Annotated in this window: 107 protein-coding genes (2 of these 107 running past the window's edge); 63 read left to right on the forward strand and 44 right to left on the reverse strand. The window is 44.7% G+C overall.

The window, feature by feature from the left end; genetic code table 11:
- From glmS to K7G75_RS01560, 3 genes are all read right to left on the reverse strand, one after another.
- Positions 1–955, reverse strand: the 5' portion of a protein-coding gene (gene glmS, locus K7G75_RS01550; protein WP_222982048.1) for a glutamine--fructose-6-phosphate transaminase (isomerizing). It extends 893 nt beyond the left edge of the window; the window shows 955 of its 1,848 coding nt (coding positions 1–955); the start codon lies at positions 953–955; its stop codon lies off the left edge, out of view.
- A 113-nt stretch (positions 956–1,068) separates the two neighbouring features.
- The gene (locus K7G75_RS01555) at positions 1,069–2,883 is read right to left on the reverse strand and encodes a DUF4270 domain-containing protein (RefSeq protein ID WP_222982050.1); all 1,815 of its coding nucleotides are present in this window, start codon (positions 2,881–2,883) and stop codon (positions 1,069–1,071) included.
- 5 nt (positions 2,884–2,888) lie between these two features.
- A complete protein-coding gene (locus tag K7G75_RS01560; protein ID WP_222982052.1) occupies positions 2,889–3,698 on the reverse strand; it encodes a glycogen/starch synthase in 810 nt (269 codons plus the stop codon).
- Between the two features lie 102 nt (positions 3,699–3,800).
- On the opposite strand from K7G75_RS01560, the gene panC reads away from it, so the two are divergent.
- Genes panC through K7G75_RS01590 form a run of 6 tightly spaced genes read left to right on the forward strand, consistent with a single transcriptional unit; the run spans position 3,801 to position 10,771 of the window.
- On the forward strand, positions 3,801–4,649 hold the full coding sequence (panC, locus tag K7G75_RS01565) for a pantoate--beta-alanine ligase (RefSeq protein ID WP_222982054.1): 849 nt from the start codon (positions 3,801–3,803) through the stop codon (positions 4,647–4,649).
- 12 nt (positions 4,650–4,661) lie between these two features.
- On the forward strand, positions 4,662–5,012 hold the full coding sequence (gene panD / locus K7G75_RS01570; RefSeq protein ID WP_222982056.1) for an aspartate 1-decarboxylase: 351 nt from the start codon (positions 4,662–4,664) through the stop codon (positions 5,010–5,012).
- Positions 5,013–5,014: 2 nt separating this feature from the next.
- Complete coding sequence (locus tag K7G75_RS01575; RefSeq protein ID WP_222982057.1) at positions 5,015–5,980, forward strand: lysylphosphatidylglycerol synthase transmembrane domain-containing protein; 966 nt, start codon at positions 5,015–5,017, stop codon at positions 5,978–5,980.
- Positions 5,981–6,006: 26 nt separating this feature from the next.
- Entirely contained in the window at positions 6,007–7,149 is a 1,143-nt protein-coding gene (locus tag K7G75_RS01580) for an alpha/beta hydrolase (protein WP_222982059.1), read from the forward strand.
- 54 nt (positions 7,150–7,203) lie between these two features.
- Positions 7,204–8,565: a DNA repair protein RadA gene (radA, locus tag K7G75_RS01585; RefSeq protein ID WP_222982061.1), complete on the forward strand. Its 1,362-nt coding sequence runs from the start codon at positions 7,204–7,206 to the stop codon at positions 8,563–8,565.
- Positions 8,566–8,617: 52 nt separating this feature from the next.
- Complete coding sequence (locus K7G75_RS01590; protein WP_222982063.1) at positions 8,618–10,771, forward strand: pyrroloquinoline quinone-dependent dehydrogenase; 2,154 nt, start codon at positions 8,618–8,620, stop codon at positions 10,769–10,771.
- Here the strand turns inward: K7G75_RS01590 and K7G75_RS01595 are convergent, their stop codons facing one another.
- Entirely contained in the window at positions 10,772–11,812 is a 1,041-nt protein-coding gene (locus tag K7G75_RS01595; protein WP_222982070.1) for an NADP(H)-dependent aldo-keto reductase, read from the reverse strand. It abuts the gene before it with no gap.
- Positions 11,813–11,872: 60 nt separating this feature from the next.
- Positions 11,873–12,634, reverse strand: a complete 762-nt coding sequence (locus K7G75_RS01600) for an exodeoxyribonuclease III (RefSeq protein ID WP_222982072.1) — start codon at positions 12,632–12,634, stop codon at positions 11,873–11,875.
- 126 nt (positions 12,635–12,760) lie between these two features.
- On the opposite strand from K7G75_RS01600, the gene K7G75_RS01605 reads away from it, so the two are divergent.
- From K7G75_RS01605 to K7G75_RS01650, 9 genes are all read left to right on the forward strand, one after another.
- Complete coding sequence (locus K7G75_RS01605; protein ID WP_222982074.1) at positions 12,761–13,279, forward strand: hypothetical protein; 519 nt, start codon at positions 12,761–12,763, stop codon at positions 13,277–13,279.
- Between the two features lie 9 nt (positions 13,280–13,288).
- Positions 13,289–13,843, forward strand: coding sequence for a cysteine hydrolase family protein (locus tag K7G75_RS01610; RefSeq protein WP_222982076.1), 555 nt, complete (start codon positions 13,289–13,291; stop codon positions 13,841–13,843).
- Positions 13,844–13,872: 29 nt separating this feature from the next.
- Positions 13,873–14,979, forward strand: a complete 1,107-nt coding sequence (locus K7G75_RS01615; RefSeq protein WP_222982078.1) for a Gfo/Idh/MocA family protein — start codon at positions 13,873–13,875, stop codon at positions 14,977–14,979.
- A gap of 9 nt (positions 14,980–14,988) precedes the next feature.
- On the forward strand, positions 14,989–17,067 hold the full coding sequence (locus K7G75_RS01620; protein WP_222982080.1) for a TonB-dependent receptor family protein: 2,079 nt from the start codon (positions 14,989–14,991) through the stop codon (positions 17,065–17,067).
- Between the two features lie 97 nt (positions 17,068–17,164).
- Positions 17,165–17,713 carry a hypothetical protein gene (locus K7G75_RS01625; RefSeq protein WP_222982082.1) on the forward strand — a complete coding sequence of 183 codons (549 nt, stop codon included), beginning with the start codon at positions 17,165–17,167 and terminating at the stop codon, positions 17,711–17,713.
- Positions 17,714–17,930: 217 nt separating this feature from the next.
- A complete protein-coding gene (locus K7G75_RS01630; RefSeq protein ID WP_222982083.1) occupies positions 17,931–18,941 on the forward strand; it encodes a medium chain dehydrogenase/reductase family protein in 1,011 nt (336 codons plus the stop codon).
- Between the two features lie 205 nt (positions 18,942–19,146).
- Positions 19,147–19,533, forward strand: coding sequence for a hypothetical protein (locus tag K7G75_RS01640; protein WP_222982084.1), 387 nt, complete (start codon positions 19,147–19,149; stop codon positions 19,531–19,533).
- Between the two features lie 81 nt (positions 19,534–19,614).
- Entirely contained in the window at positions 19,615–20,316 is a 702-nt protein-coding gene (locus K7G75_RS01645; protein WP_222982085.1) for a CPBP family intramembrane glutamic endopeptidase, read from the forward strand.
- A gap of 202 nt (positions 20,317–20,518) precedes the next feature.
- Positions 20,519–22,186, forward strand: coding sequence for a formate--tetrahydrofolate ligase (locus K7G75_RS01650; RefSeq protein ID WP_222982086.1), 1,668 nt, complete (start codon positions 20,519–20,521; stop codon positions 22,184–22,186).
- Here K7G75_RS01650 and K7G75_RS01655 read toward each other — a convergent pair.
- Positions 22,183–23,724, reverse strand: a complete 1,542-nt coding sequence (locus K7G75_RS01655) for a glycine--tRNA ligase (protein WP_222982087.1) — start codon at positions 23,722–23,724, stop codon at positions 22,183–22,185. The genes K7G75_RS01650 and K7G75_RS01655 overlap by 4 nt on opposite strands.
- 36 nt (positions 23,725–23,760) lie before the next feature.
- Complete coding sequence (locus K7G75_RS01660; protein WP_222982088.1) at positions 23,761–24,657, reverse strand: hypothetical protein; 897 nt, start codon at positions 24,655–24,657, stop codon at positions 23,761–23,763.
- Between the two features lie 46 nt (positions 24,658–24,703).
- Between K7G75_RS01660 and K7G75_RS01665 the strand changes: the two genes are divergently transcribed.
- Positions 24,704–25,399 carry a ComF family protein gene (locus K7G75_RS01665; RefSeq protein WP_262420219.1) on the forward strand — a complete coding sequence of 232 codons (696 nt, stop codon included), beginning with the start codon at positions 24,704–24,706 and terminating at the stop codon, positions 25,397–25,399.
- 64 nt (positions 25,400–25,463) lie between these two features.
- A complete protein-coding gene (locus K7G75_RS01670; protein WP_222982090.1) occupies positions 25,464–27,080 on the forward strand; it encodes an Ig-like domain-containing domain in 1,617 nt (538 codons plus the stop codon).
- On the opposite strand, the gene K7G75_RS01675 is transcribed toward K7G75_RS01670, so the two are convergent.
- From K7G75_RS01675 to katG, 3 genes are all read right to left on the reverse strand, one after another.
- Positions 27,067–27,840, reverse strand: coding sequence for a nitrilase family protein (locus K7G75_RS01675; protein ID WP_222982091.1), 774 nt, complete (start codon positions 27,838–27,840; stop codon positions 27,067–27,069). The two genes, K7G75_RS01670 and K7G75_RS01675, sit on opposite strands and share 14 nt — an antisense overlap.
- A complete protein-coding gene (locus K7G75_RS01680) occupies positions 27,840–28,316 on the reverse strand; it encodes an ankyrin repeat domain-containing protein (protein ID WP_222982092.1) in 477 nt (158 codons plus the stop codon). Before K7G75_RS01680 ends, K7G75_RS01675 begins: the two co-directional genes overlap by 1 nt.
- 99 nt (positions 28,317–28,415) lie before the next feature.
- Positions 28,416–30,638, reverse strand: a complete 2,223-nt coding sequence (gene katG / locus K7G75_RS01685; RefSeq protein ID WP_222982093.1) for a catalase/peroxidase HPI — start codon at positions 30,636–30,638, stop codon at positions 28,416–28,418.
- Between the two features lie 316 nt (positions 30,639–30,954).
- On the opposite strand from katG, the gene K7G75_RS01690 reads away from it, so the two are divergent.
- Positions 30,955–31,575 (forward strand): DinB family protein, encoded by a 621-nt coding sequence (locus K7G75_RS01690; RefSeq protein WP_222982094.1) that lies wholly within the window; start codon positions 30,955–30,957, stop codon positions 31,573–31,575.
- 90 nt (positions 31,576–31,665) lie between these two features.
- Entirely contained in the window at positions 31,666–32,202 is a 537-nt protein-coding gene (locus K7G75_RS01695; protein WP_222982095.1) for a lipid-binding SYLF domain-containing protein, read from the forward strand.
- A gap of 2 nt (positions 32,203–32,204) precedes the next feature.
- Here the strand turns inward: K7G75_RS01695 and K7G75_RS01700 are convergent, their stop codons facing one another.
- A complete protein-coding gene (locus K7G75_RS01700; RefSeq protein WP_222982097.1) occupies positions 32,205–33,569 on the reverse strand; it encodes a DUF5689 domain-containing protein in 1,365 nt (454 codons plus the stop codon).
- Between the two features lie 9 nt (positions 33,570–33,578).
- Positions 33,579–36,314 (reverse strand): TonB-dependent receptor, encoded by a 2,736-nt coding sequence (locus K7G75_RS01705; protein ID WP_222982099.1) that lies wholly within the window; start codon positions 36,312–36,314, stop codon positions 33,579–33,581.
- Positions 36,315–36,417: 103 nt separating this feature from the next.
- Here K7G75_RS01705 and K7G75_RS01710 point away from each other — a divergent pair, with 103 nt between their 5' ends.
- Complete coding sequence (locus K7G75_RS01710; RefSeq protein WP_222982101.1) at positions 36,418–37,458, forward strand: endonuclease/exonuclease/phosphatase family protein; 1,041 nt, start codon at positions 36,418–36,420, stop codon at positions 37,456–37,458.
- A 41-nt stretch (positions 37,459–37,499) separates the two neighbouring features.
- On the opposite strand, the gene K7G75_RS01715 is transcribed toward K7G75_RS01710, so the two are convergent.
- The 8 genes from K7G75_RS01715 to uvrC form a co-directional block, all read right to left on the reverse strand.
- A complete protein-coding gene (locus K7G75_RS01715; protein WP_222982108.1) occupies positions 37,500–37,937 on the reverse strand; it encodes a hypothetical protein in 438 nt (145 codons plus the stop codon).
- A gap of 89 nt (positions 37,938–38,026) precedes the next feature.
- Entirely contained in the window at positions 38,027–40,609 is a 2,583-nt protein-coding gene (locus K7G75_RS01720) for a TonB-dependent receptor (protein ID WP_222982110.1), read from the reverse strand.
- Positions 40,610–40,773: 164 nt separating this feature from the next.
- The gene (gene pgi, locus K7G75_RS01725) at positions 40,774–42,411 is read right to left on the reverse strand and encodes a glucose-6-phosphate isomerase (RefSeq protein ID WP_222982112.1); all 1,638 of its coding nucleotides are present in this window, start codon (positions 42,409–42,411) and stop codon (positions 40,774–40,776) included.
- A gap of 1 nt (position 42,412) precedes the next feature.
- Complete coding sequence (locus tag K7G75_RS01730) at positions 42,413–43,696, reverse strand: peptidoglycan DD-metalloendopeptidase family protein (protein ID WP_222982114.1); 1,284 nt, start codon at positions 43,694–43,696, stop codon at positions 42,413–42,415.
- 6 nt (positions 43,697–43,702) lie between these two features.
- A complete protein-coding gene (locus K7G75_RS01735; protein WP_222982116.1) occupies positions 43,703–44,668 on the reverse strand; it encodes a tryptophan 2,3-dioxygenase family protein in 966 nt (321 codons plus the stop codon).
- Positions 44,669–45,454 (reverse strand): DUF3108 domain-containing protein, encoded by a 786-nt coding sequence (locus K7G75_RS01740; RefSeq protein ID WP_222982117.1) that lies wholly within the window; start codon positions 45,452–45,454, stop codon positions 44,669–44,671.
- Between the two features lie 313 nt (positions 45,455–45,767).
- Positions 45,768–48,032 (reverse strand): patatin-like phospholipase family protein, encoded by a 2,265-nt coding sequence (locus K7G75_RS01745; protein ID WP_313777799.1) that lies wholly within the window; start codon positions 48,030–48,032, stop codon positions 45,768–45,770.
- Between the two features lie 10 nt (positions 48,033–48,042).
- Positions 48,043–49,833: an excinuclease ABC subunit UvrC gene (gene uvrC, locus K7G75_RS01750; protein ID WP_222982123.1), complete on the reverse strand. Its 1,791-nt coding sequence runs from the start codon at positions 49,831–49,833 to the stop codon at positions 48,043–48,045.
- Positions 49,834–50,250: 417 nt separating this feature from the next.
- On the opposite strand from uvrC, the gene K7G75_RS01755 reads away from it, so the two are divergent.
- Entirely contained in the window at positions 50,251–50,814 is a 564-nt protein-coding gene (locus K7G75_RS01755; protein WP_222982125.1) for a 5-formyltetrahydrofolate cyclo-ligase, read from the forward strand.
- Here K7G75_RS01755 and K7G75_RS01760 read toward each other — a convergent pair.
- The 4 genes from K7G75_RS01760 to ileS are packed head-to-tail and all read right to left on the reverse strand — an operon-like array spanning position 50,811 to position 55,908.
- Positions 50,811–51,440 carry a lipoprotein signal peptidase gene (locus tag K7G75_RS01760; RefSeq protein ID WP_222982127.1) on the reverse strand — a complete coding sequence of 210 codons (630 nt, stop codon included), beginning with the start codon at positions 51,438–51,440 and terminating at the stop codon, positions 50,811–50,813. The two genes, K7G75_RS01755 and K7G75_RS01760, sit on opposite strands and share 4 nt — an antisense overlap.
- A gap of 32 nt (positions 51,441–51,472) precedes the next feature.
- Positions 51,473–52,093, reverse strand: a complete 621-nt coding sequence (locus tag K7G75_RS01765) for a DUF4097 domain-containing protein (protein ID WP_222982130.1) — start codon at positions 52,091–52,093, stop codon at positions 51,473–51,475.
- A gap of 26 nt (positions 52,094–52,119) precedes the next feature.
- Positions 52,120–52,503 (reverse strand): TraR/DksA family transcriptional regulator, encoded by a 384-nt coding sequence (locus tag K7G75_RS01770; RefSeq protein WP_222982132.1) that lies wholly within the window; start codon positions 52,501–52,503, stop codon positions 52,120–52,122.
- Between the two features lie 3 nt (positions 52,504–52,506).
- Complete coding sequence (ileS, locus tag K7G75_RS01775) at positions 52,507–55,908, reverse strand: isoleucine--tRNA ligase (RefSeq protein ID WP_222982142.1); 3,402 nt, start codon at positions 55,906–55,908, stop codon at positions 52,507–52,509.
- A 183-nt stretch (positions 55,909–56,091) separates the two neighbouring features.
- Between ileS and K7G75_RS01780 the strand changes: the two genes are divergently transcribed.
- Complete coding sequence (locus K7G75_RS01780; RefSeq protein WP_222982144.1) at positions 56,092–56,394, forward strand: hypothetical protein; 303 nt, start codon at positions 56,092–56,094, stop codon at positions 56,392–56,394.
- 65 nt (positions 56,395–56,459) lie between these two features.
- Here K7G75_RS01780 and K7G75_RS01785 read toward each other — a convergent pair whose 3' ends face one another.
- From K7G75_RS01785 to K7G75_RS01800, 4 genes are all read right to left on the reverse strand, one after another.
- Positions 56,460–58,892 carry a TonB-dependent receptor gene (locus tag K7G75_RS01785; protein ID WP_222982145.1) on the reverse strand — a complete coding sequence of 811 codons (2,433 nt, stop codon included), beginning with the start codon at positions 58,890–58,892 and terminating at the stop codon, positions 56,460–56,462.
- On the reverse strand, positions 58,876–59,595 hold the full coding sequence (recO, locus tag K7G75_RS01790) for a DNA repair protein RecO (RefSeq protein ID WP_222982146.1): 720 nt from the start codon (positions 59,593–59,595) through the stop codon (positions 58,876–58,878). The genes K7G75_RS01785 and recO overlap by 17 nt, the downstream gene beginning before the upstream one ends.
- 91 nt (positions 59,596–59,686) lie before the next feature.
- The gene (gdhA, locus tag K7G75_RS01795) at positions 59,687–61,030 is read right to left on the reverse strand and encodes an NADP-specific glutamate dehydrogenase (RefSeq protein WP_222982148.1); all 1,344 of its coding nucleotides are present in this window, start codon (positions 61,028–61,030) and stop codon (positions 59,687–59,689) included.
- A 129-nt stretch (positions 61,031–61,159) separates the two neighbouring features.
- The gene (locus K7G75_RS01800) at positions 61,160–62,314 is read right to left on the reverse strand and encodes a cystathionine gamma-synthase (RefSeq protein ID WP_222982149.1); all 1,155 of its coding nucleotides are present in this window, start codon (positions 62,312–62,314) and stop codon (positions 61,160–61,162) included.
- Between the two features lie 85 nt (positions 62,315–62,399).
- Between K7G75_RS01800 and K7G75_RS01805 the strand changes: the two genes are divergently transcribed.
- On the forward strand, positions 62,400–63,143 hold the full coding sequence (locus K7G75_RS01805; protein ID WP_222982151.1) for a DUF3298 and DUF4163 domain-containing protein: 744 nt from the start codon (positions 62,400–62,402) through the stop codon (positions 63,141–63,143).
- Positions 63,144–63,250: 107 nt separating this feature from the next.
- Here K7G75_RS01805 and K7G75_RS01810 read toward each other — a convergent pair whose 3' ends face one another.
- From K7G75_RS01810 to K7G75_RS01820, 3 genes are all read right to left on the reverse strand, one after another.
- On the reverse strand, positions 63,251–63,604 hold the full coding sequence (locus tag K7G75_RS01810) for a cupin domain-containing protein (RefSeq protein ID WP_222982153.1): 354 nt from the start codon (positions 63,602–63,604) through the stop codon (positions 63,251–63,253).
- A gap of 98 nt (positions 63,605–63,702) precedes the next feature.
- On the reverse strand, positions 63,703–64,494 hold the full coding sequence (locus tag K7G75_RS01815) for a helix-turn-helix domain-containing protein (RefSeq protein WP_222982155.1): 792 nt from the start codon (positions 64,492–64,494) through the stop codon (positions 63,703–63,705).
- A gap of 95 nt (positions 64,495–64,589) precedes the next feature.
- Positions 64,590–65,141, reverse strand: a complete 552-nt coding sequence (locus K7G75_RS01820; RefSeq protein ID WP_222982157.1) for a conjugal transfer protein TraO — start codon at positions 65,139–65,141, stop codon at positions 64,590–64,592.
- Between the two features lie 166 nt (positions 65,142–65,307).
- On the opposite strand from K7G75_RS01820, the gene K7G75_RS01825 reads away from it, so the two are divergent.
- The 7 genes from K7G75_RS01825 to K7G75_RS14720 all read left to right on the forward strand — a co-directional run bounded on the left by K7G75_RS01825 (position 65,308) and on the right by K7G75_RS14720 (position 68,349).
- Positions 65,308–65,556, forward strand: coding sequence for an ArsR/SmtB family transcription factor (locus K7G75_RS01825; protein WP_335341883.1), 249 nt, complete (start codon positions 65,308–65,310; stop codon positions 65,554–65,556).
- 42 nt (positions 65,557–65,598) lie between these two features.
- Positions 65,599–65,739: a hypothetical protein gene (locus tag K7G75_RS01830; RefSeq protein ID WP_222982161.1), complete on the forward strand. Its 141-nt coding sequence runs from the start codon at positions 65,599–65,601 to the stop codon at positions 65,737–65,739.
- Positions 65,740–65,747: 8 nt separating this feature from the next.
- Positions 65,748–66,440 (forward strand): aspartate/glutamate racemase family protein, encoded by a 693-nt coding sequence (locus K7G75_RS01835; RefSeq protein ID WP_222982163.1) that lies wholly within the window; start codon positions 65,748–65,750, stop codon positions 66,438–66,440.
- Between the two features lie 45 nt (positions 66,441–66,485).
- Positions 66,486–66,839: an arsenate reductase family protein gene (locus tag K7G75_RS01840; RefSeq protein WP_222982165.1), complete on the forward strand. Its 354-nt coding sequence runs from the start codon at positions 66,486–66,488 to the stop codon at positions 66,837–66,839.
- On the forward strand, positions 66,836–67,729 hold the full coding sequence (locus K7G75_RS01845) for a DMT family transporter (protein WP_222982167.1): 894 nt from the start codon (positions 66,836–66,838) through the stop codon (positions 67,727–67,729). The genes K7G75_RS01840 and K7G75_RS01845 overlap by 4 nt, the downstream gene beginning before the upstream one ends.
- Positions 67,730–67,834: 105 nt before the next feature.
- A complete protein-coding gene (locus tag K7G75_RS01850; protein ID WP_222982169.1) occupies positions 67,835–68,215 on the forward strand; it encodes a hypothetical protein in 381 nt (126 codons plus the stop codon).
- A gap of 5 nt (positions 68,216–68,220) precedes the next feature.
- Positions 68,221–68,349, forward strand: a complete 129-nt coding sequence (locus tag K7G75_RS14720; RefSeq protein WP_262420220.1) for a hypothetical protein — start codon at positions 68,221–68,223, stop codon at positions 68,347–68,349.
- Between the two features lie 52 nt (positions 68,350–68,401).
- On the opposite strand, the gene K7G75_RS01855 is transcribed toward K7G75_RS14720, so the two are convergent.
- Positions 68,402–68,884 carry an acyl-CoA thioesterase gene (locus K7G75_RS01855; RefSeq protein ID WP_222982171.1) on the reverse strand — a complete coding sequence of 161 codons (483 nt, stop codon included), beginning with the start codon at positions 68,882–68,884 and terminating at the stop codon, positions 68,402–68,404.
- Between the two features lie 117 nt (positions 68,885–69,001).
- On the opposite strand from K7G75_RS01855, the gene K7G75_RS01860 reads away from it, so the two are divergent.
- Entirely contained in the window at positions 69,002–69,979 is a 978-nt protein-coding gene (locus K7G75_RS01860; protein ID WP_222982173.1) for an NAD(P)H-dependent flavin oxidoreductase, read from the forward strand.
- A 5-nt stretch (positions 69,980–69,984) separates the two neighbouring features.
- Here K7G75_RS01860 and K7G75_RS01865 read toward each other — a convergent pair whose 3' ends face one another.
- The gene (locus K7G75_RS01865; protein ID WP_222982175.1) at positions 69,985–71,634 is read right to left on the reverse strand and encodes an FAD-dependent oxidoreductase; all 1,650 of its coding nucleotides are present in this window, start codon (positions 71,632–71,634) and stop codon (positions 69,985–69,987) included.
- Positions 71,635–71,768: 134 nt separating this feature from the next.
- Between K7G75_RS01865 and K7G75_RS01870 the strand changes: the two genes are divergently transcribed.
- The 3 genes from K7G75_RS01870 (at position 71,769) to K7G75_RS01880 (ending at position 74,312) form a co-directional block, all read left to right on the forward strand.
- Entirely contained in the window at positions 71,769–72,770 is a 1,002-nt protein-coding gene (locus tag K7G75_RS01870) for a bestrophin family protein (protein ID WP_222982177.1), read from the forward strand.
- Entirely contained in the window at positions 72,770–73,729 is a 960-nt protein-coding gene (locus K7G75_RS01875) for a YheT family hydrolase (RefSeq protein ID WP_222982179.1), read from the forward strand. The genes K7G75_RS01870 and K7G75_RS01875 overlap by 1 nt, the downstream gene beginning before the upstream one ends.
- Before the next feature lie 103 nt (positions 73,730–73,832).
- Entirely contained in the window at positions 73,833–74,312 is a 480-nt protein-coding gene (locus tag K7G75_RS01880) for a c-type cytochrome (protein WP_222982181.1), read from the forward strand.
- Positions 74,313–74,378: 66 nt separating this feature from the next.
- Here K7G75_RS01880 and K7G75_RS01885 read toward each other — a convergent pair whose 3' ends face one another.
- A complete protein-coding gene (locus K7G75_RS01885; RefSeq protein WP_222982183.1) occupies positions 74,379–75,437 on the reverse strand; it encodes a 3-keto-alpha-glucoside-1,2-lyase-like domain-containing protein in 1,059 nt (352 codons plus the stop codon).
- 172 nt (positions 75,438–75,609) lie between these two features.
- Between K7G75_RS01885 and K7G75_RS01890 the strand changes: the two genes are divergently transcribed.
- The 6 genes from K7G75_RS01890 to K7G75_RS01915 all read left to right on the forward strand — a co-directional run bounded on the left by K7G75_RS01890 (position 75,610) and on the right by K7G75_RS01915 (position 80,005).
- Positions 75,610–76,893 carry a hypothetical protein gene (locus K7G75_RS01890; RefSeq protein WP_222982185.1) on the forward strand — a complete coding sequence of 428 codons (1,284 nt, stop codon included), beginning with the start codon at positions 75,610–75,612 and terminating at the stop codon, positions 76,891–76,893.
- Entirely contained in the window at positions 76,874–77,599 is a 726-nt protein-coding gene (locus K7G75_RS01895) for a membrane or secreted protein (RefSeq protein WP_262420221.1), read from the forward strand. The genes K7G75_RS01890 and K7G75_RS01895 overlap by 20 nt, the downstream gene beginning before the upstream one ends.
- 6 nt (positions 77,600–77,605) lie before the next feature.
- Entirely contained in the window at positions 77,606–78,415 is an 810-nt protein-coding gene (locus K7G75_RS01900) for an META domain-containing protein (RefSeq protein WP_222982187.1), read from the forward strand.
- A gap of 1 nt (position 78,416) precedes the next feature.
- A complete protein-coding gene (locus tag K7G75_RS01905) occupies positions 78,417–78,770 on the forward strand; it encodes a YciI family protein (RefSeq protein WP_222982189.1) in 354 nt (117 codons plus the stop codon).
- Between the two features lie 122 nt (positions 78,771–78,892).
- Positions 78,893–79,387, forward strand: a complete 495-nt coding sequence (locus tag K7G75_RS01910; protein ID WP_222982191.1) for a YciI family protein — start codon at positions 78,893–78,895, stop codon at positions 79,385–79,387.
- 12 nt (positions 79,388–79,399) lie between these two features.
- Complete coding sequence (locus K7G75_RS01915) at positions 79,400–80,005, forward strand: DinB family protein (RefSeq protein WP_222982193.1); 606 nt, start codon at positions 79,400–79,402, stop codon at positions 80,003–80,005.
- Positions 80,006–80,041: 36 nt separating this feature from the next.
- On the opposite strand, the gene K7G75_RS01920 is transcribed toward K7G75_RS01915, so the two are convergent.
- Both K7G75_RS01920 and K7G75_RS01925 read right to left on the reverse strand, forming a co-directional pair.
- Positions 80,042–81,571 carry a SulP family inorganic anion transporter gene (locus tag K7G75_RS01920; RefSeq protein ID WP_222982195.1) on the reverse strand — a complete coding sequence of 510 codons (1,530 nt, stop codon included), beginning with the start codon at positions 81,569–81,571 and terminating at the stop codon, positions 80,042–80,044.
- Between the two features lie 82 nt (positions 81,572–81,653).
- Positions 81,654–82,628, reverse strand: coding sequence for a phytanoyl-CoA dioxygenase family protein (locus tag K7G75_RS01925; protein WP_222982197.1), 975 nt, complete (start codon positions 82,626–82,628; stop codon positions 81,654–81,656).
- Positions 82,629–82,762: 134 nt separating this feature from the next.
- On the opposite strand from K7G75_RS01925, the gene K7G75_RS01930 reads away from it, so the two are divergent.
- Positions 82,763–83,608, forward strand: coding sequence for a helix-turn-helix domain-containing protein (locus tag K7G75_RS01930; protein WP_222982205.1), 846 nt, complete (start codon positions 82,763–82,765; stop codon positions 83,606–83,608).
- 96 nt (positions 83,609–83,704) lie between these two features.
- Here the strand turns inward: K7G75_RS01930 and K7G75_RS01935 are convergent, their stop codons facing one another.
- A complete protein-coding gene (locus tag K7G75_RS01935) occupies positions 83,705–84,631 on the reverse strand; it encodes a nicotinic acid mononucleotide adenyltransferase (RefSeq protein ID WP_222982207.1) in 927 nt (308 codons plus the stop codon).
- A gap of 122 nt (positions 84,632–84,753) precedes the next feature.
- Here K7G75_RS01935 and K7G75_RS01940 point away from each other — a divergent pair, with 122 nt between their 5' ends.
- Entirely contained in the window at positions 84,754–85,755 is a 1,002-nt protein-coding gene (locus K7G75_RS01940; RefSeq protein ID WP_222982209.1) for an NAD(P)H-dependent glycerol-3-phosphate dehydrogenase, read from the forward strand.
- Here K7G75_RS01940 and K7G75_RS01945 read toward each other — a convergent pair.
- The 3 genes from K7G75_RS01945 to K7G75_RS01955 are packed head-to-tail and all read right to left on the reverse strand — an operon-like array spanning position 85,752 to position 88,099.
- Positions 85,752–87,419, reverse strand: coding sequence for a glycerol-3-phosphate dehydrogenase/oxidase (locus tag K7G75_RS01945; RefSeq protein WP_222982211.1), 1,668 nt, complete (start codon positions 87,417–87,419; stop codon positions 85,752–85,754). The two genes, K7G75_RS01940 and K7G75_RS01945, sit on opposite strands and share 4 nt — an antisense overlap.
- A gap of 11 nt (positions 87,420–87,430) precedes the next feature.
- Complete coding sequence (locus tag K7G75_RS01950; protein ID WP_222982213.1) at positions 87,431–87,742, reverse strand: antibiotic biosynthesis monooxygenase family protein; 312 nt, start codon at positions 87,740–87,742, stop codon at positions 87,431–87,433.
- Positions 87,743–88,099: a hypothetical protein gene (locus K7G75_RS01955; protein ID WP_222982215.1), complete on the reverse strand. Its 357-nt coding sequence runs from the start codon at positions 88,097–88,099 to the stop codon at positions 87,743–87,745.
- Positions 88,100–88,160: 61 nt separating this feature from the next.
- On the opposite strand from K7G75_RS01955, the gene K7G75_RS01960 reads away from it, so the two are divergent.
- The 7 genes from K7G75_RS01960 (at position 88,161) to K7G75_RS01990 (ending at position 93,524) form a co-directional block, all read left to right on the forward strand.
- Positions 88,161–88,685 (forward strand): CvpA family protein, encoded by a 525-nt coding sequence (locus tag K7G75_RS01960; RefSeq protein ID WP_222982217.1) that lies wholly within the window; start codon positions 88,161–88,163, stop codon positions 88,683–88,685.
- Positions 88,686–88,874: 189 nt separating this feature from the next.
- Positions 88,875–89,387, forward strand: coding sequence for a CAP domain-containing protein (locus tag K7G75_RS01965; protein ID WP_222982219.1), 513 nt, complete (start codon positions 88,875–88,877; stop codon positions 89,385–89,387).
- A 112-nt stretch (positions 89,388–89,499) separates the two neighbouring features.
- Positions 89,500–90,042 (forward strand): 3-hydroxyanthranilate 3,4-dioxygenase, encoded by a 543-nt coding sequence (locus tag K7G75_RS01970; RefSeq protein WP_222982221.1) that lies wholly within the window; start codon positions 89,500–89,502, stop codon positions 90,040–90,042.
- Positions 90,039–90,413 (forward strand): DUF1304 domain-containing protein, encoded by a 375-nt coding sequence (locus K7G75_RS01975; protein ID WP_222982223.1) that lies wholly within the window; start codon positions 90,039–90,041, stop codon positions 90,411–90,413. The genes K7G75_RS01970 and K7G75_RS01975 overlap by 4 nt, the downstream gene beginning before the upstream one ends.
- A 70-nt stretch (positions 90,414–90,483) precedes the next feature.
- The gene (gene amaB, locus K7G75_RS01980; RefSeq protein WP_222982225.1) at positions 90,484–92,037 is read left to right on the forward strand and encodes an L-piperidine-6-carboxylate dehydrogenase; all 1,554 of its coding nucleotides are present in this window, start codon (positions 90,484–90,486) and stop codon (positions 92,035–92,037) included.
- Positions 92,038–92,395: 358 nt separating this feature from the next.
- Positions 92,396–92,953: an OmpA family protein gene (locus K7G75_RS01985; protein WP_222982227.1), complete on the forward strand. Its 558-nt coding sequence runs from the start codon at positions 92,396–92,398 to the stop codon at positions 92,951–92,953.
- Between the two features lie 10 nt (positions 92,954–92,963).
- Positions 92,964–93,524, forward strand: a complete 561-nt coding sequence (locus K7G75_RS01990) for a hypothetical protein (protein ID WP_222982229.1) — start codon at positions 92,964–92,966, stop codon at positions 93,522–93,524.
- A gap of 10 nt (positions 93,525–93,534) precedes the next feature.
- Here K7G75_RS01990 and K7G75_RS01995 read toward each other — a convergent pair whose 3' ends face one another.
- Positions 93,535–94,260, reverse strand: coding sequence for a metallophosphoesterase family protein (locus tag K7G75_RS01995; RefSeq protein WP_222982231.1), 726 nt, complete (start codon positions 94,258–94,260; stop codon positions 93,535–93,537).
- A gap of 187 nt (positions 94,261–94,447) precedes the next feature.
- On the opposite strand from K7G75_RS01995, the gene K7G75_RS02000 reads away from it, so the two are divergent.
- From K7G75_RS02000 to K7G75_RS02015, 4 genes are all read left to right on the forward strand, one after another.
- The gene (locus K7G75_RS02000; protein ID WP_222982235.1) at positions 94,448–98,128 is read left to right on the forward strand and encodes a T9SS type A sorting domain-containing protein; all 3,681 of its coding nucleotides are present in this window, start codon (positions 94,448–94,450) and stop codon (positions 98,126–98,128) included.
- An 86-nt stretch (positions 98,129–98,214) separates the two neighbouring features.
- Positions 98,215–98,652, forward strand: coding sequence for a hypothetical protein (locus tag K7G75_RS02005; protein WP_222982237.1), 438 nt, complete (start codon positions 98,215–98,217; stop codon positions 98,650–98,652).
- A 47-nt stretch (positions 98,653–98,699) separates the two neighbouring features.
- A complete protein-coding gene (locus tag K7G75_RS02010) occupies positions 98,700–99,644 on the forward strand; it encodes a carbohydrate kinase family protein (protein ID WP_222982239.1) in 945 nt (314 codons plus the stop codon).
- Positions 99,645–101,573 (forward strand): amylosucrase, encoded by a 1,929-nt coding sequence (locus K7G75_RS02015; RefSeq protein WP_222982241.1) that lies wholly within the window; start codon positions 99,645–99,647, stop codon positions 101,571–101,573.
- Here K7G75_RS02015 and K7G75_RS02020 read toward each other — a convergent pair.
- Genes K7G75_RS02020 through K7G75_RS02030 form a run of 3 tightly spaced genes read right to left on the reverse strand, consistent with a single transcriptional unit; the run spans position 101,570 to position 104,342 of the window.
- Positions 101,570–102,706 (reverse strand): ATP-binding protein, encoded by a 1,137-nt coding sequence (locus K7G75_RS02020; RefSeq protein WP_222982243.1) that lies wholly within the window; start codon positions 102,704–102,706, stop codon positions 101,570–101,572. The genes K7G75_RS02015 and K7G75_RS02020 overlap by 4 nt on opposite strands.
- Positions 102,703–103,458, reverse strand: coding sequence for an SDR family NAD(P)-dependent oxidoreductase (locus tag K7G75_RS02025; protein WP_222982245.1), 756 nt, complete (start codon positions 103,456–103,458; stop codon positions 102,703–102,705). Before K7G75_RS02025 ends, K7G75_RS02020 begins: the two co-directional genes overlap by 4 nt.
- An 11-nt stretch (positions 103,459–103,469) precedes the next feature.
- Positions 103,470–104,342, reverse strand: a complete 873-nt coding sequence (locus K7G75_RS02030; RefSeq protein ID WP_222982247.1) for an aldo/keto reductase — start codon at positions 104,340–104,342, stop codon at positions 103,470–103,472.
- 158 nt (positions 104,343–104,500) lie between these two features.
- On the opposite strand from K7G75_RS02030, the gene K7G75_RS02035 reads away from it, so the two are divergent.
- From K7G75_RS02035 to K7G75_RS02080, 10 genes are all read left to right on the forward strand, one after another.
- Positions 104,501–105,502, forward strand: coding sequence for an AAA family ATPase (locus tag K7G75_RS02035; protein WP_222982249.1), 1,002 nt, complete (start codon positions 104,501–104,503; stop codon positions 105,500–105,502).
- Between the two features lie 69 nt (positions 105,503–105,571).
- A complete protein-coding gene (locus K7G75_RS02040; RefSeq protein ID WP_222982251.1) occupies positions 105,572–106,438 on the forward strand; it encodes a DUF58 domain-containing protein in 867 nt (288 codons plus the stop codon).
- Complete coding sequence (locus K7G75_RS02045; protein ID WP_262420222.1) at positions 106,438–108,099, forward strand: BatD family protein; 1,662 nt, start codon at positions 106,438–106,440, stop codon at positions 108,097–108,099. The genes K7G75_RS02040 and K7G75_RS02045 overlap by 1 nt, the downstream gene beginning before the upstream one ends.
- Positions 108,100–109,098 carry a vWA domain-containing protein gene (locus tag K7G75_RS02050; protein ID WP_222982253.1) on the forward strand — a complete coding sequence of 333 codons (999 nt, stop codon included), beginning with the start codon at positions 108,100–108,102 and terminating at the stop codon, positions 109,096–109,098.
- Positions 109,099–109,101: 3 nt separating this feature from the next.
- Positions 109,102–110,148: a VWA domain-containing protein gene (locus tag K7G75_RS02055; RefSeq protein WP_222982255.1), complete on the forward strand. Its 1,047-nt coding sequence runs from the start codon at positions 109,102–109,104 to the stop codon at positions 110,146–110,148.
- Positions 110,129–111,022 (forward strand): tetratricopeptide repeat protein, encoded by an 894-nt coding sequence (locus K7G75_RS02060; protein WP_262420223.1) that lies wholly within the window; start codon positions 110,129–110,131, stop codon positions 111,020–111,022. Before K7G75_RS02055 ends, K7G75_RS02060 begins: the two co-directional genes overlap by 20 nt.
- Positions 111,022–112,806, forward strand: coding sequence for a BatD family protein (locus K7G75_RS02065; protein ID WP_222982256.1), 1,785 nt, complete (start codon positions 111,022–111,024; stop codon positions 112,804–112,806). The genes K7G75_RS02060 and K7G75_RS02065 overlap by 1 nt, the downstream gene beginning before the upstream one ends.
- The gene (locus tag K7G75_RS02070) at positions 112,803–113,570 is read left to right on the forward strand and encodes an SH3 domain-containing protein (protein ID WP_222982260.1); all 768 of its coding nucleotides are present in this window, start codon (positions 112,803–112,805) and stop codon (positions 113,568–113,570) included. Before K7G75_RS02065 ends, K7G75_RS02070 begins: the two co-directional genes overlap by 4 nt.
- Before the next feature lie 55 nt (positions 113,571–113,625).
- Positions 113,626–113,934, forward strand: coding sequence for a hypothetical protein (locus tag K7G75_RS02075; protein WP_222982262.1), 309 nt, complete (start codon positions 113,626–113,628; stop codon positions 113,932–113,934).
- A 73-nt stretch (positions 113,935–114,007) separates the two neighbouring features.
- Positions 114,008–115,343, forward strand: partial view of a SulP family inorganic anion transporter gene (locus K7G75_RS02080; RefSeq protein WP_222982264.1) — the 5' portion only. 242 nt of this gene lie beyond the right edge of the window; the window shows 1,336 of its 1,578 coding nt (coding positions 1–1,336); it begins with the start codon at positions 114,008–114,010; the stop codon falls past the right edge of the window.

The raw sequence follows: 115,343 nt of genomic DNA on the forward strand, positions 1-115,343 counted from the left end.
ATTCAGCGACAAGTCCGGCATGCCAAGAGGTGCCGCAGGCCACTATAATGATTCGATTGGCATTCAGGAATTTTTCCAGATTCTGGTCTATCCCTGCCATTCTTATAATCCCTTGGTCGGCCAAAAGACGTCCTCTGTACGTGTCCAGAATGGCCCTGGGCTGTTCATAGATTTCCTTGAGCATGAAATGGTCATACCCTCCCTTTTCAATTTCCTCAAGGTTCATTTGCAATTCAAGGATATTGGGATAGGCGATGGCGTCATCCTTTATCTTGCGTAATTTTATTTCCTTGCCGATACGGACTATGGCCATTTCCTCATCTTCCAAATACACGGCATTGTTGGTGAACTCTATAAAAGGTGATGCATCGGAGGCAATGAAATATTCGTTTTCTCCAATCCCAATGGCCAACGGGCTACCCAATTTGGCTACAACTATCTCATTGGGTTTGTTCTTATCGAAAACAGCGATGGCATACGCCCCAACAACCTGATTGAGCGCTATCTGCACAGCTTTGCCCAATTTTACGCCCTCTTTCTTTTTTACCTCTTCGATAAGATTGACGAGCACTTCGGTATCGGTATCGGAGTGGAATGTATACCCCCGTTTGATCAATGCCTTTTTAATGGATTCGTAATTCTCTATGATTCCGTTGTGAATGATCACCAAATCACCGGAATTGGAGTAGTGCGGGTGGGAATTTACGTCATTGGGCACCCCGTGTGTCGCCCAGCGTGTATGCCCCAATCCCAATTTCCCTTTTAAGGATATGGTGGTTTCGGACTTGGTCTTTAGATCCTCAACCTTCCCTTTGGTTTTGGACAAATGGGTGTCCTCACCATCGTACAAAACAATTCCCGCACTGTCATACCCACGGTATTCCAGTCGTTGCAATCCTTTGATGATTATGGGGTATGCATCCCTATAGCCAATATATCCGACAATTCCACACATAAGAAAAGGTGTTTTAGATAGTATACGTCGTCAAAAGTACACTGGATTTGATGAAGTTGGTAATTCTTTGTGTCATATGACAAAAAAAGTCTGTAAACGGTACACCTACATTATTAATTGGCCTCGGTGTAGAAAATCTCAAGTTTTAGCTTTTTATCTTGGTTGGCGGCGTCCACATTGCTGCCAAAAAGCACTGTTCCCAATGGGCTGATAGATGACATGACCGGCACATCAATTTTTGAGTCTCCGGCACCCAACGATTCAAAAACGACCCCATTCCTTATGTCGGAAGTAAGAGTAAGGGCCAATGGCGCATTGGTGGAGTCCCTCACAATAATATTGTTGATATGCTCGGTAATGCGAATGGTGTATTTGGTTCCAAGTCCATTTTCCTTTTCCAATATACCATCATAATTTAAAAAACGTCCAAGAGGCTCTTCTGTAGTATCGCTTTCAGTAGCAGGGTTGAAGATGGCTTGATTGGTTTCTGCGTTGTAAAGATAAAGTCTTGGTGGCTCTACAGCGTTAGCTCCCAAAGTACTTTGGTCAACATAAAAAACCAAATTGGCCTCATTGATGATCCAATTGTTCTCACGTATTTGATTGATGAAATCAGATCCGCCATTTTCAAGTTCGTCGAACAACCTTATTTCTGCTAGGGTGGCGCCTCCTTTTACAAATATTCTCGATGCATTTTCCTCTGCGTCCAGCGCATTTATGATATCGGGTGAAAAGGATTCGTTGGAAATCGTATTGACGGCATTGCCAATAACTCCTCCATTGGGTCCCACTTGGATAAGGTTTATAACAAAATCCCTTTCTGCCGTTTCCACCACATCATCCGTTTCATTATAGTCCTGATATTCATAGGTTATGGTGATGTTGGCCTGAGTCAAGTCCAACAAGAACATCAACTGCTGCGGATCAGGCCCCCCTGTTAAATAAATTCCCCTGAGGAAATCACGGAAATTGTTCTGGCTCAACAATTCTGGCTGTCCTTCTTTGTCCAAAATGTTTTCTTGAAAAAAGGAAATGTCCAAGGGAACACGAATCCCCGGGTTCAATCTGGTTTCCACAATGGTCAATGATTCATCCACATCTTCCGTTTCCGGGTCATCCTCGGCAAAAAACAACATTTCTTGGTTGCTTATGGTCACTTCGCCATTAAATAGTGTCTCTCCAATAAAACTGGAAAAATCCTGATTGGAAAAATAGGTTTGGGCGTCCTCGAAGTTAGTGTTTGGGTCCAGGTCTCGTAGAAAAAAAGTTGATCGCGAGACCATAAGGTCAAATGTTTGGCTTCTATCCCCATAAATACTGTCCAAATCAAAGGTACGCTCAAATGTGTTTGCGATGAAATCGTCACCTGTACCATCTTCATTGGGATCAAAAGGGTCGGAGCCAATCACACGTTCCTCATTATCTGTCACCCCATCCTCATCCTCATCCGTATTCGGATTTGTAGAGTCGTTGTCAAATTCATTGGGAACTCCGTCACCATCGCTATCCCTTAAGGAAGAGGGAGGCTGTTGAAAAGGAATGTACAAAAACACTTCTTTTACGGTTTCTTGCTCTGGAATTGTTGCATCATCCCCATCCGTGTTGGCATTGTCCTCTGTGGCCTGGGAAGAATCCCCAAATGTGGGGTTGGTGCTGGACAATGCAACCTGCGAAATGATGCTGGCAGTCCTTGTTCCATAAACCGGATCAATATAGGTTCCCAATTGGTACAGGGGCAAACGATTGGTCTGCACAGCCGTAACACTCTTGTTGAACGCAAAGACGTCGTATACCTCCTTGCCCGTGGTAAAGGGCTCTCCACCAATCACCCCCTCACCGATTGTGTCCAACTCCTCTTCACAGGAAACATTTAGAAGAAACAAAGCCCCAACCAGGGCTGAAGCTTTAAGGCAACCGTAAAATTTCATGCAATTTAATTTAGAACTTCTGTTTTATAGAAATTTGTGTATGCTTCCTCGGCCTCTTGAAGCGAAACATAGGGCAAAACTGGTTTGGAGAGACTGTCAATGTATTTTTTCAAATCTTCCGGCACTTCCTCCGAGGCTAAAATAATGGCATCGGAATGATCCATGGCCACTTTTAACAAATTATTATAGTCCGGCTGTGCCAGCGACCCTATGCTATCCTTTTCTATACCATCGAAAGCAATTTTATCCATCATTTCCGGGTTCAGTTCGCCCTCAAAATCCCTCCCATAGATCGAAGTAATGATTTTGCTGTCAGCAAACAATGGCTCATCCGCATAATATTTTCTTAAGTAAAGCGGGAGTAGCGAGGCCATCCAGCCATGCACATGGATTATATCGGGTGACCAGTTCAATTTCTTCACTGTCTCCACCACGCCTTTGGCAAAGAAAATGGCGCGCTCATCGTTGTCCGGAAAAAGATTGCCCTCTTTATCATGGAAAGTGGCCTTTCTTTTAAAATATTCGTCATTATCTATAAAATAGACCTGTATGCGCTCTCTTGGAATGGAAGCTACCTTTATTATCAAGGGCATATCCATGTCATTGATGACAAGGTTCATCCCAGAAAGCCGAATAACCTCGTGCAATTGGTGTCTACGCTCATTTATGTTGCCATAACGAGGCATAAAAATACGGATCTGGCCCCCATTGCTGTTGACCATTCTTGGGGCTTCGTACGACATTAAGGAAACTGGATTCTCAGGCAGGTAAGGCACTAATTCAGAAGATACAAACAATATCTTTTTACCATTCATAAACACTTTCTTTTGCTTATCCAAAAAACGTAGCTGCAAAAGTACAAAAATTATGCCGATTACCAGTATTTATAGTATTTTTGCTCGCTTTTCAATCAAGGTATGCTTGTATTCGACCAGAAAAGGGAGCTCAAGAACTTCCTCGATAAAGAACGTGAAAACTCACACGCCATTGGTTTGGTCCCAACTATGGGTGCTTTGCACCAAGGCCATGTTTCTTTGGTGAAAAAAGCCCTGGATGAAAATGATACAGTGGTCGTTAGCATTTTTGTGAACCCCACCCAGTTTGACAATAAGGACGACCTTCAAAAGTACCCCAGAAGCCTGGAAAAAGACCTTCAGACCCTAAAGCTCGAGTCTCCAAAAATTGTAGTTTTTGCCCCAACTATATCTGCCATTTATGGCGATAAGGTGAACTCACAATCCTATGAGTTTGATGGATTGGACAAGGTTATGGAAGGGGCGTTCAGGACAGGTCATTTTGACGGTGTGGGGACCATTGTGGAACTTTTGCTGAAAACCGTGGCCCCTGATCGGGCCTATTTTGGTGAAAAGGATTTTCAACAGCTCCAGATTGTACGAAAACTTGTTGAGTTGAAGGCATTGCCACTCGAGATTGTTGGCTGCCCCATAGAAAGGGAACCCCATGGATTGGCCATGAGCTCACGTAATGAACGTCTTTCCGAAACGACTAGAAAAGAGGCCGGTTTCATCTATAAAACCCTGCGAGCCGCCCAAGAAAAGTTTGGCACGGAAAGTGCTAAGGATATTGCGGCTTGGGTACAGTCAGAATTTGATAAAAACCAGGTATTGGATTTAGAATATTTTCAAATTGCCGATGAGGACACCTTGACACCCGTAGCCAAAAGACAAGAAAAAACAAAATACAGGGCTTTCATCGCTGTTTATGCCGATGGAGTTCGACTGATAGACAATCTAAGATTGAATTGATAACTTTGCGCCATGCAGATAGAAGTTGTAAAATCTAAAATTCACAGGGTAAAAGTTACCGGGGCCGACCTGAACTACATTGGCAGCATCACCATTGATGAAGACCTTATGGATGCCGCCAACATCATTAGGGGAGAAAAGGTCCAAATTGTGAACAACAACAACGGAGAGCGATTGGAGACCTACGCGATACCCGGGCCAAGAGGTTCTGGAGAGCTTACGCTAAACGGCGCTGCTGCAAGAAAAGTGGCCGTTGGCGACGTATTGATCTTGATTACCTATGCTTGGATGAGTGTCGAGGAGGCAAAGTCCTTCAATCCAGCATTGGTATTCCCCGATGAAGCCACCAATCTATTGAACTAGTTTTGGGCAAATCCCTAAAGAAATTCCTTAAGATTTTTGTTCCCATTGCCTTTGGGCTCTTTTTGGTTTGGTATTCGTACAATTCCACTTCTCCGGAAGAACGCGAACAAATCCTGCATTACATTTCCAGTGCAAGTCCGTTTTGGGTAATCATTTCAGTCATTATCGGGATCTTGAGCCATATCTCCCGGGCCATACGGTGGAACTATCTACTGGAACCCTTGGGCTACCGTCCCAGGATCATCAACAACATCTTCATTGTCCTGATTTCCTATTTTGCGAATCTGGGCATCCCGCGTTCGGGCGAAATTCTCAGGGCCACAGCATTGACCACCTATGAAAATGTTCCCTTTGAAAAAGGATTTGGCACCATAGTCACCGAAAGGGTCATCGACCTCTTTATGCTGCTGTTGGTCATTTTGATCACCTTGGCCCTCCAAACGGAAATCATCTTGGCCTTTTTGGATGAAAAAGGCGTTAGTTTGGTCGGTGCGTTCGGTTTGCTTTTTGTGGGCATAGTCGGCCTATTTATGGCCACGGCAATCATAAGAAAATCGAAATCTCCCTTGGCCAACAAACTCAAGGCCTTTTTAAATGGCCTTTTGGACGGTGTCCTCAGCGTCTTCAAGATGAAGAAGAAATGGGCATTCATCCTACATACACTCTTCATATGGGCGGCCTATATCGGGATGTTCTGGGTTATTAAATACACTGTCGCCGAGACAGTCCCATTATCACTTAGCGAGCTTATGGTGGCCTTTGTTGCCGGCGCATTTGCCATGTCCACTACAAATGGAGGGGTTGGCCTCTATCCCATAGCGGTCAGTGCCGCCCTGGGCATTTTTGACATTAGCTCGGTCTCCGGTGATGCTTTCGGATGGATTATGTGGATCGCACAAACCCTTATGGTGGTGGTTTTTGGCACAATATCCTTCGTGGTGTTGCCGTTATTGAATAGAAACCGGTAAACCCCTGCCAAATTAAATCCAAATCTATGAAAAACTGGCTCTTCCTGCTAGTGGGCCTTACCTGCATCAACCTTGGGGCCCAGGTGAAGCATGAAATTTTCGAATCCTTTAAACTTCAGGAACGCAGGGATGTTTCCTATTACTTTCCGGAAGATTATACTGAGGAAAAGAAATACCCACTGATCGTAGTTTTGGATGCCCAATACCTTTTTGACATTGTTGTTGCCAACGTAAGGTTCCAAAGTGGATTGGGGCGAATGCCCGAAGCCATTGTGGTAGGCGTCCACCAAGGCGAGAATGATATCCGTTGGGAAGACTGCGATTATGATGAAGCTTCTGGCCTCCCTTCGGAAAAAGGAAAGATGTTCTACGAATTTTTGGGTACGGAGCTCGTTCCCTATTTGGCCACAACTTACAAGGTTGCCCCGTTCAAGATGTTCGTGGGATACGATATAACCGCCAATTTTGGCAATTTCTTCCTGTTCAAAGAAAACTCTTTTTTTAACAGCTATGTAAGCATCTCGCCCACCCTGGCCCCTGAAATGGAAAACCGCGTGCCTGCGAGACTATCCGAATTGGACCAGGTTATTTTCTATAATTTGATTCTTGAGAAAGAGGCAAGTGATGATAGACAGCGCATCCTTCAAATGAACCATAGCATCAAATCCATAAACAAGGAATCGCTGCACTATTTTTTTGATGAATATGAGGATGCAGATCACACCTCAATCGCCGCTTACGGAATAGCAAAGGCGTTCGACAATGTCTTTAGAATGTTCCAGCCCATAAGTCCCAAGGAGTACAAAACAGAAATATTGACTTCAGAGGAGCCCGTGTTTGCCTATCTCGAAAATAGATACGGTATGATAGAGCAATTGTTCGGTTTTCAAAAGCCGGTGGAACTCAATGATATTATGGCCATCTATGCCGCCTGTCTTAAAAAAGATGATTTTGAATCGTTGAGGCCTTTGGCGGAGCTTTGCAAAAAAGAATATCCAGAAACTATGTTGGGCTTCTATTTTGAGGGTGAATACTACGAAGAAATGGGAGAGCCAAAAAAAGCTTTCAAGACTTTTGAAAAGGCCTTTCAAATGGAAGAGATCGATTTCCTGACCAAGGATATGGCCCTTGAAAAAATAGATGCCCTCAAAGCAGACTTCGGATACTAAAACCCGTTTTCTTTTTCGGACTTTGCTATCTTAGCCAAAACCACGAATAAGGTTATGGCCAAGACCAAAACAGCCTTTTTTTGTCAAAATTGCGGCACCCAATACCCAAAATGGATTGGGCAATGTACCTCTTGTAAACAATGGAACACTATTGTTGAGGAGGTGGTGCAAAAAGAGGAAAAAAGAAGCTGGCAGAGAAATACCATAAGTAATAAAAAGGCGAACAAACCGCTCCGCATTTCCGAAATTACCCATGAAAAGGAACTGCGCATGGACACCTTGGACCAAGAATTCAACCGGGTATTGGGAGGAGGTTTGGTCCCTGGTTCCCTGACCCTATTGGGAGGTGAGCCGGGAATAGGTAAAAGCACCCTCTTGCTTCAAATTGCCCTGAAACTCCCCTACAAAACCCTGTATGTTTCCGGTGAGGAAAGTCAACGGCAGATAAAAATGCGCGCGGACCGTATCCACCCTAACAGTGAAAACTGTTTCATTCTAACGGAAACCAAAACACAAAGTGTTTTCCAGCAAATAGGCATGTTGGAACCGGATTTGGTCATTATCGATTCCATCCAAACATTGCACACGGATTATATAGAATCTGCTGCAGGAAGCATCTCCCAAATTCGGGAATGCACCGCAGAATTGATCAAGTTTGCCAAGGAAAGCAATACCCCTGTTATTTTGGTGGGCCATATCACCAAGGATGGTACCATCGCCGGTCCCAAAATATTGGAGCATATGGTGGATACCGTATTGCAGTTTGAAGGTGACCGAAACTATGTGTACCGCATTCTACGCTCGCTCAAAAATCGTTTTGGTTCCACGGCGGAATTGGGCATTTACGAAATGCAGGGAAGTGGGCTTAGGGAAGTGAACAATCCATCCGAAGTGCTTATTTCGAAAAATGATGAAAACTTGAGCGGAACTGCCATTGCCGCCACAGTGGAAGGCATGCGTCCATTGCTCATCGAAATTCAGGCCTTGGTGAGCACGGCCGTTTATGGAACACCCCAACGTTCGGCTACCGGTTTCAATGCCAAAAGACTGAACATGCTCCTGGCCGTTCTGGAGAAAAGGGCGGGCTTCAAGCTGGCTGCAAAAGATGTTTTTCTGAACATTACCGGGGGAATCTCTGTGGATGACCCTGCCATTGACCTGGCCGTGATGGCTGCCATTTTATCAAGCAATGCCGACATACCCATAGAAGAGGGCACCTGTTTTGCCGCTGAAGTTGGATTGGCAGGCGAAATTCGTCCCGTGCAACGTGTGGATCAGCGTATTTTGGAAGCTGAAAAATTGGGGTTTACCAAAATCTATGTGTCCAAAAACAACAAAAGCGGGCTGAAAAACACAGGCATTCTCGTTCAGAAAGTATCCAAGATTGAGGATGTGGTGACTGACTTGTTTGGATGAACCACCTACCTAAAAAAGATTATATCTCTAACTTTAGAAAAACGATTCGGTAATGCTTCGGTATTTATATCTCTGTCCCTTTATTCTGCTGATTTCCTGTTCTCAAAACTCCAACCAAACCATCCATGAAGCGTACTTCACCACATGGGAACACTATTTAGGTGATCCTGAACGCTCCCATTTTTCAACCCTTGATCAAATTGACACGTCCAATGTGGGTAACCTAAAGTTGGCATGGACCTATAAAAGTGGCGGTCTTGAAGAAGGTCGTACCACGCAAATCCAAACCAACCCGCTAATCATTGACGACGTGCTCTATGGGGTCAATGCCGCCATACAGTTGTTTGCCATAGATGCCAGAACGGGCAAAGAACTATGGAAATTCAATCCAGCTACAAAAGATGATTCGGGACTGGGACTTAGCAGGGGGCTCAGCTATTGGGCATCAACAGGGGAAGATCCAGGCCGTATCTTTTTTAGTTCTGGACCTAAATTATATGCCGTCGATAGTAGAACTGGAAAATCCATTACTGCCTTTGGCGACAAGGGGAGTATTGATCTACGGGATGGCCTTGGTAGGGACCCTAAACAATTATCCGTGGTCTCCAACACCCCGGGAGCCGTATATAAAAATATATTGATCCAGGGAACGCGTGTAGGTGAGGGTCCGGGCTCCTCACCCGGTCATATTAGGGCCTATAATGTGTTGACGGGCGACATGGTCTGGACCTTCCATACCATTCCCCAGCCGGGAGAATTTGGACATGATACCTGGCCCGTTGATGCATTCAAGACCGTAGGAGGTGCCAACAGTTGGCCAGGAATGGCGTTGGATGGGGAACGAGGTATAGTTTACATTCCCACCGGGTCGGCTGCCTACGACTGGTACGGAGGCGACCGGACAGGGGCCAACCTGTTCGCCAATTCACTGCTCGCCCTTAAGGCAGATACAGGGGAACGGCTCTGGCATTTTCAAATGGTACACCACGACATTTGGGACAGGGATTTGCCCGCACCCCCGAATCTTTTGAATATCCATCGCAATGGAGAAATTATTCCGGCTGTTGCCCAAGTAACCAAAAGCGGACACATATTTGTCTTTAATAGGATTACGGGCGAGCCTCTTTTTCCCATTGAGGAAAAAGCATATCCCTCTTCAACCTTGCTTGGGGAAAATGCCTTTGAAACCCAACCCCTTCCAATAGAGCCAAAACCCTTTGCCCGTCAAATCTTGACGGAGGATGATCTATATGCGCCAGAACGAAAGGCCTTTGTGGATGATTTGGTCCAGAATGATGGTCCCAGGGAGTATCCCACTGTTTTGGAAAAGTATCTGGAAATTACTTCAAAAGGGCAGTTCATACCAATAGATACAACAGGGGTGATCCTGTTTCCTGGGGCGGATGGCGGGGCAGAATGGGGCGGGGCCGCTTTGGACCCACGAGATGGTGTTATGTATGTGAACTCCAATGAAATGGCTTGGATCGTAAAAATGAAGGCCATAGGAGGAAAGGGCAATGAAAGTATCGGTCAATCGCTGGCCCAAATTCATTGTTCCCGTTGCCATGGTGGCAATTTTCAGGGACTGGCAGGAATCCCGGAACTTCAAAACGTGAAATTGCGTTTAAAACCCGATTCCATTAAAGCAATAATGCGAATGGGGAAAGGTGCCATGCCCGGCATGCCCAATCTGTCCGATGGTGAAGTCAACGAAATCCTGCGGTTCCTGACCGATATGGAAAAACCTGCGGACCACAGAACTGAACGCATTACCATAGATGTGCCCTATTCAATGGCCAGCTTTGCCCGCTTTAAGGACGATAGGGGTTTTCCCGTGGTAAAACCACCATGGGGTACCCTGAATGCCATCGACTTGAACACCGGAAAATACCTTTGGAAAATTCCGTTGGGGCATGAGGAAAGCCTGGATGATCCCAAAATTCCGGTTTCCGGGCTAGAAAACTACGGTGGTCCGGTGATTACCGCTGGGGGTGTTTTGTTCATTGCAGCCACCAAGGACGAAAAGATACGCGCCTTCAACATGAAAACGGGGAAACAGCTCTGGGAAGATAAATTGCCTGCTGGCGGATATGCCACGCCGGCCACTTATGCGATTGACGGGAAACAATATCTTGTCATTGCCTGCGGAGGCGGAAAAATGGGAACTGCCCCTGGGGATGAATACCGTGCTTACAGCTTGGAATAATCAGGGAGCAGGATTCGGAATGGCCTTGTGGATTTCCTCAATCCCCTTTAATACCTCCTCCGATGGTTCCAGGTCAATACTTTCAATATTCTCCTTGAGCTGTTCCATGGTCGTGGCCCCAATGATGTTACTGGTAACGAATGGGCGGGTGTTCACAAAGGCCAAGGCCATTTGGGCCATGCTCAATCCGTGTTCACTGGCTAGTTCTGCGTATTTTTTGGTGGCTTCCACGGCAGTTTCACCACTGTATCGATTATAGTTTGGAAACAGTGTCACCCTCGCTTTTCTCGGAGGCACCTCGCTCAAGTATTTTCCACTCAAAACCCCAAATCCCAGTGGGGAATAGGCCAACAGCCTAAGCCCTTCCCGCATGGAAACTTCAGAAAGTCCCACTTCAAAAAGGCGGTTCAGCAAGCTGTATGGATTTTGAATGGTCAACATTCTGGGCAGGCTCTGGTGGACTTTGCTTTCTTCCAAAAACCGCATGGCACCCCAAGGTGTTTCATTGGAAAGTCCCACGTGCCGTATCTTTCCTTCTTCAATTAGATCGCGCAGTGTTTCCAAAACCTGATGGATGTTGTCTTCCCAGGCATCAATATAATGGGCATTGTAGCCGCGTTGCCCAAAATAGTTGGTGTTCCGCTCCGGCCAATGCAATTGGTACAGGTCTATATAATCCGTCTGGAGCCGCTTCAGGCTGCCTTCCACCGCAGAGATTATGGATTCCTTGCTGAATCCTGTGGTTCGAATAAACTTGGTGAACTCTGCCCTTCCGGCAATCTTTGAGGCCAACACCACTTTGTCGCGGTTTCCAGTTTTTTTGAACCAATTTCCAATAATTTCCTCGGTTACCGCATACAGCTCCTTTTTAGCTGGGATGGGATAAAGCTCGGCCGTATCAAAAAAATTGACGCCCTGGTCCAGGGCATAATCCATCTGTTCATGCCCCTGCTCCTCGGTGTTCTGTCTTCCCCAAGTCATTGTTCCCAAACAAATTTTGCTCACTCTAATGTCGGTGTGCGGCAGTCGGGTATATTTCATGCACTATTTTTTGAAATTGTTATTAATCTTGGCTCCTATTTTCCAACACTTGCAAATCTACTATTCTACTTCCAAAAGAATGGGGCAATGATCACTATGCTTTGCATTTGATAGGATCACGGAACGTTTTAACCTGTTTTGCAGGGATTCGTTGACCATACCATAATCCAAACGCCAGCCTTTGTTATTGGCTCTGGCATTGGCACGGTAACTCCACCACGTGTAATTATCGGGTTCTTTGTTGAAATGTCGAAAACTGTCTATAAAACCGCTTTTGATGAAGTTCCCTATCCACTCCCGTTCCACAGGTAAAAATCCGGATACATTTTTGTTGCGCACTGGGTCATGAATGTCGATGGCTTCGTGGCAAATATTGTAATCCCCACAAACAATAAGGTTGGGACGTTCCTTTCTCAGGGCATCCGCATATTTTTGAAAATCGGCCATGTAAGTCAACTTGTGTTCCAATCGGTCCAAATTGGTGCCTGAGGGCAAATACATGCTCATTACTGAAACATCCCCAAAATCGGCCCGGAGGTTCCGCCCTTCAAAATCCATGTAATCAATGCCCGTTCCGTATTCAACGTGATCAGGTTCCTTTTTGCACAGGAGCGCCACCCCACTGTATCCCTTTTTCTGGGCACTGAACCAATAGTGATGCCCATAGCCGATTTCCTCCAACACCGATACATCCACCTGCTCCTTCATGGCTTTGGTCTCCTGAAGGCAGACCACATCGGCATCCACGGTTTGCAACCATTCCGCAAAACCCTTATTTATTGCGGCCCTAATCCCATTTACATTATACGATACTATTTTCATCACAAAGCTTTGCCCAAAAATAGCCATTGTAGCCGGGTTCTTAAAATGAGCTTTTTGTCCAACATCCCTTAACTTTGGTTTATGGAACGCAAATTGCTTGTTCTATTACAGATCAAAACCTCTACAATGAAAAAGTTACTGCTTTTGGGCCTTCTCTTTTACAGCCAACTTAGTTTAGCGCAAGCCTATCCCGACTTATCCAACGATAGCGAGATCAAGTTCAACATAGGTCTTTTTTTGGCCACCACAACTGTCGAAGGATCTTATGAATACTTTCTTAGTGAAGACACCAGTATTGGCGGCACAGTTTATTTTGACGACGATGCCACCGATTACAATGGCAACTTTGGAATTGGACCCAACTTCAGGGCCTATTTTGGCTATCAGCCCCGTAGTGGTTTTTTTGCAGAGGCGTTTGGACTCTACTACACAGGGGAAGATAATGATAACGAGGACCCCTTGAACCCAAGAAACGGCGAGTTTAGTACACTTGCCCTCGGACTTGGGCTGGGCAACAAATGGGTCACCCGGAGTCAAAAATTCAGTTTGGAGGTTTTTGCGGGATTTGGCAGAAACATCAATCCTGAGGATTTTCAGGACGATTTTATGTATCGAGGGGGGCTCTCCATTGGTTTTAGGTTTTAACTTTATCAAATGAAAGCATTACTTCTTATAGACATTCAACAGGGATTGCAGGAGGTTGGTTTTTATGGGACCGAGCGCAACAATCCCCAAGCTGAATCCAACAGCCACACTATTCTTGAAGCTTTCCGCAGTAAGGGTTGGCCAATTTTTCACATTCAGCACTGCTCCACCAATCCGGATTCCCCACTGCATCCGAGCAAAAAAGGGAATGCTTTTTATCCAGCCGTTCAACCCAAGGAGGGTGAGCCGGTGATCCAAAAAAATGTCAATAGCGCCTTTATTGGAACCGATTTGGAACAGCGGCTTAAAACCCAAAACATATCGGAAGTTGTCATCCTGGGGCTCACCACGGAACATTGTGTTTCCACTTCAACCCGTATGGCGGCGAACCTGGGCTTTCAAGTTACATTGATATCCGATGCCACTGCCGCTTTCGATAAAATTGGCATCGATGGAAAAAGAATTCCTGCCGAAGTGATCCACAACACCGCCCTGGCCAATCTGAAAGATGAATTCGCCACTATAAAAACCACGGAGGCATTGTTAGATGTAATAAATAATTAGTTATTACTTTTATAGGCAATTCATCAATCATGCTGCGCATCTCAATTTCCTTGCTTTTCTGTACACTTTTGATAATCCCCGCTGCCACCGCCCAAGAAAAACCCCTTAAAGTCGGTGTAGCCGGACTTACCCACACCCACGTGCACTGGATTTTGGGCCGGGAGAATATTGGCGATATAGAAATTGTGGGCATTGCCGAACCCAATCGCGAACTGGCCCAACGTTATGCGGACCAACATGGTTTTTCTATGGACTTGGTCTACGATTCCCTGGAAGAAATGATCACAGCAACCCAGCCTGAGGCTGTTACTGCCTTCGGCCCCATTTACGAGCATTTGGAAGTGGTGCAGACCTGTGCACCAAAGGGTATCCATGTAATGGTGGAAAAGCCTTTGGCCGTGAACATGGACCACGCCAAACAAATGAAGGCCTTGGCCGAAAAACACAACGTCCATCTTCTTACCAATTATGAAACTACATGGTATCCCTCCAATCACGAAGCGAAAAAGTTGTTGGAGGCTGACAAAATTGGCGATTTGCGAAAAGTTATCGTTCGTGATGGACACCGGGGACCGGTCAAAATTGGGGTAAACCAAGAGTTTCTGGACTGGCTACAGGACCCGGTGCAAAACGGTGGTGGGGCCATCACCGACTTTGGCTGCTACGGCGCCAACATGATGACCTGGTTAAAAAAAGGCAAGAAACCGAACACGGTTACGGCCATTACCCAACAGTTTCAGCCAGAAAACAATCCCAAAGTAGACGATGAAGCCACAATTATTTTGGAATACGATGATTGCCAAGCGATTGTCCAGGCCTCTTGGAACTGGCCCATCGGCAGAAAGGACATGGAACTCTATGGCCTAACCGGGGCCATCTATGCGGACAACCGGAACACACTTCGTGTGCGCATGGTGGAAGGTTATGATGGCTTTCAAGAAGACAAACTCATACTGGAAGAGCGACCCTCCCCCCATAACGACCCTTTTTCCCTGCTCGCAGCGGTGGTTCGGGGTAAAATTGTTCTGGAGCCCACGGACCTTTCCGCTTTGGAAAACAACATGACCGTCATGGAGATTTTGGACGCCGCCCGAAAAAGTGCCCAAAAGGGGAAGACCATACGCCTTAAAAAATAATTGTTTCCCATGCCTGAATTCAAACTCCGTTCACTTTTAGGGTTTTTACTGCTTCTGCTCTCGGGCCATGTCGCTTTGGCACAACAAACCCAACAAGATTCCATCACCCAATTGGATGAGATTATTTTGTTGGAAGAAATCACTCCCAAAAAAGCAACAGGTATCACAGCCTCCTCCACTATAAACACCCAAACCTTTGAGCGGTTCAACCCAACTGACATTCCCTCCGCCATCAACCAGATTTCAGGGGTGTATGTGCTTTCCGGCGCACTTAATACCAACCGTATCACCATTCGTGGGGTGGGAGCGCGAACCCCTTTTGGAACGGACAAGCTCCGTCTTTACTTTAATGGCATTCCTGTGACCAACGGCACAGGTTTTTCCACCATTGAAGCGTTCGACTTGGAAAATTTGGGTTCCCTAGAGGTCATTAAAGGGCCAAAGGGAACTGCCTATGGTTCCAACTTGGGCGGTGCGATTCTGCTCAATACCAAACTGGCCCCAGAGGGCGGCACACGTTTCGTGAACAACTTCACAGTGGGTTCCTTCAATATGTTCAAGAACAACCTCTCGTTTAGTCATCAAGAAAAAAAGTTTGGCGTCAAGGTAAGTTACAATCATTTGGAAACTGATGGCTTCCGACAGAACAACCGCTTTGTCCGTGATGGCCTTTTGGTGAATTCCCATGTCTCCCTAAGTTCCAAAAGCACCTTGGGCTTTTTGCTGAACTATATTGATTATACAGCACAAATACCCAGTTCCATCAGTGCTACGGATTTTCGAGAAGACCCTCGGAGGGCTGCTGCCAACTGGTTGGCCGCACGGGGCTTTGAGGCCAACAAATATACGTTGGCTGGTTTGTACCATCACTACGAGCTATCTAACAAATTGAAAAACACCACCAGCGTTTTTTATACCTACTTGGACCATGACGAACCCCGGCCGTTCAATATTTTGGAAGAATTTACCAACGGCTTTGGGTTCCGAAGTGTTTTTGAGGGCACTTTGGGTGAAGCCGAATATTCGTTGGGCGGGGAACTCTACAAGGACGAATACGAATGGGACACCTTCCAAAATCTGTTTCGGGACAGGGACGGAGATGGTAGTTTCAAGGGGGCCCAAATCAGCGATAACAAGGAATTCCGGACGCAATTGAACCTATTTGGAACCTTCACCTATCCTTTTACTTCGCAGTTTTCAGCGCAGTTGGGGCTCAATGTCAACAAAACGGACTACGATTTTCGGGATTTGTTCAACACGGGGACGGACAACACCTCCGCGGAACGTGATTTTGACCCTATTGTGCTCCCCAGTTTTGGATTGCTCTACCAGTTTGGCCAAGGACAACTCTACGCCAACGTAAGCCGCGGGTTTTCCAACCCCAGTCTGGAGGAGACCCTGACCCCAGATGGCATCATCAATCCCGATATTACCCAAGAAACGGGAATCAGCTACGAACTCGGGGGGCAAGCACAGCTTTTTGACAGCAAGTTGCGGGTAGCAGCCACGCTCTACCGTATGGACATCAAGAATTTATTGGTGGCCCAACGAGTGGGCGAAGACCAGTTTGTGGGGCGAAATGCGGGCGAAACCCAACATCAAGGTTTGGAACTGGGTGCCAAATACCGCTTGTTGGTGGATAAGACATTGGTTATCGCACCCTATATAAGCTATACGCTAAACGACCACAAGTTTGTGGATTTTGTGGATGGCGACAACGACTTTTCGGGAAATCCGCTGACCGGGGTTCCCAAACACCGCATCAGTTCCGGGATTGATGTGGTGCACAAGGAGGGTTTTCGCGCCAACCTAACCCACCTGTTTGTGGACGATATTCCCCTGACCGATGCCAATACCCTGCGCAGTGAGGCCTTTAATGTGTTCAACGCCCGATTGAGCTACCAAACCCCTTTGGCGAAGCACTTTTCCCTGGGGGTGCATGCGGGCGTGAACAATATCTTTGACACCCGCTTTGCCCAATCCGTGTTGATCAACGCCGTGGGCTTTGGCGGCAGTGAGCCCCGCTATTTTTATCCGGGCAATGCCCGCAACTACTATGGAGGCATTCGACTACAGTATCGTTTATAAACGTAAGGATAAATCGTACAAAATATAACGTTTATCTGCTATATTTGGGAAACAGCGATGTAAAATACATTGCTATACACTAGTTCTCAGTTATATTATGAAAAACTATTTGTTCACATTTTTAATTCTTCAATCAATTTACAGTTTAGCTCAAAATGAAAAATTGATTTTGACTGAAAGTGCGAATAATTTATGGTTTGAATCTCTGAATTCGATAGAAACACTTGAAGGGAAAATTAAATTAATAAATGAAAGACTGACTAATGATGTGAACGTTTATGTTGAGTGGAGTTTTTCGGACGGAATAGCCGTTTCGAGATTTCCAAAATTGGACAGTATTCGGAAAATTAGATCTAAAGGGTTTTGTAAACCACTTTACTTGGTAAAATACAAGGATGATGTAATAGCATTCAGAATTGAAAATCCAATAAATTCTGAACTTACTGATTCTGTAACCGAGCTTATTCCAGAAAATAATATTCGCAATGTGATAATATGGACAGATGATAAGAGACAAGCATTGTATGGAACGAGTGCAGATTGCGGAGTGATTATGTTGGAATTAAAAAAGAAGAAAGTATTTAAAGCATTCAAAAAGCTAAATCTACCGAATAGAAAATACGATGAGATTTCCAATTATAAATGAATATTAAACAGAATCAAACTTAAGATGGCTATAAGTAATTGCTTGCCTGCCTGTCGGCAGACAGGTTCTCACCTACTTCTGAAAATCTTCGTGCCTGCCTGCAGGCAGGCTTGCAAAGTTAAACGTTTAACCACGCAATTACTCGTAGCCCAACCCGCTGGGAGCTAAGCAAAAGTGCGAAACGAGATTAAAAAAAATTGACAAAGTAGCAGGTATTATGGGTTATAATCGGATTATCATAACAAGGTTTGGAGGACCCGAGGTTATGCAAATGGTTGAAGAAAGTGCTTTACCTGAACCAAAGGAAGGAGAAGTACGAATAAAAGTGTTAAAAACCTGTGCAAACTTCACAGATATAATGATACGGAAGGGGAAATATCCAGATGTAAAGGACAAGCCGCCTTTTTCTCCTGGTTACGACATGGTTGGTGTTGTAGATAAGCTGGGAAAAGGTGTTGAAGAATTTAAAGTTGGAGATAGGGTTGCAGATATGACTGTTATTGGTGCCTACTCAGAATACATTTGCTTACCTGCTGTAAGATTAACACGATTACCGGATAATATTGATGCCTCGGAAGCTGTCACATTAATTCTTTCTTATATGGCAGCATATCAAATGTTGCATAGAATTGCTAAAATATCAAAAGGGAATAGTATTCTTATTCATGGAGCTGGTGGTGCAGTTGGAATAGCAATGCTTCAGTTGGGAAAACTTCTAAATTTAAAGATGTATGGGACAGCCTCCAAGTCAAAACATGATTTAGTAGAAAAGCACGGTGGAATACCTATCGATTATAAAGAAGAAGATTTTGTAAAGTGTATTCAGAAATTAACAAATAATGGTGTTGATGTTGCATTTGATCCAATTGGAGGCGAGAATTTCAAGAAATCATTTAAATCCTTAAAATCTGGAGGAAGACTGGTTGCGTTTGGATTTTATAATGCTGTCATGGGCAAAGGTGGTAATATTCCAATGGATTTCATAAAAATTCTCTTATGGAATATTTTACCAAATAGAAGAAAGGCTAGCTTTTATTCTATTGGCGGCCTGCGGAAAAAACATCCAGAATGGTTTAAGGAAGACTTACAGGCACTATTTAAACTATTGGAAAAAGGTAAGATTAGACCTGAGATTTCAAATCATTTCACTTTGGATAAAGCTAAAGAGGCTCATGAAAAAATTGAGAAAGCTGAGATTAAGGGTAAAATTATATTTGACGTCTCATAGCCTTAATAGAAGCTATTAAACTATTTATTAAAAGCTACATACGCCCAATAATTTACATACGTCATTGGGTGTAAAGTGGTTAAATTACGTGTTATGAATATAAATTAGCGACGTTGTTAAATGAAAAGTTTGTGAGGAGAAACCCGCTTTCCATACACCAGGCCGTTATATACGTTAAAGTCTTAATGTTTAAACAAAATTATATATGAAGTCATTGCTTTTTATTCTTGTAAGTCTTGCCATAATAGTGAATAATGATAGTTCCCCTACAAATTCTAATTTAGAGGGACTATGGATTAATGAGGACATGGATACCCGTGGTATTACCAAATGTACTATTAGGTATAAGGACAATCGATTTCATGTACAAATTTGGGGGAAATGTAATCCTACCGACTGTGATTGGGGCGAAAACACCTCAGGTGAAACCCCTGATGAAACAGACAAATTAAAATTAACCTGGGACAACAAGTTTGTGGAAAGAAATCAAACTTTTGAATTGGTTGAAGGCAGGCTTTTCATTACAACTGAGAATCACTATAAAGACGGTCGGCCCAAAAACTCACACTCGGAGACGCTCATTAAGAAATAAGAACGCAAGCTAAAATGGTGCAGCACTAATTATGATCTATTCCACAACCAAATCATACTATATCCCTAGCAACCTTTAAAATTGGAACAGCATCCCTATACCATTATAAAAAGACCAACCACCCTGATACTGCTTTGGGGGCTGGTGCTTGAGTTTCCCGTCCGCTACTGGGTTGCCCCTGACCCGTGGGTCCATGGTGCCGACCATTGGTATTTTGCCCAACCCAATCGCCTTTTCATTGAAATCGGGTTTGCGCTTCTTGCCATACTGCCTTTTTTCTGGGTCAAAGAGCTAAAAAGTCTTCTCACCATACAATGGACCAAAGGGAACGTCATGTTCCTCACGTTGGGAATGCTCGGCGCAACCTTAATCTTTACTATGCAACAGTCGGAGGAAATCACGACCATACAGCAAAGTGGTCTGGGGCGTTATATTCCGATATGGTTCTCCACGGGAATGGCCATTGGAATAGGCCAGGAATTGACCTTTAGGGGTTTGATCTATACCGGATTGGAGAAACCATATGGAACCACGTTGGCCATACTACTGTCAACCTTATGCTTTGCATTGGGTTCCATTCACAGTGTAAGAATGTATGTTTACCTTATAAATGATTACGTTTTTGAAACCCTGCTCCTCCTATCCATTTTTATATTAACAGGTTTGTTTTTTGCGTGGGTAAGGGCAAAAACAAACAACATAATCATTCCTGCATTGATTCATGGGGTAGGCAATGCCATTACATGGTATACGTTTGTGATCATGAAACTCTACGTTGGTTAACAACATGGCCCGAGGATAAACCATCGTTTGTCCAGGGCATTCAGCTTTGACGCCTATCCTAGTATCCGCTTAAACTTGTTCGGGTCACTCCTCAGCTTCCCGAAATACCATCGGGTGTTGGCCCAAGTTCGATAAGACCGACACGGAGCGTTCGGAATACTTCCCCGATTATCTTATCTTGTATCCCACAAAATCCTGTTTCATGACCGACCAACAGATTGCCAAGGGCATTGCCTTGCAGCCCATCGCCTCGATCGCCGAAAAATTTGGGGTTTCTTCAGATTCCATTGAAATGTACGGCAAGTACAAGGCCAAGTTGCCCCTGAGCATCATTGACCGAAACAAAGCCTCCCAGAGCAATTTGGTGCTGGTGTCTGCCATTTCCCCGACCCCGGCCGGGGAGGGAAAGACCACCATGTCCATTGGCCTGTCCGAAGGATTGAACCGATTGAATAAAAAAACAACCGTGGTGCTTCGCGAGCCTTCGTTGGGTCCTGTTTTTGGTATCAAGGGAGGGGCCACTGGGGGCGGGTACTCCCAGGTATTGCCCATGGAGGACATCAACCTGCACTTTACAGGGGATTTTGCCGCCATTGAAAAGGCACACAACCTGCTTTCGGCGGTAATCGACAACAACATCCAGAGCAAGACGAATTCCCTCATGCTAGACCCACGTACCATTGGTTGGAAACGGGTGATAGACATGAACGATCGTTCGCTTCGCCATGTGATCGTTGGGTTGGGCGGCACCACATCGGGGGTGCCCCGAGAAACGGGATTCGACATCACCGCTGCCTCTGAGATTATGGCCATTCTTTGTCTGGCACAAAGTCTCACCGACCTGAAAAAGCGATTAGGGGACATTTTTGTGGGCTATACCTTTGATAAAAAACCCATTTATGCCAAAGACCTAAAAGCGGAAGGGGCCATGGCAGCTTTGCTCAAGGACGCCATAAAGCCCAATCTGGTGCAGACCATTGAAGGGAATCCGGCCATAATACACGGAGGGCCTTTTGCCAACATTGCCCAGGGCACCAATTCCGTGCTGGCCACTTTAATGGGCATGTCACACTCTGATTATACCGTAACAGAAGCTGGCTTCGGATTTGACCTGGGCGCCGAAAAGTTCTTCGACATCAAATGTAAAAGTGCGGGATTGAAGCCGAAAGCGGTGGTGCTCACGGCCACCGTTCGCGCCCTGAAGTATCATGGTGGTGCCGATTTAAAATCTTTGACCGAACCCAATGTGGACGCTTTGAAAAAAGGCTTGCCCAATTTGGAAAAGCATTTGGAGAACATTGCCAAGTTCCATGTGGTTCCCGTGATTGCCATCAACAGGTTTACCACCGACACCGATGCGGAAATTGAGGTAATCAAGGATTTGGCCGCATCCAAAGGCATACGGGTGGCCGTTGCCGAGGTGTGGGCAAAAGGAGGGGAAGGAGCGATTGATCTGGCCAAAGCCGTTATTGACATTGTGGAGTCCAAGAAGTCTGATTTTAAGCCACTTTACGATTGGAAATCCAGCGTCACCAACAAAATTGAAACGATTGCCAAAGAAATTTATGGGGCGGAACATGTGGATTATACCGCCAAGGCCAAGGCCGATTTACGTAAGATCGCCGATTTGGGCCTTGAACAATTGCCGGTCTGCATTGCCAAAACGCAAAAATCTTTGTCAGACAATCCCAAACTTTTGGGAAGGCCCAAGGATTTCATCATTACGGTTCGGGAAATAGAAATCGCCGTTGGCGCCGGTTTTTTGATACCCATTACCGGAGATATCATGCGCATGCCCGGCCTACCGGCCCATCCGGCTTCTGAGGGCATCGACATTAATGATGACGGGGAAATTACTGGATTGTTCTAAAGTTTTCGCAACCAGTGGCGCATGTCCACTTCCTTGTGGATAATGCCCTTGACCTCGGCCAGTTTCACTCGGCGCTGTTCCATGGTATCCCGGTGGCGAATGGTGACCGTATCATCTTCCAGGGTTTGATGGTCGATGGTGACACAAAATGGGGTCCCAGCGGCATCCTGACGGCGGTAACGGCGTCCCACGGCATCTTTTTCATCATAATCCACCTGGAAATCCCATTTTAGCTCATCAACCAATTTCCCTGCGATTTCTGGAAGACCATCTCGTTTCAATAATGGTAATACCGCAACTTTGTTGGGGGCGAGCACAGCAGGAATCTTGAGCACCGTACGGGTGGTTCCATTTTCGAGCTCCTCTTCCTGTAGGGAATTGGAAAGTACCGCCAAGAACATACGGTCCAATCCTATGGAAGTCTCCAGCACGTAGGGGACATAACTTTTGTTTTCCTCCTGGTCGAAGTATTGCAATTTCTTACCGGAATATTTTTCATGGTTGGCCAAATCAAAATCGGTTCGGGAGTGGATACCTTCCAGTTCTTTGAAGCCAAATGGGAACTTGAACTCGATATCGGCCGCGGCATCGGCGTAGTGGGCCAATTTTTCATGGTCATGGAAACGATAGTTATCGGCTCCCATTCCCAGTGAAAGGTGCCACTTCATGCGTTTTTCCTTCCAGGCTTCGTACCATTCCTTTTGCGTGCCGGGCTTGATGAAGAATTGCATTTCCATCTGCTCAAACTCCCGCATACGGAAGATGAACTGACGGGCCACAATCTCATTGCGGAAAGCTTTTCCTGTTTGGGCAATCCCGAAGGGAATCTTCATCCGTCCGGTTTTCTGCACATTCAAGAAATTGACAAAAATCCCCTGCGCCGTTTCAGGTCGTAGGTACAGGTCCATGGCACTTTCGGCGGAGGCTCCCAATTTGGTGCCGAACATGAGGTTGAACTGCTTTACATCTGTCCAGTTTTTGGATCCAGAAACGGGACAGACAATTTCCAACTCTTCGATCAAGGCCTTCACATCGGCCAGATCCTCATTTTCCAATGATCTTGCCATGCGTTTTAGGATGGCATCGGCCTTGGCCTGATTTTCCAGTACACGCGGGTTGGTGGAAAGAAATTGTTCTTTATCAAAGCTATCGCCAAACCGCTTGGCCGCTTTGGTCACTTCTTTATCTATCTTGGCCTCGATCTTGGCCACATAATCTTCTATGAGCACATCGGCCCTATATCTTTTTTTGGAATCCTTGTTGTCAATCAACGGGTCGTTAAAGGCATCAACGTGCCCGGAGGCTTTCCAGGTGGTGGGATGCATAAAAATGGCCGCATCGATGCCCACAATGTTGTCATTGAGCTGCACCATGGCCTTCCACCAATATTCACGGATGTTCTTCTTAAGCTCAGCACCATTCTGTCCATAATCGTACACTGCGCTGAGTCCGTCATAAATCTCACTGGATTGGAACACATAGCCGTATTCCTTTGCATGGGAGATTACCTTCTTGAAAATGTCTTCCTGATTTGCCATTGGGCAAAAATAGAATATTACCCAAAAAGAAATACGCTATTTCAACTGAAATTCGGTGGAGGCCAACAATCTTTCATCCTCAAAAACATTGAGGGTATAAATTCCCTCGGCCAAGGAGCCCTCGGGTACGGTAATGGCATCGCACACGCTGATTTCCTTACCGGTATAAATGACCTCCATTTTTTTGCTGTAGGTGTTGCCGCTCACGGAAATGGTAGAGGCATTGTCCTCAATAACGGTCATGTTGGGGTCTAAAAACTGTAAATAGAGCACTTTAACGTCTCCCCGTTCGTTGGGATCGCTCAAAATGGTGACACAGCCCCTCAATTTCTCTATGGTAGATGCTTTGTTTGTCTTTATGGGTCTTCCTGCACGCAATCTAAAACCGCTACCTTCGGCTTCCTGTAGTTTTAAGTAGCTTTTTATGCGAAGTTCACGGGCAAGCTCCTCGTTGGTCTCCCTCAGCAAGGATTCCTTTTGTTCCAGTTTACTGGCCCTACCCCTAAGCTCGTCCAATTGCCTACGGGTCTCCTCGTAACGGTCTGCCAGCAGGCCATTGTTGTAACGAAGAAAGTTGTTCTTTAGCTTCAGACTATCAAACCGAAGCTCCAAGCGACGCAGTTCCTTTCTGGTCTCCTTGAGTTTGGTGATACTGAAATTGAGTCTGCCCACGGAATCCAACAACTGCTCCACCCGAAACCTCGAGGTCTGCAGTTCTATCTCGTTCACCTCATTGAGTCCAGATAATCGGTCCACTTCGGCCTTCATCAAGGTGAGATCCTTGACCAACAGGGATTTTTCCTGCTCAAGAAAAAGCATTTGGTTCTTGGATTGGGCATAACTGTAGTAGAAGGCTATCAGAATCCCCACAATCACGGCAACCAATGCCGCAAAAATAATCTTGTAGTTGAAATTGTTATCTTGGGGGTTCATGGGGTTGACAGACTACTTACGCGTATTTGATTTGAAACCAAAAAGATTGGCTAAGATAATAAACGTCATTAACAACGTACTATTGCCAAGGGTGTGTTTTGGATGTAATGCCCAATTATCCAGTGGAGAACACATACTATGTGCCGTTTGTCGACATGAGGTGCCACTCACCGATCACAATTATTCCGATGAAAACGCCGTAGACCGCATATTTTATGGGAGAATTCCTATAAAAAAGGCAGCTTCGTTTGTATATTTTTCAAAAAATGGGGCTGTGAAAAATCTTTTGCACTGGTTAAAATACAAAAATCAAGAGCAAATAAGTGGATTTTTTGGGGCGTGGTGCGGGGCCGTTCTTCAAAAGGATAAGGGCCTTATGTCCATAGATGTGGTCATTCCGGTTCCCCTGCACAACAAAAAGAAAAAGAAACGCGGCTATAACCAAGTGGCATTGTTTGGCCAAAAGATAGCTGAAGCCATAGGTGCGGAATATCGGGATGATGTGCTGCTGAGGGTCATCAACACCAAGACCCAGACCAAAAAAGACCGACAATTGCGTTGGAAAAACACAAAGGATGCCTTTGCGTTGAATCCAAAGGTCAACGATCCTTTTAAGCATGTGCTCTTGGTGGACGATGTGATCACCACGGGGGCGACCATCGAATCCTGCGCAAAAGTGCTGTTCCAAATGGAAAACATAGAGGTATCGGTTCTCAGCATTGCGGTGGTCCAGCAGGGTTAAAATTTGTGAATCACAGGCCTCAATTTTCAAATTAATTGTTTCTTTGTCGCACATTCAAAATAGGATGGCCCACTTGAAAAAAATCTTCAGTTTGGTGTTTTTTGCCTTTTTGGGGCTGGCACTTTGGCAATGCGCCAAAAGGGGCACTCCAACCGGTGGCCCAAAGGATGATACGCCTCCCCAACTGGTGCGGACGGAACCTGAAAACTTTACCACCAACTTTAAGTCCCAAAAAATCCGTTTGTATTTTGATGAACTCATAAAGCTTCAGGATGTTCAAAATCAATTGATTGTGTCTCCACCATTGAAGTACCCACCGGAGCTGAAACCCCAAGGTGGTGCCGGCAAGTATGTGGAGATCATAATAAAGGATACCCTGAAAGAGAACACTACATATACCTTGAATTTTGGACAGAGCATAACCGACAACAACGAGGGAAATCCCACCAGTTTTTTGACCTATGTTTTTTCCACAGGCTCCTATATCGATTCGCTAACACTTTCAGGGGCCGTTAAGGATGCCTTTAACCGTTCGGCTGATAAGTTCATCAGTGTTATGCTATATGAAATTGACACTGCCTTTACGGACTCCACGATATACAAGAGCCCTCCCCTGTATATCACGAACACTTTGGACAGCGTACCCTTTTTTGAGCTCAAGAATCTTAAAGCGGGCAATTATGCGCTTGTAGCATTGAAAGACGTAAACAAAAATAACCAGTTTGACCAGAGACAGGATAAGATAGGCTTTGTGGAGGACACCATTACCCTTCCCACCGATTCGGTGTATTTATTGAACCTTTTTCAGGAGTTGCCCGATTATAGCGCATCCGTCCCCAGCTACGTGGCAAAAAACCGCATCATTTTTGGCTATCGTGGAAATGAAAAGGACATTAAGATAGAAACCTTGACTGTGCTGCCAGATTCCGTTAGGACCAAAATCATAAAGGATAGGGAAACGGACACCTTGAATTATTGGCTGACCCCCACAGATTTGGACAGTATTTTGTTCACTGTGAGCAATACGGCTTTGGATATTGTGGATACGTTTACGGTGAAAACAAGAAAGTTGCCTTTGGATTCGCTGCAGATAAGCCCTTCCAAAAATGGCAAATTCAGTTTTGAGGATACCTTTAGCCTTTTGGCCAACACCCCAATTACCGCTGTCGATACCACAAAAATTGGGTTTTTTATTGATTCGCTTGCGGCTCCTTACCGGTATAGCCTGGACAGTATCGGCAACAAAGTTGATTTTGAGTTTGCGGTGGAGCCCAACCTCAGGTATGCCATGTACCTGCTTCCCGGTGCAGTTACCGACTTTTTTGGCATTCAAAATGATTCGCTGAACTACAATCTGAATATCGGGAGCTATGCGGACTATGGTAACCTGCGCCTGACTTTGGGCGGTGCTGTTCGATATCCATTGATCATACAGCTTACAAACGAACGAGGTGAGATTAAAAGGGAGTTGATCGCCTCGGAATCCCAAATTTTTGAATTCAATAATCTGGATCCGGCAAAGTATACCATCCGTGTCATTTTTGATGATAATGGAAACGGGATATGGGACACGGGAAACTATCTTAAAAAAATACAGCCAGAAAAGGTCAGTTACTATCCGGATGTGATTGATGTGAGGGCCAACTGGGAGTTGGAACAAAATTTCATCATTTCAGAATGAATGCGTCCCGGTCATCAAGAAATTTCAATTTGTTCCTTGAGGATTCCACATGTTCCTTGCTAAGTGTGGCATAGAGGATATCGTCCCGCTCCGAATATGCCACTTGATTTCCAAGCGTATCGTAAACCGCAGAATGACCGGGATACTCATATCCTAAACCATCGTTCCCAGTTCTGTTCACGCCGATACAGTAGGCCATGTTTTCTATCGCCCTCGCCCTGAGCAGAACATCCCATGCGGCTATCCTGGGCCTGGGCCAGTTTGCCACAAAAACAAGCACATCGTAGTCTTCCGTATTTCTTGCCCAAACGGGAAAGCGAAGGTCATAGCATATCATGGGGCAAATCTTGAATTCCTTGTAGTCAACAATCAACTTTGTTTTCCCGGATTCATAGACCTTGTTCTCGCCTGCCAGGGTAAATGTGTGCCTCTTGTCATAACTTTTATATGTTCCGTCTGGAAAAACAAAAAACAAGCGGTTGTAATTTTTCCCGTTTTCAGTAAAAATGATGCTTCCGACTAGCGCAGCCTCTTTCTTTTTGGCCATTTGCTGCATCCATCCCAAGGTTTTATTTCCTTCGGAAGCGTCCACGTTGTTTGGGGACATAGTAAAACCCGTGGAAAACATCTCGGGTAGGACAACGAGGTCCACACCCAATGGAACGGAGGCCATTTTGTCTACCAGCATGGTCCTGTTTGCCTCAGGATCTTCCCAATGCAATTGGGTCTGCACAAGTGCGATTTGGAGTTCCTTTCCCATTAGTTTTGTTCCAAAAGGGTTACCAGATTTTGTGCGCCCTGGGTTCGGGCATGGTCCAGTGCAGTATGTCCCTTGGAATCCGTAGTTGTTTGATTCACCCCATTGTCCAGCAACAGTTTTACAATTTCAGGACGGTTGAATGTAACCGCATAAATGAGACAGGTGCTTCCCATGGCATTTTTTTGATTGACATTGGCCCCGGCATTGATCAACTTTTCAGCGATGGTGGCATATCCCTTGAAACATACGCCCATGAGGGCAGTATTTCCCGAACCGTCCATTGTGTCCACTTTGGCCCCTTTGTCCAAGAGCAGTTCCACCAATTTTTCGTGCCCATAGTATGATGCCAGCAGCAGCGCGGTAGATCCCCTTTGGTCTTTTGACTCCAAAAGTTGTGGATTCTTAACCAAATGGTCTTCCACCGCCTTTTGATTTCCTTCCCGAATATGATTGAAAAATTCTTCCTTGTTGGTCATAATACAAGTTGAAGTTATAAAAAAACTGCCACAACCACTAAGGCTGTGACAGTCTTAATCCATTCATTTTCTTCTCCACTTTTTATGGCCCCCAAAGGTTTAGGCCAGGTCAAATCGGTCCAAGTTCATCACCTTGTTCCAAGCTGCAACAAAATCTTTCACAAATTTATCCTTGGAATCACTGCATGCATAAACCTCTGCCAGTGCACGGAGTTCCGAGTTGGAGCCGAAAATCAAGTCGACCCGTGTGCCCGTCCATTTGAGTTCTCCCGTTCTGCGATCACGGCCTTCAAACACTTCCTCATCCTTAGAAACCGCTTTCCACTCCGTGGACAGGTCCAAAAGGTTCACAAAGAAATCGTTTGTTAAGGTTTCCGGTTTGTCCGTAAACACGCCATGTTGCGAACCATCATAGTTGGTGTTCAGCATGCGCATACCCCCAACTAGCACCGTCATTTCCGGAGCGGTCAAGGTCATCAATTGGGCCTTGTCCACTAAAAGCTCTTCCGTGGGCACGCTGAATTTCATCTTGGCGTAGTTCCTAAACCCATCAGCCTGTGGTTCCAAAGCTTCAAATGCCTCGGCATCGGTGTGTTCCACAGATGCATCCATTCGGCCTGGAGCAAAAGGTACCTTGATATCCTTGCCAGCATTTTTGGCTGCTTTTTCCACCGCGGCACATCCCCCGAGGACGATCAAATCCGCCAAAGAAATCCTTTTATTTCCGGATTGGGCGCTGTTGAATTCTTTTTGGATTCGCTCCAAAGTATCCAATACCTTGCCCAATTGCCCTGGATTGTTCACTTCCCATTTACTCTGGGGCGCCATACGAATTCGTGCACCATTTGCTCCACCGCGCTTATCGGAACCCCTAAACGTTGAGGCCGAAGCCCAAGCTGTAGAGGCTAATTCCGATATGCTCAATCCTGATGCGAGTATATTGGCTTTCAAATTGGCGATATCCCCATCATCAACCAATTCATGATCCACAGCGGGAATGGGATCTTGCCATATCAATTCCTCGTTTGGTACTTCTGGGCCCAAATATCTGGATACCGGTCCCATATCACGGTGTGTCAATTTATACCAGGCCCTGGCATACGCATCGGCGAATTCGTCCGGATTCTCCAAAAAGTGCTTGGAAATTTTTCCGTATTCTGGATCAAACCTCAATGAAAGGTCTGTGGTCAACATAAAAGGTGCATGTTTCCTACTGGGATCATGGGCATCCGGAATTGTTCCCGCTCCGGCCCCATTTTTTGGTCTATATTGCCATGCGCCTGCCGGACTTTTTGTCAATTCCCATTCATATTTATATAGGTTCTCCAAAAAACTATGGCTCCATTTCGTCGGTGTGTTGGTCCAAGCGCCTTCCAAACCACTGGTGATGGTATCGGAACCTTTTCCTGTTTTAAAGTTGCTTTTCCAGCCCATGCTCTGCATTTCTATGGATGCCCCTGCAGGCTCTGCTTCCAAGTAATCAGCATCGGAGGCAGCCCCGTGGGTTTTTCCAAAGGTGTGTCCACCCGCAATAAGCGCCACGGTCTCATAATCGTTCATGGCCATGCGCCCAAAAGTCTCCCGGATATCTTTTGCTGCAGCCAAAGGATCTGGATTGCCATTGGGTCCCTCAGGATTCACATAAATCAACCCCATATGGGCCGCACCCATTTGTTTTTCCAGTTCCCCTTCTTCACTGTAACGGGATTTATTTCCCAACCATTCCGTCTCCGAGCCCCAATAAATGTCCTCTTCGGGTTGCCATATATCCTCACGGCCACCTGCAAAACCGAACATTTTCAATCCCATGGATTCGTGGGCCACATTTCCAGCTAGAATCAACAGGTCTGCCCAGGAAATTTTCTTTCCGTATTTCTGTTTTATGGGCCAGAGCAATAGCCGCGCTTTGTCAAGGTTGGCGTTATCGGGCCAGCTGTTCAACGGCGCAAACCTTTGGTTCCCTGTTCCTCCACCACCTCTTCCATCGGCAATTCTGTAAGTTCCTGCCGCGTGCCAAGCCATTCTTATGAAAAAGGGGCCGTAGTGGCCATAGTCTGCTGGCCACCATTCTTGGCTGTCCGTCATAAGGTCAGTCAAATCCTTTTTTATCGCATTCAAGTCGAGCTTTTTGAATTCTTCCGCATAGTTAAAATCCTCATCCATAGGGTCAACCAAAGAAGAGTGCTGCCTAAGAATATTCAAGTTCAATTGATTGGGCCACCAGTCCCTATTGGTCGTTCCACCCCCTGCGGCCTGTTTTAGTTCCCCATTTAGAAAAGGGCACATGCTGGCATCTGCCCCATTCGCTAAATCTTTGCTCATTAGTATGTTGTTTTATGTTATTTTTTTCCTCTTTAAAGTTAAGAAAACCCAAGGGGAAACGATAAGCAATTTATATTAATATGCTATAAAAACATAAGCATTATCTATGCGCCTGGCTTGGGCCTTTGGGCTATTCTGCCTTTGTCCAAAAAGAGCATGTTTTTTGGCGGATTTGACCCTTAAAGGGGTATAAAAATCCATTACCTTTATAAAATCCGATGGTTGATTGGCATTCAAAGAGGTCCAATGCAACCCGGTTTAATCGTTTAGTTACTGTGGACACTATTTAATTAACCCAATTTAAACACTATCACAAATGAGAAAATTGATTTTACCCATCGTAGTCCTGCTGTTTTTTGGTTTCAACATAAAACCAGACCAGCTAACGGAGGAAGAGCGTGCCATGGCTGCAAAACTCCTAACCGAAACCCGCGATCACATGCTTCAGGTGCTGGACGGACTTTCTGAGGAACAGTTGAATTTTAAACCCTCCGAAGGTGAGTGGTCCATAGCGGAATGCGTGGAGCATATCGCCATCAGTGAGAATGCGTTTGAAGGTTTTTTGAAAAAGACCTTGGCAGAAGGTGACAACCCTGCACTTAAAGATTCTTTGGTTTTTAAGGATGAACAACTTATGGGCGTGCTGACGGACCGGAGCAACAAGGTAAAAACCTCCGAACCTTTTGAACCAAGCGGAAAATTCGGTTCGCATGAAGAAACGGTGCAGGCCTTTTTGAGTAAGAGGAACGAGCATATTGAATATATAAAAACCACGGAGGATGATCTGAGAAATCGATTCAACCAAGATTTGCCGTTTGGCACTGTGGATGGTTTTCAGGTCATCATTTTTGCTGCTGGACACTCCGAGCGGCATATACTTCAAATGGAGGAGGTGATGGCCCATGTGGACTTTCCATCCAGTGAGGAAGAGGACTAGGCTACATCGTTTATTAACATTTATTGGCAAACCCTTTCCATGTTGGAAAGGGTTTGTTTTTTAACTTTGGGTATCTAAAACCTCAACACGATGAAAATGATAAAATCCTTCATACTTGTTCTATCCCTTGTTTTTACGGCAAACGTTATCGCCCAAAATGAAAAGGATGAAAAAATAATGGCAGATGCCCTTGAGGCCAAAGAGGCGTTGTTGGAGGCTCAAGCGGAACTGAAAAAATTCTTTGCACAATCCGCTGGATATGTAATTTTTCCGAATGTGGGCAAAGGCGGTTTCATTATTGGCGGGGCTTCTGGAAATGGAGTGGTATACGAAAATGGGGATGCCGTAGGCATGGCAAGCCTTAAAAAATTGAATGTGGGCCTACAGGCCGGCGGACAGGCCATTATTGAAGTCATTTTTTTTGAAACCGATGTGGACCTGGCTCGCTTTAAGGAGGGCCAATTTGAATTTGCAGCAGAAACATCTGCAGTGGCCCTTAAATCGGGCATTGCCTTTGAAGCCAAATATAAAGATGGCGTGGCTGTATTTGCGCTCCCCAAGGCAGGTCTTATGGCTGATGCCTCTGTGGGTGGGCAAAAATTTAGCTATAGGCCCTTCGCCATGTAGCCTTACTCGCGTTGCCCGGGAGTAAAATCCTCTGGGGCATTTTGGGGCAGCTTAATGGTCCCAGCATCTCCTGTGTCGTTAAAAATGGTCCATTCCCCAAAAGTATAAATTGGGTTTGCTTCCATAACTTGCATATTGCGGACAGCTCTTCCGTCCTCAAACTCATGGTTGGTCCCAGAACCATCCTCGCCAATGACCCCAAATGCATCGATTACGGTACCAAAAGGATCCACCAATTCCAGATTGTCATCCCCATTGGAGTCCGCAGGGCTGTTCGTGGACACACCCAGATCGGGAGGGAAGCCATACACCAGTTCAAATTCTTGCGCGTTTGGCGAAATTACCAAAGTGCTTTCCGGTTGGATTATCAACCCCGATAAATCAATTGAGGAGCCCACTTCGGTGTTGTCGTTGGTGTAGCGGCGTAGCGTCCATAAGTTTAGGTCCAAGGCATCCTGTGCGGCATTGTAAAGCTCCACAAACCGGGCACCAGAGTTGTTATCTGGATCGGCCAATTCGGAAATAAAGATTTTTGTGGACGTAAATTCGGTAATGATTTCCGGGCAGCGCTCATTAGAAAAATCAATGTCCTGTAAATCCCGAATGGCCAGTACGGTCTTCTTTCCTTCCTTAAGAACAATTGCGATAAGAGATCCATTACCTTCGGGCAGTAGCTCTGATTGAAAATCGGCGTAGCCGCTATTTAACAGTACCATTTGGTTTTCAGCACAATCTTGCAGAAGACGTTCAGTTTCTTCCTCGGCGATGGCAAAATTGCTTCCAAGCTCCACCTCTGCAAATTCGAGGCTGTCAATTTGTACCAGTGTGTGCAACGGCATACTGTCCAGCTTGGCCAAAGTTGTCCTTGTGGGCTGCACTGATGCTTTATCACCACATGATGGTATCACATGGTCCAAAGCCTGCAATGCGGGCAATCTCCCCACAGAAACATTACCAAATGAAATGATTGCCCCTCCAAGTTTTATAGTCGTCCCACTTTTTCCTGCGTACAGATTTTTGAGTTTGACAAAAACCCTGCTGCCAATAGGATAAACAAGATATGATTCCCTGAGGTCGATTTCCATTTGAACCCCCATGCTGGGATCAATGGCGGCATCTTGGAGGTGAAGCACCCCAAAAAAGTTTCCTGCCTGGTCCGAAGAGATTACAAAGCCCTCCAAAATCAACTCATCCTGAATCTGGATTACCCCATCTCCAATTAAGGAATCCAATTCGGCAAAGCTGATATTGGCCTTTACGCTGACATTGCATTCTGTGTTTGGGGAGTCAAAATCCCGATTTTCAACGCAGGCAAGAATCCATCCAAGCCCTAAAAGACATACTGTCTTGAGCACTTTTCTTTTCATATTTTATTTTTAAAAGCTTATCGCCAAATTGAGAAAATAGGTTCTTCCGAAGCCGTACCAGTATTTTGGACCAAAGGAGGGAGAACCACTTAGACTGTCCTCTTGTAGCTGTCCAAAATTTCCATTTCGGCTTTGTTCATAGCCTCCGGTCCTGAATACTGAATCGAAAAGATTGTTGACGCTGGCAAAAAAACTGATGTACTTCTTTCCCCAAAGCCACGATTTTCCCCCAACGAGGTTCAAAAGATAGATGTCATCCAACTTTTCCTGCCGCAACAGTTCGGCCACGTTCTCGTCCGTCGCATCGGGAAAAGCCTCTCCAGTATCCGGGTCCAGAAGAAAACTCTGGGTTCGGGCAATGGTGGAAAGGCTTAAATAATTGTTGGTGAGATGGTTGGCCGTGGCTGCAATCCACCAGTATTTTGGATCTCGATATTCCACCCCAATGGCAAAGGCTGTCTGTGGACCTTGTGCCAATTTCAGCTCTTTTAGTTTGGCAATACCAAGATCAATTGTTCCCCCAGGGTCTATGAGGTCCTCTTCTGCACCAGCGGTGTCAAAGTTGATCTGAACGGATGGGTCGCTGGCATAGACATAATGTCCCAGATTTCCGACCGCAGAAAATTTTACACTTGAGGACATCTCATATTCCAGACCAAACTCAATTCCTTTCTGCAATCGGTCCAATCCAGAAATCACCTCTTGCACAAAGTCGGAACCCACTCCAGAATCCACAAAAAAGAAATTGATGTCCGTTGTGTTCTGAAACCGCGTGTAGAATGCACTTATTCGACCTGTGACACTAGGCCATCGAAAATGATAGCCAACATCTATGGTGGTTATGGTCTCTTTCTGGATTTCAGGAACAATGTAGTTGCTCTCCCTAGGGTTGATGAATATGTTTTGAAGTGTTGGGAATCGGTCCATTTTGGCTGCATTTGCCATAATCCAGTGTCTTCCCGAAATAAAATAGGTGATTCCTCCCTTAACCCCCAGATTGGAGAATGTGGCTTCTTCACTTTTCCCGAATGAATTCTCCAAAAAACGCTCGTTGGCAAACAGTCCATCCCTTTGCGCCTTAAAGCTGGATAGGGATGCTGAAATAAAGCCGCTCCATTTTTTGGCATCGTATTCCGTCTGCGCAAATACCTCAAGTTGGTCGGCACTCAAAGCATACTGGTACCCGAACCTGTCCCTTTCTATTTTTTCCGGATTCCCATCAAGGTCGTTGCGTGTATTTGAGAAAGCATCCACATCTTGATGAAAAGCGGCTCCCATCAAATCAAACAACTCCGCATAGTTTTTGGAGGATGTCTTCCTATAATTTCCCCCAAAACCCATCTTCATTTTATCGCCAATGCCATACTCCAGGTTGGTCGACATGGTGATTGTACCATCTTCAACCACGTCGTCATAAAGAAGATAGGCCGCCTGACCGCCATTATTGCCATTGGCCAGATAAAGATACTCCCAATCTATTTGAGGGTTTTCCAAAAAAGCTTCCTTTGCGAAATTGGCATTTATAAAACTCGCACCAATCGAGCTGTTTATGGAATAACTTGGTAGATATCTGTAGTACGTGGGGTCTGGGTTTGGCGCATTGTAGTAACCCAAACGGCTTCTTCTATGGGTTCCAAATTGATAGGCCAAGCCGGTGGTCCAATGAAATTTACCCTGTTCCAAGGTATAGTTCATCAAAAAAAGAGGTTCAAAGATTTCCCGCTCCCTTGTATTCCGAATCTTCCCCTCCTGTTCACCCCAATAGGGATTGTAGCGATTTCCCATCAAATCAAAAACTTCTTCGGTAATTGCCGCCGAACGTCCCCTGCGGTTTCGGGCCATGATCGCGGTAATGGAAATACTGTTCTTTGAGTTCGGCCGGAACTCCATAGCCCCAAAAATGGAATAGGCATCATATAGTGTTCCCTCGACATATCCTTCTTGGGCCCATCTTCTGGAGGCGGAAAATGTGTATGCAAAACCAGTGTTAGATAATCCAGAGGTATAGGTGCCCATAAGCCTTCCCCGATATGTTCTATTGGAAAACGAACTTGAAAGCCGAGTGCCCGGCCGCATTGCTGAGGGTCGTGTATCGATATTGGTATTGCCCAAAATGCCGCCAAAAGTATATGGATTTGGAGATAATCCGTAGGTGTGCTCTTGGTTTCTCGTTACATCGTTGAGGCCTCCCCAATTGTTCCATTGTGGTCGCCCATCAAAGAACTTGTTCATAGGAATTCCATTGATGAGCACTGTGCCATTTCGGGAATCGTATCCCCTTACCTTAAAAAAGGCCTGTCCGAAATCGAAGGCGGCCCGATTCAGGAATACATCGCGCGTAGATTGCAGCAGCCCCATCGCACTAGCCAATGCATCATCATTTTCCAGTAGTTCCCCATCCGTTAAGGTGATCAGGTTATCTGTTTTTTCGGTAATGACATCCCTTTCCAAAAAAACAAGGCCCAAGTCAATGGTCTGCCCGTTGAAATTAAGTGCAAAATGCTTTGGAAGAAATTCAACGGCCTCAAATTTTAGTACGTGTTCCCCGGAAAGTGCAATGCCAATATTGAAAATTCCGTTGGCATCGGTGAAAAAGTCCTGTGAAAACCCTTCAAGGGAAATCGTGGTGTTTTGAATGGGCCTGTTTGTCCCCTTTTCGCGGACCTGCCCAGAAATGATTGTAGTCTGTTGTCCATATTGTATTGTGGTACAACAAAATACAACCACGAACATAGCTGTTCTCATAGCTTGTTAGTAGGTTAATTAAACTAAATTTGGGGTTATAACTTCTCTGAATTGTGCGAAAAGCAAGCAATCTTACTTATTTTAGACACAAAATCAAAATAATATGCGATCATTAATATGCCTACTCGTATTAATATCGACCTCACTTCATGGACAAAAGTCCAAAACCTATACGTTAAGAACCATTGCCTTTTATAATGTTGAGAACCTCTTCGACATTGAAAACGATTCATTGACCTTTGATGACGAGCGAACACCTGAAGGCAGTTATCACTGGACCCACGAGCGGTATGGGCGTAAAATTGGGAACATTGCCGAGGTGTTATCCAACATTGGAAAACAACTTTCCGGAACTTCCCCGGATGTCATTGGTTTGTGCGAAGTGGAGAACAGGGGCGTACTTGAGGATTTGACCCAACACCCGGATCTTCGTAACAAAGACTATGGCATAGTGCATTTTGATTCCCCAGATTGGCGGGGGATTGACGTGGCCTTGCTCTACAAAAGGGATTCCTATGTGCCCACTTCCTTTAAAAGCCACAGGCTGTTATTGTTTGACGAACTTGGTGAACGGGAATACACACGGGACCAGTTAGTGGTGGGTGGCTCCATGGACCAGGAAAATGTTTATTTCATCGTAAATCACTGGCCTTCCAGAAGAGGTGGTGCTTCAAAAAGTCAGTCCAATAGGATTAAGGCCGCCTTGTTGAACAAACGCATTATAGACTCCATCCGTGACCTGAATTGGAACGCCAAGGTGATTGCCATGGGAGATTTCAACGACGACCCCAGGGACGACAGCTTTAAGAAAATATTGAAGACCAAGGGCCAAATGGATCAATTGGATAGCCTGGATCTTTTCAATCCAATGGAGAAAATGTACAAAAAGGGTATAGGTTCGTTGGCCTATCGGGATAAGTGGAACTTGTTCGATCAATTTTTTATGACCTCAAATTTTATTGGCGAAGAAAGGTCACAACTGTCTTTTTGGAAAGCGGGAATATTTGCTCCGGGTTTTCTTCGTACCCAGAAGGGAAAATTTAGAGGGTATCCCTTTAGGACGTATGCAGGGGGCAGCTACACGGGCGGGTACAGTGACCACTTCCCCGTTTATCTGCATTTGATAAAGGAGACGGAAGACTGATAGTGACGTTGGATGTCGTCAATAAAAGGTGGCTCTGACCGTTATGCCAACCATTGCCCCCAAGGGATACGGCTCAAAATCAACAGTAGGCCGAAACCATAAAAAAGCGATATGGTCTTGAACTTTCTATTGCTTTCCATCATTTTTTTGTGCCGCGACCAGCCGATGGTTATCAATACCAAGGCAACAATGTTGGTAAAGGGATGTTCCACGGCCAAAAGTCGTGCAGGGGCATTCAGGCCACCCATGCCCAAGGTCTGAATGGCCTTGAGTCCACTGGAGGAGATAAAAAACAAAATAAGGCCCACCAACAATTGGATATGGCTCAATATCAATGCGAAAAGGCTTATCCTGAGATCTTTGTGCATGGTGAAGTCCCGTTTGCCCAACCAGCCTGTTATGGCGTTGAACACTGCAATGATCAAAACGGCCAGCACCACATAGGCCATATACGAGTGTAGATTTTTGATGATCTCCATAGGTGTTGTTTATTTGATAAATGTAGTGATTTTAACAAAAAACCCCGCCTGTTGGCGGGGTTCCCTATTCAATTAATTCTTTTTAAGAATTAGAAATTGTACCTAAGGCTTAAGTTCCAGGTTCTTCCAACTCCCAAGTAGTAACCAAAAGAATCCCTTTGGTTGATATAGTCGGCATCAAATACGTTGTATACGTTCCCCCTAAGGACCATTTCGTTGTTCCCAAGATTGAAAGTATAGGTAGCACCTGCATCCACCAAGGTGTAAGCGGGCAATCTTTCCGATTGAAAGACCGATCCCGCCAAAGAGGAAGCAATCACGTCCTCAACATCCACGAATCCGTAGAATTCTGTAAAGATGTTTATGTCGGCATCAAAAGAAAGATTTTCGCATGCGTTGAATCTTGTGCCTGCTCCAGTAGATACCTGAGGGGCATTGCCTATTTTGGTTCCGGTCAAATCCACGGTACCTCTGCTAATTAACGCTCCAGTCTCATCATTTTCTATAATGAAAGGAGTGGTTCCGTCATATTCCCAATTTCCAACGGATCCATACCACTTGAACAACAATGCTGCGGAAGGACGATATCTAAGGTCCAATTCAGCACCGCGGTGTACCTGGGTGATATCTGTGTATCGTGTCCTAACATCGATTTCAGTACCCCCAATATCCTGTTGTCCAAAATCTTGAAGGAATCGGTTACCCCATTTGGTGTAGTACACATTGAAATTAACGGCCCAATCGCCATTTCTAAATCTGTATCCACCTTCCAGACCTGTGATTTCTTCGTTGTCCACTTCCGGTTCTACAATCTCGTTGCTATAGCGGATATTGGCAAAAATGTTGTCCAAAAAGGCCTGTCTTGAGTATTGGCCAACGTTTGCAAATACTTGATGGTTATCGCTGAAAGTGTAGGATGCTCCCGTTTTCACGGAATATCCAAATCTGCTCAACTTATCCGATTTTCCCTCGCCATCACCAAAACCAGAAAGTCGACCTTCCCTTTGGTAATCTTGGTTGGAAGCTGCTCCTTGCAAAAATACTGAGAAGGTTCCATCAGAATATTCGGCTTGACCAAACAACCCTTGGTAGTTTATGTTCTCCGAGTAATCGTAATCATATCGCTGATCGGGATCGGCAAAGCTGAAAAGCGCGGCCCATGGATCGGCTTCAAAAGTTTCAGAAATAACGTAGTCAGATGGTCTATCGGTCCTGAAGTTATCATTGTAGCCATCCAGTCCCAATTTATCCACCAATTGTCTCCAGTGATCTCCCCTGTAGAATCTAATATCGGCTCCAAGATTCAATGACCAGTTTTCGCTGGGCTCAAATTCATAGTTGGTCAAGGCCCCATACCAGTTGTGGTTGTTTATGGATGCTCTCAATAGACCTGCCGATCCAAAAGTTCCCAATCCATTTGGGTTTTCCGCTATGTTATTGGCAACAATGGCATCAAAATCCACTTGGCCGTCCTCTCTGAAGAAATTGGTCTGTCTTCCCAATGGTCCTGTTCCCCCACCACGGCCCCATGAGGCATATAGTACTGTGGAAAGTTGGGATTTATCGCTAATGCTCCAGTCCCAGTTTAAGTTGGCCACTGGCTTGTGGTAATAGTTTCTTCTAAAAGTGAATTGCTCACCATCCAAAAATCCTGCATTGTCGTTGAACTTTTCACCGAATTCTTCATATTCCTCCAAATCCTTTGAAAAGTTTTGTCCATGGAACTGAGGTGCTCCAGTGATCAAGAAATTGAAGTTATGCGAATCATTGGGTTGAAATCCGATGCCAATGAAATAGGTCTGGCCCTGTCCAAAAGTACCTCCTGCCCATTTTCTGTGGCCTTGCCAATGATCTAGCAATACGGAATATGCCCATTTGCCTTTTTGTCCAGAGTCATAACTAACGGTTGTTTTACCGTAACTGTCATTACCTGTCAAAAATCTGGCAAAACCTCCTTCTTCCCGACCTGTTGCCTTGGATACAATATTGATTGTTCCACCGACAGAGGAGATTGCCAATTTTGAAGAGCCAAGACCCCGTTGAATCTGCACCGCATTGGCCACGTCGGCCATACCTTGCCAGTTTGACCAGAAAACACGACCATCTTCAACGCTGTTGATAGGTTGACCGTTCAAAAGCACGGCAGTATTGGTTTGGTCAAATCCCCGAACGAAGATCTGGGAATCACCAAAACCTCCGGCTTGATTGGATACATACACGTTGGGCGTGTTCTTCATAACCTCTGGGAACTCTACGTTACCAACTCCCTTTAGCTGTATTTCTGCAGCTGGAACGCTGGAAACCGCTATCGGAGTCTGTCGTTCCCTGGCCAAATCTATAAGACCACTACCGACGACCACAACCCCTTCCAATTCCTCAGCATCAGCGCTTAGGGAAACAGAGCCAATATCACCGGCTTGTGAGAAAGCTACTCTTTCGGTAATAAATCCAATGTAAGAAACAACCAGAACCCCAGAAATTCTTGATGTTTCCAAGGTAAATTTTCCATCAAAGTCAGTTGATGTGCCTGTGTCAGTCCCCTGAACTACGATACTGGCTCCTGGTAGAGGGCTCCCCAGTTCCGCATCAAAGACAGTTCCAGTAATACTTGTTTGTGCAAGTGCCGTTGCAGAGATAAAAATCGCTGCAAAAGCCAAGTAAATTCTTTTCATGTTTAACAGTGTTTATTGTTTTGAATTGCTCGGCAAAAATCTATTTTTTTGTTCTGCCAAATGTTAACATAAAGTTAAAAAATAAGAAGAATTTAACAAGTGTTTATTTTCAAAATGTTGATAAACATCTGTTTAGGAAAAAAGCTATTTTACCAAAAACTAGATTATTTCTTAAAAAATTGTAAAAGGTTCAACGTGGAACTATCGTGATCGCCAATTTTCGGGTTTTCAATATCTAAAAGTATGTTTTTGGCAAGTTGTTTTCCCAGCTCCACACCCCATTGATCGTAACTGAAGATGTTCCAAACCACGCCCTGAACGAATATTTTGTTCTCATACAACGCAATCAGGGAACCTAAGGTTCTGGGTGTAAGTTTTTCAATCAAAATGGTATTGGTGGGCTTGTTGCCCTCAAAGATCTTAAAGGGTAACAAAAATTCCTGCTCTGGCTTGGAAAGTTGCTGGTTTTGTAGTTCTTCGGAGACCTCATCCGCGGTTTTCCCGTTCATAAGGGCTTCCGTTTGCGCAAAAAAATTGGCCATTAGCTTGTTGTGGTGGTCCGCGTTGCCATGCAAAGACTTCTTAAAGCCGATAAAATCTGTGGGAATGAGTTTGGTTCCCTGATGGATAAGTTGGAAAAAGGCATGTTGCGAGTTGGTGCCGGGTTCGCCCCAAACTATGGTGCCGGTCTGGTATTGCGTCCGGTTTCCCATGCGGTCCATACTCTTGCCATTGCTTTCCATCACAGCCTGCTGTAAATAGGCAGGAAATCGCTGTAAATATTGAGTATAGGGAATCAAAGCCTCTGTCTCTGCACCGTAGAAGTTGTTGTACCAAATGCTCAACAAAGCCAAAATAACGGGCATGTTCTCCAAAAATGGAGCTTCTTTAAAATGTTGGTCCATTTCCCTGGCACCGGACAACAATTCCTCGAATTTTTCGTATCCCACAGCCAAGGCAATAGAAAGTCCAACGGCACTCCATAGAGAAAAACGCCCCCCGACCCAATCCCACATGGGGAATACGTTCTCTTTAGCAATCCCGAACTCTGCAATTTTTTCGGCATTGGTGGAAACTGCGACAAAATGATCGGCAACATCCTTTTCCGAGGCCTTTTCCAAAAACCATTTTTTTATGGTCATCGCATTGGTGAGGGTTTCCTGGGTGGTAAAGGATTTGGAAACAATCAGAAATAGGGTGGTTTCTGGATCGAGATCTTTCAAAATCTCATAAACATGGTCGCCATCAACATTGCTTACAAAGTGTGTCCGCAGCTGATTTTTATAGAATTTCAACGCATCTGTTACCATTACCGGTCCCAGATCGGACCCGCCAATGCCAATATTCACTACATCCGTAAATGCTTTGCCGGTATAGCCCTTGCGCTGTCCTGAGATTATGTCCTGCGAAAAGGTCTTTATCTTTTTCTTTACTTCATTGACTTCCTCTACAATGTTCTCCCCATCAAGAATTATCCGATCGTTCCCTTTTGCCCTTAGCGCTGTATGGAGTACGGCCCGTCCTTCGGTTTGATTGATCATTTCCCCATTAAAATAGGCGGAACGTGCTTCATCAAGTCCAACTTCACTGGCCAAATCTTCCAAGAAGGCCAATGTTTCCCGAGTGATCCTATTCTTAGAATAGTCCAGCAGAAAATCATTCCAAACCAAAGAAAACGAAGTCCCACGGTCTGGGTCGGCCCTAAATTGGTCCCCGAGTTGGTTTTCTTTGGTTTCCTGATAATGTTTCTCCAGTTTTTTCCAGGCCCTTGTGGTGGTGGGGTTGATTTTGGGGAATGCCATTCTATGGATTAAGGGTTACTAGATTCTCTTCCAGCTCAAAAATGGGCTCTGTGTACTCAATACAATCCAGTTGTTCCTTTAGGGGTTCAATGTACTCTACATACTGTGTTCTCAACGAATCTACTATAGGTTCGGCGGATGGCAGCTTTTCACGAAGGGGGTCTACTTGTCTACCGTTTTTCCAAAACCTATAGCACACATGTGGGCCTCCGGTATTTCCTGTCATGCCAATCCATCCTATGACGTCGCCCTGCCTTACAAATTCCCCTTTTTTCACTTTTTGCTTTTGCATGTGAAGATATTGGGTGCTGTAAGTGCCGTTGTGCCTGATTTTTACGTATTTCCCATTTCCACCTTTTCTTGTGGACTCGGTAACAGTGCCATCCGCCGTGGCGATGATGGGCGTACCGATTGGTGCTGCATAGTCCGTGCCTTTGTGGGGGCGTACCCTATATCCATAATAGGCTATCTTTCTTTTTAGGTTGTATCGCGAGGACAGGCGATACCCAAATTTTATCGGCGCCCTCAAAAAAGTGCTGCGTAGATTGTTGGCATCTTGGTCGTAATAATCCAGGATGTTCTTTAGGGAATCGGTTACATAGGGAAAGGCATAAATGGGCCTTCCTTTGTGCTCAAAAAGTGCGGCTTTTATCGGCCCATGACCGGCATAGATGGTATCGTTGATGAACCTTTCATCATAAATGATTTTGAAACGATCGCCTTTTTCCAATCTGAAAAAGTCAATGGTCCATGCATAAATTTCGGAAAGGTCAATGGTGATATTGTAATCAACGCCAAGGTTGTCCAAGGTTTCGGAGAGATTGTTATCGATGATGCCGCCTACTTCCCGTTCCACATATTTTACCCGACGCTTGCTTCGGTATGCCACGGCACTGTCCCGCAGATCCACCACGGTAAAGTTAACTTTGTCGTTTTCATAAATGAAAATCTCGGCCACTTCAGACGTGTCCTTGGATTTAAGAATGGTATAGGGCTTCCCCACTTTTATTCTCCTTACATCAAATGTATCCTTGAAATTTTCGGATATGGCGGCAATCTTTGGGTATTCAACCTTGTTTTTCAGCATCAGTTCGCCAAAACTGTCTCCCCATCGGATGGTATCATGGACCACCGTAAATTCTTCCAGGTTAAACCCAAACTTGGTTATCGGTAGTTTTTCCACAGGTTCTGCCTGAACCAGCTCTTCCATTTCTACCTTATCTTGATCTTGTTTACATGACACTAAAACGATCAGTGCCAAAATTGCCCCAATAAATTTTTGCATTCCTAATTATTCCTTATTTGCTGGATTAAAAATGTGCTCCACCCATTCTTTTCCCCAATTATCCAGTTCCGTTTCGGAGTACAAAGTTGGGAAAAATATTATTTTCTGAAAACTGGGCGGCAAATACTGTTTCCAATTCGTGCCCCCAGTGGCCTCCACATCCTTGGTGTCACTGGCCAGATACCGATAGGCAGATCCCATGTGCATCAAGGGCCAGTTCACGTTGGCGTTCATATCCAAATCCTTTAACGCCCGTATCAACTCTTTATTTTGCCTTGAACCTTCCGGTAATTGACAATATTTATGATATATGGTGCTGTGCCTTACTTGGTTGGCTATCCTCAACAGTCGTGGGGTGTAGCGTATTTCAAATTGTTTTAGCGTCAAGGTTTTTTCTCCCGTTCTTAAGTCCGTGGCGCCTTTCTTCCAATATATGTGCTCGTAAAGTTCTTCTACTTCGTTTTTTTTGGTGAAGTTTTCGCGCTCTGTATGGTGCACCAGATTCTCCAATGGTGTGGCATATAGCTCGATCATCCTGTATTGAACGGATTGAAACCCACTCGCTGGCAGCAGTGCCATGCGGTAACGGAGGAATTGTTCCCGTTCCATTCCCTTGATCATTATGCTGAAAGAGGAAATGAGTGCCTTGAAATAGCTGTTGATCCTACGTGTTTTTTCTATGAAAAAATCCACATCCTGTGAGCGGTCCTCCACAATCTGCTTTTGTTCATGAAGGATTAATTTGAAGTAGAGCTCGGTAATCTGGTGGTACATGATGAAGATTTCCTCATCCGGAAAATAGGTGCGGGGCACTTGAATGCTCAAGAGGGTATCCAAATGTATGTAGTCCCAATAGGTAAGGTACCTTTGGTACAGGAGACCGTCCAGATAAGAGCTTAGGTCCTGGCCCGAGTTTTTGTATTTTTCCTCAAGCTTGTTGATCTGGGCTCCAATGCGCTCATCCTTATCCATTCAATTTTCTCTCATTATTATTTTAAATTGGTTCCTTAGGCCATTGTAGGCGTCCAAATCCGCCTTTATGGATCCCACGGCCAAATCGGCCTTGACCCTCACCGGAATCTTGTTCAGGTCATTGGAAACCCAAAGGGTAAGGCTTTCCTGTTCCTTAAACACACGACCCGACTGGACCAAGGGCCTAAATTTAAGACATTCTACTTTTCCAAACTTGGTCCGGATCACTTCTTTGCCCAAAAACTTCAGTTTGAACTGAAAAACACCATCATCATCGAACAGCATGTCAATATTAATGGACTGTCCCTCTTCAAAATGGTCCAGGTTATAATTGTTCCTGAGATAGTAGGAAGCTGAGAGTAGGTCTTGGACCCTATCGTGCACGGCAAAGTCCATCTCCTTCTTGTTCTTATTGTCGGTCAGGACGGCTTTGCCCTTGTTGTAATCAAAATCTATCTCGATATCCTTTGTGTAGCCTCCCTCATCTATTTTTCTGATAAATCGATATGGTTTTCCATCATATCTGCCAAAATAGCTTTCATAGGTGTCGTCTACCTTAAAAAAAATGCTGGCAAAACCGGTTGTCTTTCCCCTGCCAACCACATGGTAAACGGGAATGCTGTCCAGATTTTTGGAACTAAGGTGCAACGTGGCATAGCTGGCATTCAAAAAACCGTAGTGAATCCTGAACTTGAGCCACTCGCCCGACTTGAATGCCGGATGAAATTTTTGGGCAGCCAAGGGAGCCGAGAGCAATAAACTGAAAATGACAATGGCCTTTTTCATAAGTGGTAAAATTGGTACAAAATTAGTAAAACAGATCTCGAGGCTTACAGGTTTACAATTACTTAAACAAAACTTGTTCCAAAATATTATACATATAAAAAAAGCCCAGTCTTAAAACTGGGCTTTTCCTAAATAACCAACCAAACTTTAAATTATGAAAAACCAATACTTAAAGTTATAAGGGAACCACCCCTTATGTCCAGTAAAGATACATCAAGGTTTTGTAGGAAAATAAGTTTTTAACGGACTTTAACTATAGTGGACGATGGATTCCCTTTTTTTAGCAAATAGTTAAGAAAAAGGGGCATTTCAACTAGAACCAATACCCTACACTAAAGAAGAAATTACTGGTGTCAATCTCCGGTGACCACGAATAGTATATCTGTATCGGGCCCAAAAAGGATTCAAATCCATAGCCTATACCATATCCGGAGAACGACGGTTCGGAGAACCACTCACCGGTTCGGAACAAATCGTCGTCCACATTGGCAAAGTTGGATGAGAATAGAATATGGTGCTTTGGTGCCACATTATAATCCAATCTTGCATAGGCCTTCACGAAGCTGTTTCCTGGCAAGCTCAAAAAGTCATACCCAAAAAATGGAATGAAATTATTCACGAAATCGTTTCCAAAACCACCCAGTACAAAATCAAAAGAGGTTACCGCAGAGGTTCCGAATTTCAATCCTCCCTCGGTCTCCAAGTTCATGGTCATATTGTGGAACAAGGGAAAGGCTCCCCCAATCCTGGCCTTGCCTACAGCGAATTTCCGGAAGTTGTCATTGAAATCTGAGGAGAAAAGGTACAGGTGCATGTCACTATCAAACAAAAAACCCTTTGTGGGAAAGTATTTGTCGTCATAGGTGTCCAGGGTGATTTTTCCAAATGCACTAAAATAATTGGAATTGTCAAAGAAGGTTCTCCCTGCATTCTGGGACAAAGAGGTCTCCGCAACGCCTTCACCCACCTGGTTCAAAGTCCTGGTGCTATATTGGAGCAATTTATGCTCAGCACCCAAGGTAAATGCGAATTCCTCCCTCAACACGGTCTGCAGGTAAATCTGGTTCGTCAAATCGGTGACCTCCAGGTTGATCTCGCTTACGTTTGGGGCATCTGGGACAACAAAGTTGGTTCGGATGAGACCAAAATCTATTTCCTCATCAAAATTGGTGAACGTGGAATTGATACCAAAACTCCAATAGTATCCCTTGTCCAGATAATATTGCATATTATACCTTATATGGTCCCCCAATATGAAATCGAACGATGCCACATCGTCCCGTAACAGAAAGTTCTTTTTGGTCAAATTTATGAGCGCGGAACTCTTATATAGGTCATCGTAATGGGCGGCCACTTTTAAAAACATCTTAGTAGGGTTTTCCTTGAGTTTTAAAATGAGATCGGTCCCCAATCCGTTGGATACCAATTCATATCGAATGGCCTTGAAGTTGCCTGTGGCGGCCAAATTGTTCATCCCCTGTTTCAGTTTTTCGAACGAAATCCTTTCTGCCAAATTGAATCGCAGTTTCCCCTTAATGTAAGCCCTGGTATACACATCGTTCCCGGTAACGATCAATCTATTAATGGTCAAACTATCCTGGACCTGAACCCGCTTCCTGGAACGCGCTCCATCGGCTTGGAGCTGGGCCACTTCACTCAATTTTTCCTTTAGGAGCAGTGCGGCATCCTCTCCCTTGGAAATGATTTCCTGGCCGCGATCAAAATCTATTACTGAAAATTCACCGATGTCCGGCTTTATATAGATATCCGTTTTCTCCGCTTTCTTGCGCATATCGTTGACCGTCCTGTAATTGTTGATCTGAAGAAGAATCTCTGTGGCAGAGGACAGGGACTCCCTGGTCGACAGATCATGCTGAACATCCACACCAATAATCAGTTGGGCTCCCAGATCCCTTATTTCGTCTATGGGATAATTGTTCACCACACCGCCATCAATCAGAACATTGCCATCTATTTCGGACGGTTCGAACAGCGAGGGAAATGTCCCACTGGCCATAATGGCCTCTGGAAGATAGCCCCCATCCAACAAAACCTGTTCACCGGTTTCCACATTGGTGGCAATGCACAAAAAGGGAATGGGCAGCTTTTTGAAATCCTGGACGTCCTTGACATGAAAGAGCAACCGAACCAGCTCATTGTAAATATTCTGGCCCCCAGAAATAGCCTGAGGAAACGAGACATGGAAATTGGTGAAGGGAAGCGTGAGGGCATACCTTTCCGAGTCTTCCTTTTCGTAGAATGTTTTGGCGCCACGGGGCACATTGTCCTGTATCATTCCAGCAAAATCCGTAACCCTGAAGATGGAATCCAGTTCCTGGGCAGAATAGCCCGATGCGTACAGGGCTCCCACTATCGCTCCCATGCTGGTGCCGCCGATAAAATCAACCTTGATCCCCGATTCCTCAATCACCTTAAGTGCCCCAATATGTGCCAATCCCTTGGCTCCGCCCCCACTTAGGACCACCCCTACCTTGGGCCTTTCTTGGGGCAAATCGGTTTGTGACCATCCAAAGAAGTGCAGGAATGCCAAGATTATCAAGATATGTGCTTTTTTCATCTGCATTGGATCAATGAAAGGTTTCGTATATTTTCTTTGCCTTCGCCATTCCTATAGATTCCGCAAGGCTCTCAATGGTTGCTTCCTTTATGCGCTTTACCGACTTAAAATTTTTCAATAGTTGCTCCACGGTCTTTTCACCTATTCCTTCAATTTTTTCAAGCTCGGAATCAATGGCTCCCTTGTTTCTTTTTTTCCTATGATGGGTTATCCCGAACCGATGTGCCTCGTTCCTCAATTGCTGGATCACTTTCAAGGTCTCTGACCTTTTATCGAGATAAAGGGGAACCGGATCCTCGGGAAAATAAATTTCCTCCAGGCGCTTGGCAATGCCTATTATGGCAATTTTTCCCCTCAGCCCAAGCCTATTGAGACTTTTGAGGGCCGAGGACAGTTGCCCCTTTCCCCCATCAATGACTATGAGTTGTGGCAACGGCTCTTCTTCGTTCAAAAGCCGATTGTACCTTCTAAAAACGACCTCTTCCATGCTGGCAAAATCATCCGGGCCTTCCACGGTTTTTATATTGAAGTGGCGATAGTCCTTTTTGGATGGTTTGCCGTTCTTGAATACCACACAGGCCGCCACGGGATTGGTCCCCTGTATGTTGGAGTTGTCGAAACACTCAATATGTGTTGGCTCTTCGGAGAGGCGCAGATCGGCCTTCATTTGGGCCATAAGCCGCTTGGTGTGCCGATCGGGGTCCGTGATTTTTATCTGCTTCAAACGATCTTGCCTGTAAAAGCGGGCGTTGCGTTCGGACAACTCCAACAGTCTCCGTTTATCTCCCAGTTTGGGCAAGGTGACCTTAAGATTGTCTTCCACCGTGACCGGAAACTGCAAGTAGACTTCTTTGGATTGCGAATTAAACCGCTGCCTGATTTCCGTAATGGCCAAGGCCAGCAGTTCTTCATCGGTCTCATCCAGTTTTTTTCTTATTTCCAGGGTGTGGGACCTTACAATGGAACCGTGGGACAACTGAATGAAATTGACATAGGCATGGGTTTCATCCGAAATGATGGTGAAAACGTCCACATTGTCGATCTTAGGATTCACAATCGTGGACTTGGCCTGATAGTTCTCCAGGATGTCGATCTTGTTCTTGATGCGCTGCGCCTTTTCGAACTCCATGTTGGTTGCAAATTCCTTCATCTGCGTTCTGAAGGATTGCAGGGAATTTTTGAAATTGCCCTTGATGATCTGTCGTATATCGTCCACTTGCCCATGATATTCCGCTTCACTTTGCAGCCCCTCGCAGGGCCCCAAACAATTTCCCAAATGGTATTCCAGGCAAACCTTGTACTTGCCGGCCGCAATTTTCTCCTCGGGAAGATCATAATTGCACGTACGTAACGGGTAAAGGCTTTTGACAAGATCCAGAAGCGTCCTTACCGTTTTCATACTGGTGTATGGACCAAAATACTCCGAGCCGTCATTGATGAGCTTACGGGTGGGGAACACTCTTGGGAAACGTTCGTTCTTTATACAGATCCAGGGGTAGGATTTGTCATCCTTCAGCATTACATTATAGCGTGGCTGCAGTTTCTTGATCAGGTTGTTTTCCAACAACAGTGCATCCGATTCCGTTGCGACCACAATATGTTTTATGGATCGTATCTTTTTTACCAGGACCCTTGTTTTGCCATACTCCTGTTTTTTGTTGAAATAGGAGGACACCCTTTTTTTGAGATCCTTCGCCTTGCCAACGTAAAGAATGTTCCCATTGCCATCATAAAACTGGTATACCCCCGGGCTGGAGGGCAATGTACTTATTTGAACCTGTATCGGTGATTTTTCCGGCATAAAAACAGCAAGGTATCTCTAACAAAGGTAACCCTAAATTTATAGTGTTTCAGCCCCAATTGATGGATGTTACATCTGCCTTTACCGTTTGGTCTTTAGGGCTTACAATTGGCCCATCGGGTTGGTATGCAAAATAATTCAGCGGCCATAGCGGCCATCAAACTGTATAACTTTATGGGAAAATTGTTAAACTGTTATTAAAAACGATGTATTTCATCGATAAAAAATGCATTTGGTGGTAAATTTTTCAATTCTTTTACCTACATTTAACGATGTAAATGCAATTCTATGGAAAACTATGTTATCGTTTTGGGAATGTATTTGATTTTGATGTTGTTTTTCAAAATCTTTTTCTCTGTGTCCACCAGAGACTAAATACATATTTTCCAAAACACACCCCAAACCTTTCAACAATCTATGTTGAAGCATGAACTTAGGAAAAAGTATTTGAAGCTAAGAAAGGAACTAAGTGATTCCTTCGTTTCGGATGCAAGTTTAAAAATAGCGAACCTTGTACGTCAAATCCCAATATGGGATTTTTTTTATTTCCATATTTTTCTGAGCATAGAGGAAAACAAGGAGGTTGATACGCTTCCGTTGATCACCCTGCTACAGGGCATGGATAAGAATTTGGTCATTCCCAAGGTAAAGGGGGCCAATTCCATGGAACATTTTCTTTTGACCGATAGCACTGTCCTTAAAAAAAATAATTGGCACATTCCGGAACCTATTGATGGTATTCCTGTTCCCGTGGACAAAATTGATGTGGTTTTCGTTCCACTTTTGACCGTTGACACCCATGGAAACCGCGTGGGATATGGCAAGGGTTTCTACGATAACTTTTTACAACAATGTAGGATAGACACCCTAAAAATTGGACTTTCTCTTTTTGAATTGGAAGAAGAACCCATTACCGATTCCCATGAAAATGACGTGCCATTGGATTACTGCATCACGCCGAGCGGTATACGCCAATTTTAGGAAGGATCTTCTTCCCGTTTGGGGAATGCCTTTTTGTTGAAAACAATCAAAATGCCCACCCCAGTGCTTATAGCAGTATCCGCAATATTGAAAACGGGCTCAAAAAAACGGAACGCCTTGCCGCCAAAATAAGGAATCCACTCTGGCCAGGTGGTATCTATCAATGGAAAATAGAGCATGTCCACCACCTTTCCATAGAACAGATTGCCATAAGGCTCATGGGAGAACAGCGTGGCCACCTGTCCGTTACTGTGATCAAAGAGCATTCCATAGAACACCGAATCGATGATGTTCCCAAGCGCTCCTGCAAAAATGAGTGAAACGGCCAAAATAAGTGTGCGGGACGACTGCTTCTTGATAATGTCCCATAACCAATAGGCAATACCAAAAACAGCTAGAATCCTGAAAATGGTCAATATCAATTTTCCCGCCGATTCGGAAATGGGCAATATATCGCTTAGTTTGGTCCCCCAAGCGGCCCCTTCATTTTCTATGAAAAGTATCTTGAACCAGTTGAATACTTCATGGGATTCTCCCAAAACAAAACTGGTCTTGATATAGATTTTGCTGATTTGGTCCACCAAGAGTACCAAAACTATGACCAACAAGGACTTCTTTAAACTCATTTTCCTAAAAAGATGGGGCAAAAGTAGGGATATTATTTTGTTTTACTAAGGTGAATATTCCCTTCCACAGTGTGAAGGATAAAGCGATCATCGCCCAGGGGAATAAACTCCCTGAAAATTTTTCCATATTCGCTTTTGGCAAGGACATTTCCCTCGGGAATGGTTAAGTGTATATCTCCTTTTTGGGTACTGACCTCAACATCTTCCGCAACGTTTTGCAGTGCACATTGTCCATCGGACAGCTTGACTTCCAACTTCACATAGTTCCCTGAAACGTCCACATTGCAGTTTGTTCCATAAATGTGCACCTCTTTATATTCGGGAAGTTGTATTTGCAAGGCTATGGAAACCACCTTATGTGCACTCAGCTTGTCGTTGGGATTGATGAAATTGGGCTGAAACCCCGCATCGACAAAAATGGTGCTGCCACTTTCCGTGAGACCGACAAAAAGATCTTTGGCATATTCTCCCTCCATATTGGCAGAAACCTGAATCTCCTCACCCTCATAAGTGCCAACCTCAACTTCGTAACAAAAATGAGCGTTTATATGGATGGAATGGGTTTCGGGACCCATTAGTGCTTTCCTGACCAGTTTTTGACCGTGCAAAGTGCCCGCCAAAGAAAAAACCAGCAGAAAAAACAAGCTCCTCATGAACAAAAACGCCTTGGGCGCTTTTATTATTTCTGCATGTTCTTTGCCTCAATGCTCAATGTGGCATGGGGAACAAGCTTAAGGCGTTCCTTGTTGATCAATTTTCCGGTGATACGGCAAATCCCATATGTTTTGTTCTCAATGCGAAGCAAGGCGCTCTTCAGGTCCCTGATAAATTTTTCCTGTCTTATGGCCAATTGGGTGTTCGCCTCCTTGCTCATGGTCTCGGAACCTTCCTCAAAAGCCTTAAAGGTAGGTGAGGTGTCGTCCGTGCCATTGTTGCCATCGTTCATATAGGCGCTCTTGAGCAGTTCCAAATGGCTCTTTGCCTTTTCAATTTTTTCTTCAATCAATGTCCTGAACTCATCAAGTTCTTTATCCGAGTATCGTACTTTCAATTCGTTTGCCATTTTCTAATGCTTTTGGATAAACAATTTTGTATTCACTTCATCAAAGGCTATTGCCACGCCTTCTTCTAATTTTTCCTCAAAGTTGAGTTCAGCGGTCAACGTTTCCGTTTTTATATACTCTTCGTTGCTGGAAACCGCATTTTCCACCAAACCATCCTTCAAGATCTTAATATCGATTTTATCGGTCACCTCAAAACCGGACTCTTTTCGGATGTTCTGTATCCTATTCACCAACTCCCGTGCAATGCCCTCTTTTCTTAGGGCATCGTCTATGGTGACGTCCAATGCAACGGTCAAGGGACCGGAACTTGCCACCAACCAGCCTTCAATATCCTGGGAACTGACCTCTACATCGGTTAACTCTAAAGTAATGCTTTTATTTTCCAATTGCAGCATTAATTCCCCTTCCGTTTCAATTTTTTGAATGTCGTCCTGCCCCAATAGCGCCACAGCGGAGGCAATGGCCTTCATGTCCTTGCCATGTTTTGGTCCCAAAACCTTGAAGTTGGGCTTTATTTGCTTTACCAAAACCCCTGAAGCATCGTCCAAAAGTTGTATTTCCTTAACGTTCACCTCAGACTTTATTAGGCTGGAAACGGCCTCAATATCCTCCCTTTGGCCCTCATCCAAGATGGGGATCATTATCTTCTGCAAAGGTTGGCGCACTTTTATTTTTTCTTTTTGACGGATGGAAAGTACCAAAGATGATATCTTCTGAGCCAATTGCATCTTGCGCTCTAGCTTTTTGTTTACCATGGCTCCATCAAACGTTGGGAACTTGGCCAAATGGACACTTTCAAATCCCTCTTTTTGGGTATTGGAATCCAAATCTTTGTACAGGCGTTCCATATAGAAAGGTGCAATGGGCGCCGAAAGCTTGGCCACGGTAACCAAACAGGTATACAAGGTTTGATAGGCCGATATTTTGTCTTGCTGGTAGTCTCCTTTCCAGAAACGTCTCCTGCTCAAGCGGACGTACCAATTGCTCAAATTTTCCTGGACAAAATCAGAGATCATCCTGGCCGCCTTTGTCGCCTCATAATCGGTATAGGCCTCATCAACGTTCTTGATCAGGGTATGCAATTCGGAAAGAATCCATTGGTCTATTTCGGGTCTGTCCACTAGTGGCACTTCGTCCTCAGCATAGGTGAATTTATCTATGTTGGCATAAAGTGCCATAAAGGAATAGGTGTTGTAAAGGGTCCCGAAAAACTTTCGCTTGACCTCAACCACTCCTTCTATATCAAATTTGAGATTATCCCATGGGTTGGCGTTGGAAATCATGTACCACCGCGTGGCATCGGCGCCATGCTCCGGGAGCACCTCGAAAGGATCCACGGCATTGCCCAATCGTTTGGACATTTTCTTTCCTTCCTTGTCCAGAACCAGCCCGTTGGAGACGACATTTTTGTAGGCCACTGAATCAAATACCATGGCCGCAATGGCATGCAGGGTGTAAAACCACCCACGGGTCTGATCTACTCCCTCAGCAATAAAATTTGCGGGAAAGGCGATGCCATCGTCTATTAACTCTTTGTTTTCAAAAGGATAGTGCCATTGGGCATAGGGCATGGACCCACTATCGAACCAAACGTCGATCAAATCTGCCTCTCTTTTCATGGGTTTTCCAGAAGGAGAGACCAAAGTGATCTGATCTACAATGTTCTTGTGCAGATCGATCTTGCCATAGTTGGCATCACTCATGTCACCCACTACAAAATCGGCGAAGAGGTCCTTGGCAAACACTCCTGCCCGCACTGCCTTGTCCATTTCTTGCTTGAGCTCTTCCACGGAACCAATCATCATTTCCTCAGTACCGTCCTCCGTCCGCCAAATGGGAAGCGGTATACCCCAATATCTGGATCTGGACAGGTTCCAATCATTCGCATTTGCCAACCAATTGCCGAAACGGCCTTCACCGGTGGCTTTTGGTTTCCAGTTGATTTTCTGGTTCAACTCAAACATCCGGTCCTTTACATCGGTAATCTTAATAAACCAAGAATCCAAAGGGTAATACAAAATGGGCTTGTCCGTTCGCCAACAATTTGGATAGCTGTGGACATATTTTTCGACCTTAAAGGCCTTGTTCTCTTCTTTTAGCTTGATGGCCAGCTCAACGTCAACGGACTTTTCGGGGGCCTCGCCATCTTCATAGTATTCGTTCTTTACATACTTTCCGGCAAATTCGTTCATTTCCGGCCTGAACCTTCCTTGAAGGTCCACCAAGGGAACCGGGCTGTTGTTCTCATCCAAAACCAGCATGGGTGGAACTTCTGGGGTAGCCTGCTTGGCAACCATGGCATCATCCGCACCAAAGGTGGGGGCGGTATGTACGATACCGGTTCCGTCCTCTGTGGTAACAAAATCGCCAGCGATTACCCTAAACGCATTTTCGGGATTTTGATACGGCAGGGCATAGGGCAGCAATTGTTCATAACGTATGCCGACCAAATCCTTGCCCTTAAAAGTTTGTGCTATCCAATAGGGTATCTTTTTGTCCGCTTCCTTAAAGTCGTACAAGTCAGCTTCGGTGCTGACTTCAAAAAATTTGCCGGAGAATTGTTTTCCCACCAAGGCTTTGGCCAAAACAACATTGATGGGTTCAAAAGTGTACTGGTTAAAAGTTTTGACCAGGACATATTCAATTTTTGGCCCTACCGTCAATGCCGTATTTGAAGGTAAGGTCCATGGTGTGGTCGTCCACGCCAAAAAATGGATGTCCCCTTCCACTTGTTTCAAAAAACTTGGAAGGGATTCTTTCTTGGCCTTGAATTGTGCGGTGACCGTAGTGTCCGTAACTTCTTGATAGGTGCCAGGCTGGTTGAGCTCGTGGGAACTTAATCCTGTGCCGGCCTTGGGCGAGTAGGGTTGGATGGTATAGCCCTTATAGAGCAACCCCTTATCGTAGATTTGCTTTAGCAACCACCAAACGGATTCCATATACTTGGGTTCATAGGTGATGTATGGATCGTCCATATCCACCCAGTACCCCACTTTTTCGGTCATCTCGTTCCAAACGTCGGTATAGCGCATGACCACCTTTTTGCAGGCTGCATTGTATTCTTCAACGGAAATTTTTTTGCCAATGTCCTCCTTGGTAATCCCAAGTTCCTTCTCAACGCCAATTTCAATGGGAAGTCCGTGGGTGTCCCAACCCGCTTTGCGCTTCACCTGGTAGCCTTTCATGGTTTTGTATCTTGGAAATATATCCTTAATGGTCCGGGCCATGACATGGTGGATGCCCGGCATTCCATTGGCTGAGGGTGGACCTTCATAAAACACGTAGCTTTCCCCGCCTTCCCTTGTGGAAACACTTTTTTCAAAAATCCGGTTGTCCTTCCAAAAATCCAGGATATCTTCAGATACCTTGGGCAAGTCCAATCCTTTGTATTCCTCAAACTTCATATAAACTGCTACTACTTCATAATTTCCAAGTTTGCAAAATTATAAATTTAGAAGGAAATACGCCTGATTGAACAAGGTATTTGATTTTTGGGGTATGGCTTAACCCAAATATGGTATGGTCCTCATATTCAATTGGGTAAATTTCACTATCTTTTCAGCTATTAACACTAAACCATGTTACTTATGAAAAAAGTATTTATTGCCGTTATGGCGCTGTCCCTATCGCTGTCCGTAATGACCTCCTGCAAGGAAGCCTCGGATAAGGCAAAGGAGGCCACCGAAGAAGCGGGCGATGCCCTTGATGAGGCTGGGGAAAGCATCAATGAGGCCGTTGATGCGGTCAAAGAAGCTGGTGAAAATGCCAAGGAAATGGGCGAACAAGCTCTTGACAGCATCAAAAAAGCTGGTGAAGATGCCATGGACAAGGCAGAACAAATGGGAGAAAACGCTAAGGAAGCGGCTAAAAAGGCCATTGACAGCCTATAGTTAGCAACAAGCGATATAAGCAACAATTAGTAAAGGCATGGTAGTTCCATGCCTTTTTCTTTTTTCTAGAAGGCATAGCCCAGCCCCAACACCAAGTTGGTTCCCGGTGCAACTATCCCAGAGGAATAGGTTCGGTATCGCTGATTGGTAATGTTTTCCAACGCCATTGTTGCCCTTATTGCATTCGATATTTGGTACTGGGACCTAAAGTTCAGGGTATACCAGGATGGTGAAAAAGGGTTTCCATTGGAATCCGAGGCATAAATAAAAGGTTTGCTCCTTTCGGACAATGCGAGGTCATTAAAACCGATTTCCGAATTGTAGTTCAAGAAGGCATCCGCCTTGAGCTTTTGGTTTTGCCAAACCAGATGCACATCGGCAAAAGTAGGTGCTGCATGTCTGGCGGCCGAATCCACTCCGCTATCATCTTCCTCTATCCCCTCGGTCAAGGTCAAATTGGAATTGAAAGACCAATGCTCGTCGAAAAATGCATCTACCCCAAACTCAAAACCATAAACATAGGCTTTTGCGGCATTTTGTATGGCCTGCACATTGCTCATCTCCCCATTGTAGACAATCTCTGATTGCCCGTTGAAGGTATAGTCCCTTCGGACCAGGGCATCAACCAAATAGGTATAATAAGCTGCGGCCCTAACGACCACTTTGTCGTTGAAATTTTTCTTTATCCCAATGTCAGCGTTATAGGCATACTCGGGCTCCAAATCGGGGTTGGGCACCACCACTGAGCCAGGCTCGGAATCAAAGATCTTTCCTACGTCATCTATGTTGGGGGCCCTAAACCCTGTGGAGCCATTCAGGGTTACCTGCCAATCTGCCCTGGGAAACCAACTGAATCCCATGCTCCCGGTAAGTGCTCCCGTTATGATATCGGCTTCATCAAATGGAAATGCAAAAAAAGTGTTGTCAAATTGGGCATCCACCCAAACCTGGCTGTACCGGGCACCGGTCAATATGGTGAAATTGGGCTTTACCTGATATTCCCCGCTCACATAGCCGGCCAAAGTCTGCCATGTGGACCCATCTGGATAGCGTGTGGCCGTGGGGAGCACTTGGCTTGTTTCAATGTTCCTTTGGCTTCCTTCGGAATTGACCTTGTTGAAAACATATTCAGCGCCATAATACAGGCGCAGGTCACCAATTTTTTTGTTTTCAAAATCAAGGTTGATCGATAATGCGTCCACTTTTTCCCCAGTTCTGAAAAGTTCCGTGTCCTGGAATCCCCTTTCATTCCGGCTTTCCTCAAAATATTGATACGCCGTGGTCAGTTTTACCCCATCATAAAATCTGTTCTTTCCCTTTTTGGTGATCTGAAGATTTCCCATGAACCATTTTTGGGGGCCATAGAACCATTCAGCCGAGCGAAGTCCGTCCCCATCGCGGTCTGGGCGAATCAATCGGTCATATCTGGAATAATCGGAAGTTTCCGAATATATAAGTCCAAGGTCATAATTCCAGGTGTTGTTGGGGCTAAAGGTTATCTTTTGCAAAAAGTTAAGTTGATCGTAGCCTGAGGTCACCTGTTTTCTGGGGTCTTCATTCCCAACCAGAACATCGGTATTGTTCCTGCGAACGACAAAGTTGTTCCGTAAATAGGATTCAGGTCCGTGTTTGCCCATCGTCAGATCGCCAAAATTGTTATAGGTGAAACTGGTATACGAAGCCCATTTTTTTTGCCCCAAGTTAAAATCCACATGGGTGGTGCTTTCATTGTTCGCGGATGAAAACCGGTAATTGACATTTCCTGATAGGGCCAAGCTATCGGTAAATGAGAAATTTGGCCTTTGGGTATAAAAATTCATGACGCCACCAATGGCATCACTTCCGTAGATCACCGAACCCGGGCCAAAAATCACCTCTGTATTCCTTATGGTAAACGGATCAATGGAAATGACATTTTGAATATTACCTCCCCTAAAAATAGCGTTGTTCATGCGCACACCATCCACGGAAAGCAACAATCTGTTGGTGGCGAAACCACGAATCATGGGGCTACCGCCCCCAAGCTGGCTTTTCTGCACAAATACTTTCCCGCTATTCTGCAATAGATCTGCCGAGGTCTGGGGATTATTGAAGGCTATGGAGCGTGCATCGATGGAGGCAATTTTCTGGGGGACATGTTTTTTTTGCTGTTCCCATTTGGAGACGGACATTACCACCTCCTGTAATTCTTCCGGTTTTAGGTTAAGATAGACCCGGTTCCCCTTCTTGCCAATTTGGGTCTTGGTTGTCTCAAATGTTTCATAGGCTATGTGCTTTATGGTCACCCTTTCGGAGGGGGAGAAAACTTCAAAATCACTTTTTCCATCAAAATCGGAAATGGCACTCTTGGACCTGTCCCTATTATAAATGGCCACATTGGACACGGGAATCCCTGTTTCGGCATCCAAGATCAACACTTCTTGGGCCAACACAAGTGAAGTAGAAAGAATAAAAAATAGTGCAAAGCCAAGGTATCGCATACTACTCAAAAACAGCATTTAAAACGGCTAGGGACTTTGGTTTTCTGAATCCGTGCAAATGTAACTCAAAATACAGAACAACCTTTTTTAAGAGTTCTTGCCGGTTGGTTTTCTTGATTTTTATCGTTTTAAGTGCATCAAAATCCATGCCTAACAATTTCTTGAAATCCGCAGCAAGAGCATCCTCTAAAACTGGGTTGAGACCGGGATTTGCGACAAAGCATCCTTCCGCCAAGTCAAAATAGGAAGCTGTCCCATCAGGATTTTCGGGATAAAAGCCCAAGTATTTGGTAAGATTCAACAGAAACAGCAAGTGATAATTGGGTTCGGGATCATGGACATCCAACCAGTGCAGGGCATATTCCAAATAATTGAAGAGTGCCTGGTCGCGTTCCTCTTCTCGGATGCCGTTTCCCAACATTTCGGCCAAAAAAAGCACAATGCTGTTTTTTACGACATGGGTGTGCAGGGTTTTGTAGGGAATGCCCACCTTCACTTCCTTCAACGTTTCCAACGTACCCTTGTTCCTGTGCACTGCCACGATTTCGAGCTGCATCAAGGGGAGGAAATATGCGGCCTTCAATTTTCCCCTTTTGTTTGTCAGAACACCTTTTAGCATATAAGTTTTCAGTCCATCCGATGCGGTATACGCCTTTACAATGAGACTTGAGTCTCCATATTTAAGGGCAGAGAGTACAATGGCTTTGGTGGTGACTTGCATGGGTCTATATAAAAGGTGAGGCAGCTACCCTGGGCGTAAAGGTATCATCACCCATGGTAACTGCCAACCAAAATTATTTGCTCCCGAATGGTTAGATGACCCCTTGGGCCAACATGGCATCAGCAACTTTTACAAAACCGGCAATATTTGCTCCTTTGACATAGTTGCAATATCCGTCATCCTCTTTTCCATAAGCTATGCATGAATCATGGATGTCTTCCATAATGCCCTTCAATCGTTCGTCGACTTCGTTCCTTGTCCAACTGATACGGAGTGAATTCTGTGACATTTCCAGTCCTGAGGTAGCGACTCCCCCGGCATTGGAAGCCTTTCCTGGCGCAAATAAAAGTTTGGCCTCGTGAAAAGCATGTATAGCTTCGGGGGTCGATGGCATATTGGCTCCCTCTGCAACGGCAATACAACCATTCTTGATCAGGATCTTAGCATCATCGCCGTTAAGCTCATTTTGAGTGGCGCAGGGCAATGCCACATCGCAGGGAACGCCCCATGGTGTTTTTCCTGCATGGTATTCCGCAGATGGGTATTTGTCCACGTATTCGGATATTCTTCCCCTTTTCTTATTCTTAAGTTCCATGACGAAAGCCAACTTGTCCTTGTCGATACCATCCTTATCGTAGATGTGCCCGGCAGAATCGGATAGGGTAAGTACCTTGCCCCCAAGTTGAAGCACTTTTTCGGCTGCGTACTGGGCCACATTGCCAGAACCGGAAATCACAACGTTTTTGCCTTCGAAAGATTCATTTCGGGTTTTTAACATGCTATCGGCAAAGTAAACGGTACCGTATCCGGTTGCCTCTGGACGGATCAACGATCCTCCCCAAGAAAGTCCTTTTCCGGTCAATACACCGGTGAACTCATTTCTGATCTTCTTGTACATGCCAAATAGGTAGCCTATTTCCCTTGCTCCCACGCCAATATCCCCAGCAGGCACATCGGTATTGGGGCCGATATGTCGGCATAGTTCAACCATGAAGGCATGGCAAAAACGCATCACCTCGTCGTCCGATTTGCCCTTGGGGTCAAAATCAGAGCCTCCTTTTCCGCCACCCATGGGCAGGGTGGTCAAACTGTTCTTGAAAACCTGCTCAAAGGCCAAAAACTTCAGAACGCTTGCGTTAACGGTGGGGTGGAACCGTAGTCCTCCTTTGTAAGGGCCAATAGCGGAATTCATCTGTATCCTATAGCCCCTGTTCACATGGATTTCCCCATCGTCATCTATCCAAGCCACACGGAAAGAAATCAACCTTTCTGGCTCCACCATGCGAAGCAATATGTTTTTCCCATGATAAATCTCGTGTTTCACGATATACGGTATCACGGTTTCCGCAACTTCCTGTACCGCTTGGATGAACTCGGGTTCATGACCGTTTCTGGTCCTAACCTCATCCATGAATGCTTTGATTTTTTCTTCCATATGTGGGTTACTGTTTGTGTTCCTGAGACTGGTCAGGACGCTTATTTTTATTGAATTATGAATTTGGGGGCTAAATTATACTATTTGCATAATTTGAATGGTGGTTTTCTGAAAATTTTTCAAAAATGATTACCCAATGGCCTGTTCCAAATCGGCAATGAGATCATCAACATCCTCGATACCAACACTAAGGCGAATCAGGCCATCCACCACACCGCTTTTTTCACGTTCCTCTTTGGGTATGCTGGCATGTGTCATGCTAGCGGGGTGCCCTGCCAAACTTTCTACACCCCCCAGGGATTCTGCCAAAGTAAAGACCTGCAATTTCTCCACAATTTTTACGGCATCTTCAAAGCTGCTTCCCTTTGGGATAAAGGAAATCATCCCTCCAAAGCCTTTCATTTGCTTCCTGGCCACCTCATGGTTGGGATGGGATTTAAACCCTGGCCAGTATACTTTTTCTATTTTGGGATGCTTGGCCAAATAATTTGCAATGGCTTCCCCATTTTCACAATGGCGCTGCATGCGCACATGCAGGGTCTTGATTCCCCGCAAGGTCAGGAAGCTGTCCATGGGGCCACAAACCGCCCCACTGGCATTCTGGATGAAGTACAACTTTTCGGCCAGTTCCTTATCCTTTACCACCAAAGCCCCAACAACCACGTCGCTGTGCCCTCCCAAATACTTGGTGGCCGAGTGCATCACGATATCGGCACCAAAATCCAAAGGCTGCTGTAAATAAGGTGTGGCAAAGGTGTTGTCCACTGCCAAGAGCAGGTTGTGCTTTTTGGCCAGTTGCGATGCCGCCTCAAGATCAACAACGTTCATCATGGGGTTGGTCGGGGTTTCCAACCATAGTAATTTTGTTTTATTGTTGATTTTTTCCGCAACTGCATTGATGTCCTGCATGCCCACAAAGTGGAACTTGATGCCATATTTCTCAAAAACTCTCCTAAAAAGACGGTAACTGCCACCATACAGATCGTTAGTGGATATCACCTCATCACCAGGTTCCAGCAGCTTGATCACAGCGTCCATGGCGGACAGGCCACTGGCAAAGGCAAGGCCATAATTTCCATTTTCAATACTGGCCAGTGCGTTTTCCAGAGCTGTTCGGGTGGGATTTCCGCTTCGGGAATATTCATAACCCTGATGGCCGCCCGGTGTGGTCTGGGCATAGGTGGAGGTTTGATAAATGGGAGGCATTACGGCCCCGTAGGCCTTATCTGGATGCTGTCCCCCATGAATGGTCTTGCTGTTGAATCTCAAATCTTTTTTGCTCATTTTCTTGTGATATGCATACAAATGTATCGTTATCTTTTGGAGTAATCAACGATGTCTTATTTTTGAACCCATTAACCCCTTTCAAATGAAAAAACTGTATCGCCTACCCCTGCTTCTTTTGGTCCTTATTGGTTGCGAAGAAGAACATAAACTTACTTTGGCATCTTTTGAACTCCACAAAAAAACCTGTCCAGACTGTCCCGACATTGCAATCCAAATTCCAAAAGCCTTGGACAACTTGGCGGTGGCCCAAGCCATAAACAATGCTGTGGAAGAGGAAATAATTTCTTTGCTATCTTTTGATGATGGTGGTGCAATTGAGAACATGGAGGATGCCATTGTATCATTTACCAAAGGGTATGAAGAGTTGAGGTCCAAATTTCCCGATGAAGCCGTTGGGTGGGAAGCCAAAATAAAGGGGGAGGTGCTGTTTGAGGACAAAGACCTGCTAACGCTGGCCATAGATTCATACACGTTTACCGGAGGCGCCCATGGCTACGGTGGGACAACCTTGCTCAACTTTGACAAACGCAAAGGAACCGAACTGGAGAATTGGGAGCTTTTTGGAGATCTGGAGGGCTTTCTGCAGCATGCAGAGATCAAATTCCGGATTCAGGAGGGCATCCCACAGGATGTGGACATCAATGCGACTGGGTTTATGTTTGATGGGGACACTTTTCACTTGCCGGATAATGTGGGCTATGCACCGGAAGGCCTTCGAATGATCTATAACCAATACGAAGTGGCTTCCTACGCCGAGGGGCCGATTGAACTATTGTTGCCTTATACGGAGGTGAATCAGTATTTAAAGAGGAGGGTGGGGTTGTAGGGTTTATTTACCCATATTCTCCTTAGCAATAGGGCAAACTGATTCCCCTATTTTATGCAATTCCAGCATCACCCTGTTCGACTTCAATAAATTCAAAGGTTGTTGATTTACTCCAAAATTTCAACTTCTTCTGGAACAATGAAGTACAAGACACATCCAGTTTCAGTTTTAACACTGTGCTTGAAGCTTGGCGGTGTATATAGGTAGTCTCCTTTTTTAAGGACTGCCCCCTCAATTATACATGTCCCCTCTAAAACAAATAATTCTTCTCCTGCAGGATGATTGTGGTATGGATAGTTTGCTCCTTCTTCAAACCTAAGCAAAAAGCTTGGAGGCCTTCCATTTTTGTCGTACCGTAAAGCCTTGATATAAATACCTTTTGTATCAATGCCATTTTCCTTTAGAGGTCTCCATTCAACCGAATCGGAATTGACAACGTAGTCTTCAATCTTTGTGTCCATAATAATCCATTTTGATTGTGATCAATAAATATTACTACAAAGATGAATGGTGTTCTCCATTCAAGGAATGGAATATCACGAGATACGCATGTGATTTTTCATTTTACCACCTGTTCCTTAAATAACTGGGGCGATAAATCCGTATGTCTTTTAAAAAAATTAGAAAAATAAAATGGGTCTTTAAATCCGAGGGTATAGGCAGTTTCCTTAACGGATAGCCTTTCATAATAGAACAATCGTTTGGCCTCGGAAACAATCAACCCATGTATTATCTGCTGCGCTGTTTTGCCAGCATGTTGTTTTGAAAGCTCATTCAATCTGAGTTCCGTTGTTTGCAATTTCTCTGCATAGTGCTTCACCGGCAGGCTATGTTGGAAATTTCCTCTAACCGATTCAAGGAATTTTAAGAATAGTGCCTCTGGTTTCCAAATTTCATCGCCCTGCTGAATCTTTGCCCTGTTGATTTCAATCAAAATGAGCTCAATTCTTGAATGTATTGATGTCAGATACTGATATGGTTTTGTAAGGAGTTCATTCACTATGTTTTCCATATGATTCCCAATTGATGGATTTCTGGACACGTCGATCACTTCATTTTTATCAAAATGACAAAATAGTCCGTTGCAAAAAATCAGTTCAATGTCCCGATCATCCTTACAGAAAAAATCATAGGTAAATTGCAGGATTATTCCTTTTGCGCTTGTGGCTTCTTCAAATTTGTGAAATTGTCCGGAAGTAATTGTTATTACATGACCTGAGGGAATGGTAAAGCTCAGACCATCAATTTCCATTGCAATTTTTCCTTCGGAGCACCAAACCAGGACGTGCTTTTTTATTCTCCTCTCTTTAGTACTGAAGTCCCTTGAGTTTATTGGTATTGCCTCTATCATTTTTTAATTGTGGATAACAACAGGATAGGGTAATTAATCCTATTTCCAAGATACATACAATTAGGCAATGGTCGTGGGCCAACGAACCGAAAACTTCATTTAAAATAATACCGCAGCCCAACACCCAACAAGAGCATGGAGTCGTTCAAGTCGCTGTTAAAATGATAATATCCGGTAGTGGAGACGATCAACGAAAAGGCATCGGAAAGGAAAAAATCCATCTCGAAAGAGGCATAACCCCCATAGATGAAACCGCTTTCAGCATGCAAGGCATCAAAGGGAAACTCAACACTGCCCTTGTTGATGTTTTTGTAGCCCACCGAGGGACCTCCTCCAAAATAAAAGAAGATTCCCTTTCTGGGAACGGATAGCACCGTGGTGAAATAACCCAAGTTGAACACATAGTCCTCATAGGGAAATTCCACCCCCGAATTCGGCTGCTCCTTCGAAAAAGCGGCCACCAAGGATGCCTGTAGATAATCGGTAGCGCTGCGTGTGTAGTTAAAACCAAGGGTGACGCCATAGCCATCCGTTTTGTAATTGGGAACGAGCCCCATGGCGTAATTGGTTCTTTGGGACAACAAATCTTGGGATAGCATGAGGCACAGCAACACAAGCCCCATATGGGTCATAGATTTCCTTTTCATTCAGGTAGGATTTGGGAAGATGTACAATTTCAAATCACTCAAAGCATACTAAAAGCATGTTAAAACATATCTATTTTTTTAGATATGTGAATATTTAAATTACATTTGAGGTATGAATGTGGTTGAAATAAGTAAGGTACTGTCCAATAAAACTAGGGTAAATATTTTGAAGTGGCTGAAAAATCCAGAGGAAAATTTTCCGCCCCACCAAGATATCGACCATTTTGATGATGGTGTCTGTGTGGGTTATATCCAGGATAAAACAGGGCTTTCACAGTCCACCATATCCACCTACCTGAATTCCATGCAACAGGCCAAGCTGGTTATCCCCACACGCCATGGCAAGTGGACCTACTACAGAAGAAATGAACAGGTAATCCAGGCGTATGTGGAAGCCCTGAAAACCGAGCTCTAATTTTTGATTAGACATATTGATAATTAGCGAAATATGAATATCATGGAAAATAGCATTAATTGCAACTGTATGGACGTGTTTGAGGTTTCGGATAGAAAACCGAGGGCAATGGGATCCAAAATAAAGAATTTCCTTCACTGCTTTACACTTGAGGGAGCGGAGTATATGTCCAAAACCAAATAACCAATAGCATGAAAACAATAGGCATGATCGGGGGAATGAGTTGGGAGTCCTCCAAAATATATTACCAACATATCAATGAGATGGTCCGTGACCAGCTGGGTGGCTCGCATTCCGCAAAAAGCATCCTTACCTCGGTCGATTTCGATGAAATTGAGCGCCATTCGTTCGATGGCAACTGGAAGGCCATCGGCAAGATCATGGCCAAAGAGGCCCAAGCATTGGAAAATGCCGGTGCAGAACTTATCGTGCTGTGCACCAACACCATCCACTTGGTCAGTGATGCCATTACAAAGGCCACCAACATCCCGTTTGTACATATTGCACAGGCCACCGGAGAAGCGATTCAGGAAAAAGGATTGAAAAAAATTGCGCTTCTGGGAACCAAATTCACCATGGAAAATGATTTCTACAGCAAAATGCTTGAAAACGATTTTGGCCTGGAAGTGTTGATTCCCGATGCGGAGGATCGCGAAATGTTGCAATCCATCATTTATGATGAATTGGTAAAAGGAAAATTCACCGAGAAATCCAAGAACATTTGTTTGGGCATCATTAAAAAAATGAAAGGCCTTGGAGCGGAAGGGGCCATATTGGGTTGTACGGAACTCCCCATTTTGATTCCGGCAAGTGACGCTTGTATACCCACATTCGATACCACAAAGATCCACTCCCAAAAGGCCGTGGAATTTGCGCTTTCTTGATGATATTGATTGAATTTTGGTTTCCTTTGTCAAAAAGCCATCACAATGAAAAAGATATACCATTTAGGCAATTGCACCACCTGTCAGCGCATCATCAAAGACCTGGAACCGCTGGATGGTGTAGTCTTGCAAGATATCAAGGCCGAGCCCATGACTTCCGAACAATTGGAGGAAATGGCATCCCTCAGCGGGGGTTATGAACCGCTGTTTAGTAGGAGGGCCATGCTGTACCGTCAAATGGGATTGCAGGACAAGGAGCTTTCTGAAAACGATTACAAAAAACTCCTTCTGGAACATTATACCTTTTTAAAACGTCCCGTTATCTTAGTGGACAATCAAATTTTCGTGGGCAACTCCAAAAAAGTAGTGGAAGCAGCGAAAGAGGCCGTGCATTCATGAGCAAACGTACCCTGGCCATACTGGCGGCCATTACGGCAACCACCATCTACGGTATCAACCACACTGTGGCCAAGGGTGTCATGCCGATCTATGTAAAGCCCTTCGGGTTCATCATGTTGCGGGTTGTGGGGGCTGCGGTTTTGTTTTGGGGTATTTCCTTTTTTGGCCCAAAAGAAAAAATTGAGAAAAAGGATTGGATACGGATCGTGGTGTGTTCCATTCTGGGAATGGTCATCAACATGCTCTCCTTTTTCAAGGGCCTCCAATTATCCACGCCCATAAACAGTGCCGTGCTGGTGACCATCACACCTATCATTGTGGTGGTACTGTCGGCATTCTTTTTGAGCGAACGAATAACCTTGAACAAGGCTCTTGGTATTTTCCTAGGCTTTGTTGGGGCCATTGGCCTTATACTCTTCGGTGCCGAACTGAGGCAGGATGCCCCCAACATTCCCTTAGGAAATTTTCTTTTTGTAATAAACGCCACCTCTTACGGAGCCTATCTTATCGTGGCCAAAAAACTGATTGAAAAATACCATCCCTTCACCCTGATGAAGTGGTTGTTCACCATTGCTGTTATCATTAACTTCCCGATTACCCTTCCGGAGTTTTTGGAAATACAGTGGTCCGCCATGCCCCTCTGGGCCTATGGTTCCATAGCTTTTGTTATCATTGGCACCACATTCATGACCTATCTTTTCAACGTCTTTGCCCTTACTGAACTCAAGGCGTCCACTGTCGGTGCTTTTGTGTACATGCAGCCGGTTATAGGCATCCTGTTTGCGCTCACCACTGGAAAAGACCACCTAACCTGGGTAAAAGTCATTGCCACGATTTTGGTTTTGTTGGGCGTTTACCTCGCCAGTAAAAGGACCAAACCAAAAATTTGATCCTCCAAAAATTGCATTCATCCATTGGATTGCGGCATCCATCAATTGAGCTTCCATAGATTTAGCTTGTAAAGGTATTTTTGGTCCCCAACCCTTTTACTTGTTATGGATTTATTTTTTTACGGAATCGGAGCGGGTATAGTCGCCTTTTTGGCTTTGCTGCGCGTTCATAAAATACTTTTTAAGTTGTTTGAAATAAACCCTTTGTTGGATTTAGGGGTTGGCTACATCCTTTATCACGTCTTTGCTGATAAACTGTACAGTGCCGTGCCCCAAGCCTGGCAAATAAAGCAATTTGAAAACCCTTTACAAATTGACGGTTCCATTGGGTTTATATTGCATCTGGACAAACCCCAATTGTCCGCTTTTGACCTAACCACAGCAACATTGGGTCTTTGCATTATCGGACATTTCGTATATGTGTTCACTTTCAAAAAATTCTTTGGTGAAAAAGAGGATGTCCAAGAACACGAACAAGAGGAATGACCTGAATGGACAAAGTCAATATAGACATGGCAGGGATACAAAAGCCTATATTCTGCAAGGGGAACAATTTTCTGGATTGGTATGAGCTTTGGTTGGATGAAATTCTGGTCAACGAGTGGGTGCGCAATTCCTGACCTCGGTTTGGTCACACCAACGAACAATAGTGCAATCCGATTTCAAAATCCATTAGATTGAATTCAAATCCTTTGGTATTTGGGCAAACCTTCGGGTATCCTCCTTGGTCAGGATCTTAAAGCTATCCAGCTTCTCCATTTGTTCAAAAACTTCCAAAAAAGACTGCGGCAATCCGATTAATTTGCGTGTTTTCAAATCGATCCAGGCTCCCATCATTTGACAGCGGGCAAAATTCTTGCCCTCACTATCATAAAAGTCGTGTTCAAACTCAAAAAACATCCCATCCTGGCTCATCCCCTTAAATCCCAACGAAACCTTTACAGGCTTTCCGGCAAACACCTCCTTGAAATAATACATGTGCTCATAGAAAACCACAGGGCCAATATTGTGCTTGGACATGCTTTTTTGATCAAAGCCAATCAACGACAAATAGGCCATCCGGGTATGGCTCATAAAGTTGATATAGGCCGAGTTGGCCAAGTGCCGATTGGCATCCAGGTCACTCCAACGAATCTCAAACTCTTTAAAAAACATAGCTGGTTAATTTGTTATGCGTGCATAATAGTTGTAAAATTACCATTGTTTTAAAAAATGATGCCACTGTTTCGGAATAAATAATCCTATTTTTAAACATAGTTTAACAGTAAACCCATGAGCCAAAAAGCCAAATTCATCCAGAATCTTTCATTGCCCGTTGTGGCAGCACCCATGTTTCTTATTTCCAATCCCAAACTGGTGGTTGAATGTTGCAAAAATGGCATTGTTGGGACCTTTCCAGCCCTGAACCAACGTACCAGCGAGGGATTTGAAGAATGGCTTTTGGAAATAAAGTCGGAGTTGAGTGCCTTTGAAGAGGAAACAGGCAAGAAGCCGGCCCCTTTTGGGGTAAACCTGATCGTGCATCCCACCAACCCAAGGCTCGAAGCGGATATAAAACTTTGTGTCAAGCACAAGGTGCCGTTGGTGATCACTTCATTGGGGGCGGTCAGCCAAGTGGTCAATGCCATTCACAGTTATGGTGGATTGGTGTTTCACGATATCATCAAAAAAAGACATGCTGAAAAGGCTGCCGAAGCCGGAGTTGACGGTCTTATTTTGGTCGCTGCGGGTGCAGGTGGACATGCTGGGAATATAAACCCGATAAGTTTGGTGGCGGAGATAAAAAAATTCTTCCACAAGACCATACTGCTTTCAGGCTGCATTAGCAACGGTCGGGATGTGGCCAGTGCCATGCAAATGGGAGCGGACTTGGCCTATATGGGCACGCGTTTCATAAATACCGAAGAGAGCAGGGCTCCCGAAGGGTATCGACAAATGATCATTGATGCAGGAGCCAGTGATGTGGTCTACACCGCGGCCATTTCAGGTGTGCATGCCAACTTTTTGGCGGCCAGTCTTCAGGCTGCGGGCATTTCGGAAGAGGATTTGAAAAAAGACCAAAAAATTGATTTTGGAAAAGAGTTGGACACCGAGGCAAAAGCGTGGAAAACGATTTGGTCGGCTGGACAAGGGGTGACCACAATAGACAATGTGTTGCCGGTTTCAAAACTGGTTGAAACGCTGAAAAAGGAGTTTAGGGCTGCCATTGAAGAACAGTATGGCTTACTCAAGACCTATCCCAAAGATTAATCGGTTTAAACCGCTTCCTCCGTCTTTTTTATTTCACTCAAAAACTGATGAACCTGACTTACGGCCATGGAACCCTCTCCCACAGCCGAGGCCACGCGCTTTACGGAGCCCTTGCGTACATCGCCCACAGCAAAAAAGCCAGGGATACTCGTTTCCAAGGATTGCGGTTTGCGCTCCCTGAAAATATCACAGGCATGGAGTTTTTCTTCCTTAATCCCTGGACCTGTGCATATAAATCCGCGCTCATCGGTCTCCACCAAGCCCTGTAACCACTCCGTACAAGGTTTTGCGCCGATAAAAGTGAACAAGTTGGTGATGCTTTTTTCTACATGCTCCTCATCGCCTTTTCTCAGAACTACGGATTCAAGATAATAGCGGCCTTTAAGCTCCACTACTTCAGCATAAAGGTGTACGAAAATGTTTTCCGCCGCTTCAATACGCTGTACTAAATAATCGCTCATTTTAGCTCCTAAATCACCTCCACGAAGGATAACATGCACCTCCTTAGCATGATCTGCAAGAAACAAGGCAGCCTGCCCAGCAGAGTTTCCGCCTCCAATAACACCGACCAGTTCATTTTTACATGCGGCGGCGTTCATTCCCGTGGCCGAATAAAATACCCCGCTACCCTCATATTTTTCAATATTGTCCACGGGCAATTGCCTATAATTTGCTCCTGTGGCGGCCATTACGGCCCTTGTTCTAATGGTCTTGTTGGTTGCCTTTACAATAAAATGGCTTCCGGCATGTTCGATACTTTCAGCTTTATGGGGGATGGAAATATTGCATCCAAATTTTTGGGCCTGCACATAGGCCCTGTTGGCCAAATCACTTCCAGAAATACCCGTGGGAAAGCCTAGATAATTTTCAATTTTTGAGCTTTTCCCAGCTTGGCCCCCTGGAGCCTTGCTATCGATGGTAACCACACTCAATCCTTCGGAAGCTGCGTAAACGCTTGCCGCCAATCCTGCAGGTCCAGCTCCGATCACCAAAAGGTCAAAAACCTTATCCTCAAAGTCCATAAGAACACCGGAATATCTTGCCAACTCTTCCAATGAAGGATTTTGGCACACTTTGGCGTCGCTATTTATTAAAATGGGCAAATCGTTGGAAGTAAGCCCGAAGTTTTTGAGGAGCTCCCTGGCTTCTTCTGATGTATCAACATCAAAAAAATTGTACCAAAGATGGTTCTTTTCCATAAAATCCCGAATGGCGTAGGTCTCTTTAGAAGTGCCAGACCCAACGAGCTTGATCCCACCAACAAATTCTGAGAGCACCGTTTCTTGTCTCAACAAAAAAGCGTTCAACAAAACATCACTGATATCACTATGCTTGGCAATGGCCTCTTTAAGTCGCTTGGGTGTTATTCGGAGTACGCAGGTGTTGGGTTGTGCCACTGCATGAAACTGGGCTCCCCTATTGGAAAGCATGCCGCTATCGCCCGTGAACTCATTTTTTTGATGGGCCACGATAAGCTTATCGTCATTATAGGGGTCTTCTATGGTCACCTCTCCCGCCATCACCACAAAGAAATCATACTGCAAATCGCCCAAGGTAAATATACGGGTCGGTTCACCATAGCTTTCAATGACACCGTATTCCTTTAAGGTTGCTATTTGTCGGGATGTTAATTCAGGAAATCTAGGGTCTTTCATTCTTTTTTTAGTTTACCACAGTCCTTTGGACTTTCTTTTTCAAGAAACTTAAAAATACGACAATCTTTCCTTCCTTTCCGAAACAGGTGCCTGTTCTGGTGGAATTCTGTAAATTTAAATTTTAAGAACCCGTTATGTACATCAAAAGAAACATAAGTTGGCACATTATCCTGCGCTATGCCTGGAAGAACCTAATCTTTTTCACGGTTTACGCCACAGTCATTTTCTATTTCCATAATTTCTTGGGTTGGAAGCATATTGACATTCCCTTTCAGCCTCTTTCGGTAATTGGAATTGCCGTAGCTTTCTATATCGGATTCAAAAACAGTCAGAGTTATGACAGATTTTGGGAAGCAAGGAAAATTTGGGGCGGTATCGTCAACTATTCCAGAACCTGGGCCAACAATGTGCTCAACTTTGTAGAAAATGATCGAAGTGCGCAGGTGGAGTTGATCCACAGGCACATTGCATGGATCAATGCGCTTCGTATCCAACTGCGGCAGCCCAATAGTTTTTCCATTAAAGAAAACAGGGCCGTGGAAAGGCTGTTCGATAAACATGGGGAGCGCAATCCAGCGTGTGACGGAATGGAAAAGTTCCTTTTGGATAAGGAACTGGACGACTTGGAGAACAGAAAAAATGTGGCCACCCATCTTATCAAGAACCAGGGGAAGCAGCTCAAAAAATTGTTGCAGGAAGGCAAGATCACGGAGTTCGACAAACAGCTCTTCCACAACAATCTTGAGGAAATGTACAATCTTCAGGGAATGTGCGAACGCATCAAGAACACCCCTTTTCCAAGACAATATGCTTATTTCAGTACTCTTTTCACCTGGATTTTTGTGCTGTTGTTGCCGTTTGGATTGCTCAACGTTTTTGAGACCCAGCTGCAAGCCCTTCAACTTGGAAACAATTGGTGGCACTTTGTTTTGATGGTGTTCTTTTCGGTATTGATTTCCTGGGTGTTCACTACCATGGAAAAAGTGGGCAGCAATAGCGAAGACCCTTTTGAAGGTAGGATAAACGATGTCCCCATGACCGCCCTGTGCCGTACTATAGAAATCGATCTGAGGGATATGCTTGATGAAACCGATCTGCCCGAAAAAGTGAAACCCCAGCATAACATCCTATATTGATGCCCTTGGTTGCTGCTGCTTACCGCCCTCCCATTTTCTTTAGAAATGGCCACTTTGCCACTATCTATTCGGGGCTAATCCGAAGCATTGGTGACGTGACACAAAAGAGGGAGCGGATTACGCTTGCCGATGGCGATTTTTTGGACCTTGACTGGAGTGAATCAAAAAACCTGTCCAACAAATTGGTCATTCTGCTCCATGGCCTGGAGGGGAATGCCCAACGTCCCTACATTACGGGAAGTGCAAAAATGTTCAACCTAAATGGGTTCGATGCCTGTGCTGTTAACTATCGGGGATGCAGTGGTGTCCCCAATCTTAAGTACCGCTCCTACCATTCCGGTGCAACGGAAGATCTGGTTGAAGTGATCGACCACATTTTAAACACCAAAAACTATAGCCAAATCTTCTTAAAAGGATTCAGTTTGGGTGGGAACCTTGCCCTGAAATACTTGGGCGAGGGGAACAAAATCCCAAAGGAAATCAAAGGTGCAGTGGCAGTATCAGTGCCCTGTAGCCTGCGCAATTCCTGTGAGCAATTGCTAATGCCGAAAAACATCCTTTATGCAAAGCGATTCAAAAAGCACCTTATTGCCAAACTGAAAGAAAAGCAAGAAATTTTTCCGGATCTGATTACCGATGGGGACATCAAAAAAATACGGACGCTCAAGGATTTTGATGACATCTACACCAGCAAGGCCCATGACTTTAAGGATGCTTTGGACTATTATGAAAAATGCAGCTCCCTGCAATTTTTATCCAGCGTAACCATCCCTTCCCTGATCATCAATGCAAAGGACGATTCCTTTTTGGGTGCCGCTTGTTATCCTTCCAAAGAGGCCCAAGCCAATCCCAATCTCTTTCTTGAAATACCGAGTTACGGGGGGCATGTTGGGTTTTGGGGAGCGAAAAACATTAGTTACACGGAAAAAAGGGCGTTGGAATTTTTTGGATCCATTTAACATCGGCAAAAGGTTCGTTGGTTTTGCTAAATGAAAGGTTAGTTCAACCATATTTGGTTATATTAGTAGTTACATTAACATCAACCCAGTAAGAGTTCATAAAATGAGAAGAATACTCCTGTTGTTCACATTGGCAGTCGTTACGGCTAGCTGCGGTGGAAAAAAAGAAAAGAAAGATGATGGTTTTGAGGTCAGTAGGGCCAAGACCGAGGAAAAAGGTGCACAGGCCAGCGAAGGTGTGCCGGTAGATTTGGACAACAGGGGTGTTGGCCCAATCAAAAATTTGGATTTTCCAGAAGAAATTAATGCGGAAATGGCCGCGCGGGGAGAGGCTACCTTCAATGCAATCTGTGTAGCCTGTCACATGGTGGACCAGCGAATGATCGGGCCAGCAATGAAAGGGGTCTATGAGAGAAGAAGCCCGGAGTGGGTCATGAACATGATCTTGAATCCCGATGGCATGTTGAAGGAAGATCCAATTGCCAAAGCTTTGCTCAAGGAGTATAACAATGCCATAATGCTCAACCAAAACCTGACCGAAGAGCAGGCCAGGGATTTGGCGGAGTATCTGAGAACTTTATAATTATCTTAAAAAAATAGCCTTTGTTCCCAGCAGGAAGCAAAGGCTTCTTTTTATTGTAGATTTTTTCTACTCCAATCTTGCGACAAAACCCCAATTCATGGCTTGTTTCCTTCCCAGATAATGTGGGTTATTCTCTTGCCACTCATCATCCGATCGAATCCAAAACACCAGTTCGTTGTTCCCTTTTTGTAGAGGCAACTGTATTTTTTCCTCTCCATCCACAATCCTCATAAAATTATGCATGTCAAGCTCCCGACCAAAAAACATAGGTTGATTATTTATGGCGATCAATAATACCTGAGTGTAGTCGAAGGCCAATGTTACATTTTTATCCACTTCGGAAACAATATTGGTTCTGGCGAAAACCGATTCCTTGGGATGATCAAAATATTGAGCCAAATTCACTATTCCATTCCCATCAGCTTTAATGTTCTTCCAAGTATGCTCTTTTTTAGCATTATCCATCCATTGATAGTATTGTCTTTGGGAATATATGTTCCCTTCCAATTGCTCGGAGATTTCCCAATTCGATAAATAGGTGTTCTTATTTTCTATCTTTTTTATCGAAAAAGGATTTTCCAATTCCTGTATCTTGATGTTCGCAAAGTAGGCCTCCGCAAAGCTTGTTTTAAGAAATATGGCCCCTTCTTCCGTTTTATGCTGCAAAAGTTCTACTTCCATTTCCGGCTTATCGTCCCCACCAATAAAAACCCTCATGTTATTCCCATGAACTTCCATTTTCAAGTGGAACCATTCTTCCGGCTTAAACGTTGCTTCGGTTTCATAAACGGGTGCATTGTAAAGTTGCCAGGGCATTGCCCCATTGAATACGGGAACATATTGCAGCGCATCTTCTTTTCCTCCAGAAAAAACCCTACAATAGAAAAACTCATAATCCCATAGATCTTTCGCTCGAAATCCCACCCCTGGCATTGCCTTTCCGGCAATATACATTTCCAATACAAAGTTTTTAAAGGTTTTGCCTTCAAACTTTGCTATTTTATGCCTTCCCAAACGTAGTGCTTCCATACCCTTGTAATTTACTGTATGAAAATCAAGGGGCTGATTGTTCTCATTGTCTATGATTTTCCAGTTTTCCTCTGTCAAAGGGATGGTTTGACCCATTATCATTTGACTTGAAATAAATGTCAGCATAGCAAAAAATCCCATGCCTTGTTTAATACATTTTTTGTTCATGTTTTCGTTTTTTTCAAAATTCCAGTGAATCTCACAGTAACAAACCATCAAAACCCGTTTATTTATAATCCAAGTCGCATCCATTTTATAAATTGTGCCCATGACATCCAATGAAAGAGACTCTATAATCAATTGCATCAACAAAATTGTTGCCCTCCATTTTCCAGATAAGGCTTCTTCCTCAGTAAGCCTGAGCCAGCGCGATTTGCAATACCTGATAGATCTTATGGAAGAAAAAGCTGGCATACGGATCAGTATTTCAACCATGAAACGGCTCTGGAAAAATGATTTCAACAAAATGCCCCATATCAGCACCTTGGATGCCTTGGTCTCCTTACTTGATTATGAAACCTGGAATGCTTTTCGACAAGATCAACTCAAGCATTTTACCAAAACAACATCAACCTTAAAGAGGCCAAAACGTTTTTCAAAAATGTTTTTTGTCATCCCCGCAGTAGGTATCGCTGTTTTGACATTTTTTATTTTTTCTTGGGCCAAAAAGAAAAAAGAACTTGTGATTCCGGAAAATGTTTCTTTCTCGGTCGATAAAACAGTGGCTTTCAATGTGCCGAACTCTGTTATTTTTTCCTATGATGTTGCCGGGGTTAAGGCCGATAGTTTTTTTATTCAGCGCTCGTGGAACCCGACTCACAAGTTCAAAATTGATCCAAGTAATAATACATTCTCGCAGATTTACTATTACCCAGGCTTTCACTGGGCTCGATTGATTGCCAACGACAGCATCATCAAAAAAAGACGGATCCTTGTGCAAACGGATGGCTGGTTCGCAACAGCAAAGTCCGAAAGGCTTCAAGAGATTCCGATTTATCCAAACCAAGAAAGAATTATATCCGACGGAAAGCTTACGATCGATGATCTCAATCTTCACGAATCCGGTGTGAATCCCAGGGAGAACTTGATACTTTCATTTTTCAATATCCGTGAATTCAGTGGACTTCAAAGTGATTCTTTTATATTGGATACAAAAGTGCGGTTCGAAGATTCAAGGAGCCTCACATGTCCATACATGGAAATGGTGTTGATTGATGAAAAAGATGCCTCTGCTTTTGGCATCATCCAAAAAGGCTGCGAAAGCAACATTGTTCTGAAAGTGGGAAATGAATTTTTGATGGGCGCGGAGAATGACTTTTCGGCCTTGGGGGTGAACATGAACGAATGGCAAACATTGAAAATAATCAGCAGGAATCAATCCCTTGAAATCTTTTTGAATGGGGTTTTAGCCATAAAGACTCCTTTTACGGGAACCTCGGGTAAAATAATGGGATTGATCTTTACCTTCACTGGAAAAGGGGCCGTAGATTATGTATCTTTAAAGGATTTGAATGGTAAAATTGTTTATTCCGATGAGTTTGATGAAAACTAGAGGGTTTATAGTCTCGTTGCTGTTTCTATGCTGTTCAGGTATGCAGTCCCAATCTTTTGAAGGCGCATGGCAGACCGAACTGCAGAACGATGTCGGCACCGATATCCATTACGTGGCCATTTTTTCCGATGGTTTTGTCTCCGAAGCTTCTTACGAAAAGGAAAGTGGCAAATTCTCCGGTACTTGGGGCGGTTCTTTTGAAGCAAAAGATGGCAGTCTTACCTATACTTTTGAGTTTGCGACATTTGATTCCGAACTGGTCGGTTCAACTGAAGCTGTTGAATACAAATTCTTCGATGGAAAATTACATATTGAAGATAAGGTTTGGACCAGAATCGATGACGGCTCGCCTGGAGATTTGGCCGGGGCCTGGCTGATTTCCGGAAGAATGCGTGGCGATGAAATGCAGCATGTTGATGCTTCACGTCCAAGAAAGACCATGAAAATTTTATCTGGTACCCAATTCCAGTGGATTGCCTACAATACCGAGACCAAAGAGTTTATGGGAACAGGGGGTGGCACATATACCACTGAAAATGGAAAATATACCGAACATATCGGTTTCTTTTCCCGGGACGATTCCAGGGTCGGGGCCAGCTTGGAATTCGATTACAAAATTAAGGATGGTGATTGGCACCATTCGGGATTGAGCAGCAAGGGAACTCCCATTTACGAAATTTGGGGCAAAAGAACCTCTTCAAAATAAGGCCGCATGAAAAACATATTGGTTTTGATCTGCACCATCATTTTTGCGTCTACCTGCGCCGAGAAGAAAAAGGAACCGAAGGAAGCATTGGAAAACAACGAAGTCGAGGAAAGTTCAGCTCAAAATGGAACTGACGGAACAGAAGAATCATCCTTGGAAAAAAATTACTTTAAGGCAAGCGGCTCACAACCCCTGTGGGGGCTTAGTTTTTTTGAAGACCAACTTGAACTTAGTCTCAACGAGGTCAAGATGACGGAAATCCTCACAGATCCCATTGTCGTTGAAAACTCCAATTTAAAGATGTATCGCATACAAAACGATGCACGCGCCATGGATATTATTATTGCGCAAAAAGAATGTCTCGATTCCACAACCAATAAAAAGTCTCCGTACACGGTAACCATATCGTACAGGGACATGGGTGCTGGTACGACCACCATTCTAGAGGGTTGTGGTGCGTATGCGGTGAATCCGGCCCTGAATGGGATATGGACAGTGAAAGAAATCAACGGCAAATCAATTTCGTCATTAAACTTTCAAGGAGAAAAATCGCCTTATTTGGAACTCGACTTGGACACCTATCGCTTTTCAGGCTTGGCCGGATGCAACAGAATAGCTGGTGGCTTTGTCCTCGAAAATGAGAACTTGCGTTTCTCCGAAACCATGGCAACCAAAATGGCCTGCCCCAATCTTGAGTTAGAGACCAAATTTTTATCCCTTTTGAACAGTAACGTCTCCTATCGAATAGAAAAAAACAGACTTTATCTATATGATGGAAATAAGCGGTCCATTCTACAATTTCAAAAAACGGATTAATATGAAAAAATACATTTTGCTGCTGTTGTTCCCTTTGCTTGTGCAAGCACAAGAGCAAGAAGTTGGGCCCTCCCACTTCGTTGCCCTTTACACCGTTGGTTCTTTGTGGGATATGGAAAAACAACCTGGTGAGCAACCATTTTTTAAAGACCACTCCGCCTTTCTTTCAAGACTTCGCAAGGACAGTGTCATTGTTATGGGTGCGCGCTATAGCGATACTGGCATGATTGTCTTCAAGGCACTCGACCTGAAGTCGGCAGAAGCATTGTTGCATGAAGATATTGCTGTGCAAAACGAGCTGTTCAATATAGAGGTGCATCCCTTCAATGCCTTTTATAAAGGCTGTGTCGAATAAGCCGGGAAGCACACGGCAAGCCTTTAATTTTAACACTTCTTCCCTCTTTTTAACAAAACCTCTGGATTCACGAGGATTTTTATGGTTTATTTTCGGTTTTGACAACAGTAAACCACCTAACCATGAAGACAAAAATTTTCTTTGTGCTATTTTGGATTCTTTGTGCCTCAGTACAGGCCCAATCTGTAACGGAAGAGGAAACTCAGTCCAAAAATTCCACTGAAATAGTATACAATGCCGAAAAAGCCCAAAAATATGGGGCTGATGATTATGGAATGAAAAAATACGTGTTTGCCTTTTTAAAGCGAGGTCCCAATAGATCCCTGCCCAAAGAAGAAGCTGATGCCTTACAGGCGGCCCATTTGCGCAATATTGGAAAAATGGCCCAAGAAGGAAAATTGGTATTGGCCGGTCCATTCTTCGGAAATGATGATCTGCGGGGCATCTATATCTTCAATGTGCCCTCCTTGGAAGAAGCCAAACAATTGACCGAAACCGATCCAGCCATCAAAGCAGGAAGTTTGATGATGGAACTAAAAGAATGGTATGGCACCGCTGCGCTCATGGAAGTCAATGAAATAGGATTTACCCTTGCCAAGAAACCCATTGTTGATTGATATCATTTCCTTATGAAAAATTTGTTTTTGCCAAAAAAGATAGGTCTTGTTTTCTTTCTTACCTTCATTTTGAACACGCACGCACAGGATATGAAACTTCCTTATTATCAAATCCCAGACTACCCAGAAGATTACGGTCCTGGCAATGTAGTGGCCCGAATGATCGATGCGCTTGGATTTCGGTATTATTGGGCCACGGAGGGATTGACCCAGAAAGACCTGGAATATACTCCCGCTGAGGAAGCTAGGACATGTATGCAGACCTTGGAGCACATTCACGGTATGTCCGAAATGATTTTGAACGCAGCGGACGGTACTCCCAACATACGTGAAGAAAATACGGTAAAACTTTCTTTTGATGAACTACGAAAGAAAACCTTGGAGAACATAAAATCGGCAAGTGGCAAAATGAGGGGAAAACAGGCCGAGGATTTTGAACAGAGCCAGGTTATTTTCAAGAATGGGGATAACGAATCGATATTTCCCTATTGGAACATGATCAATGGCATGCTTTCGGATTGTATGTACCATACCGGTCAAATAGTTCTCATGCGAAGAATGACTGGAAACCCAAAAAATCCGAATGTCAGCGTGTTTATGGGAAGATTGAGGGAATGATACGCCTGAGTGGTTAGTCAAGCATTATCCTCCTGGCTAGATCTTGTCGACCACCACTTTATAGGTTGGATCTTCCAAGACATTTACCTCTATAATATCCTCCGCATTTTTCAACAACCGAATGCAGTCCCTGCTCAAGTGCCTTAAATGGACCTTCTTGCCCGCTTTCCGATATCTTTCAGTGATCTTGTTGACGGCTTCAATGGCGGACATATCAACGAGACGGCTTTCGGCAAAATCAATGACCACCTCATCGGGGTCGTTGAGCACATCAAACTTTTCGGCAAAAAGTGTAGTGCTTCCAAAAAACAACGGTCCATAAATTTCGTAATGCTTGATTCCGTTTGCATCCACACTTTTCCTTGCCCGAATTCGAATGGCATTGTCCCATGCAAATACCAATGCGGAAATAATGACCCCTACCAAAACGGCCAAAGCCAAATTGTGAAGGAAAACCGTGACGAGGGTCACCAATACCATCACCAGCACATCGGATTTGGGCATGCGCCTAAAGGTCCGTAAGCTCGCCCATTCGAAAGTTCCCAGGGCCACCATTATCATCAAACCGGTAAGCGCCGCCATGGGCACCTTTTCGATTAAACTGGACCCAAACATAATGAAGGCCAAAAGCATCACTGCAGCGACAATACCCGATAATCTTGCCCTAGCCCCGTTGGATGTGTTGATCAAACTTTGCCCAATCATGGCGCAACCGCCCATGCCGGAGAAAAAACCGGAAAGGATATTGGCCGTTCCCTGGGCCACCGCCTCTTTGTTTCCACGTCCGCGGGTCTCGGTGATTTCATCAACAATGTTCAGCGTAAGCAAACTTTCAATGAGTCCCACCCCGGCAACAATGGCCGAATAGGGAAAAATAATTTTAAGTGTTTCCAAAGTGATGGGCAGATCGGGGATATGAAAAGGGGGAAACGTTCCTTGTATGGAAGCGATATCCCCAATGGTACGGGTATCGATATTCAGGAAAAATACAATGGCAAATACCAAAAGAATGGCCGCCAGGGATGCCGGTACCAGTTTACTCAACTTGGGAAGCCCCCAAATGACCAACATGGTCAGAAAGACCAATCCAAGAAAAATATATAGGGTATTTCCAGTTAACCAGCTTCCGTCCGCTGTTTTGAATTGATCTAACTGCGACATGAAAATGATGATGGCCAATCCGTTCACGAACCCAAAAATAACCGGATGCGGAACCAATCGCATCAGTTTGCCCAAACGCAAAAACCCCGCCGCTACCTGAAGAATTCCTGCCAGAATAACCGCGGCAAAAACATATTCCACCCCATAGTCCCTGGCCAGGCTCACAATAACCACGGCAACCGCTCCGGTGGCACCAGAGATCATTCCGGGCCTACCGCCTAAAATTGAAGTGACCAAGCCCATTACGAAGGCGGCATATAACCCGGTCAAAGGCGACAGCCCTGCAATCAATGCAAAGGCGATGGCCTCCGGGACCAAGGCCAGGGCAACGGTCAACCCCGATAAAACTTCCGTGCGGTAATTTACTTTTTGTGAAAAGTCAAAAAGATTAAGGTATTTTTTCATGGCTTCGTGATTGAAGCCGGCAAAAATAGGGCTATTCCGTCAGAGCGACCAAATGAACCCAGATTTTTGAGGATTTGATGATCTACCAGTTAGTTAAGCCCAACAACTTCTCGCCAAGTGGGCTTAATTTTGCGGTATTGTACCTCTTCTGCTCCCAGTTTCGTGGATCACCGGGAAACGCGTACCCTTCAGGAGCTATTCTGTGCTTCCATGAACTGATTCTCCATTCCCTGAGTTGTTCATTGTCCTCTTCGGCGGGCATCATGGAAATATATTGTGCTATGCGCACCTTATTACCAGATTTATTGGGCCGGATGCCGTGGGGCAAAGTGCTGTTGAAGATCAAAAGGTCCCCTGCCTCCATCTTGACCTTCTCGATTTTATCTTCCAATCCCGTTATGTCTGGTTGAAAACGATCTCGATTCTCCGGTTGTGTGAGCTTCCAGGTATCGTAACTTCTATAAAGCCAAGGGATGCATTGAAATCCTCCCATGTTTTCATCCGTTTGATCCGCTAAGGCCAAAACTCCCTGCACATTCTGTGGGCGGGTTTCGGGGTCGTAATCCCAATGGATGAATCCCTTTTTGTTTTCGCCGGGTCGCTGTGGAATGTTTAAGTTGGCCCTGTCAATGGTCACCCACAATTTTTCCGTTCCCCAAATATCCACAAAGGCATCATACACTTTTGGAGCTTGTCTGTTGTTCCATAAATGTTGATGGTTGTAGACCTCTACCATTCCGGTTCCCGTCAATTCCTTCATTTTCATCTCTGCCCGGGGCGGTGCATACCAGGTCTCTGGGTCCTGGGGGTCTTTTTCATCAAATTCCCATAAAAAATCTGCCGTGGCCCTGGCTTGTTCCTTTGGGACCGCGTTTTTGATCACAATGTATCCGTTCTCGATCCAAAACTTCCAATCTTCCTCTGTAAGCACGCGCAACGGTTTGCCATTTGTTCTGTCATTCAGTTTTATCTTACTGCTGGTAGCGGTGGATGGATTGCCAGGTATTTCTTCATGTGCCTTATTGGCCATTTCCATTTTTATGTTCTTCTGTATCATTGTTTTTTCAATTGATTCAAATTTCCCTGAACCAAAACTAAAGGTAATCCAGACGGGCATCTACCCTAACATTGACCATAATTTGAACTATATTGACTTTTATTGATTATTTTTAAAACATATCAAACAATAAAATGAAAATTCAGCTGGAAAACATACAGCCTGATGATAAAAGCTCCTTTCGGCTCTTGCACAATCCAAAGCTGAACGACCTATTCTTTTGGCATTTTCATCCAGAGTTTGAACTGGTCTACATTGAAGGTGCCAATGGAACACGACATGTGGGCCGTCATATATCAACATTCACCCAAAGTGATCTGGTGTTGATAGGGTCCAATATTCCACACCTTAATTTTGATTATGGTATAAAAACGGAATATAGAAAAGAGGTGCTTCACATCAGTGCATCGTTCAGGGAAAAGGTTTTCAACGAGATTGAGGAGCTGATCGAGGTTTATGAGCTTTTGGGATTGTCCCAGCATGGGATAGCTTTTTATGGCGAAACCAAGGAAACGGTTGGGGGGCAAATGAAGCAGTTGCACAAAATGAATGCATTTGAACAGTTTTTGGAGGTGCTCCGTATTTTAAAAGTATTGGCCAAAAGCGAAGAATTTGAACTGCTTCATCCCAAACCCATTATAAATGATCGGGCCAAAAAACAACAGCTGCGTTTGCAAAAGGTCTACTCCTACATTGACGAACATTATTCGCAAAAAATCAATCTGGAGGAAGTTGCCCAAGCTGTCAACCTCGGCAAAGAGGCATTTTGCAGATATTTTAAAAAATCAACCGGGAGCACCTTTACCAATTTTCTGAACCAATACCGCATAACCCAAGCAAAACGGCTTTTACTCTCTGGGAGGAACATTGGTGAAACCTGCTATGAATGTGGATTTGAAAGCCTCTCCTATTTTAACAGGACCTTTAAAAAGATAAGCGGTGAAAATCCCTCGGCCTTTAAGAGCAAACAGCAGCAATAAAAAAGAACCGCCCCAAGCTGAAAGTGCCCGAGGCGATTCTTAACTAAATAACCAACCAAAAAACTTGTTGATGTAGTCGAACGTATGAACCGTTCCTTACATATTTCTTTGTTGGGTCACTTTCATGATCGGGTTGTTGCTTTTTACCCGTTTCTTTGATGATGTTGTACCCGTTTTCAAATACTGCTGATAACCTCTTCCTCTAAATTCGTATACGGTTCCACTGGAAACGTGATAGAGTTCTATGGTACCATCATCAATAACGTAAAGTTCAAAGTAATCATTGCCCAAAAAGTCATAATCCAACGTTATGGTCTTCAGTGTAGGATCGCCATCCACATTGAACACTTGGTAACTGCCCTCATAATCCCACTGCAGTGCGCCCAAGGGAATGCCCATGGCATCTACGGAGGACCTAAATGCGCCAACACCCGAACCGGAAAGAAACTGAAGATAATTCTCGTTGTCAAAATCATTCAGTGTCCCCATCTCGCTGGTAAAGGTTTTTTCCCAAACCTCATATTCCTGCAAGAAGTAGTCGATGTTGTCGTAAAAAACAAGATCAAAGTCAAATGTACTTCTTTGATATCCCCTTAAAATATAGGAAGTTCCCGAGTGGGGATCCCGCAGTTCCACAGTGTTGCCATTTACCACAAACACGTCCAGCAACCAAAGCCCATCCACATCATGTTCCACTTCCACGGAACCAAAAAGCGTGGCATACGAACCTACATCGATTCCCAATCCATTGCCAGTTTTGCCAATACCCACCAAATTGTTGTTGGCATACACCACACCCCTATCAAAAGAAATGGTAAAGGCCCGCTGCAAAAACGGCACTTCCCCATTTCCCCTGGTTGCATGGATATCTACGTACCATAGATCATAAGACTGCAGTGCCAATGCACTGTTAAAAGGTTCTTCTTCAATGATTATATCGTCTTCGATTATAACTTCGGCATAGCACGAGCTCAATAAAAGTCCGATAAACAATAGTCTAAAAGGTAGTTTTCCAATTTTCATAATGCGAGGTTTTGGTTCAACCATATCATTTCAAGCATCATGCCAATATTTTAACCAACTGGAAATCAGCATGTATCGTTGGGTTAAATATATTTTTTAGCTTTGACCACTAAACATTTGCAATGGAAGAAAAACTACGTTTTGCCGTATTGGGTGGAGGAAGCTGGGGCACAGCCTTGGTGAAAATGCTTTCGGAAAACTTGGCCCCGGTGGGTTGGTACATGCGAAACGAGTCTGCCATTCGCCATATCATGAAGGAAAGGCACAATCCCAATTACATCAGCGCAGTGGAGTTTGATGTGAAAAAATTGGTGCTTAGCCATGACATAAACAAAACCATAGAAGCTTCGGATGTGCTCATTTTTGCTATACCCTCCGCATTTTTGGAGAAAGAGTTGCAAAGCCTAACAATGCCCCTTAAGGACAAGATCATATTCTCGGCTATAAAGGGCATTGTGCCGGAAAGTGGAAAGATTGTTGGAGAACATTTCCACGAAAAATATGGGGTGCCCTTTGAAAATATTGGGGTAATCACGGGACCATGTCATGCCGAAGAGGTAGCCTTGGAAAGATTGTCGTACCTGACCATTGCCTGTGCCGATGAAAATAAGGCAAAGTTAGTGGCAAAAGCCCTTGAAAGTGATTACATCCGAACCAAGATCTCCGATGATATCATAGGCACGGAATATGCCGCTATGCTAAAGAACATTTATGCCATTGCCGCAGGTATGGCCCATGGCCTGGGGTATGGTGATAATTTTCAAAGCGTGTTGATGAGCAATGCCATCCGTGAAATGAAACGCTTTATAGACCGGGTCTATAAAATGAAGAGAAACATCAACAATTCCGCCTATTTGGGTGACTTATTGGTGACGGGCTATTCCACTTTTAGTAGAAACCGAATGTTCGGCAACATGATCGGCAAGGGATATACCGTAAAAAGCGCCATGATGGAAATGAATATGGTCGCGGAAGGGTATTATGCGACCAAAAGTGCCCACCAACTCATGGAAAAATTGGATAAAAAATCCAAGACCCCAATTATCAATGCAGTATATAGCATTCTGTACAAAAACAAGAACCCAAAGAAGGTCTTTGCAAAATTGACCGAAAAATTGGATTAGGCCCTTTCCAAGGAAAAGTTGGAATGCGTATCCAATTCCTCTTCCAGCTTTTCCATGAATGCCCTTACCTGTTCTTCCGTGTAGCCATAGGCAGACTTGAATTCATCACAGACTGCATTCTTGTACTCCCTCACGCTATCGATGTCAAAATAAAGCCGTCCCGTTCTTCTTATGAAGAAATCCAAGGGATCGAGGGCCATTTCATAATGTATACAGAACTGTGCTTCTGCCCGAATCAACTTTTCCTGTACATCCGCGATTTTCTGCGCTTGATAATTTTCAAGTATTTGCTCGGTCTGTTTGCCATAGGTCGTCACCAAAAACCAAGCGTCGTATTCCGTGAGGCCATCTTTTCTTAGGCGTTCATGAATCTCCGAAATGTACTGCTTGACATGCTTGAACTTTTTAAAATCACTTCCAGATAGCGGAATCTTGTCGGTGGAGCATCCCTTCACTTGCTGCCCATGGTCCTCTTCCAATTCTTTGGCAATCCGGTTGACCACGCGTTCCGCCATTTTTCGATAACCGGTTAGTTTTCCGCCAGCAATGCTGACCAATCCAGATTCTGAGGTAAATATCTCATCCTTTCTGGAAAGTTCTGATGCCGACTTGCCCTCTTCATGGATCAAAGGCCTAAGACCCGCCCACGAGGAAACAACATCATTCAGCTCCAAATTGATCTTTGGAAACATGTTGTTCACGGCGGAAATCAAATAAATGGCATCGGCAATGTCGGTGGTTACATTGTCCTTGTCCAGATTGTAGTTGGTATCCGTGGTCCCAACATAGGTTACCTTGCCCCTTGGAATGGCAAACATCATCCTACCATCGGGAATATCAAAATACACCGATTGTTTTACGGGAAGTTTCTCCCTTGGAAAAACCAAATGCACTCCTTTTGTCAAGTGGAGCCGTTTTCCCTTTTTGGATTTGTTTATGGTCCTCAGTTCATCCACCCAGGGCCCTGCTGCACTGATCACATATTTGGAGCGCAGTTTAAATTCTTTTCCAGTGACCTCGTCCTTGACCTTTACTCCCGCAACGATTTCATTCTCGTACACAAAATCGGTTACCCGGGCATAGTTGAGGGCATGGGCACCATATTGTAAACTGGTCTTTATGTTTTCAATCGTGAGTCTGGCATCATCGGTACGGTACTCGGCATAATAGCCAGCCCCGTTCAATATCTTTTTTGGAAGCATCGGTTCCAGCTTCAATGCCTGCTTCTTGTCCAGCATTTGCCGCTTGTCGTCACCGGTTACCTGTGCCAAAATATCGTACACCTTCAGTCCAATGGATGTGAGCCATTTTCCATAAGAACCACCCTCGATAAGTGGCAGCAGCATCTTTTCCGGGAGCACCAGATGGGGGGCCAATTTGTGTACAATGGCCCTTTCCGAGCCCACTTCCTTGACCAACCAAAAATCGAATTGCTTCAGGTAGCGGAGCCCACCATGTATGAGTTTGGTGGATTTGCTGCTGGTGCCAGAGGCAAAGTCGCCCTTTTCAAGCAGCATCACCTTCATTCCGCGGGACGCTGCATCCAATGCAATACCTCCTCCCGTTATTCCACCTCCAATAACCACCAGGTCATACTTCTCTTTTGATGCCTTTGCAATTGTGCCTGCCCGATCTAAATTGGAAAATCTTACGTTTTCTTCCATCTACTATCTCTTTATCTTTTTTTGAATTCGTAATCCCGTTCCACCTTGCAAATGCGCACACGGTACCAAGAATACCAATCCAGTATTCCTTTTTTCTGTGCCAGTTGATGATCCACGTGTGATTTCCACTCGGCAATGGCCTGTAAACTTTCCCAATAACTAACGGTTATTCCCAGTCCATCCCGAGCACTTTCAACATCCAAAAAGCCAGGTTGTTGTTTGGCAAGGTCAACCATCTTTTCTGCCATTTCAGCATATCCGTGATCACCTTCGGTTCGGGTGCTTGTGAAAATCACTGCATAATACGGCTTAGTCAATTCCATTTACAGGATATATTTTTTTTCCAAAAAGTAATTCACCAATGCTTCCTTCATCAAAACAGTCTGTTCCCCGGCCTTCAATGGAGGCAATTGTTCCTTTATCTTGAAGTGGGGCCAACCATCCTCGTCGAAAAAATCAAAGTCATAATACCCATAGGGCTCCAATAGGCGACAGATGCCAATATGCATCAGGTTTACCTTTTCATCCTTTTTGAAACTCCTGTGGAAATTGCCCAGTTCCTGTACCCCTACCAAATAAATGATCCCATCAATTTCCAACGGGTCGCCGTCAGAAAACTGTTTGGACAATTTTTCGACCAACAATTCCCATCTTTCCTTTAGTTTTTCGTCTCTGGACATCTGCCGTTTTCAGAAAGCCAAAGGTACAAATCAATATCCTATATTTGTTAAAACCACGGTTATGAGTTTCTTGGATATTGTGATTGGAATCCTATTGGTCTGGGGTCTATATAAAGGACTCCGAAATGGCCTTTTTGTGGAAATAGCCTCGCTGATCGCATTGATTGCCGGTATTTATGGTGCCATACATTTTTCCTATATCACGGGCGAATATCTTTCACAGCACTTTGATTGGGGCGAACAATATGTGAAGGTGGCTGCCTTCCTCATTACCTTTTTCCTTATTGTGATTGCAGTTGGCTTTGCCGGAAAGTTTTTGACCAAAATTGCTGATTTTGCCATGTTGGGACTGTTGAACAAAATAGCTGGGGGCATTTTCGGAGCGCTTAAAGTGGCAATCATCGTGGGGGCCTTGCTCATTTTTTTTGAGCGGTTGACGGGCCCTTTCGACATCATAAATGATGAGACAAAAAAGGAATCCGTCTTTTATGGGCCTGTAAAAGAGATCGGAGCTTTTGTTTTTTCCATGGTTCTTGAGAAGGAAGAGCCCAAAGTTCAGGAAGAAATCAACCAACAGATTATATGAAAGGTGTCCTTTCATCGATGAATGGCATCGGCCCCTGCTCCAAAATAGCACTTAATCGTGCCAATGCTGCCGTTCAACGTGGGAATGTGACCTCCTGTGGAAATTCTATGGACCAACCCAAGCTCTAATTTAGATTAGCCACGAGAACATTTGGGATTTTAGAACAAATCCCGCGAACACTATTGAAAGATGAAACGATTGATTGGCGCATTCTTCGTGATTGCCTTATTGATGGGGTTTAGCATGTGCAGTACCTCATCTCCACAGGAAGAGGAAAAAGAGCTTACCGAGGCCCTTTCGGAAAATGAAAAAGTGGCCATTGAACCTGCCCAGATGGAAGCAAATTTGTTGGGGCTGGTTAATGCATATCGTAGTTCCATTGGTGCCTCCCCACTAGAAAACAGTCCCACTTCCTACAAATATGCCCAAGAGCATAACGATTACATGATTTCCAAGAACAGTTTGAGCCACGACAATTTTGAGGAAAGGGCTTCCAAGATTGCGGAAGAGACCAACGCCAAGTCCGTTTCGGAAAATGTGGCCCGTTTCTATATCACGGCCGAGAAGGCGTTGGACGGTTGGTTGAACAGTCCCTCCCACAAGGCGGCTTTGGAGGGCAATTACACCCATACCACCTTGGGCATTCAGCTCGATAAATCCGGCAGGCCCTATTTTACCCAGATTTTTATCCTGGTGGAATAGGTGTTTGTTTCAGTGCATAGATTTAAGGGCCAGTTTCTTTAAGCTGGCCTTTTTTCTGTTTTGTTGTATGTTGCCACCGAGGTTTTTTTTACCTTTCCTGAAATGTTTGTTTATGGCAATAAGGGCTCCATTTAACCTACATCGGTGGATTGAGGAGAATCGCGATTCCCTAAAACCCCCCGTGGGCAATAAAAATCTTTATAAAGATGCCGATGACTACATTGTAATGGTCGTTGCAGGACCCAATGCCAGAAAGGACTACCATTACAACGAGACCGAAGAGCTTTTTTACCAATTGGAGGGAAACATCGAGGTCCATATTCAGGAAGATGGCAAGAAAAAAACAATGAAGCTGGGTCCTGGAGACATGTACCTGCATCCCGCCAAGGTTCCCCATTCTCCTGTACGCCACAAAGGATCCATCGGTTTGGTCGTGGAGCGGAAAAGAGCCGATATGAATGTGGATGATGGATTGCTCTGGTTTTGTGACAACTGCAACCACAAACTTTATGAAGCCTACTTCACGCTTCATGACATTGAAAAGGATTTTTTGGCACACTTTGAACATTTCTATGGTTCTGAAGAATTGAGAACCTGCGACAATTGTGGCACGGTGATGCCTGTTGATGAACGTTTTATAGCAAAGAAAGAATGATACTATTACTAGCCAAGATTATCGTAATGATTGTGGCCTTGCTCCACATATACTTTTTATGGTTGGAGATGTTTGCCTGGACCACAAAAGCAAAAAAAGTGTTTCGCAATTTTCCTGAGGATTTGTTCGAACCCACCAAAACGCTTGCAGCAAACCAAGGGCTCTACAACGGTTTTTTGGCAGTTGGACTCATTTGGTCCTTGCTGATCCAGGATGCCCACTGGCAGGTATATGTGGCGCTATTCTTCCTTGGCTGTGTGGCCGTGGCCGGCATCTATGGTGCCCTTACCGCTTCCAAGAAAATTTTTACCGTTCAGGCGCTTCCAGCATTGATAGGAATACTGCTTTTTTTACTGCATCATTTGGCATAAACCCCTCAGTCTCTTCTGGAATATTCGTAGCTTTGCGAAAATTTAACAATAAACATTCAAAAAGTTATAAATGTCAAATATCGCAGCTTCTTTTGGTATCAATAAGGCCCTGGAACAACTTGGGGTAAAAGAAACCAACTTGGGAACTTCCACCGGTTCCAAATTCTTTGGCGCGGGCGAAACCATAGCGTCATACTCTCCGGTTGATGGAGCGCTTATTGCCAAGGTTACCACAACAACCCCAGAGGATTATGAAAAGGTGATGACAAGCGCCACCGAGGCTTTCAAGGAGTGGCGTGCGGTTCCAGCTCCCCAAAGGGGAGAAATTGTCAGACAATTTGGCGAAAAGCTACGTGAACTTAAAGAGCCTTTGGGGAAATTGGTTTCCTACGAAATGGGAAAATCCTACCAGGAAGGTTTGGGCGAAGTACAGGAAATGATAGATATATGTGATTTTGCAGTGGGCCTTTCCCGTCAGTTGCACGGATTGACCATGCACTCCGAACGCCCTGGTCACCGAATGTACGAGCAGTATCACCCCCTTGGTGTAGTGGGCATCATCTCGGCCTTTAATTTTCCAGTGGCCGTTTGGTCGTGGAACACTGCATTGGCTTGGGTATGTGGCGATGTTTGCGTTTGGAAACCTTCCGAAAAAGCTCCCATTTGTGGCATTGCCTGCCAAAACATCATTGCCGATGTTCTTAAAAAGAACAACCTTCCCGAAGGAATTTCCTGCCTCATCAACGGTGATTACAAGGTGGGTGAACTTATGACCAACGACAAGCGCATTCCGCTGGTATCCGCTACCGGTTCCATAAGAATGGGAAAAATCGTTGCCCAAAAGGTAGCCGCCCGACTTGGCAAATCCCTCTTGGAACTTGGTGGGAACAATGCGATAATTGTCACCCCTGATGCTGATATCAAAATGACCGTGATCGGTGCTGTTTTCGGAGCAGTGGGTACAGCGGGTCAACGTTGTACCTCAACCCGAAGACTGATCATCCATGAATCCATTTATGATCAGGTCAAAAATGCCATTGTTGATGCTTATAAGCAGCTTAAAATTGGCAACCCTTTGGACCAAAACAACCATGTAGGCCCGTTAATCGACACCGATGCTGTGAACATGTATGAAAAAGCGCTTCAAAAGGCACAAAAAGAAGGAGGCAATATTTTGGTGGCTGGTGGTGTGCTAAAAGGTGAGGGCTATGAGAGCGGATGCTATGTAAAACCCGCCATCGTGGAGGCTGAAAATTCCTTTGAAATTGTTCAGGAGGAAACATTTGCCCCCATTCTATATGTATTGAAGTACACTGGAGATGTTGAAAACGCCATTGCCCAGCAAAATGGGGTGGTTCAAGGTCTATCCTCCGCCATTATGACCAATAATCTTAGTGAGGCTGAACGGTTTTTGTCCGCTGCCGGGAGTGATTGTGGTATTGCCAACGTAAATATTGGAACCTCGGGTGCCGAAATTGGCGGTGCCTTTGGTGGTGAAAAAGAAACCGGGGGAGGCCGTGAAAGCGGTTCGGATGCCTGGAAAATTTATATGCGTAGGCAAACCAACACCATCAACTATACCACGGAGCTGCCACTGGCCCAGGGCATTAAGTTTGATCTATAAAAAAGACAGACCGCCATTCTTGATGAACAAAGAATCGGCGGTCTCTTTAAAACCAACTTAACTAACTCAAACTTAATTTGAATAAACCCTATTCCAATGCCGGAACTTGGTCGGGAGAAATAGGGTTTCTTACCTAATATTTAATGCAAATTTCTGCATATTGAAAACAGGTTGTATCGGTCAGCGTATGAGTGGTAACAAAAAATGTGTGATCGGTATGTATTGGCCACTTTTTTGTATTGCCCCTTTTCTGATAGGTTCCTAGCACATATAATTACCTCATTTTCCATAAGTTAAATCTAATTTTTTTTAAGATTTTTTTAATAAATTAGGAGAACGGAATCCCTATCAACCTCCCATGAAAAAGCAGTCATCCTATTTATTGGGAATATTGGTGACCATTGTGGTTGGAACAGTGCTGTACATAAACTATTGCAGTACATGCGCCGCACCAGAAAATTCAAAGGTGGTTGAAGCGCAAACAGACCAGCTTAAAAAAACTCAGTCACCATTCCACCCGTTTTCCGTTAATGATGATTCGTACATGCTGGACATTGAGGACAACTTTAGCTTCAATTCATCTGAGCCCTCTTTTATGATGCCACTCTCGGATCAGTTAAAGAAGGGTGTTGAAGACCTAAAAAACTATTTGGGATCGCATCCTGACAAAATGGTCCAAGTTACCGGGCTGTACGCAAAAGGAGAGACAAACAATTCTGATTTTGTCAATCTGGGCGTTGCAAGGGCCAATTCTGTCAAAAACCATCTTGTGATGAATGGAATTTCCGTAGACCAAATCCAAACGGATGGGAAATTGGACGGGAAATTGAAACCCTTGGACAATGTCCTTTTTGGACCTATTTTCTTTCAACTTTCAGAAAGAGATCCTATCGAAAATGATTCTGAACCGAACTAAAACAATTATCATGAATACTGAAAATATTGCTATATGGTGCTGGTTAATTCCCATATTAATTGGTGTAATCGCAGCCTTATTGGGTTATTATTTGGGAAAGTCAAGTGTTTCACAAAAAGTGGGCTCCAATGAAAACCTGAAAGCCCTGGAAGTGGACAATGCCAGACTGAAAACGGAATTGGACATCTGTCGGAAAAAAATGGATGCGTTGGACAAAACGAGCAAGGCAGATTCCCCCGTGTCCTCACGAGTGTCCAAGCAAACACCGCCCCAATTTGATGCGGTAGCGGCCAAGGCCGCCCTTGGTAAAAAAATCAAACAGGACGACCTGAAGATTGTTGAGGGAATTGGTCCCAAGATCGAGGGCTTGTTTCACAAGTTTGGAATAAAAACTTGGAAAGCCCTCTCCGAGATCTCAACGGATAAATGCCAGGAAGTTCTGGATTCTGGAGGAGATCGGTATCGAATCCACGATCCAGCCTCATGGCCCATGCAGGCCAAAATGGCGCATAAGGGACAATGGAAGGAACTCGCCAAATGGCAAGATGACCATAAAGCTGGAAAATTTTGACCTGAGCGGTCTAATTACGTCCCCTTTCTCCGGGATACAACGTATGGACAGGATCGCTCTGCCAAAATTCCTTGGTGTCCACATCCATCATGGTAAGGCACCCTTTGAAGGCCGCCCCGGTATCCAAGTTCCATACATTGGCGCCCCGTTGTGGTGTTGCCAGCCCATTTTTTGATATGGGCGTATGGCCGATGAAAATCTCACTGTAATGCGTCAATCTTTTTGGAAAGTTCTTGTCCTCGGTTTTTAAATTGGGGTCTACGGCATTGGCCAATTCCCACAAAGTTCTGTCCCAATAGAACAACTGCTCAAAATATTCAAATTCTATTCCTTTGAGATTGGTATACCCTGCATGTACAAAAAGCCTATGGGCGTCGTCCAAGTAATGGTTCCTTAGCTCGGAATAAAAAATTAGATGGGAATCCCACTCCTCTCTTTCTGCATTCATATAGGAGCTTTTTGTAGCAGTGCCGCCGTGTGCCAACCATTGCGGGTTCTCCTTTTGAGTCAGTAGCCATTCACGGCAAAGCTCATCATGGTTGCCACGAATAAACGTGCAGTTGTGCGTTTTCTTCAGATCGATCAAAAAATCGATGGTCTCCACAGCGGTACTCCATCCGTCCACATAATCCCCTAAAAAAATAAGATGGTCTTTGGGGTCCACATCAGCATGAACCAGTAATTGCTCCAGTGCCCGCAAACCCGAATGGACATCCCCAATAGCTAAGGTCCTCATCGTGAATTTTTCACAATTATACGCAACAAAAAACAGTCTGTTCCTAAAATGAATTCCAAAGTTGCATACAGCATTTTCATTTGGCTTTTCTTAACCATGTATTTCATCGATTTTTGTAGGAATAACAAACTATTGGCATTGTTTTTTTACTATATTGATTAGCTAATTCATTTTAATCGACCTCTATATGAAAAAATCTCTACTCACTAAACCCTTGTTTTCTTTTTTGGCTTGTTTTTCCCTGATCGCTTCCGGGGTTCAAGCGCAAGAATTGAAAAGAACTCATGACGATTCGCACCAAAAGGGACATAACCTGTACAAGCAATCGAAAATTTACGATAGCAAAGTAGGTCCTGTAGGTGCGGCACCCAAAGCTCCAGGTGATCGGGCCCTTGACCGGTTGGCCTATGAGTTTAGGCAGACCCAAGATCCATTCACCAAAAAAATTCCTGAGAACATCCGTTTGTTGGAGGCCAAATTCTCTGAGAGAATAGATTCAACGGACATTCAACTTCAAATGTCCAAATCCTATGGCGCAGAGGCCAAGAAAAAGAGCTACTTCTATTTTAGAAACCGTGGCCCTTTCAATGTTGGCGGCAGAACGAGGGCATTGGCGTTGGACATGCAAAATGAGAACACGATACTTGCAGGGGGGGTCTCCGGGGGTCTTTGGCGGTCTACAAATGCCGGGCAAACTTGGCGCAGGGTCACAAGAAAAAATCAGGGGCCCAGTGTAACCTCAATTGTCCAGGATCCAAGAAAAAACCGTCAAAATATTTGGTACTATGCTTCTGGAGAACGCTATGGAAACTCGGCAAGTGCCCCGGGTGCGTTTTATCAAGGTACGGGTATCTACAAATCGTTCAACAACGGAAGAACTTGGTTCGAAATGCGAAACACCACGGACAATGATGTCACTTCCTTTTCTTCTTTTGATCTGATTAACAGTTTGGCGGTACATCCCCAAACCGGCGATGTGTTTGCGGCGACCTTTGATGGCCTGTTCAGGTCTCAAAATGGCGCAAGGTCTTTTGAGGAAGTCCTTCCCAGCGGGTTCGACAGTCAAACAGAGGTGCTCATCACCCCTAACGGCACTGTATATGCCACCGTGGATATTTTTGGTGGGGACAATGCCGGTTTTTATACTTCGCAAGATGGAAGTACCTGGACCAACATTACCCCTGAGGGCATTTTCCCAGCGTATGGGAGGACGGTGATGGCCTATGACCCCTCGGATGAGAATCGAATCTATTTTTTCTCTTATGATTTGAGCAGCCTCGGAGAAGCTTTTTTATGGCGTTACCAAGCTGATGCAACGACTCCCGAGGAGCAATGGGTGGATTTGACGGCCAATCTGCCAACTTCAATTGGCGGCGTTGCCGGAAACCTGAACTTGCAGGGAGCCTACAACATGGTGATCAAAGTGCATCCTACCAATCCTGATTTAGTCTTTTTGGGCGGCACAAATCTTTATCGTTCCACTACAGGCTTTACCACTCCGGCAGGTTTTGAGAGCTGGATTGGTGGCTATACCATTTTCAGCAATAGTTTTGCCGTTTATCCCAACCACCATCCTGATCAACACAATTTGGTGTTTTTGCCCTCCAACCCAAATAAGGCCATCTCTGCCAATGATGGGGGGGTGCGGGTCACCGAGGATATCACTATTGCGTCCGAACCGGTCAGTTGGACTTCTTTGAACAACGGCTACATTACGACTCAACCCTATGCCATTGCCATAGATCCGGAAGGTAACAGCCAGGATGTGGTTGCCGGTTTTCAGGACAATGGAACATGGTTTACCAATTCTACTAGTGGCCAAGATCCTTGGGAAGAGGACTTTGGTGGAGATGGATCTTACAATGCCATTGCCGATGGTGGTCTCACCCGCTATGTCTCGGCACAGTTCGGAAATGTGTATCGTTTCAATTTTGACGATGCAGGAACATTCATATCCTTTACCAGGGTTACACCGGCGGGTGCCAGTGGTTTTGATTTTGTGGCCCCTTTTGTTTTGGATCCCCTTAATGACAATATAATGTACATGCCCGCTGGTGATCGCATGTGGAGGAACAATAATTTGGATGAGGTCCCTCTTTTCTCAAACGCCCCGGCAACAGTCAACTGGGTAGCGCAAGAGCAAACCGCCACACCAGATGGTTCGGTAATTACAGGTTTGGATGTTTCTAGATTTCCTGTGGCCAACCGATTGTACTACGGCACTTCTTCCGGTATGATTTTTAAAGTTGAAAATGCCAATCTGGACGACCAAGGTGTTGAAGATATTTCTTCCGGTAAAGGATTACCTCCAGGTAACATCAATCAGATCTACGTAGACCCCAATGATTCCGACCGTGTTTTTGCCGTATTCTCGAATTATAACATTAAGAGTCTTTTTATGAGCGAGAATGCCGGGGAAACTTGGGAAAGTATCAGCGGAAATCTCGAGGAGAGCACTGATGGAACAGGCAATGGTCCTTCGGTCAGATGGTTTGCTGTCAATGGAAATAGCAGTCTGTATTTTGTCGGTACCAGCACCGGACTTTACGTTTCTTACTACCTCAATGGTGATCGCACGCGTTGGTTCAGGGAACCTTTTGTTGTTGGCAATGTGGTTGTGCCCCAGGTGAGAACACGGAAAGATGGTTTTGTGGCCGCAGCAGCCCATGGAAATGGAATTTACAATGCCAAGTTCTTTACTTTCCCTTCTCCCGAGCCAAATTTAAGCGTGGCCTATCTATTGCCCGATCTTTTATTGCCCATTGGAAGCCCGGACAAAGAAGTGAACGTTAAAGATCTGTTTGTAAGCACGAGCAAGCGGAAGTCCATTTCAATAGAGTTGACCAATTCCAATCCAGATTTGGTTACCGCAGTATTAAGGGACGATATAATCCAACTTTCCTTTGCTCCCGATACGGAAGGATCGGCAGCAATCGGCTTGATTGCCACATTAGGTAATGAGCAAGTGGCGGAAGGTTTTACGGTGACTTTGACGGAATTGCCCATTTATGAACAAAATGATGGAATAGTAAGTAGTAGTCCTTCCCAACTGTTTCCAGATTTTGGAGGAGCCTTGGCGCAGTCTGCCGATGATTTCATTGTTCCTGCGGAAAGTCAATGGACCATCAATAGCATTGTGGCTTTTGGAGGGGCCAACAATAGTCCTTCCTTGACCAGTGCCAACATTGTTATTTATGATGATAATGCGGGAGCACCCGGCGCAATCGTTTATGATAGTGGTGCGATAGCTCCTTCCTCGGAACCCAACCAGACCAATCTTATTCTAGATCTTCCAGAGGCAGTTGTTCTGCAAGGGGGGACTTATTGGTTGTCTGTATACGTAAATCTTGACTTTTTGCCGAATGCCACCCAATGGTTCTGGTCCACCCAGGCAGGATTGATCGGCAACGAATCCAGTTTTAGGGATCAAGGGAATCTCTTTGGCATAGGTGCGGTTGATTGGACTCCAAGGTCCGTAGCTTTTGGTACAGGCCCTGAGGATCAGGTTTTCCAAATTTTTGGAACCGTGGACAATGGCTCAACCCAGGATACCGCTGCCGAAATTGCCCCTTCCGGTGCGTTTGGCGAGCAGGAATCCCAAAATTTAGCGACTGTGGAGACCAATGTGATCACAGCGGTATGGCCCAACCCTTCTACCAATGAGTTCTATTTTGCCCTAAAAAACAGTGAGGATCGTAAGGTCACCACCCAGATTTTCAATCTGTTGGGGCAAATGGTCTTTGAAAGTAGTGAGATGAGCAGCAGCGAACCGATTATCTGGAACGCTTCCAACAGTCCGTCTGGCATCTACTTTGTAAAGATCAGAGGTCAAAACACCAAGGAAGATTTTAAGATCATTAAGAGATAAGTTTGACAAAGAAGGCGCAATAAATTGCGCCTTCTTTTTATAATCCAATCCGCCCGTGTTACCGTATATCTGAAAAAGAATGTTTTATGAAACCACTGCTCTTAGTCTTATTTGTTCTATTTGGAAATTCCTGTAATCAAGAGGATAATACGTCCCCAACGGAAAACCCAATTACGGAAGCTGTTAAAAATGAGAATGGAGGAACCCCTCCTCCAACAGATCAGCTATTGGGGCCAAACGAAGTTTTACTCAAAATAAGCATTCTTGAGACCACTGACCAGAGCAAGGAAATATGTGGTCTGTCCAAAGAATTTATTTTCCATGTCGAAGTGGTCGAGGTTATCAAAACAGGAGGAAGTGTCAATAAGAAGTTTTCCAAAAACGAAAAAATGGATGTTGCCTTCTTGTTTGAGCCAGAAAGTCTTAATGCCAACATGACCCTTGAGGTAAAAGCAAAGGAAGGGCTGTGCCCCGATACCTCCAATAGCTATTTTACCATTATTGAACACAGAATTTTGGAATAGCATACATTTTCTCCTTACATTGGATAACCTTTTCTTAATCAATGGCAATGAAGAAGGTTTTCTGTATTGGAGAATTACTGATTGATTTTGTGGCGGAAAAACAGGGTAGCAACCTAGCTAAGGCTTCCATTTTCACAAAAAAAGCCGGGGGCGCCCCTGCCAATGTGGCCTGTGCGATAGCCAAGCTAGGTGGTAAAGGTTTTTTCATCGGTTGTGTCGGCAACGACCCTTTTGGCGAGTTCTTGTTGGACACTTTGAGGAAGGAGGGGGTGGATATTTCTCTTGCCCAGCGCTCCAAAACCTTTACCACATTGGCCTTTGTCTCCTTGGCGGAAGATGGTGAAAGGGATTTTGTGTTCAGTCGAGGGGCAGATAGGGAATTGGAGTACGACCCAAACCTTCGCAAAGGTTTTTCCGGGAATATCCTTCATCTTGGAGCCGCAACCGCCTTTTTGGGTGGTGCCTTGGAAAAATCCTATGGCAAATACCTTTTTGATGCGTTGACCAAAGACATGTTCATCAGCTTCGACCCCAATTTCAGGAGAGATCTTTGGAAGGGAAATGAACAACAGTTTATCAAAAAATGCATGCCGTTCATTGAAAAATCGCATCTCTGTAAGTTCAGTATCGAGGAAGCCCAATTGCTATCCGGCAAGTCGGACCTCAACGAAGCCTGCGATTTTTTACATGAGGTGGGTACCAAAATCATCACGGTCACGCTTGGCAAGGAAGGCACTTTTGTCAGTATGGGCGGGCAGCGGGAAACCGTTCCCAGTATTCCGGTAACCCCTGTGGATACTACTGGTGCCGGAGATGCTTTTATTGGCTGTCTTCTATATCAAATCGGAAATCTTGGTAGTTTCAGCCAAGTTTTTGATGGTTTTGAGTATTTCTTAAAAATGGTGCGCACAGCGAACAAGGCAGGAGCCATCACCACGACCAACTACGGGGCCATAAATGCGCTTCCTACCAAATCCCAGCTTCAAGATTAAATGAACCAGGCACATATACACAGATTGCTTTCATCAAAATTGAAGGAAAAAGACCCGACCGCACTATTCAATCTGCGATTGGCGACCAACTTGGGGCTTTTGCAACATTTATTTTTTTCGCTCTATCCAGAGGAATCTCACCTGGATGACTTCAACAGATTGATTGATTTGTTTCCCAAATTGTTTGCCACGCGGCCCGATGAGCTGAAACGGCTGGACCTTGCCAGGTTGCAGGAAGGCAGTTGGTTTTTATCCGAAAAGATGGTAGGCATGCAATTGTATGTGGAAAATTTTAATGAAGATCTGAAAGGGCTTCAGAAAAAAATTCCCTATTTCAAGGAGTTGGGTGTCAATTTTTTGCACTTGATGCCAATTACCACTCGTCCAAAAGGCGAAAATGATGGTGGCTATGCAGTGAACAGCTATGATAAGGTGGATCCCAAGTACGGCTCCAAAAAAGACCTTTTGGACCTAACATCCATGCTACGAGAAGAGCACATACACCTGATGCTGGATTTCGTGGTGAACCATACCTCGGATGAATTCCCTTGGGCCAAAAAAGCCAAGCAGGGCGACAAAAAATACCAGCAGTACTATTACACGTTTGAGGATAATACCATTCCCAACGAATTTGAAAAGACACTTCCAGAGGTGTTCCCCGAGACTTCTCCAGGCAACTTCACCTACATTCCTGAAATGGAAAAATGGGTAATGACGGTGTTCAACAGTTATCAGTGGGACTTGAATTATACCAACCCCACGGTGTTTTTGGAAATGCTTGCCAATTTGACGAAAATGATCAATCTTGGAGTGGACGTTGTCCGGTTTGATGCCTTGGCCTTCCTTTGGAAAAAAATGGGGACCATTTCACAAAATCTGCCCGAGGCACATTCGCTGATCAGCCTCTTTCGCATGTGCCTGCAAGTGATAGCCCCAGGAACTATTTTTCTTGCCGAAGCCATTGTTGCACCCACGCAAATAATCAAATATTTTGGGGAGGGACCTACCGAGGGGAATGAATGCGAGATAGCTTACAATGCTTCTTTAATGGCCTTGCTTTGGAATTCCATTGCCACCACAAAAACGGGCCTGCTCTACAAAAGTCTGTCCAACGTACCCCCAAAGCCCAACGATTGTACCTGGATCAACTATATCCGTTGCCATGATGATATCGGTTTGGGGTATGAAGACCATTTCATCCGGGAAATGGGCTGGGACCCCCAACAGCATCGAAAATTTCTGTTGGATTATTACTGTCAACGCTTGGATTGGTCCCCTGCCATGGGCCTGATGTTCATGTACAATCCCAAAACAGGTGATGGCCGGATCACTGGAAGCGCTGCCTCACTTTTGGGTCTGGAAAAGGGATTGAAACAGAAAAACAATACTCTGGTAGAGAAATCGGTGGACAAGATCATACTGCTTCATGGCATCATTTTGGCATATGGGGGAATTCCCATGATATATGCGGGTGATGAATTTGGAACGCTCAACGATTATTCCTTTCTCGATGATGATGCCAAAAAAGAGGACAGCCGTTGGGTGAACCGGCCAAAACAGGATTGGGCAGTCATTGCATCTTTGGGCATTGGGGAAACTCCCCAATCCAAAATATTCCATACCCTAAAAAAATTGATTGCCATCCGAAAAGAAAATCCGATTCTTGCAGACAAAAGCCTTCCGGTATTGTACCACACCGGGAACGACCATATTCTTGTTTTTGAAAGAAAAGCCGAGGGCAACGAAGGGCTTATCGTAATTTGCAACTTTGATGGGAAGCCTCAGGTAATAGAACCCAGTTGGATCAAAAAGCTTGGGTATTTCACCAAAGGAGATCCATTAGATCTGGTTTCGGGTAAAAAAATCGCTGCAAACAGTGGATTGCTTGAGTTGTTGCCCTACCAAATGCTCTGGCTGAAAAAATCCTAGCTATACCTCACCTTTCTTAGTATGCGCTGGGATTCTTTAAGGGACTGATATATGCCACTATCATATTGCTTCAACAGGGGTCGGGCCCAATCCATTTTTTCCTTGGCCTCTTCAAAACCATTCAAATAGCAAATAAGATAAGTGGCAGGTAAATGGGAAAGGTCATCATATTCCGAATCTGTGAGCACGATTTGTTTTTCAATCTTTTGAAGCAACGCATTGTTTGTATTGAAGACATGGTGCAGCGTTTTCTTGTCATACTGGGGCGGCTCAAACAGCAATTCACTGTTGATGGAGTACTTCCCATTTTCCGAAAAGATGATCATCACCTTTTCCAAGGGATAATATTTTTGCTGGGATCCCAAGCCCAGTTGCACAAATTCCAGGATGCTAAAAGTATCATCGTTATACGAAATGGTAACTTCATCCAAAGCGGAATAAAAAAGCTTGACCTGCTCGTTGATAAGTTCAATGTCCACCCGAGAATAATAAATTTTGGTCTTGGTCTTCTTTTTGATCCCTGCCCAGCAGACCACGAACTGTTCTTTAAAAACTTTATAGTCGCTGGTTAGGTCGGGGTGCCTGTTGTTCATGAAGTTGATCACGGCATCCAGGGTAAGTTCGATGTTGTTCCGCGCATGCTGCTCAATGGTGGCCACAATCTGGGAATTGATGTCCTTTAACTCAATCCCATAAGCTTTGGGAAGACTGATGCTCCCCTCCCTAAAAAAAACGGCCCCGCCGTAATATTTCCAGATGTTCTTGCGCAGCGCGCAAACCCTGCCATTGGAACGTATGGTCACCAAACCGACCACCTTGCCCTCTGGCAAATGCGGAAATGGGATATTTTCATAGGAAATTAGCGGTGGATTGTCCAAATAGGCATTGACAAGGTTTTGGATCTTGCTGTCATCAAAAAAATCTACCCCCACAATCTCATTGTCCTCGTCCTCAACCCCGATCACGATAAAGGAATTGTTCTTGGGGTTACTGTTGGCCAAGGCACAAACGTGCTTTAGAAACTTTGCCTTGCCTTCCTTTTCACCAATGGAAATAAATCGCTTTTTATCGTAGAAGCTGTTTTCATCATTATGCGCCAGTAAGTTTTTTACCAAAAGGCGTTTGTTGATCATAACTCCTTCTTCACAATGGTGCTGCTGGCTTGGGCCGTTGGCATTACCACCAAATCGGCAATGTTAACGTGGTAAGGTCTTGTGACAACGAAGTGGATTATTTCAGCTATATCCTCCGGTTTCAGGGGTTTGTATCCCTGATACACTTTTTCCGCCTTGTCGGCATCTCCCTTGAATCGAACTTCACTGAACTCCGTTTCCACCAGACCTGGGTTCACTGCACCCACCCGGATTCCGTGGGCGTTAAGATCAATCCGCATGGCCTGGTTTATGGCATCCACTGCATATTTGCTGGCACAGTACACATTCCCTTTCGGATACACCTCTTTCCCGGCCGTGGAGCCTATATTGATGATGTGTCCCGATTTTCGCCCAACCATTTGGGGTAAGACCGCCTTGGACACATAAAGCAATCCTTTTACATTGATGTCGAGCATGGCATCCCAATCATCCGGATTGCCTTGGTCAATAAGGTCCAGGCCATGGGCATTTCCTGCATTGTTGATCAATATATCGATACGGGAAAATTCTTTCGGCAGATCCTTTATCCCTGCAAAAACCGCTTCTCGGTCCCGAACATCAAATTGTAGGGTATGAATGCCAGTGTTCAAGCCCAACGTGTTTTGTAGCTCATCCAGGCGTTCAGACCTTCTTCCGCATAGCACCAAATTGTATCCCCGAGAAGCAAAAAGTGTCGCGGTCGCTTTGCCAATGCCGCTTGTGGCACCCGTTATCAATACCGTCTTCTTCATGTTGTTTTTATTTAGGGTACTTGATGGCCTTGGCTGGCTTCCAGTAGCGCAAACCAGTCTTGAAGTTCCAAATCCACCTCAGCGGCCTTAACGGCCAACATTATTCTTTCCTTGTCCGTGGTCCCGATAACAGGATGGACATTTGCGGGATGTTTTATGATCCATGCCAATAGCAATTGGCTTTCATCCAAACCATATTTTCCCATTAAAAGGTCCATCACTTTCTTTATTCGTTTGGTCTGTTCGGTAGTTTCCCGAAAAAAACTTCCCAAGGGACTCCACGCCATCGCCATCCTATTGTTGGTGATACAATCATCAAAAGTTCCATCGTACATTGGACCTTCATGGGTCAATGAAAACTCTACTTGATTGCAGGAAATCGGAAGTGCCTTTTCGAGCATAGCGATCTGGGATGGGGTGAAATTGGAAACTCCAAATTTCTTGATTTTTCCCTTTTTCAATAACTGGAATGCGGCTTCCGCAATCTCTTCAGGTTCCATCAATGGGCTTGGTCTGTGCAAAAGCAGTAGATCCAGATACTCCGTACGCAACTTTTTCAGAGACTCCTCGGCGGACCAAACAATATAGTCTTTGTCGTACTGGTAATGATTTAGCTGATTTTGCCTTCCACGTGTCATTTGTATGCCGCATTTGGATATCAATTGTACATCCGATCTAGAAATGCCGCTTTGGGCAAAGGCTTTTCCAAAATCCGCCTCCGTACCATAATCCCCATAAATATCCGCATGGTCAAATGTGGTCAACCCAAGGTCAAGGCAATGGTTGATCACCCCTGTCATTTGACTGGTGGAAAGTTTTTTGCCCCAACTTCCCCACGTCATGCATCCAGAAATAATTCTGGAATAAGTATTGCTTGCTTCCATATCTGCTGAATGTATAAAATTAAACCCTTAAAACCTTCATAAAACTAGGGGTTTCCCGTTTTTTTTAACCATTAATTAACAGATGGATTTTAAATAAATTTTCATTTTGCACTGCTTATCAATATGATATATAATTACACATAACAATAAAAGTTTAGATGGAAGAAAACACTACTATTGATATTAGTGCGGTGAATGAAAAAATTGCTCAGGAAAGTGCTTTTATTGATTTGCTCGTTACTGAGATGAACAAGGCCATAGTAGGCCAGAGACACATGGTGGAACGGCTACTGATCGGATTGCTCGGCCAGGGCCATATTCTTTTGGAGGGCGTGCCCGGCCTTGCAAAGACCTTGGCCATAAATACCTTGGCAAAAGCCGTTAAAGGTACTTTCAGCAGAATACAGTTTACGCCCGACCTGCTACCGGCAGACGTGGTGGGAACAATGATCTACAACATGAAGGAAAATGATTTTTCCATAAAAAAGGGGCCTATTTTTGCCAATTTTGTGCTTGCGGATGAGATTAACCGGGCCCCGGCAAAGGTCCAATCCGCACTTTTGGAAGCCATGCAGGAAAAGCAGGTGACCATAGGCGATGAAACCTTTAAACTGGATGCTCCCTTTTTGGTAATGGCCACCCAAAACCCCGTGGAGCAGGAAGGCACCTACCCGCTTCCCGAGGCACAGGTCGATCGTTTTATGCTGAAAACCGTAATAGACTACCCCAAACTCAATGAGGAACAACTGATCATCCGCCAAAACCTTATGGGCGCAACCGAGGCCATTAAGCCCGTAGTGAGCATAAAACAGATTTTGAGTGCCCAGCAAGCAGTTCGGGAGGTCTATATGGATGAGAAAATTGAAAAATATATCCTAGACCTGGTCTTTGCTACCCGATATCCTGAAAAGTACAATCTGGAGAACCTTAAACCGCTCATCAGCTTTGGGGCATCCCCCAGGGGAAGCATCAATCTGGCCAATGCCTCAAAATGCTACGCATTCATAAAAAGAAGGGGGTATGTGGTTCCCGAAGATGTAAGGGCCGTGGTCCACGATGTGCTGCGGCACAGAATCGGAATCACCTATGAGGCCGAAGCGGAAAACATCACTTCCGAGGAAATCATCAACAAGATTGTAAACGAGGTTGAAGTACCGTAACGGTTCAATCTTTCGCGTTCTAAGTGCCACCACTTTATTTGAACCTGAAAACCTGATTGTTTGAACCCAATGGATACAAAGGAACTTCTTAAAAAAGTACGTAAGATCGAGATAAAGACCCGGCGTCTATCCGATCACATCTTTGGTGGGGAATACCATTCTGCCTTTAAGGGACGGGGAATGACCTTCAGTGAGGTACGGCAGTATCAATTTGGTGATGATGTGCGAAGTATTGACTGGAACGTGACCGCACGATACAATGAGCCCTTTGTAAAAGTATTTGAGGAGGAACGGGAACTGACCATGATGCTGATGGTCGATGTCAGCGGATCGGAGTTCTTTGGCACCAAAAACCAATTCAAAAAGGAAATCATCACGGAAATCTCGGCCACCCTTGCCTTTTCTGCCATGCAGAACAACGATAAAGTGGGGTTGATTCTCTTTTCTGATGAAGTGGAACTTTTTATTCCACCAAAAAAGGGTAAGAGCCACGTGCTGCGCATAATAAGGGAACTGTTGGAATTCACCCCAAAGAGCAACAAGACCAATATTGCCGAGACCCTCAAGTTCCTGACCAATGTAATGAAGAAAAAGGCCATTGTTTTTGTCCTGTCTGATTTTATTGCCGATGATTATGACAACACCTTAAGAATTGTGGGCAACAAACATGATGTAACGGGCATTCGAGTTTTTGACCACCGTGAGGAATCCATTCCCAACCTGGGCATGGTGCAAATGGAGGATGCCGAGACAGGGACCTTGCAACTAGTGAACACACAATCCAAAAAAGTGCGCATGGCCTATGGCCAATTTCATCAGAACAAGGTGAATTATTTCCAAGAATCGTTTACCAAGGCGGGATGTGGGGTCATCCATTGCCGAACGGACGAAAGCTACGTGAAAAAACTGTTGGGATATTTTAAAAGAAGAGTGTAATGGAACAGCGGAAAACAAAATCAAGGGTTTTGGGTCTCCAGTCGCTGGGAACCGTGGTCCTTTTTTGTTTCTTTTTGATGTTTCCCACACTTGGTATTGGGCAAAGCGGGCCAAGGATTTCTGCCAAAGTGGATACCGTTTCCATAAAAATTGGTGAACAGATCCAGTATAAGATAACCGTGGAAGCTGATTCCACCGCCATTGTTCACTTTCCCGAAGGGCAGACCTTCTCTCCCCTGGAAACCGTTGAGGCCCTAATGATCGATACCACAAAAAACAAGGGCCGGGTAATTCTTCAGCGCATTTATGCACTTACCCAATTTGATAGTGGCGCCTACACCATCCCTCCTCAACGGATAGCCATTAATGAGCAGCCTTTTTTTACCGATTCGTTCCAAATAAAGGTGGCTGATGTGGCCGTGGATACGACCAAGCAGAAAATGTACGACATCAAGCCATTGATGCAAGTACAGAAAAGTAATGCCAAACTTTGGTGGACCCTATTTTGGGTGCTGTTGGCCTTGGCCATCATTGGAGGTCTGGTCTATTGGTTCTTTCTTAGAAAGAAACCGCTGACCGAAGAGGAAAAAGAAGCATTGTTGCCCCCGTATGACCGAGCGCTTTTGGAACTTAAAAAGTTGGAAAACTCCAGGTACCTCATTCAGGATGAGTATAAAAAATACTACTCCGAGTTGACCGATATTGTCCGATCCTATCTGGAAGAGGATGTTCATGTCTCAGCCATGGAGAGCACAACCTCCGAATTGATCACCAAACTGGAAATGCTAAAGGACAGTGGGGAATTGAATTTGGAGGATGAAACCATCAGGCAGTTTCAAAAAATATTGCAAACGGCCGACCTTGTAAAATTCGCCAAATCCAAACCGGAAATATCCGTTGCGGAACAAGACAGAAAACTGGTGGAGGATATTGTTATCAAAACACATGAGGCGCTACCTGAACCCACTGAGGACGAATTGTTGCTGAATGAAGAATATTTGGAAGAGCTTGCCAGAAAAAAGCAACGCAAACGAATCTACTGGGCGGCGGCCATATTTATTGGAGTGCTCTTTTTGGGCAGTGGCCTTTCGGTGGCTTATTTTGGTTTTAAGGAGGTAAGGGATGCCGTATTTGGTTATCCCACAAAAGACCTTTTGGAAGGGGAATGGGTGTCCAGCAGTTATGGATATCCCCCCATTGAACTGGAAACACCCGATGTACTTGTCCGGCAAGAGGTGAAATTGCCCCCCGAAACCGAAGAACTGATCAAAGAGCTACAGACTTTTTCCTACGGGAGTTATGTAGGTGTCTTTTCCGTAGCCACCAGTTCGGTGACGTACAAAGAACAAAGTGACCCCAATTTTGAAGCCGTTATTGGTTCCACCTTGGCATCCTTTGAAAGTTTGGGCCTAAGGAACATCATAACCAAACAAGAAGAGTTCGCGACAAAATCCGGAGTTCTAGGATTAAAGACCTTCGGAACGGGTAGTTTTAAAGATGATCGGAGCACTTCTTCCGGAAAGGCAAAATATAACATCCTCACCTTTGGCGGAAAAGGCTTTGTGCAACAAGTGGTGATCACCTGGGAAGAAGGAGATGACTATGCGGAGGATATCGTGACCCGAATATTGGGCAGTTTGGACGTAAAAACACAAGTGTAGATGTTTGAAAATATAGAATTCGCAAATCCACAGTTCTTCTGGTTGCTACTTTCGCTTCCATTGGCTTTGCTATGGTATTTTTTCAAGCGCAAAAAAGAGGTCGCCTCGTTAAGAATATCAAGTATCAAAGGATTTAATGTTTCCGACTGGACATCGAAGCTCAGACCTTTGCTGTTTGTGCTGCGACTCCTGTCCCTCACTTTGATAATAACCGCCCTGGCACGACCCCAAACGGAAGACATATCCACCCGTACCAAGACCACCAAGGGCATCGACATTGTCATGGCCATAGACGTTTCGTCCAGTATGCTGGCGCGCGACCTAAAACCAAATCGCTTGTCGGCGCTCAAGGAAGTGGCAGCCAGTTTTATAAAAGAACGCCCAAACGACCGTATTGGTTTGGTGGGCTATGCAGGGGAAAGCTATACCAAGACCCCTATTACCAGCGACAAGAGCATCGTATTGAACGCACTTCGAGAGATTACCTATGGAGAACTGGAAGATGGTACGGCCATTGGAATGGGGTTGGCCACTTCGGTGAACCGCCTTAAGGAAAGCAAAGCCATAAGCAAAGTCATCATTTTGCTGACGGATGGCGTGAACAATTCTGGGTTCATCGAACCAAAAACAGCTGCCGATCTCGCCGTGGAATTCGGAATAAAGACATATACCATAGGATTGGGAACCAATGGCAATGCCCTGTCCCCTATAGCATATAATAGGGATGGAACGTTCAGATACGGCATGCGCCAAGTGGAAATTGATGAAGAACTCTTGAAGGAAATCGCCCAGGCCACGGGAGGAAAATATTTCAGGGCCACGGATAATGAAAAGCTGGAAGAAATCTACGATGAGATCAACAAGTTGGAAAAGACGGAGATAGAAGAGTTCAAGTATTACAAATATGAAGAAAAATTCAGGCCGCTGATTCTTTTGGCAGGGGCTTTGTTGTTAATTGAATGGGCATTGCGCAATTCGGTGTTTAAAAGTTTTATTTAGGACATGATCCAATTCGACGAAAAAATATATTTCTACCTCTTGGCCATTGTTCCGGTAATGGTCCTGGCCTTTTTGTTCCTTCAGGTTTGGAAAAGAAAGACCCAGCGTCAATTTGCCACATCGGGCCTGTTGCGTCGCCTCGCCCCGGATAAGTCCAGTTTTAAGTCTGCCCTAAAATTGATATTCTTCCTGGCCGGTTTGGCCTTCTTGATCATGGGATTGGTAAATCCAAAAATTGGCACCAAGCTGGAAACGGTAAAACGTGAAGGGGTCGACATTGTATTTGCCGTGGATGTGTCCAAGAGTATGTTGGCGGAAGACATTGCCCCAAACCGATTGGAAAAAGCCAAAAGACTGGTCTCCGAAATCATCAACCAACTTGCCAGTGATCGTATTGGAATTATTGCCTATGCAGGTCAGGCATATCCCCAACTCCCCATTACAACGGACTACGGTGCCGCCAAAATGTTCCTGCAAAGCATGAACACCGACATGCTTTCATCCCAGGGGACGGCCATTGATGCGGCCATTGAATTGGCAAGTACCTATTATGATGACGCCGAACAGACCAATCGGGTCCTGTTCATTGTCTCCGATGGGGAAGACCATTCCGAAAGATCTACCATTGATGCTGTGGAACTCGCCATACAAAATGGCATCCGGGTGTTTACCATAGGAGTGGGCAAATCGAAAGGTGCGCCAATTCCCATCAAAAGAAACGGTGTGGTGGAACAGTTGAAAAAAGACAGTCAGGGGGAAGTGGTGATTACCCGCCTGAACGAATCGGTCCTTTTGGAAATTGCCAAAGAAGGCAATGGTGAATACATTGATGGTACAAACACGGAAAAATCCGTGGAATACATTAAGGAACAGCTTGACCAAATGGACAAGAAAGAGTTTGAGGCCAAACAATTTGCCGAGTACAAGGACCAATTCCAATGGTTTCTCGGTCTGGGGTTTTTATTTTTATTTTTGGATATCTTTCTCCTGGACAGGAAAACCCAATGGTTGAAAAAACTAAATCTTTTTAATGAAAATGGCCATGAATAGGATACGATTGATTTTTGGGTTCATGCTTGTTCTTGGAGTTGCTGTTGAAGCCCAGGAAAATCCTGCCGAAGAGCAGGCCAAAAGAGCGCTTAAAACCTCTACAAACCTTACCTGGGAGGCCAACAAGGAATTGACTGCGAACGATTTTACCTCAGCAGAGGCCACCTATAGAAGGGCCATTTCAAAGAGCAAACAAAATGCGGCCGCTCCCTACAATCTTGGTAACGCGTACTACAACCGTGAAAGTTTTGGTGAGGCTTTTGGCAGTTTCAAACGAGCAGGCGAAGTGGCCGAGGAAAAACCCGAAAAACACAAGGCCTATCACAATATGGGCAATGTGTTCATGAAGAACAAAGAATACCAAAAAGCGGTAGAAGCCTACAAAGAGGCCCTGCGTAACGATCCCAACGACGATGAGACCCGCTATAACCTAGCTCTTGCCAAAAAAATGCTCGAAAAAGAACAGGACGAGCAAAAGAATGATGACAACCAAGGTGGTGAGGACAATAAGGACCAACAGGATCAACAAGATCAGAACCAAGATCAAAATCAAGGTGGTGACAATGAAAAACAGGATGAAGGGGAGCAAAATGAGGATGAGAACAAGGACAAGGGAGATGATGGGGAAAATGGAGAGGACAAGCCAGAAGAAAACCAAAAAGGTGACGGAGACAAGAAAAAGGAGGAGCAAAAGAAACCCAACGAAGGCGACCAACCTGAAGAGCAAAAACAACAGCCAAGGCCAAATGAGCTTTCAAAGCAACAGATACAAAACCTGCTAGAGGCCATGCAGAATGAGGAAAAAAAGGTGCAGGAAAAAATGGAGGCCCGAAAAGTGCGCGGCAAAAAAATCAAGAACGAAAAGGACTGGTAATGCTGTTGGTAAAGGGTAAAATACTGTTTTCGCTAGGTTTAGCCCTAATTTTTGGGTCACTGGCCCATGCACAGGAAGAAGAGGTTTCCTTTGAAATGAAGCTAAGCAGGGAAAAACTGGGAATCAACGAGCGGTTAAGGGTAGAGTTTACCATGAACAAGGATGGGGATAATTTCAACCCACCTGCCTTTGAAGGGTTCAAGGTCGTGATGGGGCCCTCCCAATCCATAAGTTCCTCATGGATCAATGGAAAACGAAGTTTTTCCAAAACTTATTCCTATATTTTATTACCAACGGCCAGGGGAAGGTTCACCATAAAGCAAGCCACCATTGAAATTGCTGGTGAAACCTACAAAACACTTCCACAAACCGTGGAGGTTACCGCCGCAGTCGACAAACCCGACGCAGAAAAAACCGTGGATGATGTTGCCGATGAAAACCTGCATCTGGTTGCGGAGGTTTCCAAGGGAAATCCCTATCTCAACGAAGCCGTTACCGTGGTTTACAAGCTCTATGTGAGTCCAAACATCAGCGTCACCAATTATCGACCATTGGACAACCCGACCTACAACAACTTTTGGAGCCAAGATATTCCAGTGACCAAGCACACCGCCCAAAATGGGACCTATCAAGGAAAACCATATCGCTATGTTATCCTGAAAAGGGTAGTACTATATCCACAGAAACCTGGGAAATTGGAAATTGAGCCCTTATCGTTGGAAATTTTTGTGGATGTTCCCACAAACCGAAGGGATTTCTTTGGGGGCCGTATCTACACCCAAACCACCAAGACCGTTTCGGCAGGAAGAAGGACCATAAACGTAAAGCCGTTGCCCGAAGCAGGGAAGCCTTTAAATTTTGGAGGGGCCGTTGGCGATTTTGAATTCTCCGTGACCGCTAGCAAAAACCAATTGAACGCGTCGGAATCGCTTCAGGCCATTGTGGAGGTTTCAGGAAAGGGCAATCTAAAGCTCTTTCAACTTCCCGAACCGGAATTGCCCAGTGCGTTGGAAGTGTACGAACCGGAATATGAGGAAAAGGTAACCACATACACCTCTGGTATGGAGGGTGCGGTCTCAAACAATTACACCATAGTGCCTTCTTTTAGGGGGAAATATCCCATTCCAAGCATTTCCTTCAGTTATTTTAATCCAGCATCAGAGAAATATGTTACCCTCAATTCAGAAGAGATCAATATCGAGGTCTTGGATGGCCCGGTAGGCTCCTCCCCCAACAACGCCGTAGTTGGAACACCCAGCAAACAGCTCGTGGTCCCTACGGGAAAACAATTTCATTTTATCAAGATAAAGCCCAATCTGACCCAAATAGGGACCGACCATTTTTTCGGTTCCAATACCTTTTACATGTTGCTCTTTGCCCCATTGCTCCTTATCCCAATTGCCGTATTCTCATTTAAGAAACGGGAGGCAATTGCCAGTGATGTGATGGGCAACAAGATAAAAAAGGCCAATAAACTTGCCCGAAAGTATCTTTCCACGGCAAAAAAGGAACTCGGAAACAAAGAGGCATTTTACGTGGCTCTTGAAAAAGGCCTCCACAACTACTTAAAGGCAAAGTTAAAAATAGAAACCTCGGAATTCAGCAAGGAAAAAATTACCCAGATCTTGACGGACAAGCGCGTGGAAGTGGAGGATGTGAATGGTTTTATCGATTTGCTGAAAAGTTGTGAAATGGCCCGGTATAGCCCATTTTCTGATGTGCAAATGCAGAACGATTATGAAAAGGCCAGTGAGATAATATCTAATTTGGATAAGCAGCTATGAAGCGGATAAAACCAATATTGACCCTAATGGGATTGCTTTCGTTTTTTCCTCTCTTTCCTCAGAACAACGACCTGTTCGACCGGGCAACGGAATACTATAACAACGGAGAGTACACCAAGGCAATGGATCAATATCAGCAAATATTGGACAACGGTGAGCATTCCGCTGCACTGTACTTTAACCTTGGCAACTGTAACTATAAATTGAACAATATCGGTCCGAGCATTTATTATTATGAAAAAGCCCTTTTGTTGAATCCAAACGACAGTGAAATCCTGAATAATTTGGGCTATGCCCAAAACATGAGGCTGGATGCCATCGAGGAAATTCCCCAACCTGACCTTGCACGGCTCTACAACGATTTGGTGAGCCTGTTTTCCTTCGATGAATGGGCCTATCTTGCCGTGCTCCTTGTCATGCTGTTTGTTTTGGGATATCTAGGTTACTTTTTTCTGCGGATTGCCAACCAAAAACGAATAGCCTTCATTGCAAGTATTTCCTGTTTGATTTTAGGGGCAATCTGTGTTTTAATGGCCTATTTGCAGCATCAGGAATTTGAAAACGACAACCCCGCCATTATCTATTCCAAGGAGGTGAAGATTGCCTCGGAACCCAATGATCAAAGTGAGGTTGTCTTCACCCTGCACGAAGGGACCAAGGTAAACGTGGTGGACAATTTGGGCGATTGGAGCAAAATAAGCATTGCCGATGGACAGACAGGCTGGGTAATGAGCAACAACTTCAAGCTCTTGAAAGACTTTTAGCCTTTATTTAACAAAAAACAATAGCTTTACTATTACATTTACGAAAACGCAGATCGTGCTTAGAGCCATTGCATTTCCTATTATCGCCTTTTTGCTGATATCTTCCCTATTGGCTCCCCCTGTCATGGTGCTTTTGGACCGCGACTTTTCCATGGCGATGATACTGTCCCCCGAGGATGAAGATAAAAGCAATGAGCAGGAAGCGGAAAAGAAGTTGGACGAAAAGAATCTTTTCATTACCGATTTCACTGGTCCGCATGGCATGTTTTCAAAAGAGAGGAAAATAAATCCCACGGAATACGTACCGTCCCTATCAGATTACAAAGCTGATATTCTTGTTCCTCCCCCGCGGTTGGCAGTTTAGTTCTATTCGAATTCTCAACACAAATTGCTAACCTTTCCCGCCCATAACATGGGCGTGAACAAAACTAATCATCATGTTCAAGTATTTAAAAAATGACCTGCCCGCAAGTATTGTGGTATTTTTTGTGGCTCTGCCCCTCTGTTTGGGTATTGCCTTGGCCAGTGGGGCACCATTGTTCTCAGGCCTTATTGCCGGAATCATTGGTGGAATCGTGGTAGGTTCCCTGAGCGGTTCCCAAATAGGTGTCAGTGGTCCAGCTGCAGGACTGGCTGCCATTGTGCTCACGGCCATTGGAACTTTAGGGGGTTTTGAAAATTTTCTCGTAGCTGTGGTACTGGGGGGCATCATTCAGATTGTCTTCAGTATTTTAAAAGCCGGGGTCATTGCCTACTATTTTCCATCATCGGTTATCAAGGGAATGCTCACGGGAATCGGAATCATCATAATCCTGAAACAAATTCCCCATTTCTTTGGCTATGATGCCGATCCTGAGGGCGATTTTGCGTTTTTCCAGGTTGATGGGGAAAATACCTTTAGTGAAATCATCAACACCTTTAATTTTATAAGCCCAGGTGCAACTTTTATTGCGGTGATCGCCCTGTCCATTCTTATTCTCTGGGATAGGGTGCTCAGCAAAAAGGCCAAAATATTTCAGTTGGTGCAGGGGCCTTTGGTAGCCGTTGTGCTCGGCATACTATATTTTATTTTTACCAAGGACAATCCCTCTTGGTCCATTTCAAGCGAGCATCTGGTCAGTGTGCCCATACCGGAGAGCTTCGATTCACTCAAAGGGCTGCTGACCTTCCCGAACTTTGCCGTAATTGGAAAGTCTGAAATTTGGATAACTGCCTTCACCATAGCCCTAGTAGCCAGTCTGGAAACCTTGCTGTGCGTGGAAGCCACGGATAAACTAGATCCATACAAAAGAACCACCCCTACAAATCGGGAGTTGCTGGCACAGGGTGTTGGCAATAGCATTTCAGGGCTAGTGGGCGGTTTGCCGGTCACCCAGGTGATTGTAAGGAGTTCTGCGAACATTCAATCCGGGGGGAGAACCAAGGCATCGGCCATTATCCATGGCTTCTTTCTTTTGATTTCTGTTTTGCTAATACCGCGGTTGCTCAATATGATCCCCTTATCGGTTTTGGCTGCCATTCTTTTGATTGTGGGATACAAATTGGCCAAACCCAAACTGTTCAAAACCATGTATGATCTTGGGTGGAAACAGTTTGTTCCCTTCATTGTAACAATTTTGGGCATCGTTTTCACCGATCTTTTGATCGGTATAGGACTTGGTCTGGGTGTCGGTATTGTAGTGATTCTCATCAAAAGTTACCAAAACTCCCATTTTTTGCATATTGAGGACAAAAGTAATGGGGCTCATAAAATAAAAATGACGCTTGCCGAAG

This window comes from Flagellimonas meishanensis (genome assembly GCF_019880545.1).
Taxonomy (GTDB): Bacteria; Bacteroidota; Bacteroidia; order Flavobacteriales; family Flavobacteriaceae; genus Flagellimonas; species Flagellimonas meishanensis.

Coding starts and splice junctions, on each gene's coding strand:
- K7G75_RS01970 (WP_222982221.1), top strand. CDS start 89,500: ATGGCAATAAGGGCTCCATTTAACCTACATCGGTGGATTGAGGAGAAT.
- recO (WP_222982146.1), bottom strand. CDS start 59,595: ATGCAAGTCACCACCAAAGCCATTGTACTCTCTGCCCTTAAATATGGA.
- panD (WP_222982056.1), top strand. CDS start 4,662: ATGCAGATAGAAGTTGTAAAATCTAAAATTCACAGGGTAAAAGTTACC.
- K7G75_RS01960 (WP_222982217.1), top strand. CDS start 88,161: ATGAGTTTCTTGGATATTGTGATTGGAATCCTATTGGTCTGGGGTCTA.
- K7G75_RS01745 (WP_313777799.1), bottom strand. CDS start 48,032: ATGAAAAAAGCACATATCTTGATAATCTTGGCATTCCTGCACTTCTTT.
- K7G75_RS01615 (WP_222982078.1), top strand. CDS start 13,873: ATGCTGCGCATCTCAATTTCCTTGCTTTTCTGTACACTTTTGATAATC.
- K7G75_RS01755 (WP_222982125.1), top strand. CDS start 50,251: ATGTTGAAGCATGAACTTAGGAAAAAGTATTTGAAGCTAAGAAAGGAA.
- K7G75_RS01590 (WP_222982063.1), top strand. CDS start 8,618: ATGCTTCGGTATTTATATCTCTGTCCCTTTATTCTGCTGATTTCCTGT.
- K7G75_RS01650 (WP_222982086.1), top strand. CDS start 20,519: ATGACCGACCAACAGATTGCCAAGGGCATTGCCTTGCAGCCCATCGCC.
- K7G75_RS14720 (WP_262420220.1), top strand. CDS start 68,221: ATGGACAAAGTCAATATAGACATGGCAGGGATACAAAAGCCTATATTC.
- K7G75_RS01625 (WP_222982082.1), top strand. CDS start 17,165: ATGAAAAACTATTTGTTCACATTTTTAATTCTTCAATCAATTTACAGT.
- K7G75_RS01845 (WP_222982167.1), top strand. CDS start 66,836: ATGAGCAAACGTACCCTGGCCATACTGGCGGCCATTACGGCAACCACC.
- K7G75_RS01870 (WP_222982177.1), top strand. CDS start 71,769: ATGTACATCAAAAGAAACATAAGTTGGCACATTATCCTGCGCTATGCC.
- K7G75_RS01920 (WP_222982195.1), bottom strand. CDS start 81,571: ATGAAAAAATACCTTAATCTTTTTGACTTTTCACAAAAAGTAAATTAC.
- K7G75_RS01670 (WP_222982090.1), top strand. CDS start 25,464: ATGGCCCACTTGAAAAAAATCTTCAGTTTGGTGTTTTTTGCCTTTTTG.
- K7G75_RS01705 (WP_222982099.1), bottom strand. CDS start 36,314: ATGAGAACAGCTATGTTCGTGGTTGTATTTTGTTGTACCACAATACAA.
- K7G75_RS01925 (WP_222982197.1), bottom strand. CDS start 82,628: ATGATACAGAAGAACATAAAAATGGAAATGGCCAATAAGGCACATGAA.
- K7G75_RS01780 (WP_222982144.1), top strand. CDS start 56,092: ATGAAAAAAGTATTTATTGCCGTTATGGCGCTGTCCCTATCGCTGTCC.
- panC (WP_222982054.1), top strand. CDS start 3,801: ATGCTTGTATTCGACCAGAAAAGGGAGCTCAAGAACTTCCTCGATAAA.
- K7G75_RS01655 (WP_222982087.1), bottom strand. CDS start 23,724: ATGGCAAATCAGGAAGACATTTTCAAGAAGGTAATCTCCCATGCAAAG.
- K7G75_RS02035 (WP_222982249.1), top strand. CDS start 104,501: ATGGAAGAAAACACTACTATTGATATTAGTGCGGTGAATGAAAAAATT.
- gdhA (WP_222982148.1), bottom strand. CDS start 61,030: ATGGAAGAAAAAATCAAAGCATTCATGGATGAGGTTAGGACCAGAAAC.
- K7G75_RS01760 (WP_222982127.1), bottom strand. CDS start 51,440: ATGAGTTTAAAGAAGTCCTTGTTGGTCATAGTTTTGGTACTCTTGGTG.
- pgi (WP_222982112.1), bottom strand. CDS start 42,411: ATGGCATTCCCCAAAATCAACCCCACCACCACAAGGGCCTGGAAAAAA.
- K7G75_RS01890 (WP_222982185.1), top strand. CDS start 75,610: ATGACATCCAATGAAAGAGACTCTATAATCAATTGCATCAACAAAATT.
- K7G75_RS02040 (WP_222982251.1), top strand. CDS start 105,572: ATGGATACAAAGGAACTTCTTAAAAAAGTACGTAAGATCGAGATAAAG.
- K7G75_RS01860 (WP_222982173.1), top strand. CDS start 69,002: ATGAGCCAAAAAGCCAAATTCATCCAGAATCTTTCATTGCCCGTTGTG.
- K7G75_RS01715 (WP_222982108.1), bottom strand. CDS start 37,937: ATGGAGATCATCAAAAATCTACACTCGTATATGGCCTATGTGGTGCTG.
- K7G75_RS02060 (WP_262420223.1), top strand. CDS start 110,129: ATGAAAATGGCCATGAATAGGATACGATTGATTTTTGGGTTCATGCTT.
- K7G75_RS02020 (WP_222982243.1), bottom strand. CDS start 102,706: ATGATCAACAAACGCCTTTTGGTAAAAAACTTACTGGCGCATAATGAT.
- K7G75_RS01955 (WP_222982215.1), bottom strand. CDS start 88,099: ATGTCCAGAGACGAAAAACTAAAGGAAAGATGGGAATTGTTGGTCGAA.
- K7G75_RS01875 (WP_222982179.1), top strand. CDS start 72,770: ATGCCCTTGGTTGCTGCTGCTTACCGCCCTCCCATTTTCTTTAGAAAT.
- amaB (WP_222982225.1), top strand. CDS start 90,484: ATGTCAAATATCGCAGCTTCTTTTGGTATCAATAAGGCCCTGGAACAA.
- K7G75_RS01910 (WP_222982191.1), top strand. CDS start 78,893: ATGAAGACAAAAATTTTCTTTGTGCTATTTTGGATTCTTTGTGCCTCA.
- K7G75_RS01935 (WP_222982207.1), bottom strand. CDS start 84,631: ATGAAAATTGGAAAACTACCTTTTAGACTATTGTTTATCGGACTTTTA.
- K7G75_RS01640 (WP_222982084.1), top strand. CDS start 19,147: ATGAAGTCATTGCTTTTTATTCTTGTAAGTCTTGCCATAATAGTGAAT.
- K7G75_RS01610 (WP_222982076.1), top strand. CDS start 13,289: ATGAAAGCATTACTTCTTATAGACATTCAACAGGGATTGCAGGAGGTT.
- K7G75_RS01765 (WP_222982130.1), bottom strand. CDS start 52,093: ATGAGGAGCTTGTTTTTTCTGCTGGTTTTTTCTTTGGCGGGCACTTTG.
- K7G75_RS02065 (WP_222982256.1), top strand. CDS start 111,022: ATGCTGTTGGTAAAGGGTAAAATACTGTTTTCGCTAGGTTTAGCCCTA.
- K7G75_RS01945 (WP_222982211.1), bottom strand. CDS start 87,419: ATGGAAGAAAACGTAAGATTTTCCAATTTAGATCGGGCAGGCACAATT.
- K7G75_RS01810 (WP_222982153.1), bottom strand. CDS start 63,604: ATGGACACAAAGATTGAAGACTACGTTGTCAATTCCGATTCGGTTGAA.
- ileS (WP_222982142.1), bottom strand. CDS start 55,908: ATGAAGTTTGAGGAATACAAAGGATTGGACTTGCCCAAGGTATCTGAA.
- K7G75_RS01965 (WP_222982219.1), top strand. CDS start 88,875: ATGAAACGATTGATTGGCGCATTCTTCGTGATTGCCTTATTGATGGGG.
- katG (WP_222982093.1), bottom strand. CDS start 30,638: ATGAGCAAAGATTTAGCGAATGGGGCAGATGCCAGCATGTGCCCTTTT.
- K7G75_RS01710 (WP_222982101.1), top strand. CDS start 36,418: ATGCGATCATTAATATGCCTACTCGTATTAATATCGACCTCACTTCAT.
- K7G75_RS01835 (WP_222982163.1), top strand. CDS start 65,748: ATGAAAACAATAGGCATGATCGGGGGAATGAGTTGGGAGTCCTCCAAA.
- K7G75_RS01600 (WP_222982072.1), bottom strand. CDS start 12,634: ATGAAAATAGTATCGTATAATGTAAATGGGATTAGGGCCGCAATAAAT.
- K7G75_RS02015 (WP_222982241.1), top strand. CDS start 99,645: ATGAACCAGGCACATATACACAGATTGCTTTCATCAAAATTGAAGGAA.
- K7G75_RS01605 (WP_222982074.1), top strand. CDS start 12,761: ATGAAAAAGTTACTGCTTTTGGGCCTTCTCTTTTACAGCCAACTTAGT.
- K7G75_RS01815 (WP_222982155.1), bottom strand. CDS start 64,494: ATGATAGAGGCAATACCAATAAACTCAAGGGACTTCAGTACTAAAGAG.
- uvrC (WP_222982123.1), bottom strand. CDS start 49,833: ATGCCGGAAAAATCACCGATACAGGTTCAAATAAGTACATTGCCCTCC.
- K7G75_RS01630 (WP_222982083.1), top strand. CDS start 17,931: ATGGGTTATAATCGGATTATCATAACAAGGTTTGGAGGACCCGAGGTT.
- K7G75_RS01700 (WP_222982097.1), bottom strand. CDS start 33,569: ATGAAAAGAAAAGTGCTCAAGACAGTATGTCTTTTAGGGCTTGGATGG.
- K7G75_RS01720 (WP_222982110.1), bottom strand. CDS start 40,609: ATGAAAAGAATTTACTTGGCTTTTGCAGCGATTTTTATCTCTGCAACG.
- K7G75_RS02070 (WP_222982260.1), top strand. CDS start 112,803: ATGAAGCGGATAAAACCAATATTGACCCTAATGGGATTGCTTTCGTTT.
- K7G75_RS01675 (WP_222982091.1), bottom strand. CDS start 27,840: ATGGGAAAGGAACTCCAAATCGCACTTGTGCAGACCCAATTGCATTGG.
- K7G75_RS01915 (WP_222982193.1), top strand. CDS start 79,400: ATGAAAAATTTGTTTTTGCCAAAAAAGATAGGTCTTGTTTTCTTTCTT.
- K7G75_RS01990 (WP_222982229.1), top strand. CDS start 92,964: ATGAATACTGAAAATATTGCTATATGGTGCTGGTTAATTCCCATATTA.
- K7G75_RS01900 (WP_222982187.1), top strand. CDS start 77,606: ATGAAAAACATATTGGTTTTGATCTGCACCATCATTTTTGCGTCTACC.
- K7G75_RS02010 (WP_222982239.1), top strand. CDS start 98,700: ATGAAGAAGGTTTTCTGTATTGGAGAATTACTGATTGATTTTGTGGCG.
- K7G75_RS01930 (WP_222982205.1), top strand. CDS start 82,763: ATGAAAATTCAGCTGGAAAACATACAGCCTGATGATAAAAGCTCCTTT.
- K7G75_RS01680 (WP_222982092.1), bottom strand. CDS start 28,316: ATGACCAACAAGGAAGAATTTTTCAATCATATTCGGGAAGGAAATCAA.
- K7G75_RS01695 (WP_222982095.1), top strand. CDS start 31,666: ATGAAAATGATAAAATCCTTCATACTTGTTCTATCCCTTGTTTTTACG.
- K7G75_RS01855 (WP_222982171.1), bottom strand. CDS start 68,884: ATGTTTTTTAAAGAGTTTGAGATTCGTTGGAGTGACCTGGATGCCAAT.
- K7G75_RS01740 (WP_222982117.1), bottom strand. CDS start 45,454: ATGAAAAAGGCCATTGTCATTTTCAGTTTATTGCTCTCGGCTCCCTTG.
- K7G75_RS01850 (WP_222982169.1), top strand. CDS start 67,835: ATGGATTTATTTTTTTACGGAATCGGAGCGGGTATAGTCGCCTTTTTG.
- K7G75_RS01770 (WP_222982132.1), bottom strand. CDS start 52,503: ATGGCAAACGAATTGAAAGTACGATACTCGGATAAAGAACTTGATGAG.
- K7G75_RS01580 (WP_222982059.1), top strand. CDS start 6,007: ATGAAAAACTGGCTCTTCCTGCTAGTGGGCCTTACCTGCATCAACCTT.
- K7G75_RS01805 (WP_222982151.1), top strand. CDS start 62,400: ATGAAAAAACTGTATCGCCTACCCCTGCTTCTTTTGGTCCTTATTGGT.
- K7G75_RS01660 (WP_222982088.1), bottom strand. CDS start 24,657: ATGAACCCCCAAGATAACAATTTCAACTACAAGATTATTTTTGCGGCA.
- radA (WP_222982061.1), top strand. CDS start 7,204: ATGGCCAAGACCAAAACAGCCTTTTTTTGTCAAAATTGCGGCACCCAA.
- K7G75_RS02000 (WP_222982235.1), top strand. CDS start 94,448: ATGAAAAAATCTCTACTCACTAAACCCTTGTTTTCTTTTTTGGCTTGT.
- K7G75_RS01995 (WP_222982231.1), bottom strand. CDS start 94,260: ATGAGGACCTTAGCTATTGGGGATGTCCATTCGGGTTTGCGGGCACTG.
- K7G75_RS01785 (WP_222982145.1), bottom strand. CDS start 58,892: ATGCTGTTTTTGAGTAGTATGCGATACCTTGGCTTTGCACTATTTTTT.
- K7G75_RS02050 (WP_222982253.1), top strand. CDS start 108,100: ATGTTTGAAAATATAGAATTCGCAAATCCACAGTTCTTCTGGTTGCTA.
- K7G75_RS02025 (WP_222982245.1), bottom strand. CDS start 103,458: ATGAAGAAGACGGTATTGATAACGGGTGCCACAAGCGGCATTGGCAAA.
- K7G75_RS01880 (WP_222982181.1), top strand. CDS start 73,833: ATGAGAAGAATACTCCTGTTGTTCACATTGGCAGTCGTTACGGCTAGC.
- K7G75_RS01735 (WP_222982116.1), bottom strand. CDS start 44,668: ATGGATAAGGATGAGCGCATTGGAGCCCAGATCAACAAGCTTGAGGAA.
- K7G75_RS01555 (WP_222982050.1), bottom strand. CDS start 2,883: ATGAAATTTTACGGTTGCCTTAAAGCTTCAGCCCTGGTTGGGGCTTTG.
- K7G75_RS01885 (WP_222982183.1), bottom strand. CDS start 75,437: ATGGGTCAAACCATCCCTTTGACAGAGGAAAACTGGAAAATCATAGAC.
- K7G75_RS01595 (WP_222982070.1), bottom strand. CDS start 11,812: ATGAAATATACCCGACTGCCGCACACCGACATTAGAGTGAGCAAAATT.
- K7G75_RS01940 (WP_222982209.1), top strand. CDS start 84,754: ATGGAAGAAAAACTACGTTTTGCCGTATTGGGTGGAGGAAGCTGGGGC.
- K7G75_RS02055 (WP_222982255.1), top strand. CDS start 109,102: ATGATCCAATTCGACGAAAAAATATATTTCTACCTCTTGGCCATTGTT.
- K7G75_RS01560 (WP_222982052.1), bottom strand. CDS start 3,698: ATGAATGGTAAAAAGATATTGTTTGTATCTTCTGAATTAGTGCCTTAC.
- K7G75_RS01690 (WP_222982094.1), top strand. CDS start 30,955: ATGAGAAAATTGATTTTACCCATCGTAGTCCTGCTGTTTTTTGGTTTC.
- K7G75_RS01820 (WP_222982157.1), bottom strand. CDS start 65,141: ATGAAAAGGAAATCTATGACCCATATGGGGCTTGTGTTGCTGTGCCTC.
- K7G75_RS01840 (WP_222982165.1), top strand. CDS start 66,486: ATGAAAAAGATATACCATTTAGGCAATTGCACCACCTGTCAGCGCATC.
- K7G75_RS01985 (WP_222982227.1), top strand. CDS start 92,396: ATGAAAAAGCAGTCATCCTATTTATTGGGAATATTGGTGACCATTGTG.
- K7G75_RS01730 (WP_222982114.1), bottom strand. CDS start 43,696: ATGCAAAAATTTATTGGGGCAATTTTGGCACTGATCGTTTTAGTGTCA.
- K7G75_RS01865 (WP_222982175.1), bottom strand. CDS start 71,634: ATGAAAGACCCTAGATTTCCTGAATTAACATCCCGACAAATAGCAACC.
- K7G75_RS01905 (WP_222982189.1), top strand. CDS start 78,417: ATGAAAAAATACATTTTGCTGCTGTTGTTCCCTTTGCTTGTGCAAGCA.
- K7G75_RS02005 (WP_222982237.1), top strand. CDS start 98,215: ATGAAACCACTGCTCTTAGTCTTATTTGTTCTATTTGGAAATTCCTGT.
- K7G75_RS01830 (WP_222982161.1), top strand. CDS start 65,599: ATGGAAAATAGCATTAATTGCAACTGTATGGACGTGTTTGAGGTTTCG.
- K7G75_RS02030 (WP_222982247.1), bottom strand. CDS start 104,342: ATGGAAGCAAGCAATACTTATTCCAGAATTATTTCTGGATGCATGACG.
- K7G75_RS01950 (WP_222982213.1), bottom strand. CDS start 87,742: ATGGAATTGACTAAGCCGTATTATGCAGTGATTTTCACAAGCACCCGA.
- K7G75_RS01620 (WP_222982080.1), top strand. CDS start 14,989: ATGCCTGAATTCAAACTCCGTTCACTTTTAGGGTTTTTACTGCTTCTG.
- K7G75_RS02045 (WP_262420222.1), top strand. CDS start 106,438: ATGGAACAGCGGAAAACAAAATCAAGGGTTTTGGGTCTCCAGTCGCTG.
- K7G75_RS01800 (WP_222982149.1), bottom strand. CDS start 62,314: ATGAGCAAAAAAGATTTGAGATTCAACAGCAAGACCATTCATGGGGGA.
- K7G75_RS01895 (WP_262420221.1), top strand. CDS start 76,874: ATGAGTTTGATGAAAACTAGAGGGTTTATAGTCTCGTTGCTGTTTCTA.
- K7G75_RS01975 (WP_222982223.1), top strand. CDS start 90,039: ATGATACTATTACTAGCCAAGATTATCGTAATGATTGTGGCCTTGCTC.